Raw genomic sequence first — 102,678 nt, forward strand, 5'->3', positions numbered from 1 at the left:
GCCGAACTCAGAAGTGAAACGCCGTAGCGCCGATGGTAGTGTGGGGTCTCCCCATGTGAGAGTAGGGAACTGCCAGGCATCAAATAAAGCAGAAAGCTCAGTCGAAAGACTGAGCTTTTTGTTTTTGCGTTTAAAAAGAACCCCGTCCCGAAAGGTGCGGGTTTTTTGCTGTGTGCGGCATGCTTCCCCCGGTGGCGCTGCGCTTACCGGGGCTACGGATCCGACATGGGGCTACGCCCCTGTGGCGCGGACAAGCTATGCAGCACTGACTCAGGGTGAAGTTCTGTTACTGCTTCGCTAACCAGCCGACAATAAATGTCGCAATCTGCGGAATATTATTTAAATCCAACAGCGGAAGTGAGGTCGCGATCGATACATCGCTGGCCACGGCGATCGTATGATCATCCATCGTTAACTCTTCCACACGATGGCCGCTGTTTTGCCGAAAAAGGAGGATCTTAGGCACTGCTTCATGCTTGAAACCCTCGACCAAAACAAGGTCCAGTCTGCTGGCATCCATTCGACTGACCAGCCATGTGAGATCTAATTCCGGCTTCTCGGGTGTTTCGGTCATCAGCGCCCACCGCTGTTCGCTGGCGACAATGGTTTGCGCAGCGCCCGCCTTGCGCAATTCATAGCTATCTTTGCCCGGCTTATCCACGTCCATATCATGATGGGTATGCTTGATCAGACCAGGGCGTAATCCTTGAGCGCACAGCTCAGGAATGAGACGCTTTAATAATGTCGTTTTCCCTGTACCGCTCCAGGCGGCAATCGCTAATAGCGGGATCATGATGGCTCCTGCATACGTTGCAAATCCTCGAGCGTATTCACATTCATAAAAGCCGATTTTACCTCGCTGAAGCTAACCGGATGGCCGCCCATCTGGCGCATGAACACCATTACCCGGCGTTCGCCGCTGGCAAGATAGGCCTCCAGATGCGGAATAATTTGACGATGCGCCAGCGCAACGGCGGGATGATCCCGTTCGCCGTCATGGGCCCAAACCACCTGCGCAGCGCTTTTTTGCTGGATAAAGCGCTCAACTAAAAATGACGGAATGAAGGGCGTGTCGCAGGGGCAAAAAACAAACCATGGACTCGCGACCTGCTGCATCACGGCAAGCATACCGGCTAAAGGACCCGGGTACCCCGCCTGCGTATCACGAAACACCGGATATCCACTGGCTTGCCACTGCGTAAGGTGACGGTTGGCGCTAATCACTAACTCATCTACCTGCGGAGCTAATGCCTCCGCGACGTGTCGCCAGAGAGGACGTCCATTGAGCAACTGTAATCCTTTATCAATGCCGCCCATTCGCGTGGCCCTGCCGCCCGCCAGCACGACGCCGGTTATCGCCTCGCTTTGCATATGAATATCGCCTCTTTCATTGTGGGATTGACCCTGTTAACTTGTCCCTATCAAGAGTAAGGAGCATGACCATGAAATGTAAACGTCTGAATGAAGTAATTGAACTCCTCCAGCCCGCCTGGCAGAAAGAGCCTGAACTGAACCTGATGCAATTTTTGCAGAAGCTGGCGAAAGAGGCCGGCTATGATGGCGAACTGAGCGATCTTTCCGATGATATTCTGATCTATCACCTGAAGATGCGTGACTCTTCAAAAGATGCTGTCATCCCGGGTATTCAGAAGGATTATGAAGAGGACTTTAAAACCGCGCTGTTGCGCGCCCGCGGCGTAATAAAAGAGTAAAAGGTTGTAAGCGCTGCCGCGTAAAGCGCAATGAGATGATATCCTGAACTATTCGTACGATTATCGGATGTCAGGATGCACGATAAGGCTTTTACTTTTCAGACGCTTCGCCCGGATACCATTATCGATGGATTATTCGATCTGGGTATGCGGGTGGACTCCGGTCTTACCCCGCTGAACAGCTATGAGAACCGCGTTTATCAGTTCCAGGACGAAGAGCGTCATCGCTATGTGGTGAAGTTCTATCGTCCTGAGCGCTGGTCGGCAGCGCAGATCCTTGAAGAACACCAGTTTGCGCTTCAGCTTGTAGAAGATGAAGTGCCCGTTGCTGCGCCGCTGTTATTTAACGACAGTACGCTTCATCAGCATCAGGGATTTTATTTTGCCGTTTTCCCAAGCCTTGGCGGCCGACAGTTCGAGGCGGATAACCTTGATCAGATGGAGTGGGTTGGCCGTTATCTTGGGCGCCTGCACCAGACCGGGCGCAAACAGCGCTTTTCTGCGCGTCCGGAGATTGGCGTGCAGGAGTATCTGCTGGAACCGCGCCAGGTATTTGAACAGTCGACGCTTATCCCGTCAGGCCTGAAGGCCGATTTCCTGAAGGCGACCGATAAACTTATCGCTGCCGTCATGACCCAATGGCACGGTGGCGGGACTACTTTGCGCCTGCATGGTGACTGCCATGCAGGCAATATCCTCTGGCGCGATGGGCCGCTGTTTGTTGACTTAGACGATGCGCGAACCGGCCCGGCGATTCAGGATCTGTGGATGCTGCTCAACGGCGATAAGGCTGAACAGCGTATGCAGCTGGAGACCATCGTCGAGGCCTATGAGGAATTCAGCCCCTTTAACAGCGATGAAATCGCGCTTATTGAACCTTTACGCGCCATGCGACTGGTTTATTATCTGGCGTGGTTGCTCAGACGCTGGGACGATCCGGCTTTCCCGGTTAATTTCCCCTGGTTAACCGGGGAGGATTACTGGCGAGGGCAGACGTCTACTTTTCTCGAGCAGGTGAAGGTTCTACAGGAACCCCCGCTTCAGTTAACGCCAATGTATTAATGTGATATATCCAGGAGAGAGTAAATCATGAAAAAAGTTTGGCTGGCGCTGGCTGGTATGATTCTGGCTTTTAGTGCATCCGCTGCCCAGATCACCGACGGCAAGCAGTACATCACTCTTGATAAGCCGGTTGCTGGCGAGCCACAGGTGCTTGAGTTCTTTTCATTCTACTGCCCGCACTGCTATCAGTTTGAAGAAGTGCTGCATGTCTCTGACAGCGTGCGCCAGAAACTGCCAGAAGGCACCAAAATGACCAAATACCACGTCGAGTTCCTGGGGCCGCTGGGCAAGGAGCTGACGCAGGCATGGGCTGTTGCCATCGCGCTGGGCGTTGAAGATAAAATTACGGCGCCGATGTTCGAAGCGGTGCAGAAAAACCAGACCGTGCAGAGCCTGGCTGACATTCGTAAAGTGTTCGTCGACGCTGGCGTGAAAGGGGAAGACTACGATGCCGCATGGAACAGCTTCGTGGTGAAATCTCTGGTCGCTCAGCAGGAGAAAGCGGCAGCCGATCTGCAGCTGCAGGGGGTACCGGCTATGTACGTCAATGGTAAGTACCAGCTGAACCCGCAGGGGATGGACACCAGCAATATGGATGTCTTCGTCGCTCAGTATGCGGATACCGTGAAGCAGCTGGTTGAGAAGAAATAAAAAAAACGCCGGTCACTGACCGGCGTTACTCTATCTGCTTTACCGTGGCGTCCTTTCTTTGTCCCGCATGATGTCAGTTAACTGACGGTCTTTCTCTTCCCACAGCCCATTCAGCCAGCGCTGGAAGCCACGCTTAAAGTTCTTATCGTTGACGTAATCGCCGTGTAGCTCCTCGCCAATCGGTACCAGATTGACACGAACCACAATGCGCGTCAGTCGGCCGCTTAACATGTCGTAAAACGGCCTTGCATTATTTTCCGGGTAGCACAGCGTAACGTTCAGCAGTTTATCGAACTGCGAACCGAGAACATTGAGCGCCATGGCAATACCTGCCGCTTTCGGTGGTAAAAGATTGTGGTAAGGGGAGCGCGTCTCGCGCTTTTTTGCGTCGGTAAAACGCGATCCTTCCACGAAATTGACGATAGTCGTCGGATGTGAGCGGAATTTCTCACATGAACGGCGGGTGGTTTCGACATCTTTACCACGGCGTTCCGGGTGACGAATAAGATAGCTACGCGAATAGCGGCGCATAAAAGGCATATCCAGCGCCCAGCAGGCGAGACCGATGAACGGTACCCACGCCAGCTGCTGTTTAAGGAAGTACTTATTCATCGGAATATGCTTGCGGAACAGTACGCACAGCACCACGATATCTGCCCAGCTGTGGTGGTTGCTGATCAGCAGATACCAGTTCTTTTTGTTCAGGCCTTCCAGACCCTGGACGTCCCATTTTAGCCAGGGATTGAGATGCAACAGCAGCGCCAGCCCTTCGCACCAGCAGTACATCATAAAATTGCAAAAAACGGATATAGAGCGCCATACCGCTGGAATGGGGACCAGCAGTTTAATCAGCCCGGCGACGATGATCGGTACAGAGCAGATAACGGTGACTAAGATGGTTAAGGCGATACTCAGCGGAAGTGTTATCGCAGCGAGTAATCTCGACATAGTTAGTTTATTCAGAAAGTTAGGCTGACAAAGAGCGCCTTTAAGCTGCGCAAGGGCCTGATTTTACCAGAAAACGCGGCAAATGACGGGTCTTACCAGAACAGAAAAAAACAAGGATCTTCTATCCACATGGAAGATTAGGTCATCAAATTAATGCCAGGATCGTTGATCTGTTTTTAAGTGATTGATAAATATTAATTAATACTATTTATTCATTTATTTCCCGGGGCGGATAAGCTGACGTTGTAAAACTATGCACAAAGTTATCCACAAGCTAAGTTGTCGCGCGATCGCGACGATCGTTGAATCTTTTCCGCGAAATGCGGGAAAAATTCAGGATTTCATGCCCGTCTGTGGCATCCTTTATCCATAATCTGATAAACAGGCACGGAAATTATGGTTCAGATCCCAGAAAACCCTCTCATCCTCGTTGACGGCTCCTCCTATCTTTATCGGGCGTATCATGCGTTTCCGCCGCTGACTAACAGCGCAGGGGAGCCCACCGGGGCTATGTACGGCGTACTGAATATGCTGCGCAGTTTGATTCTGCAGTATCAACCGACTCATGCCGTCGTGGTCTTTGATGCGAAAGGGAAAACCTTCCGTGATGAATTGTTCGAACATTACAAATCTCACCGCCCGCCGATGCCGGACGATCTGCGCGCGCAGATTGAGCCGTTGCATAAGATGGTGAAAGCGATGGGGCTGCCGCTGATGGCGGTCCCGGGCGTCGAAGCTGACGATGTGATTGGCACCCTGGCGCGGGAAGCGGAAAGGGCCGGACGTCCGGTGCTGATCAGTACCGGCGATAAAGACATGGCCCAGCTGGTGACGCCGGGGATCACCCTGATCAATACCATGACCAACACTATCCTCGGGCCGGATGAGGTGGTTACCAAATACGGCGTCCCGCCGGAGCTGATTATTGATTTCCTGGCGCTGATGGGCGACTCCTCGGATAACATTCCTGGCGTGCCGGGCGTGGGCGAAAAGACCGCCCAGGCGCTGCTGCAAGGCCTTGGCGGCCTCGATACGCTGTATGCGGAACCGGAGAAAATCGCTGAACTGAGCTTCCGCGGCGCGAAAACGATGGCGGCGAAGCTGGAGCAGAACAAGGAGGTGGCTTATCTCTCTTATCAGCTGGCGACCATCAAAACCGACGTCGAGCTGGAGCTCACTTGTGAAGAGCTTGAGGTGCAGCCGCCGGCGGCAGACGATCTGCTGGCGCTGTTCAGACAGTATGAGTTTAAGCGCTGGACCACCGACGTTGAAGCCGGGAAATGGCTGCAGGCGAAGGGGGGCAAACCGGCTGCGAAACCTGCAGTGCCTGCAGCAGCGGCAGAAGCCGAAGAAGAGGTTGAAGCCGCTACTGCACTTTCAGCAGAGCACTATGTCACTATCCTTGATGAGGCCACGCTGCTCACCTGGATCGATAAGCTGAAGCAGGCGCCGCTCTTTGCCTTTGATACGGAAACCGACAGCCTGGATAACATCTCCGCCAACATGGTCGGCCTTTCATTCGCTGTTGAGCCGGGCGTGGCCGCCTATGTCCCGGTAGCGCATGATTACCTTGATGCGCCGGACCAGATCCCGCGCGAGCGCGTGCTGGCGCTGCTTAAACCGCTGCTGGAGGATGAGAAGCTGCTCAAGGTTGGGCAAAATCTCAAATACGATCGCGGCATTTTGGCTAATTACGACATTGAGCTGCGCGGGATTGCGTTCGATACCATGCTGGAATCTTACATTCTCGACAGCGTGGCGGGCCGCCACGATATGGACAGTCTTTCCGACCGCTGGCTGAAGCATAAAACGATTACCTTCGAAGAGATCGCTGGCAAGGGTAAGAATCAGCTCACCTTTAACCAGATTGCGCTGGAAGAGGCTGGTCGCTACGCGGCGGAAGATGCCGACGTCACGCTTCAGTTGCATCTGAAAATGTGGCCGAAGCTGCAGCAGCATGAAGGTCCGCTGAATATCTTCCAGCACATTGAAATGCCGCTGGTGCCGGTGCTGTCTCGCGTTGAGCGCAATGGCGTTAAAATCGACCCCGCCGTGCTGCATGCGCACTCGCAGGAAATTGCCCAGCGCCTGGTTGAGCTGGAGCAGCGGGCGCATGAGATCGCCGGGGAAGCGTTTAATCTCTCCTCCACCAAACAGCTGCAAACGATCCTATTTGAAAAACAGGGTATCAAACCGCTGAAGAAGACGCCGGGCGGCGCGCCGTCAACCTCTGAAGAGGTACTGGAAGAGCTGGCGCTCGATTACCCGTTGCCGAAAGTGATTCTGGAGTACCGTGGGCTGGCGAAGCTGAAGTCGACCTATACCGATAAGCTGCCGCTGATGATTAACCCCAAAACGGGCCGCGTGCATACCTCCTATCATCAGGCGGTTACCGCCACTGGCCGTTTGTCGTCTACCGATCCTAACCTGCAAAACATTCCGGTGCGTAACGAAGAAGGGCGCCGTATTCGCCAGGCGTTTATCGCGCCGGAAGATTACGTCATTGTCTCGGCGGACTACTCGCAAATCGAGCTGCGCATTATGGCGCACCTGTCGCGGGATAAAGGCCTGCTGACCGCCTTCGCGGAAGGGAAGGATATTCACCGGGCGACGGCGGCTGAAGTGTTTGGCTTACCGCTGGACAGCGTCAGCAGCGAACAGCGGCGCAGTGCGAAAGCTATCAACTTCGGTCTGATCTATGGCATGAGCGCCTTTGGCCTGGCCCGCCAGCTGAACATCCCGCGTAAAGAAGCGCAGAAGTACATGGATCTTTATTTCGAGCGTTATCCGGGCGTGCTGGAGTATATGGAGCGCACCCGCGCACAGGCGAAGGAGCAAGGTTATGTTGAAACGCTGGATGGCCGTCGACTCTATTTACCGGATATCAAGTCCAGCAATGGCGCTCGTCGCGCCGGTGCGGAACGTGCGGCGATTAACGCCCCGATGCAGGGGACGGCTGCGGATATCATCAAGCGGGCGATGATTGCCGTTGATGAATGGCTGCGCAGCGAGAAGCCTCGCGTGCGGATGATCATGCAGGTTCACGATGAACTGGTCTTTGAAGTGCATAAAGATGAGCTTGATGCCGTATCGAAAAAGATCCACGAACTGATGGAGAACAGCACTACGCTGGCGGTACCGTTGCTGGTGGAAGTGGGCAGCGGAGAAAACTGGGATCAAGCGCACTAAGTATACAAAGCGCAACGCGATTTTCTGTAAGTAAGCAACATAACTTATAGAGTTTTGTGAGGATCATTTGAATTTGCTATGTAAATAGTGAAAAAAAACTACAAAAAATGCTTTATCCGTGAGCGAAAGAAGAGTAGAGTTATTCGCGTAGGGTACAGAGGTAAGATGTTCTATCTTTCAGACCTTTTACTTCACGTAATCGGATTTGGCTGAATATTTTAGCCGCCCCGGTCATTTATGACCGGGGCGTTTTTTATTGCGCGAAAGAAAAGTGGCAAAGGGACAGGACACGCTTGGGCTTGATTCTGGAGAGGAACCCGGATAAGGCGCGGTACGCTCTTATCCGGCTGTTCGTGACGATTACTCGTCTGCGGCGCGCTCTTCTTCCTGCGGCGGGATTTCGTTAAACCAGCTATCCAGCTTCTGTCGCAGCTTATCCACGCCAGATTTTTTCAGTGAGGAGAAGGGTTCAACCTGGACATCGCCATTGAAGGCCAGTACCGCTTCACGCACCATATTCACTTGCGCTTTACGCGCGCCGCTGGCGAGCTTATCGGCTTTGGTCAGCAGCACCAGCACTTGAATATCGCTTTCTACCGCCCATTGGATCATCTGCTGATCGAGATCTTTAAGCGGGTGGCGAATGTCCATCAGAACCACCAGGCCCTTCAGGCACAGACGTTTTTCCAGGTATTCTCCCAGCGCGCGCTGCCACTTGATCTTCATCTCTTCCGGGACTTGCGCATAACCATAGCCGGGCAGGTCGACCAGGCGTTTGCCTTCGGCAACTTCGAACAGGTTAATCAGCTGTGTACGTCCGGGCGTTTTGGAGGTCCGCGCCAGGCTTTTCTGGTTGGTCAGCGTATTCAGTGCGCTGGATTTTCCCGCATTGGAGCGGCCGGCGAATGCCACTTCAATACCAGTATCGGCAGGAAGATGGCGGATATCTGGCGCGCTGGTGACAAAGTGCGTCAGTTGATAATTCCAGTTGGTCAAGACGGTCGTCTCCGTTAAAACAGGCTATGGCAGGGATTATACCTGAACAGCAGAAAAAGGCTGTTTTTACCGCACGCCGGTTCTGTAAGTAAAAACCCTGCACTTTGTGAGACATTGGCTATTCTTCGTATAGGACATGCCTGAGAAAAATAAGGCCAATAAATCATAACCATATGAAACTAAATAAATTATAAAAATAGAGAAATCTGAAAGTAGATTTTTAACGGCCAGACTGGTTGTCGATTTTTGTCAACACGGTAAAGTAATACACAACGGCGAGGATGCTGAAAAGGATGAGGACTCAGGACGAGGGGTCAGGAAGCGCCAGGAGGCGAAGACCACAGGATTGTCAGGATGACACGCGTTTTGGAAACGTTTCAAAGGGAAAAGGAAGAAACAGGGACCGTTGGACGCTAAGGGAAAGACAGGGTAAGTCGTTAGCGAACAGGGAAAGAAGAGCCCGTTAAGGGTGGTCAGTGAGGAAAAAGGCGACAGAGTAATCTGTCGCCTTTTTTCTTTGCTTGCTTTCTGCTAGATTCCGCCTCAATTCTATACTGAATAATACTGTCTGAAGATTACACACCATGAAAAAACCGACATCCGCCACCCGTGGCAAATCCGGCCGCAAGTCGCGTGAAGAGTTAAATCAGGAAGCTCGCGATCGCAAACGGCAGAAGAAACATCGTGGCCACGCGGCAGGAAGTCGCGCGAACGGCGGCGATGCGGCTTCAGCGGGTAAAAAACAGCGCCAGGCGCAAGATCCGCGCGTGGGCAGCAAAAAACCAATCCCGCTGGGCGTGAGCGAAAGCAGCGCTCCAGCTCCCAAGCAGCATAAACCAAAGAGCGAGAAACCTATGCTTTCACCGCAGGCTGAGCTGGAGTTGCTGGAGAATGATGAGCGCCTGGACGCGCTGCTGGAACGTCTGGAAGAGGGCGGTACCCTGAATGCTGAAGAGCAGAGCTGGGTGGATGCCAAACTGGATCGTATTGATGAGCTGATGCAGCAGCTCGGCCTCTCTTACGATGACGAAGATGAAGAAGAGGAAGAGCGTCAGGAAGATATGATGCGTCTGCTGAAGGGTGGAAACTAACATTTGCATCCCATCGGATCCCCGGTACTGCTTATAACCCTTCTGGTTATATGTTATCTGCTGTGGTTATTCGTTAAACTACGACGGTTGTCGCGGCGTCAGAAATGGCTGCGCAACCGGCTCATGACCCGCGGTGCGGTGGGGCCGGGACGGCGTACCCGTCGGCGGCACCATCGGAAGGAGTGAGCATGTCTGAGCAGATAATCGACTGGGATCTGGCCCTGATCCAGAAATATAACTATTCCGGGCCGCGCTATACCTCGTATCCCACCGCGCTGGAGTTTTCACCACAATTCGGCGCGGCGGAATTCGATGCCGCTGTGGCCCGTTACCCACAGCGCCCCCTGTCGCTGTATGTGCATATCCCGTTTTGCCATAAGCTGTGTTATTTCTGCGGCTGCAATAAGATCGTCACCCGCCAGCAGCATAAGGCCGATCAGTATCTCGATCTCCTTGAACAGGAGATCATCCACCGCTCGCCGCTGTTTGCCAACCGTCAGGTTAAGCAACTGCACTGGGGAGGCGGTACGCCGACCTATCTCAATAAGGCGCAAATCAGTCGCCTGATGGATCTGTTGCGTACCCATTTTCATTTCAGCGCCGAAGCCGAGATCTCTATCGAGGTCGATCCGCGTGAAATCGAGCTGGATGTCCTTGATCATTTACGCGCTGAGGGTTTCAACCGCCTGAGTATGGGCGTGCAGGACTTCAATAAAGAGGTTCAGCGTCTGGTTAACCGCGAGCAGGACGAAGCGTTCATCTTTGACTTGCTTCGCCATGCGCGGGAGATTGGATTTACTTCGACCAATATCGACCTCATCTACGGCCTGCCGAAGCAAACGCCGGAGAGCTTTGCCTTCACCCTGCAAAAGGTCGCCGAGCTCAACCCTGACCGCCTGAGCGTGTTTAACTACGCGCATCTGCCTACGCTCTTTGCCGCACAGCGCAAAATTAAAGATGCCGATCTGCCCTCCGCTGAACAGAAGCTGGAGATCCTCCAGGAGACCATCGGCTCGCTGACGGCGGCGGGCTATCAGTTTATCGGCATGGACCACTTCGCGCGTCCTGATGATGAATTAGCGGTCGCGCAACGTCACGGCGTACTGCATCGCAACTTCCAGGGCTACACCACTCAGGGCGATACCGATTTGCTGGGGATGGGCGTGTCTGCGATCAGCATGATTGGCGACAGCTACGCTCAGAACCAAAAAGAGCTGAAGCAGTACTACCAGCAGGTGGCGGAGCAAGGGAACGCCCTGTGGCGCGGGATAGCGTTAACCCGTGACGACTGTTTGCGTCGCGACGTGATTAAGGCGTTGATCTGTAACTTCCGTCTGGATATTGATGCCGTCGAAGCGCAGTGGGCCGTGGATTTTCAGACTTATTTTGCCGAGGACCTGAAACTGCTGGCGCCGCTGGCGCATGACGGGCTGGTGGTGGTGGAGAGTAAGGCTATCCAGGTAACGGCGAAAGGCCGCCTGCTGATCCGCAACATCTGCATGTGCTTTGATGCCTATCTCCGGCAAAAGGCTCGGATGCAGCAGTTCTCACGGGTGATTTAATGTTTTCCCCCTCTCCCGCAGGAGAGGGGGAACAATTAGCTGAACAGCCCGACCAGCGCAGCGCACAGCACGGCAGCGACTGCCGTTTGCGGCGTGTGACTCGCAGCGGCGCCGCTCGATATCATACTCACCAGTGATTCAAACATGATGCTCTCCCCTAATGCCGGGCACGATCATACTCAACTCATCGGAACAGTAAAGTACAAAATAGCAGCACTTTGCGCTGATCGGCTATTTTTCATCACGCCGTCAAACCCTACTCCATACCCAACTCTTTTAGCTTACGCGTCAGGGTATTACGACCCCATCCCAGCAGGCGCGCAGCCTCCTGTTTATGTCCTTGAGTATGACGCAGGGCGGTTGTCAGCAGCGTGCGTTCCATTTCGGGTTGCGCTTCTGAGAGCAGGTTTTGATGACCGGAGCGCAGCGCCCGATCGGCCCACTGACCCAGCAGCGTCGCCCAGCTGTCTGGCTGCATCTGCGTCGGGCTATCAGGAATGGTGGTCTCAAACAGTTCGCTCGGCAGATCCTGCGTCAGCACCTCCTGGCCGGCGGCCATGACGGTGAGCCAGCGACAGGTGTTTTCCAGCTGGCGAACGTTGCCCGGCCACGCCAGGCGGGTCAGCGCTGTCTCCGTTTCCGGATGCAGCTGTTTGGCTTCAACACCTAGCTCGCGGGCGGCAATCTGCAGAAAATGGCGGGCCAGACGAGGAATATCTTCCCGACGCTCGCGCAGCGGCGGCAAATGCACCCGGATCACGTTCAGGCGGTGGAATAAATCTTCACGGAATTTCCCCTCCTGCACCCGCTGCTCCAGATTCTGGTGGGTGGCGGCGATGATCCGCACATCGACCTTCACCGGCGCGTAACCGCCCACGCGATAAAACTGGCCATCCGCCAGAACGCGCAGCAGGCGAGTCTGGACATCCAGCGGCATATCGCCAATTTCATCCAGGAACAGCGTGCCGCCGTCAGCCTGTTCAAAGCGACCCTGACGGACGGTATTGGCGCCGGTAAAGGCCCCTTTTTCATGCCCAAACAGTTCCGATTCGATCAGGTCCTTGGGGATCGCCGCCATATTCAGCGCGATAAATGGCGCTTTTGAGCGCGGGCTATGACGATGCAGGGCATGAGCGACAAGCTCTTTACCGGTACCGGATTCGCCATTGATCAGCACGCTGATGGATGAGCGCGACAGACGGCCAATAATGCGAAAGACATCCTGCATGGCCGGCGCCTCGCCAATGATATCGGCGGTGGGGCTGCTTATCGGCGCATTTCGCGGCTGCTGCTGCTCCTGATAGTGGCTAATCGCCCGGTCGACGAGGGCGACGGCTTCATCGATATCAAAAGGTTTGGGCAGATAATCAAACGCGCCTTGTTGATAAGCGCTGACCGCGGCGTCCAGATCGGAATGCGCGGTCATTATGATGACCGGAAGCATTGGATGACGCTGCTTAATCTGTTTGAGCAGCGCCAGGCCATCCATTCCCGGCATACGGATATCTGACAGCAGTACATCCGGGGTTTTGGTGGTGAGGGCATCTAGCACCTCATTGCCGCTTTCGAACGTTGTGCAGCTCAAGCCGGCTCCGGTGAGCGCGCGTTCAAGCACCCAGCGGATGGAGCTATCGTCATCAACGATCCAGGCTATCCCTCGTTGCATAAACACCTCTACTTCCGAATAGGCAGGTATACCGAAAATTCGGTATGACCCGGCCAGCTGGTGAATTCAATTTTGCCGGAGTGCTGATCGATAAGGCTTCGGGCGATAGATAAGCCCAGGCCGGTACCGCCTTCGCGGCCGCTGACCATCGGATAAAACAACGTATCCTGGAGCTGGGGCGGAATACCCGGGCCATTATCTTCGACGTCAATACGGGCGGCGAGGCGATAACGCACCCCGTGCAGCGTCAGCTGGAAAGCGGTCCGGGTACGGAGAACAATTTCGCCCCCTTCCGGCCCCAGCGCCTGCAGCGCATTACGGACGATGTTCAGCAACACCTGTTCAATTTGATCCGGGTCGTGGGGGAGTTCCGGCAGGCTGGGGTCGTAATCACGGATCAACTTCACGTTGTCCGGCAACTCCATCGAGACCAGTTTCACTACCCGTTCGGCGACCTTGTGGATGCTTTCGGTAACGTGCATGCCCGGATGCTGTGGCCCGAGCAGGCGATCGACCAGATTTCTCAGCCGGTCGGCCTGCTCGATGATCACTTTGGTATATTCCGTTAGCGCCGGGTCGGGCAGGGCTTTGCTGAGCAGCTGTGCCGCGCCGCGCAGGCCGCCTAACGGGTTTTTAATCTCGTGCGCCAGGCCGCGGACCAGATCGCGGGCGGCGACCTGCTGCGCGTGCTGCAGCTGCTCCTGGCTCAGGCGGCGCTGGTTATCCATCGGCGCCATTTCCAGCAGAATAAAGCCTTCCGGCAGCCGCTGGGCGGTCAGCGACAGGATATGCGAGCGGCCATCGATAACCAGCGTCACTTCGTTATCGGTAAAACCCTGGCCCGCCTGCAGACTCTCCTGCATCAGCCCGATATTCAATGAGAAATAGCTCAACAGCTCAGGTAACGGGGTGCCAAACAGTTTGCGCGAACTCTGCGCCAGCAGCTGCTGGGCCGCAGGATTGGCAAAGTGCACCGCCAGGTCGTCATCGACCAGTAAGATACTGTTGATAAGAGAGTTAAGGATCTGCCCAGCATCGGGCAGTGTGCCTGTTGCCATTCGACAGTCTCCTGAAAAAGAGTGCACCAATTTAGTGCAGTATAGCTTTTTATCGGTAAAAAGCTCGCGAGATCAGCGTGTTGGTGGAGAAAAAAGCCCATCCTGAGATGGGCTGAAAGTTTCCACGGCAACAAAATATCCCGGGCATCCCGCGCCACAACACGACATACCCTGGATTTACAGCAAAATTAGACGCTGTAGTACAGTTCGAACTCAACCGGATGCGGAGTCATGCGTACGCGGTCGTTCTCTTCCAGACGCAGGGCGATGTAAGCATCGATAGCGTCATTAGTGAATACGCCGCCAGCTGTCAGGAACTCGCGGTCAGCATCCAGGGCCTGCAGGGCTTCTTCCAGAGAACCGGCAACCTGCGGGATCTCTTTCGCTTCTTCCGGCGGCAGGTCGTACAGGTTTTTGTCCATTGCTTCGCCCGGATGGATTTTGTTCTTGATACCATCGAGGCCAGCCATCAGCAGCGCCGCAAAGCACAGGTACGGGTTGGCAGCCGGGTCCGGGAAGCGCACTTCGATACGACGCGCTTTCGGAGAGGTCACCACCGGAATACGGATGGAGGCAGAGCGGTTACGGGCAGAGTAAGCCAGCATAACCGGCGCTTCGTAACCCGGGACCAGACGCTTGTAAGAGTTGGTGGTCGGGTTCGCCAGGGCGTTGATGGCTTTAGCGTGTTTGATTACGCCGCCGATGTAGAACAGCGCCTGCTCAGACAGACCTGCGTATTTGTCGCCGGAGAACAGGTTGGTGCCGTTCTTCGCCAGAGACATATGGCAGTGCATACCGGAGCCGTTGTCGCCGAACATCGGTTTCGGCATAAAGGTCGCGGTTTTACCGAAGCGGTGAGCGACGTTGTGAACAACGTATTTGTAAATCTGAATTTCGTCCGCTTTTTTGGTCATGGTGTTGAAGCGGGTTGCCACTTCGTTCTGACCTGCGGTAGCCACTTCGTGGTGGTGAGCTTCAACAACCAGGCCCATCTCTTCCATGATCATACACATGGTGGAACGGATATCCTGAGAAGAGTCTACTGGCGGAACCGGGAAGTAACCCCCTTTCACGCCCGGACGGTGACCTTTGTTACCGCCTTCGTATTTGGTGGAGGAGTTCCACGCACCTTCGATGTCATCGATCGCGACATGGGAGCCGGAGATAGAGGCGCCGAAACGGATGTCGTCGAACAGGAAGAATTCTGGTTCTGGCCCAAACAGGACGGTGTCAGCGATGCCGGTGGCGCGCAGGTACTCTTCAGCGCGTTTCGCGATGGAGCGCGGGTCACGGTCATAGCCCTGCAGGGTGCCTGGCTCGAGGATATCGCAGCGGATGATCAGGGTCGGTTCTTCGTAGAACGGGTCAATGACCGCGGTGGAAGCGTCCGGCATCAGGACCATGTCAGATTCGTTGATACCTTTCCAGCCACCAATCGAGGAGCCATCAAACATTTTGCCTTCTTCGAAGAATTCGGCATTTACCTGATGAGACGGAATCGTGACGTGCTGTTCTTTACCTTTGGTATCGGTGAAGCGCAGATCGACAAACTTCACTTCATGCTCGTTCAGCATCGTCAAAACGTGTTCAGCGGACATACTTAAACTCTCCCGGATTGGTCATTGTCGTCGTGGTAACGAAAACTTCATACTGCTTAAAAGTGGCGTTGTTGCCTTAAAAAATATAAAGCGAAATCTGTGCCAACTTTTAAATGCCCTATAAAACGCTGTATCATGCGCACCATAGTGCAAAAGGACTGCACCATGATGGAGATAATGCACCAAAATAGTGCCTCAGTGTGAACATTGAGCACCATTTTGGTGCAATTTTTGTTACGGTGCCCTTTTATCGCTCCGTGAAAGCGGTCACAAAGAAACTCTGCAATACTTGTTTGCGGAGGATGTTTGTGATCCTGTTCAGTCCTTCGCTTAATACGTGTACAATAACGCGCTATTTCTAATGCCTGAGGCAAAGTTGTGATCGAAAATCTGCGTAATATCGCCATCATCGCGCACGTTGACCATGGTAAAACTACCCTGGTTGACAAGCTGCTACAGCAATCCGGTACGTTCGACGCACGTACTGAAGCACAAGAACGTGTGATGGACTCCAACGATTTGGAGAAAGAGCGTGGGATTACCATCCTCGCGAAAAACACCGCAATCAAATGGAATGATTACCGTATCAACATCGTTGATACCCCAGGGCACGCCGACTTCGGAGGTGAAGTTGAGCGTGTTATGTCCATGGTTGACTCTGTGCTGCTGGTGGTAGATGCCTTTGATGGCCCGATGCCGCAAACGCGCTTCGTGACCAAAAAAGCTTTTGCCCACGGTCTGAAGCCGATCGTGGTCATCAACAAAGTTGACCGCCCGGGCGCGCGTCCGGACTGGGTTGTCGATCAGGTGTTCGACCTGTTCGTTAACCTCGACGCGACCGACGAACAGCTGGACTTCCCGATCGTTTACGCGTCCGCGCTGAACGGTATCGCGGGTCTGGACCACGAAGACATGGCTGAAGACATGACCCCGCTGTACCAGGCGATTGTCGATCGCGTGCCGGCGCCGGACGTTGACCTTGACGGTCCGCTGCAGATGCAGATCTCCCAGCTGGACTACAACAACTACGTTGGCGTCATCGGCATCGGCCGCATCAAACGCGGTAAAGTGAAGCCGAACCAGCAGGTCACCATCATCGATAGCGAAGGCAAAACCCGTAACGGTAAAGTCGGTAAAGTACTGACCCACCTGGGTCTTGAGCGTATCGAGAGCGACGTAGCTGAAGCTGGCGACATCATCGCGATCACCGGTCTGGGCGAGCTGAACATCTCCGACACCATCTGCGACCCGCAGAATGTCGAAGCGCTGCCGGCCCTGTCCGTCGATGAACCGACCGTTTCCATGTTCTTCAACGTCAACACCTCTCCGTTCTGCGGTAAAGAAGGTAAGTTCGTTACCTCTCGCCAGATTCTGGACCGCCTGAACAAAGAGCTGGTGCACAACGTGGCGCTGCGCGTTGAAGAAACCGAAGACGCTGATGCGTTCCGCGTTTCCGGCCGTGGTGAACTGCACCTGTCCGTTCTGATTGAAAACATGCGTCGTGAAGGTTTCGAGATGGCGGTTTCCCGTCCGAAAGTTATCTTCCGTGAAATCGACGGCCGTAAACAAGAGCCGTTCGAGAACGTGACGCTGGACGTCGAAGAGCAGCACCAGGGTTCTGTTATGCAGGCGCTGGGCGAGCGTAAAGGCGACCTGAAAAACATGAATCCGGACGGAAAAGGCCGCGTACGTCTCGACTACGTGATCCCAAGCCGCGGTCTGATCGGCTTCCGTTCAGAGTTCATGACCATGACCTCCGGTACCGGTCTGCTGTACTCCACCTTCAGCCACTACGACGACGTTCGTCCGGGCGAAGTGGGCCAGCGTAACAACGGCGTGCTGATCTCCAACGGTCAGGGTAAAGCGGTAGCGTTCGCCCTGTTCGGTCTGCAGGATCGCGGTAAGCTGTTCCTCGGTCACGGTGCGGAAGTTTACGAAGGCCAGATCATCGGTATTCACAGCCGTTCTAACGACCTGACGGTAAACTGCCTGACCGGTAAGAAACTGACCAACATGCGTGCGTCTGGTACTGACGAAGCCACGGTTCTGGTTCCGCCGGTTAAGATGACCCTGGAGCAGGCTCTGGAGTTCATCGATGACGACGAACTGGTAGAAGTCACTCCGACCTCTATCCGTATCCGTAAACGTCACCTGACCGAGAACGACCGTAAACGCGCGATGCGCGGTGCAAAAGAAGAGTAATTTATTCTTCTTGTTGTTCGTAAAACCCCGCCTCTCCGGCGGGGTTTCTTTTTTTGATTCCTGCATCACACGCCAATAGTCAAATCCTGCCTTTCCCGCTAAAGTTAATTTTCCACGGCGCGGAAGGAGACGAAAATGCTCTATATCTTTGATTTAGGTAATGTGATTGTCGACATTGACTTCAACCGGGTATTGGGGGCCTGGAGCGATTTAACCCGCATCCCGCTGGCGACGCTGAAGCAGCATTTCACCATGGGAGAGGCATTCCATCAGCATGAGCGCGGCGAGCTCAGCGATGAAGATTTTGCCGCCGCCATGTGCCATGAAATGAATATGTCCCTCAGCTATGAGCAGTTTGCTCACGGCTGGCAGGCGGTGTTTGTCGCGCTGCGTCCGGAAGTGATTGCGATCATGCAAAAACTGCGTGCCCAGGGCCATCGCGTGGTGGTGCTCTCCAATACCAATCGTCTTCACACCACGTTCTGGCCGGATGAATACCCGGAAGTGCGCGCTGCCGCCGATCGCATCTATCTGTCTCAGGAGATGGGAATGCGTAAGCCTGAAGCGCAAATTTATCAGCGAGTACTGGAAGAAGAGGGTTTTTCCGCCGCAGATACGGTCTTTTTTGATGATAACGTCGATAATATAGCAGGGGCTAACCGGTTGGGGATCACCAGTATTCTGGTGACCGGGAAGAAGACCATCCCTGACTATTTCGCGAAACAGCTATGTTAAGAACCGTTCATCAAAAATTACTCCACCATACCCGGCCGCTGCTGGCGTGGCTTAAGCTGCTGTGGCGGCGTATTGATGAAGACCATATGACCACCCTGGCGGGGAACCTCGCCTATGTGTCATTACTGTCCCTGGTGCCGCTGATTGCCGTCGTGTTCGCGCTGTTTGCGGCCTTCCCCATGTTCTCCGAAGTCAGCGTGCAGATCCGCCATTTTATCTTCGCCAATTTTATTCCGGCGACCGGGGATGTGATCCAGGGATATATCGAGCAGTTCGTCGCCAATTCCAGCCGCATGACCGCCGTAGGCGCCTTTGGCCTGATCGTGACCTCGCTGCTGCTGATGTACTCGATCGACAGCGCGCTAAACACCATCTGGCGCAGCACGCGCAGCCGGCCCAAAGTTTACTCCTTTGCGGTCTACTGGATGATCCTGACCCTTGGTCCGCTGCTGGCGGGCGCCAGCCTGGCGATCAGTTCCTATCTGCTGTCGCTGCGCTGGGCAAGCGACCTGGACGGCGTAATTGATAATCTGCTCCGCCTTTTCCCGCTGATCCTCTCCTGGGCAGCATTCTGGCTGCTCTACAGTATTGTACCCACCACCCAGGTGCGTAACCGCGACGCGGTGATCGGGGCGCTGGTGGCGGCGCTGCTGTTCGAGGCAGGTAAAAAAGCGTTTGCCCTCTATATCACCACCTTTCCGTCCTATCAGCTCATTTATGGCGTGATTTCGGTGGTGCCGATTTTGTTCGTCTGGGTGTACTGGACCTGGTGTATCGTCTTGCTTGGCGCTGAAATTACTGTCACTCTCGGTGAATACCGCAAACTTAAAACAGAAGAAACAGAACAACCATGATTGCATTAATTCAACGCGTATCCCGTGCAAGCGTTACCGTGGCGGACGAAGTGACGGGCGAAATTGGCCCGGGGCTTCTGGTCCTGCTGGGGGTCGAAAAAGACGATGATGAACAACAAGCGAATCGCCTCTGCGAGCGCGTGCTGGGCTACCGCATCTTCAGCGATGCGGAGGGGAAAATGAACCTGAATGTTCAGCAGGCGGGCGGCAGCGTGCTGGTGGTTTCGCAATTTACGCTGGCGGCCGATACCGAGCGGGGGATGCGGCCGAGCTTCTCGAAAGGCGCTGCTCCGGACCGCGCTGAGGCGCTATATGAGTATTTTGTCGCCCGCTGTCGCCAGCAGGAAATGAACACCCAGACCGGAAGATTCGCTGCGGATATGCAGGTTTCTTTGGTCAATGATGGTCCCGTGACCTTTTGGTTGCAGGTATGACCCAGCTTCCGGGCAGGCTGCGGGTAACAAAAGAGAGTACGACTATGTATCACCTTCGTGTACCGCAAACAGCAGAAGAGTTAGAGAGCTACTATCAGTTCCGTTGGGAAATGCTGCGTAAGCCGCTGCATCAGCCTAAGGGTTCGGAACGTGACGCCTGGGATGCGATGGCGCATCATCAGATGGTGGTGGATGAAGAGGGCAACCTGGTGGCCGTCGGCCGGCTATATATCAATGCGGAGAATGAAGCTTCCATTCGCTTTATGGCCGTTCATCCCTCGGTGCAGGATAAAGGGCTGGGTACGCTGATGGCGATGACCCTCGAGTCCGTCGCGCGTCAGGAAGGGGTTAAGCGGGTCACCTGTAGCGCTCGCGAAGATGCGGTAGAGTTTTTCGCCAAGCTCGGCTTTGTCAATCAGGGGGAGATTACTACCCCGACCACCACGCCGATCCGTCATTTCCTGATGATTAAACCGGTCGCGTCGCTGGACGATATTCTCCACCGCGGCGACTGGTGCGCGCAGCTACAGCAGGCGTGGTATCAGCATATCCCGCTGAGTGAAAAGATGGGCGTGCGCATTCAGCAGTACACCGGGCAGAAATTTATTACTACCATGCCGGAAGCGGGGAATCAGAATCCGCACCACACGCTATTTGCCGGCAGCTTGTTCTCGCTCGCCACCTTAACCGGATGGGGGCTTATCTGGCTGATGCTGCGCGAGCGGCACCTGGGGGGCACCATCATTCTGGCGGATGCGCACATCCGCTACAGTCAGCCCATTAGCGGCCGCCCCAGCGCCATTGCCGACCTCGGTTCTCTGAGCGGCGATCTTGACCGTCTGGCGCGTGGGCGTAAAGCCCGCGTGCAAATGCAGGTGGAGCTTTTTGGCGACGATAAACAGGGCGTCGTATTCGAGGGGATCTACATCGTGCTGCCGGCGAAGCCCTTTGGCTCTTACGAAGAGGGCGGCAACGAGGAAGAGTAGCCCCGGGCGGTTATCGTCCTGGCGATGCTACGCGCCAGGCGATATCCCGCATGGCCTCTCGCGCGGCGCGGCTGATCCCCCCCAGCTGAAAGAAGCCGTGGTTCACTCCCAGATAGCGCTGACAGGAACTCTCCACCCCTTGCGCCATCAGCCTTCGATGCAGCGCTTCGCCCTCGTCGAGTAAAGGATCGAACTCCGCCGTCAGAATATGCACCGGCGGCAGACCGTGAAAATCGTCGCGCCAGAGCGGACTGGCATCCGGATGGTTCGCCGGCGTCGAGGCGAGGTACATTTCATAGCCGCTCAGCAGCGTGTCCCGGGTAATCACATAGTCAGCGCCGTTGCTGACGTAGCTCGCCATGCTGGCGGTGGGGTCAAGCATGGGATAAATCAGAATCAGTTGCGCGGGTTGCCACGCCGTATTCGCTTTCAGGCGCAGGGCCGTTACCAGAGCGAGGTGCCCGCCGGCGCTGTCGCCAGCCAGGGTGATGCGTGATGCGTCAACGCCAAGCTGCTCCGCGTGTCGGTGGATAATCATGACACCTTGTTCTGCGTCATCGTGCGCCGCCGGAAAGGTATGCTCCGGCGCCAGGCGGTACTGCACGGCGATCACCCGGCAGCCGCTGAACCAGGCTAGCTGACGGAGCTGATTGTCGTGGGTGGCAAAGCCGCCGCTGACAAAACAGCCGCCGTGGTAGTAGATAAGTGTCGGCAACAAGCCGCTGGCGGTGGGTGGTGAAACGATGCGGAAGTTCATCCCCTCCAGCGTGATATCCTCCACCCGCACTCTGGTTTCCATCTCCCCGGCGAGTACCGCGCTGGCGATATAGCCGGCTCTCCGATCATCAATATGTTGATCGCGTGATGACGGACGCTCTGCCGCAATAAACGCCTCAACCAGCGAAGCAATCCCTTTTTCCAGCGCCATGTGAAGTTCCTTATACTGTTTTAATATCCAGTGTTATAGCCTGGATTATGGCGAAAAGACAGACTTGATGAGATCGCCTTTACGTTCTGGAAAGCGGCTCGCAAAAATGCGTGAACGCCGGCCGAGGTGCTGGATACTGCGGTTTGGGACTTGTAATGTGTGACTGGTAGCTGTACGAGCCTGATTCGATTACTGTAAGCCAATGGCGTAGCAAGATGATCTTTATAGAAACGCATTGAAAGACCGGGTCGCAAGTGCTTCCCGGTTTGATGAGAACTTACTCCCCTTCGCCAGGGAACATGAACGGGTTTATTGAGCTTCTGGCGAAGCCTTCCTGCTCCATGCGGGCGTCGAGCACCAGGGATGCCAAATCGTCGGCGACGGCTTCGACTTTTGGATCCTTCTCCTGATACATAATCTTCAGGTAGGTTCCGCAGTCGCCACAGCTTTCAGCTTTCACCGCAGCCTGCTCGTTGTCCAGTGACCAGTAGTGCAGATCGCGGCTCTGTTCGCAATTGCTACATTTGACGCGTACCACGTGCCACTCGGTTTCGCACAGATTGCAGTGCAGATAGCGCAGCCCCTGGGTGGTACCGATCTGCACGATGCTGGAGACCGGCATCGAGCCGCACACCGGGCAGAACTGGCGCTGTTCGCCGTATTCGGCGCGCGCTTTTCCGGGGATCAGGCTGGCCATCTGCGCCCAGTAGAGCGACAGCGCGGCCCAGATGAACGGCGCTTTATCGCTGCTGACCGAGGCGAAGTCGGAAGCAAACAGCGCGCTGGCCATCTGCTCCAGCTCCTGCTCAGAGGCTTTTTCCAGATTCTCAATCACCGCCAGCGCCGGGCCGCTCATCTCCGGCTTCAGCTCGGCAATCAGCGAGTGCAGCAGCTTGTGCCAGTGTTTGTCGCGCGGCAGGACGTGGATATCCAGCGGCGGCTTGCCCTGTTCGCTGGCCGCTTTAATGCGGGCGGTGAGATCCATCTGCAGCGGATGGTCGTACAGCACCACTTCCTGGGCATGGGCGATCAGCGCGGCAAAGCGCAGATAATCGCCCAGCGGGTTGTTGGCGGCCAGCTCGCGCAGGCGTTCAGCGCGGCGGTTATACAAATTTTTCAGTCTGGGGAACAGTAGCGGCGGAATGGCTTCCGCCGTGCGTTTCTCGCTCGAACCCAGCTCGTCTTGCGGGATTATGCGAATACTCATTCAGATGACTTTTCCTGTTTCTGGCGGACCTCTCGGTACCAGCGCGGGTGATGTTTCTTCGCCCACGTACTGGTGACCCAGCCTTCCACCATCGCGGTAATGGTGCCTTTCACCCAGAGGGCGGCGTAGATATGCACCATGATAACCACAATTAACGCCACTGCGGCAAATGAATGCAGCATCAGCGCAAATCGGATCACCGGGATTGAGAAAGCCGGCGCAAAATACGGACGCCAGATGATCACACCGCTCACCAGCAGCAGTACCAGGAAGATAATCGCCGCCCAGAATACGCATTTCTGGCCGAAGTTATAGCGCCCGGTATCGCCCACCTCCTCGTTGACGACGATCTTACGAATATTCTTCGCCCAAAAGATATCATCCCGATTGATTAGGTTGTGGTGCCAGTAACGGAAAAACATGATGATGAACGACGCGAACATCACCACCCCGACGAATGGGTGGAGAATTCGCGCCAGCTGTGGCGTGCCGAGGATATGCATCAGCCAGTTAAAGGACGGGAAGAAAAAGCCTAACCCGCTTACCGCCGCCAGGATGAAGCAGAAGGCGGTGACCCAGTGGTTGATGCGTTCCGGCGCCGTGTAGCGCACGATGGTGTCACGTCGTTTCATTTGCGCACCTCGTCTTTCTCTTCATGCAGGTTGTCCTCTTCCTCTTCCGCGCGGTTCGGACCGACGCCGACGTAGTGGAAGATACTGGCTGCGAAGGTCGCGGCGAAGCCGACGGCCGCCAGCGGTTTCCAGATGCCTTTCCAGAACTTGACGGTCTGGCTGATCTCCGGGTTTTCCGGCAGGCCGTGGTACAGATTCGGCTTGTCGGCATGGTGCAGCACGTACATGACGTGGGTGCCGCCGACGCCGGCCGGATCGTACAGGCCCGCATTGTCGTAACCGCGGGTTTTCAGCTCAGCCACGCGCTCGCCGGCCAGCGTTTTCATATCCTCTTTGGAGCCAAAGTGGATGGCGCCGGTTGGGCAGGTTTTCACGCAGGCCGGTTCCTGGCCGACGGTGACGCGGTCTACGCACAGGGTACATTTGTAGACGCGGTTGTCTTCCGGGTTCAGACGCGGCACATCGAAAGGACAGCCGGCGATACAGTAACCGCAGCCGATGCACTGCTCGGACTGGAAATCGACGATGCCGTTGGCGTACTGAATGATCGCGCCTTCTGACGGGCAGGCCTTCAGGCAGCCCGGATCGGCGCAGTGCATGCAGCCATCTTTGCGGATGAGCCATTCCAGCTTGTCGTTTTGCTCCACTTCCGAGAAGCGCATTACCGTCCATGACTTGGCGGTCAGGTCCGCCGGGTTGTCATACACCCCGACGTTGTGACCGACTTCATCACGAATATCGTTCCATTCGGAGCAGGCCACCTGACAGGCTTTGCAGCCGATACAGGTGGTGACGTCGATAAGCTTCGCCACCTCCTGCTGGTGGTCCCGCGCCTGAGGCGCGGGAGTGAAACCGTTAGTCGCGGAACGACGAATAATATCTTGCGATTGATAAGCCATAAGTCGTCTCCGTTACACCTTTTCCACGTTCACGAGGAAAGCTTTGAACTCCGGCGTCTGCGTGTTCGCATCACCGACGAACGGCGTCAGGGTATTGGCAATAAAGCCTTTTTTCGCCACGCCCTCATAGCCCCAGTGAATAGGAATGCCGATGGTATCGATATCCTTACCGTCCACTTTCAGCGTGCGAATACGTTTGGTCACCACCGCCTTGGCCTTGATGTAGCCGCGGTTGGAGGAGACCTTGACGGTATCGCCATGGCTGATGCCAAGCTTATTCGCCAGTTTTTCACCGATCTCCACAAACTGCTCCGGCTGCGCGATGGCGTTAAGCAGCGCGTGCTTGGTCCAGTAGTGGAAGTGTTCGGTCAGGCGGTAAGTGGTGCCGACGTACGGGAATTTCTCCGCTTTGCCCATCTGCTCGAGATCGCCTTTGAAGACGCGAGCGGCCGGGTTAGAGACCACGTTCGGGTGCAGCGGGTTAGTCCCGAGCGGCGTTTCAAACGGCTCGTAGTGTTCCGGGAACGGTCCTTCCGCCATCTTATCGATAGCGAACAGACGGCCCATCCCTTCCGGCTGCATGATAAACGGACCGACGTCGCTGCCAGGCGCGGCGGCGCTGTAGTCCGGAATATCCACGCCGCCCCATTTCGCGCCGTCCCACTTCAGCAACTGACGTTTAGGATCCCACGGTTTACCCTGTGGGTCCGCGGAGGCGCGGTTATACAGGATGCGGCGGTTGAGCGGCCATGCCCAGGCCCAGCCCAGCGTATTGCCCAGACCGGACGGATCGGCGTTATCGCGGCGCGCCATCTGGTTGCCTTCCGGCGTCCAGCTTCCGGCGAAGATCCAGCAGCCGCTGGAGGTCGTGCCGTCGTCGCGTAGCTGTGCGAAGGAGCTCAGCTGCTGCCCTTTCTTGACGATCACCGCGCCGGTCGCCGGGTCGGTAATATCCGCCAGCGCTTTACCGTTGCTTTCCATCGCCACTTCTTCCGACGCCGGCTCATGCGGTGTGGAGTAATTCCACGTCATGTTGAGCACCGGATCCGGCGCCGGGCCACCCTCTTCGGCATACATCTTACGCAGGCGAGTGAAGATACCGGCGAGGATTTCGCCATCGGTGACAGCGATCCCCGGGGCGTCCGCGCCTTTCCAGTGCCACTGCAGCCAGCGGCCGGAGTTGACGATAGACCCGTTCTCTTCGGCGAAGCAGGTGGACGGCAGACGGAATACTTCGGTCTGGATTGTCGACGGGTCAACATCGTTCGACTCACCGTGGTTTTGCCAGAAGGTGGACGTTTCGGTATTGAGCGGGTCGATGGTCACGAGGAACTTCAGCTTCGACAGGGAAGCGACGACCTTGTTTTTGTTCGGGAACGAGGCGACCGGGTTAAAGCCCTGGCAAATATAGCCATTCACTTTGCCCTGATTCATCATCTCGAAGTACTGCAGAACGTCGTAGCTCTTATCCCACTTCGGCAGCCAGTCAAAGCCCCAGCTGTTTTCTGCTGTCGCTTTATCGCCGAAGAAGGCTTTCATCATGGAGACGAAAAACTTCGGATAGTTGCCCCAGTAGTTGACCTGGTCTTTCAGCAGCGGCTTCGGCGTGTTAGCCGTCAGGTAGGTCTGCAGGTCGGCCTGTTTTTCGTTAGGCAGCGACATGTAGCCCGGCAGGCTGGTAGAGAGCAGGCCGAGGTCGGTCAGACCCTGGATATTGGAGTGGCCGCGCAGGGCGTTGACGCCGCCGCCTGCCATCCCCATGTTGCCGAGCAGCAGCTGGATCATCGCCATGGTGCGGATGTTCTGCGCGCCGATGGAGTGCTGGGTCCAGCCGAGAGCGTACAGGAACGACGCGGTTTTATCCGGCGCGCTGGTTTCGGCAATGTATTCACAGACTTTGAGGAAGTCGGCCTTCGGCGTACCGCAGATGTTTTCGACCACATCCGGGGTATAACGGGAAACGTGCTGCTTCAGCAGGTTCCAGACGCAGCGCGGATGTTGCAGCGTGGTATCGCGTTTGGCGAAGCCGTTTTCGTCCAGCTCATAGTTCCAGCTGGTTTTGTCGTACTGGCGTTTTTCTGCGTTATAGCCGCTGAACAGCCCGTCGTCGAAGCTGTAGTCCTCACGCACGATCAGGCTGGCGTTGGTGTAGGCTTCGGTGTATTCGCGGTTGAATTTTTCGTTATTCAGCAGGTACAGGATCACGCCCGACAGGAAGGTAATGTCGGTACCGGAACGAATCGGGGTATAGAAATCAGCCACCGACGCCGTACGCGTGAAGCGCGGATCGATAACGATGAGTTTGGCACCGTTATGGATTTTGGCTTCCATCGCCCAGCGGAATCCCACCGGATGCGCTTCAGCGGCGTTACCGCCCATCACCACGACCAGGTTGGCGTTCTTAATATCCACCCAGTGGTTGGTCATCGCACCGCGACCAAATGTTGGAGCAAGACTTGCTACCGTTGGTCCGTGTCAGACACGCGCCTGGTTATCCACCGCCAGCATCCCGAGGGCGCGGGTGAATTTTTGCGTTAAATAGCCGGTTTCGTTACTGGAAGCGGAGGCGCACAGCATCCCGGTGGTCAACCAGCGGTTGACGGTGGTGCCGGCGTCGTTTTGCGCGATAAAGTTGGCGTCGCGGTCCTCTTTCATCAGCTTCGCGATGCGATCGAAGGCTTCGTCCCAGCTGATTTGCTGCCATTTATCGGAGCCTGGCGCGCGATATTCCGGGAATTTCAGGCGGCTTTCAGAATGGATAAAGTCCACCAGACCGGCCCCTTTCGGACAGAGCGCACCACGGTTAACCGGATGATCCGGATCGCCTTCGATATGGAATATGGATGCTTTGGCGTTTTTTGCGCCGTCGCCGAGGCTATACATCAACAGCCCACAGCCGACAGAACAGTATGTGCAGGTGTTACGGGTTTCGCGTGTGCGCAGCAATTTGTACTGCCGTGTCTCCGCGAGCGCAGTTGCCGGGGCAAAGCCCAGCGCTGCTGCCGTGGTTCCCGCCATACCGCCAGCGCAGATCTTAAAGAACTGCCTTCTGCTGACCTGCATGGTTCGCTCCTTGTTTCGACATTGTCACATGTAGTTATTTGCTTTGCGGTGAAAGCCGCAAAGGTTCAGAATTAGGGCATATTTCCCTCATTCCTGAAGGGATAAAAACAGAATACCACATTGTGTGTATGCCTGTTCCAATACGGTTAAAGCAAAGTGAACAAGAAGCCTCTCGAACAAATCGAAAATGTGACGAATATCACAGGATATCGCCAGGTCTCCCTCTGGAAGCGCGAGGATCTGCAACACCCTCAGCCAGATGAGTTAGCGGAAGAGGTCCCCGTCGCGCTGGTCTACAACGGTATCTCCCACGTAGTGATGATGGCCACGCCGAAAGACCTCGAGCAATTCGCCGTCGGCTTCTCCTTATCCGAAGGGATTATTGAGCATCGGCGGGAGATTTTCGGCATGGACGTGGTGTCGATGTGCAACGGCCTTGAGGTGCAGATTGAACTCTCCAGCCGGCGTTTTATGGGGCTCAAAGCCCGGCGACGCGCGCTGGCCGGGCGCACCGGCTGCGGGGTATGCGGCGTCGAGCAGCTGAATGATATTGGTAAGCCGGTCCAGCCGCTGCCGTTCACCCAGACGTTCGATCTCGCCAACCTCGACCAGGCTCTGGCGCATCTTAACGACTATCAACCGATCGGCCGACTCACCGGCTGCACCCACGCGGCCGCCTGGGTCCGGTCGACGGGCGAACTGGCGGGCGGTTTTGAAGACGTCGGCCGGCATGTGGCGCTGGATAAACTGCTCGGCCGGCGGGCGGAAATCGGCGAGGGCTGGCTGCCTGGCGCCGCGCTGGTATCCAGCCGCGCCAGCTATGAAATGGTGCAGAAAGCCGCGATGTGCGGCGTCGAGATCCTGTTCGCGGTATCAGCAGCTACCACCTTAGCGGTGGAAGTCGCCGAGCGCTGCAACCTGACGCTGGTGGGCTTTTGCAAGCCGGGCAGGGCGACGATCTACACCCACCCGCAGCGTTTGAATGCGGGTTAAAAGTTGATCAGTAAATTTGAACAATGACAGCAAATCCTTCCGCTTTTTGTTTAGCGATGTGCGGGCTACTATTTAACACATCAAGGCACAACGCCTTATCTAAACAACTAAATGAAAGGGTTTATCTCATGAAAAGCATCAAAACTTTTGTCGCAGTAATCGCTATGGCCGCCTCTTTTGCTTCCTTCGCTGCTGAAACCGTCACCGCTACCGCGACAACGATGGACGGCGCGGAAGCGAAAATCGCCGCACAGGCCCAGGCAGCAGGCGCTTCGTCTTACAAAATTACCGAAGCGTTTACCGGCAACCGCGTGCATATGACTGCGGAACTGAACAAATAAGCGTAACGCTACTGTCGAAAGAGCGCCTCAGGGCGCTTTTTTTGTTTCCGCTTTGGCAAAAAACAGCCACTATTTCCCACCGCCGCGAAAAAAATGTGGCAGTACTCACGTTTCCGTTCTTTTCTTAAATCCCCATTATTACCGCAAATAAAACATCTTCAATGCTGAATATCTCGATGTTTTAACGCTATGAAATATAAAGATATTAAAACCAGAAAGCGATGAAGATCACTCTCTTTTAATGAGATGTTTATCACAAAAATAAGCGTGATATCACTCCTGTCAACCATTCACGGACCTAATTTAATACGCATTATGTGATCTCCATTGCAAATAGAAGTCTTGCAGTCAGGGAAAAATGTCGTCAGGCAAATGAGCGAGGAAGCGTCATGAAAATTGGCATCGTTATTAGCGGCGGGGATGTTTCGGGAATGAATAATTTTATATTCCAGATTGCCAGGCAGGCTGATGCCGAGATCACCCTGTTTAATGGCGGTATTCCTGGTCTGCTGGAGAAAAATCATCAGGATATCGCGTGGCGCGATCTGGTTGATTTCTCTATTACCGCTGTGCCGATCATTACCTCCGGACGCACCAGTCGCAAACTGCAGCGCAGCGAATATGAAATGATTGCTAAAAAACTTAAATCGTTGCGTATTGATGTGCTTATTATGGCCGGGGGGGATGGCAGCTTGCAGTTTCTCAATACCCTAAGTGAATTTGATATTAATTGCTTTGGCGTGGGAATGACTATCGATAATGATGTGTATGGCAGTGATTATACGATTGGTTTTTCCACGGCCTGCGAGCAGATTATTAAAGAAGTCTCCCGTTTAAGAAATACCGGGAGAGCGCTGCCGGGGCGGGTTTTTATGGTTGAGATATTAGGAGGTTATTGTGGAGAACTAACGTTACAGTCCGCCATTAAATGCAATGCGGATATTGCCCTGATCCCGGAGGCGCAGATGCCGCTGGCCATGCTTGCGGAACGGATTACCCGGAAGCTGAGCATGCAGAACAGCGTCGTTATCCTCTGCTCAGAAGGCTACACCAAAGAGTACTCTCCCGGCTTTCAGGGAGCGATTGATACCATGATCAAACAGCTGGAACCGCAAATTGGCGTTCGTATCCGTAAAACGATTGTCGGCTATGGCTTACGCAGCGGTGACCCGACCTGTGAAGAGATTTATCAGGGCACCATTATGGCCAGTGAGGTGGTTCGCTGTATTCAGTCAGGTATGAAAAATAAAGCCATAATAATTAATTCCAGTAATAAACCTATTCCGATTGATTTAGTCAGTATGAAAAAACGTCTGGTCGATACTGAAGGACATCATTATAAACTTGCCAAGCAACTCAATATTATTTGAGGAGACCCTCCATGCTGAAAATTTTATGCGTATGTGGCTGCGGCCTCGGTTCAAGCTTTGCCATTGAAATGACGGCGAAGGCAGTTTTAAAAAAGCTGGAAATTCCCGCTCATATTGAACACACCACCGTATCCGAAGCCGGAGCCTTTAAATCGGATATGATTTTGACGCAAAAAACCTTTGCCGACATCTTAACCGCCGATGCCACTGAAGAGGAAATTAAACGCGTCGTGGTGCTCAATAAACTTACGGATAAAGAGGAAATTGAAACCAAAATCGTCGCATTCTTAAAAGAACGTCATCTGAAGGTGGCTGATTATGAATAGCTTCGTTGCGTTTATCGTTAAGGATTTACTTGGTCAGGCATCTATTCTTATTGCTTTTATTGCCATGCTTGGCCTGATCCTGCAAAAGAAATCTCCGGGCAAAACCGCGGAAGGGACGTTTAAAACGCTGCTCGGCTTCTTAATTATGATGGCCGGGATCAACATCATTGTCGCCACGCTAACCTTCCTCAACGATATCTTCACCCAGGGGTTTGGCATGAAGGGCTACATTACCGATGTGGCCGCCATCGCCGGGTTAGCGAATCGGGAATTAGGTTCGGAAGTGGCGCTGACGCTGCTGGTGATCTTTGCCGTCAATATAATTATCGCCCGTCTGACGCCGCTAAAATATATTTTCCTGACCGGTCAGGCGCTGCTGTGGATGGCGACGATCGGCGCCGTGATTGGCTATAAATCCGGGCTCACCGGCGTACCGCTGATTTTAACCGGGGGCATCTTCGGCGGCGTGATGGCGGTGTTAATGCCGGCCCTGGCGCAGCCGGTGGTCAGGCGCATAACCGGGTCTGACGACGTAGCCCTGGGGCACTTCTGTACCATCGGTTATCTGGTGCAGGCCGCCGTCGCGAAGGTCGTCGGCAAAGGTTCCCGCTCCACGGAAGATCTCGAGCTGCCTGATAACTTTAAGTTTCTGCAGGATACCTATCTGGCCATGGCGGTGGTGATGGTGCCGATGTATCTCATCCCGGCTATCGCGGCAGGCCCGCAGTACATCGCGCAGTTCTCCGGCGGGATTAACTACCTGATGTATGCCTTTATGCAGTCCATTCAGTTTGTCGCCGGGGTTTTTGTCCTCTATAGCGGCGTGCGTTTATTGCTCAATGAGCTGGTGCCGGCCTTTCGCGGTATCGCGATGCGTATTGTCCCGGATGCGAAGCCGGCTCTCGATTGCCCGGTACTGTTTCCTTATGCGCCGAATGCGGTGATTGTCGGATTTCTGGCGACGACCGTCGGCTCGATTATCGGCATGCTGATCTTCCCAATGTTCGGTCTGGCGATGATCCTCCCCGGGCTGTTAACCAACTTTTTCGCCGGCGGCACGGCAGGGGTATTTGGCAACGCGCTGGGCGGACGCCGCGGGGCAATGATCGGCGGGGTTATTCACGGTCTGTTTATCACGTTTCTGCCGGCCATTCTGGTGCCCATGCTGGAGAGTTACGGCTTTACGGGCGTCACCTTCAGCGACTCTGACGTCATCAGCTCGGGTCTGGTATTAGGCCACGCCTTCCAGAATAACTGGCTCTTTGTCGCCTTATTTATTGTGTTTGTCGCCGCACTGGCATGGTTTGTCAACGGGAAATCCGCTAAGCCGAAAGGGGAAAATGTTCATGAGTCTGTATAATTTCAATGAGATTTTAAAAATCGCCCAAGAGAGAAATTTTAAAGCGATTGGCTCGTTTAACTTGCACTGTATTGAGATGCTACCGGCATTTTTCAAAGCCGCGCAAAACAGCCACAGCCCGTTAATGATCCAAATTTCAACCGGGACCGCGGAGTACCTCGGCTATCGTTTGCTGGTCGACGCCGTGCGTTCATTAGCGGACAGTGAAAATATTCCAACCTGTCTGCATCTTGACCACTGCTCAGATATTAAGGCCATCGAGACGGCAATGAACGCGGGCTTTTCGTCGGTGATGTACGATGGCTCACATTTAAGCCTTGAGGAAAATATCGGTAATACGCGAATAGTGGTGGAGATGGCCCGCCCGCGCAATATTACGGTAGAAGGCGAACTGGGGGCGATCGGTGGGTCAGAGGATGGAAAAGCGGTGGCGGCGGAAGATATCTGTTTTACCACCGTCGAAGACGCGAAACGCTTTGTGGAGGAGACCCAGGTCGATATGCTGGCCGTCTCGGTGGGCACTGTGCATGGCCTCTACACCGGTAAAGCGCAGATACAGCACCAGCGGCTGAAACAGATTAGCGCGGCGACCGGCGTGCCGCTGGTGCTGCATGGCGGTACCGGTGTCAGCGATGAGGATATGCGGCTGGCCGTCACCGAAGGGATTAATAAAGTGAACGTCGGGACGGAAATGAACGTGCAGTGGGTTGACCGCTGTAAAACGACGTTTGAGAAAGGGAAAGTGAATGACAGCGTACGGAAATTCTTAATTCCCGCCAACCAGGCTGTCACTGATGTCTTAATGGAAAAAATGGCGTTATTTAAATAACGTTTTCTCCGTCACTCTCTATTTCGTTGCCCTGTCTTCCGCCAGGGAGGGAACTTGCTATGTTTGAATTATTGAAAACGTTGTGGAAAAAAGAGCAAACCCCGCTGCAGGATTATGATCAACAGTCCCGTCAGTTGGCGGAGGAGATTGCCAGGCTGGAAGGCGAACTACAGCGCCAGCCTGGCAATAGCGAGGTGCAAAAAACATTGATGCTGACTTACAACCGGGCGCTATCCATATATGCCAAAAGCACCACCCACCGGCAGGATATTGATACGCTGTTTCTGCAGATTGATAATTTACGCAATATTATTCGCCGCAATATTTAGGAATACAGCATGACCATAAAAGAACTGCTTATTGAGGCCGATGCCATTCAGGTTGGCGTTGTGGAGTCCGACTGGCAGCGGGTAATAAAGCTGGCTGCCCGCCCGCTGGAGGCAAAAGGCTTTATTTCGACCGAATATAGCCAGGCGGTGATCGACAATACCCTGAACCATGGCGCCTATTACGTTTTCGATGAAGGTATTGCTATCCCCCATGCCCGACCCGAGTGCGGCGTCAGACGCAACTGCTTTAGCCTGGTGCTGTTGGAAAAGCCGATTCCCTTTGCAGACAGTGAAAAGGCCGACATCGTCATTATGTTTGGCGCCCGGGATAGCAATGCGCATATCGAGGAGGGGATCCGCTCCATCGTCGCGCTGCTGGATAACAATGACACGATGGCCAAACTGCGGATGGCCCGCAGCCGGGAGGAGGTTGTCGCATTACTATGAACAGACATCTGACCCCAGTCTGCAAAACGGCTATTTTAATCAACGGCATTCCGGCTTCGGGGAAGAGTACCATCACCCGTTTGCTGGCGGAGACCTTCAGCCTGCCGGTATTGACGATCGACGGCATCAAAGAGCCGTTTATGGCGCGTCTGGCCCCGGTCGACCGGCCAATGAATCGCCAACTGGGCTGTGCGGCGTATGAGGTGATCTGGTCGATTGTCGGCGCATCGCCTGCCAGCATGGTCTGGTTGATCGACGCCTGGTTCGGCTTCCAGCCCCGGGAGACATTGCAAAAATTGTTGCAGCAGGCGGGCGTGGAGCAGGTGATTGAGATCTGGAACCATATCTCCCCCGAGCTGGCGGTCGCGCGCTATGCCTCGCGGCTGGCGACGCGGTCGCCGGGCCACCCCGGCGAAGAGTATCTGCCGGAGCTGGCCCAACTGGCCGGGCGTGCGCAGCCCATGTCTTTAGGGCCCATTCTGACGATAGACCAGCGGCGCCCGCTGGAGATAACGCCGGTTATTCACTGGCTTGAAGGCACAATTAGCGGACAACGCACCGGCCTGGCGAATTTCGCATACCCGTCCTAGGGCATACCCGCCAGCCGCAGCAGCGCCGTCACCACCGCCGCGGCGATAATTACGCCGATCAGCGGCACCTTGCGCCAGGCGAGGAACACCGCGACGGCAACGCCCAGAACGCGCGCCATGCCGGCGAAATGCGCGCCTTCATAGAAAGTGGTGGCCAGGGCGACGGAAAAAAGCAGCACCGTCGCCGCATCGGAAAGCAGCGCCTGCGAGCGCTCGGAAAAGGCCAGCCGATTACCAAGCTTCGCGCCGCCAAGACGCATCAGATAGGTTCCCAGCGACAGGATGGCGATACCGGCGATAAACAGCGTCATATTGCCCATTATTTTTTCCTCGACAGTAAACCAAACAGCGAGAGCAGCACCGGCAGCCCGGTAGGCGCAAACGGCACGGCGGCAAGCGCCAGCGCGGCGCCGCTGGCGGCGCGGATCAGCGTGGTACGGTTTTTAAAGGCCGGGATCACCAGCGCCAGCAGGATTGCCGGGAAGACCGCATCAAGCCCGATGGTCTCCGGCGCCGGCAGCAGTTTGCCGACGGCGGCGCCGGTGAGCGTACCCAAAGGCCAGATCAGCGCCACGCCGGCGCCGCACAGCCAGTAGGCCGCTTTGCGCTGCGCGGGGGTGGGCTGCGACAAGCCAAAGACCACGCTCTCGTCGTTCATAATGTGGCACCCGATAAAGCTTAAGGCGCGCTGACCCACCAGTTCACGCACGGTCACCCCGAAAGGGATATGACGCGCGTTGACTAACAGGCCAGCGGCGGCGGCGGCCAGTGGGCTACCGCCGCTGGCGACAATGCCGATAAACATAAATTCAGAGGCGCCCGCCAGCACGGACACCGAAAGCACGAGCGGCACCCATAGGGGGAAGCCGTAAGCCACCGCCAGCGACCCATAGGACATGCCCACCACCCCGACGGCGAGGCAAACTAAAGCAATCGCTTTTATCGTGTCTCCGGTGAGACTGGAGAGAGTTTGTTTCATATCACTTAGCCATATCGAACGAATTTCCATTATAATGAACACATAATGATCGTTTTTCAAGGCGAACGAATCGTTCGATATAAAAAACAAAGGGGCGGGTATGACACAGCCAATCAGCGTTATCGCCAAAAGTCTGGTGCGGGAGCGGGCGCGGACCGGGCTTTCGCTGGCGGAAGTCGCGCGTCGGGCGGGTATCGCCAAATCCACGCTATCGCAACTGGAGTCCGGCAACGGTAATCCTAGTCTGGAAACGCTGTGGTCGCTCTGCGTGGCGCTGGATATTCCATTTGCCCGGCTGCTTGAGCCGCAGGTGAACAAAACGCAGGTGATCCGCCGCGGCGAGGGGACAAAAGTGGTGGCGGAGCAGGCGAACTATCAGGCTATTTTGCTGGCCGCCTGTCCGCCCGGCGCGCGTCGGGACATCTATTTGCTGCTCACCCAGCCCGGTGCCGACCGCATTTCGCATCCGCATCCGCCAGGGTCAGTGGAACATATTATCGTCACTCAGGGGCGCGCGCGGGTAGGATTGACGTCGGCGCCGGAAGAGCTCGGCGAGGGCGACTATATCTGCTACCCGGCTGATCAGGAGCATATGTTTCAGGCCCTGGAGCCGGATACGCAGGCGCTGCTGATCGCTGAGCAAAACTGACATCGCTCCGGCGGGCGTCGCGCTCTCGCTGGACGCCATAGCCGTATTGCGGGACACTAGCCGCATTCTTCCGCGAAGACAGGCATACCTATGTCGCTGAAAGCCATTGCTAAAGAACTTGGGATCTCGGTTACGACCGTCAGCCGCGCGTTAAACGGCTATGATGATGTGTCGCAGGAGACCCGTGCTCGCGTCGAGGCTGAAGCGCAGCGTCGCGGATATCGGCCAAACACGTTCGCGCGTCGCCTGAAAATGGGCAAAATCGACGCCGTTGGCCTCGTGTTCCCCGTGCGCCCCGCGCCGCTGAATAACAACGTCTTTCTCGAAATGGTGGGAGAAATCAGCCACGAACTGGCGCGCTATGAGATTGATTTACTGCTGATCGCCGATGATGAACAGGCCGATAAGCACGGGTATATGCGCATGGTGCAGAGCCGTCGCGTCGATGCGCTGATCGTCGCGCATACCCTGGACGACGACCCGCGCCTGATTCAGCTGCTCTCTTCCGGCTTTCCTTTCCTCGCGCTGGGCCGTAGCCGCCTGCCGCAGCCCTACGCCTGGTTTGATTTCGATAACCAGGCGGGCACCTACCGCGCCACCCGCCATCTGATTAGCCAGGGGCATCGGCGCATCGCGCTGCTGAGTGAAAATAATAATCAGGCGTTTATTACCCAACGGCGCAACGGTTACCTGGAAGCCCTGCGCGAAGCGGGCCTGGCGGAAACCTGGCTGCGCAGCGTGCCGCCCACCCGCCGCGGCGGGTTTCAGGCAACGATGGAGCTGCTGCGCTTGCCTGAACCGCCAACGGCGATTGTCACCGACTGCAACACCCATGGCGACGGCGCGGCGATGGCCCTGGCTCAGCTCGGGCGTCTTACCGGCGCCGATCGCGTCTCACTGGTGGTCTACGACGGTTTGCCGCAGGACAGCATCATCGACACCCCGGTAGGCGCAGTGGTTCAGTCCACCCGACAGGGGGTGGGACGCCAGATAGCCACGATGGTCCGCCGCTTAATCGCCGGCGAGGATCTGGCCTCGCTCCAGGTGCTCTGGCAGCCCGAATTCATCCCCGGCGAAACCGCCTGATACCGCTCTCCACAGATTAATTTCCTGAACTCGATCACGGATCCGAAACGTTTTGGTTGGTGTCCGAAACGTTTCGGATCAACAGTAAGGCATTCCTTGAAGTGGAGATGTCTAATGTCTGATTCGATTATACGCCTGCAAAGCGCAACGGCTGACGTGGTGATCAAAACCCACCCTTTCGCCGAAATTATCTACTGGGGGCCGCATTTAAGCCACTTTTCGCCGCAGGATGCCGACAGCCTGACGCGGCCGGTCGCCAATGGCCGCCTCGACGTCGATTCCCCGGTCACCTTAATGGCGGAGCTGGGCCATGGTCTGTTTGGCGCTCCGGGCATTGAAGGTCATCGCCAGGGGCTGGATGCCTCGCCGATTTTCGCCACCAGCGAAGTGCGGCAGGAGGGCCAGACGCTGACCCTGGTCAGCGAAGACCCGCAGGCCGGCCTGCGGTTGTGCAGTGAAATCCAGCTTGATAGCAGCGGCGTGCTGAGCGTGCGCCATGGCGTGACCAATCTGCGCGCCAGCCCATGGCAGGTGGATCGCCTGGCGGTCACGCTGCCGGTCGCCGAACGCGCTCGCGAGGTAATGGCTTTTCACGGCCGCTGGATCCGCGAATTCCAGCCCCATCGTCTGCTCCTTGAACACGACAGCTTTGTGCTGGAGAACCGCCGCGGGCGTACCTCTCACGAACATTTCCCGGCCTTGATCACCGGCAGCCACGCCTTTAGCGAGATGCAAGGTGAAGTCTGGGGCGTGCATCTGGGCTGGAGCGGCAACCATCGCCTGCGGGCGGAGGTGAAAACCGATGGCCGCCGCTATCTGCAGGCCGAGGCGCTCTATCTGCCTGGCGAAATGGCGCTGGCGGAAGGGGAAACCTTATGGACGCCGTACCTGTATGCCAGCTATTCGGCGAACGGGCTGAACGGTATGAGCCAGCAGTTCCATCGTTATCTGCGCGAACGGATTATTTGCTTCCCGGGCAACAAGCCGCGTCCGGTGCATCTCAACACCTGGGAGGGGATCTATTTCGACCACGATCCGGACTACATCATGCGCATGGCGGATGAAGCAGCGGCGCTGGGCGTGGAGCGTTTTATCATTGACGACGGCTGGTTTAAAGGTCGCAACGACGACTGGGCGGCGCTCGGCGACTGGTATCTCGATGAGGACAAATATCCCCACGGCCTGACGCCGGTTATCGACCACGTGAAGTCGCTGGGGATGGAGTTCGGCATCTGGGTGGAGCCTGAGATGATTAACCCGAACTCCGATCTCTACCGCGCCCATCCCGACTGGGTGCTGGCGCTGCCGGGCTATACGCCGCTTCCCGGGCGTCATCAGTTTGTCCTGAACCTGAATATTCCGGAAGCCTTTGATTATCTGCTGGAGCGGATGAGCTGGCTGCTGGGCGAGCACGCGGTGGATTATGTGAAGTGGGATATGAACCGCGAGCTGGTACAGCCCGGGCATAACGGTAAAGCTGCCGCCGATGCGCAAACCCGCCAGTTCTATCGCCTGCTCGATACGCTGGTGGCCCGCTTCCCGCATATTGAATTTGAATCCTGCTCCTCCGGCGGCGGTCGTATCGATTATGAAGTCCTCAAGCGCAGCCATCGCTTCTGGGCTTCTGACAACAATGACGCCCTTGAACGCAATACCATCCAGCGCGGCATGAGCTACTTCTTCCCGCCGGAGGTGATGGGCGCGCACATCGGTAATCGCCACTGTCATGCCACCTTCCGCCAGCACAGTATCGCCTTCCGCGGCCTGACGGCGCTGTTCGGTCATATGGGGCTTGAGCTGGATCCGGTGAGCGCCGATGAAGAAGAACGCGCCGGGTACCGGAAATACGCGGCCCTGCATAAGCAATGGCGCGACGTGATCCATCACGGCGTGCAGTGGCGGATGGATATGCCGGACGCCACCACCCTTGCCCATGGCGTCGTCAGCCCGGATAAAGCGCAGGCGATTTTCCTCGTCAGCCAGCTGGCGATGCCGGACTACACCCTGATGGCGCCGCTGCGCCTGGCGGGGCTGGAGGCGAGCGCCCGCTATCAGGTGACGCTCCTCGATCATCCGAACATACAGATTACCGGCGAGGGCGGCCACACCATGCGGAAGCTGCCGGCATGGATGACGACGCCGCAGACCGTAAGCGGTGAGTGGCTACAGCAGGCGGGGTTGGCGCTGCCCATCCTCGACCCGGAAAGCGCCATTCTGATTGGCCTGCAACGCGTGTGATGGTACCGGGCCGCGCCGCGGCCCTTCTTGAGGAAAATATAATGAACCCGACCGTCTGTACCCACAAAAACAACCCCAACTTCTGGATTTTCGGGCTGTTCTTCTTTCTCTACTTCTTCATCATGGCCACCTGCTTTCCGTTTCTGCCGATCTGGCTGTCGGACGTCATCGGCCTGAATAAAACCGAAACCGGCCTCGTTTTCTCCAGCCTGTCGCTGTTCGCCATCTGTTTCCAGCCGATCCTCGGGGTGATCTCTGACAAGCTGGGGCTGAAAAAACACCTGATGTGGATCGTGACCGTTTTGCTGGTGCTGATTGCTCCCTTCTTCCTTTATGTTTTCGCTCCGCTGCTGAAAACCAATATCTGGCTCGGGGCGTTGAGCGGCGGCGCTTACATTGGCTTTGTGTTCTCCGCCGGCGCCGGCGCGATGGAGGCCTATATCGAACGGGTAAGCCGCAACAGCGGGTTTGAATACGGCAAGGCGCGCACCTTTGGTTGCCTGGGCTGGGCGCTGTGCGCCACCACGGCGGGGATGCTGTTCAGCGTTAACCCGGAGTGGGTGTTCTGGATGGGCTCGGCCGCCGCGCTGCTGCTGGTGGTGCTGGTGGCTATCGCCAAACCGCAGGCTAGTCAGTCCGCGCAGGTAATGGACTCGCTCGGCGCCAATCGCCCGGCGATCGATTTAAAAACGGCGGTGCGCATGTTCCGCCAGCGGAAGATGTGGATGTTTATTCTGTACGTCATCGGCGTGGCCTGCGTGTATGACGTTTTCGATCAGCAGTTCGCCACCTTCTTCAAATCGTTCTTCGCGACCCCGGAAGCAGGCACCCGTGCCTTTGGTTTCGCCACCACCGCGGGAGAAATTTGTAACGCCATCATTATGTTCAGCTCGCCGTGGATTATTAACCGCATCGGGGCGAAGAATACCTTGCTGATTGCCGGGATGGTGATGGCGGCAAGAATGATTGGCTCTTCCTTCGCCACCACCGCCGCGGAAGTGGTGGCGCTGAAAATGCTCCATGCGCTGGAGGTGCCGTTCCTGCTGGTGGGCGCCTTTAAATATATTACCGGCGTGTTTGACGTCCGGCTGTCGGCGACCATTTACCTGGTGGGCTTCCAGTTCGCCAAGCAGGTGGCGGCGATCTTCCTCTCCGCCTTCGCCGGCAATATGTATGATCGGATCGGTTTCCAGGAGACCTATATGATCCTCGGCGGTATTGCCCTCACCGTCACTTTAATATCGGCGTTTACGTTAGCGGGTAAGACGAAAACTGAGCCGCTGCGCGATAATGCGATGACGGTTTAATCATTGGAAGGTAAGATCACATGGATGTGACTGAAAGATAAGAATATTTTTATGGTGAAAATGAAAGAGCGCATAAGCAGCGGTAGGCATTAAAATATAAGGAATGAACAATAACCGCCAGAATTGTACCCGGCTTTACCCTATATAAGGGCTATAACTTATTCTTCTTTTTGTAAAAAAGAGATAATCCTTTCGGTCAATAAAAGTTAACTCCCTCATACTCGTGATGAGCTGTAATGATATCATCACACCTCTTTATTTCCTGTCTGGAAAGCTTGATATCTTTTTATTATTTTATTTTTCTCAATTAACGTATCTTAATAAAGATGACCAGTAAAATAAAAATGCGAGGCCAGAGTATGGATCTATGTAACGCAGCAACATGTGAACTGGATTACATTCCTGGCAGAGTTCACAATTTATAGTGAACACCATTGTTAGAGGGTATGATCAATCACCATGGCATCGATTAAAGACGTAGCGAAAAGAGCTGGGGTCTCGACGGCGACCGTATCACGAGTCCTGAATAATCACCCCAGCGTAGTCGCGGAAACGCGTAAGGCGGTGCGGGAGGCGATGGATTATCTTTGCTATGTTCCCAGCAAAAGTTCGTTTCAGCTTAGCGGGAAATGTTCAGGGCTGATTGGTGTGGTTTTGCCTAATCTGGTGAATCCTCACTTCTGTGAACTGCTGGCGACGGTGGAAGAAGAGGCCCGGTATATCGGCAAATCGGTGATCGTTAAAACGCATCAGAATCAGCCGCAGCAGGATAAACATATTATTCAGGCCTTAGTGGGGATGGGCATTGACAGTTTGCTATGGGTGCCGACAGAAGCAGAAGCCGAACTTTCAGAATGGTTAAGTATTACCCGGATCCCGGTCGCCGTCGTCACCCAGGTATCCCGGTTCTTTAATTCCGTATCGATTAATCAGGACCGGGGCGCAGAAAGTATTGCGGAACATTTTATTCATACAGGCCATCTTTCATTTGGCTTTGTGGCCCAGGAAGGGGTGGATAGCCGTAAGGTTTCGTCGTACAGCAAAAAAATAGCGAGTCACGGTTTAAAGCTTGCTAAAGATAATTCGTTCTGGATAGCCAAAGGCGAGGGTGAAAAGATATCAGGCCATATTAGTATTCTTGATGATGTTATCGAGAAACTCAGCGAGCCGACGCGAACCTGTACATGCCTCTTAGTGTATAATGATATTGCGGCAAACTATATTATCGATGGACTAAAAGAAAAAGGCATCTCCGCTCCTGAAGATATTGCGATTGCCAGCTTTGATAATACCCTATTGGCGCAAACAAAAAAAATCACCAGCGTTGCACAGCCGGTAAATGAAATTGCTCACCTCGCGTTTCAGATGGTGAAACATCAACAGCAGCCGGACAGTATTGAAATGCACGAAATTGTCTCTCGGTTAATTATTCGTGAGAGCAGCGTAAAAATTAATATTACTTCCCTGTAAGGGATTTATGTTTAGAAATGGCGCGAAATTTGGCGCCATGGGCTCCTTTTAACAAAAAATAGGTGTATTTATGTCTGCTACCGCAATGGAAAAGCCAAGCGCTTATGAAAAGCTGGGGCTGAGGGAGAAGATCGGCTACGGCATGGGTGACGCCGGTTCAGGAATGATATGGAGCGTACTGGCGCTCTATCTGACGTGGTTCTATACCGATGTCTATGGCCTCAATGCCGGAGTGGTGGGCACATTATTCCTGGTGATTCGCATCTTCGACGCGTTTAGCGATCCGCTGATGGGGGCAATCTGCGACCGCACCGTGTCGCGCTGGGGAAAATTCCGTCCATGGCTATTATGGATGGCATTTCCGTTTGGTCTGGGGGCGGTACTGATGTTCACGACCCCAGAGCTCAGCATGAACGGCAAGATTATTTATGCCTGGGTTACCTATCTGGTTATGTCGCTGATTTATACCGCGATTAATATTCCCTATTGCTCGGTCGGCGGCGTCATTACCCTCAATCAGAAAGAGCGTATGGGCTGTTTGTCATGGCGCTTTTTCCTGAATGGCCTGGCAACATTAATTATCTCCTCCTCTATTCTGCCGTTAACGGACTGGCTGGGTAATGGCGACCGCGCCTCCGGTTTCCAGCTGACCATGGTCATTATGGGTGGTGCGGCAACGCTGATGTTCCTGTTCTGCTTTTCCAGCATTAAAGAGCGGGTGGTATCGGTTAAGCAAAACGAGTCGTTGAAAAAAGACCTGCGGGACATTATCAAAAACGATCAGTGGCTCTTAATGATCTCTATTACTTTCCTGAACGTTTTTCCGGCATTTATCCGCGGTGGCGTCACTATTTATTATGCGACTTATGTCATGAAGGCGTCTGTCGGATTTATTACCTTCTTTATGGCGCTGGGCGTGGCCTGTAATATGCTGGGCAGCGTGCTTGCCAAACCGCTTACCGATCGCTTTGATAAGCTGGCGCTATTCCGCATTATTAACATTATTCTCGGTATTCTGTCATTAGCGCTGTGGTTTATCGATCCGCAATCACTGACCCCGCTGATGGCGCTATTTATCGTCATTAACATTCTGCATTTAATTCAGTCTGGCCCCATCCTGTGGGCGATGATGTCCGACGTCGATGACTACGGTGACTGGAAATTTGGTAAACGCCTGACCGGCATCTCCTTTGCGGGAAACCTGTTTATGCTCAAAATGGGGCTGGCGGTCGCTGGCGCAATCGTCGCCTGGATTCTGGCATTTACCGGCTATGTCGCGAATGAGCCGCAGCAGAATTCTCAGACTATTCAAGGGATTATTATGATGTTCTCACTGTTGCCGATGGTGAGTTATTTCATCAGCGCGTATCTGGTGCGCTACTTCAAGCTGAATAACGCGTTCCTTGAGAAAATCAAAACGGATCTTGCAAAACGTGAGCTGGAAAAAGGTCGCGGTCAACCACAGGAGGTTCAGGATGTCCCTGTCATTTAATATAAAACAAGGTCAGCGCATTGATTTGTGGCTGAAAGCGTCCAAACCGGCGGCGCAACCCCTGTTTTCTATTCGCGTGAACGGTCAGGTTATATTTAAGATTCAGGAGGCGTCGGGCTATTTCCAGTATTTTACCTGGACCTCGTTTCAGGACGGCGTTGCCACCCTGGAGTGGCAGTCGGAATATAGCGAGATATCGCTTTGTTACACCTGGCATCCGGATTCACTGCGCGCGAGCGGCGTCACCTTTATCGCGACAGCCGGGCAGGATTTGCGCCTGATGAGCGGTCAGGATATTGCTGACGAGTATCTGCAGGAGCCGCTGCGTCCGGCATTGCATTTCTCGCCGCGTACCGGCTGGATGAACGACCCTAACGGGCTGCACTACAAGAACGGCGAGTGGCATCTGTTTTATCAGTATCATCCGCACTCCAGCCAATGGGGCCCAATGCACTGGAATCATGCGGTGAGCCGCGATCTGTATCACTGGCGGCATTATCCGGTTTTCCTGCAGCCAGAGCAGAATCTTTCCGCGTTAGGCGCGACGGGCGGTGCGTTTTCCGGCAGCGCGTATATTGATAAACAAGGAAAAACCCGCTTCTGGTATACCGAACGACTCCCGGCTTACGATCTGTATCGCGGATACCGGGAAGTGCAGAAAATGGCCGTTGCGCACGACGACTACGATAAGCCGGAATGGGTAAAAACCGTCTTAACCGACCTGCCTGCGGGCGTGGACTGCGATTTCCGCGATCCAAAAGTCTGGTACGAAGAGGCCGATGCCACCTTTTATATGATCCTCGGCGCGTCGGTAAATGGCGATCCGGCGATGCTGCTATTTCACTCGGCGGATAGTGAACGCTGGACGTTCCATCATGTGCTGTATGTCGCTCCCGGCTATTTTCGCGAAAACGGCGGTCGCTGCGTCGAATGCCCGGATTTCTTCTGCCTGGATGGCGTATGGGTATTAATTATCGGCGTCGTTGGCTACACGGAGCCGACAACCGGGCGACATAATTTGCTTTTTGCCCAGACCGGTACTTTCCGGAACGGCTATTTCACGCCGTCCGAGCAGCCGCTGCAGACTTTAGATTTCGGTACGGATTTCTACGCCCTGCAAACCTGGGGTGAGGACGACCGAAGAATCGGCTTTGCCTGGTTATATAACTGGGCGACGCAGAAACCGGTGGACTCCGCTTACTCGGGGGAAATGTCGCTCCCGCGTCGCTTTCATCTCAATGCGCAGCAGCGGCTATGCATGATGCCGGAGCTGCCGCCGGAATCATTGGTCGTCAGCCGCCATGCGCTGGATGACGGTGATATCTGGGTTAATGAGAAAGGCTGTAAAGCCGGCATTGTAACCTTTATGCCTGCCGATGGTTTCCGTTTGACGTTAACGGGCGATAGCGGCCAGCAAATCATCCTCGAACAGGACGGTAAAAATCTGACGCTATATGAAAAAGGCCGGGACGATGGGCGTTACCGCGCGCCGGTGGCCGGCGTCAGCGACGTCACGCTGTGTTTTGATGCCGGGATTGTTGAGGTCTTCGCAAATCAGGGCAGCGTATGCGGTACGCGACGCTATTACTCATGCAGTCAGCTCACCCGGATCCAGCTCTCCGGCGCGCCGGCACAGCTTACGCAATATCGCTCGACGTATTCGCAGGAATAAGCAAAGTCAAATTTAAGCGTTGATGTTCGATTTCTTATTATCATTAGAGGCGGTTTTTCATGGTACGTAAAAATTATTATGATGTTACGCAGTGGCACGTCGGCAACCCGTATGAGGATATTGGCGAAGTCATTAACAGTATTCTCGCCGATATTAAATCGCGACAAACTGAAACCGATATTAACGACGGGGGTAAACCGGGCGCCGCGATTTATATTCCGCCCGGTGATTATCATCTGAAGACGCAGGTCTTAATTGATATCAGTTATTTAAAAATTATGGGCTCCGGGCATGGTTTTGTCTCCTCGAGCATTCGCTTTAATACGCCGGCGGACGAGTGGGCGAATTTGCACGATATATGGCCGGGCGGGAGCCGTATCCTGGTCGATCTCTGCCCGCAGCCCGGCGATGAAGAACATGCTGGCGCTGCATTTTACGTGAAACGCAGCGGGGCGCCGCGTATCAGTTCGGTGGCGTTCGAAAACTTCTGTATTGATGGTTTGCACTTTGTTGATGATGGGCTGGGAAACAACGACCCGGAAAATACCTATACGAACGGCAAAACCGGCATTTATATCGCCAGCGCGCAGGACGCTTTCCGCATTACCGGGATGGGATTTATCTATCTGGAGCATGGCCTCACCACGTACAATAGCGATGCAATGGCGATCCATAATAACTTTATCGCCGAATGCGGTAACTGTATCGAGCTGCGTGGCGCCGGGCAGGCTTCAAAAATAACCGATAACCTGATTGGCGCGGGCTATAAAGGCTATTCTATTTACGCGCAAAACTTCGGGGGGTTATTGATTTCTACCAACAATATTTTTCCCCGTGGTGCGAGCAGCGTGCACTTATCGGGCGTGGTCCGCTCTAGCATCACCAGCAATCGATTCCATTCATTTTATCCGGGAATGCTCGTTCTCGAGAACAACTGCGCGGAGAATCTGATCTCGGCAAACCATTTCTTGCGCGATCGTGAACCCTGGCCGCCGATGCAGGCCTATGACAACGGCCTGGATGACGCCTATGGCTTGCTGCATATAAACGGCAGTAATAATTCGGTTATTGCCAATCATATTTCCGAAACGATTGATGTCCAGTATCTCAAGCCGCTGGGAATAAAACCGGTCATCATCCGCCTTGTTTCCGGCAAAGGGAATTATATTGTGAATAACCATATCGTGGCGACCACGGAGACGTCAGCGGCGCAGGCGCAGCCCTCTGAAGAGGATGCCTGCTTTGCGGCGCAGGTCAGCGCTTTGCTGACGACGGCCAGGTTAAAAGAACTCGATGCGGTCGCCGTACAGGTAGAAAAAGAATCCGCGCAAAACACGATACTTGATAGCGGCAGTGACGCACAGGTGGTCATAGACAGAGCGCGTAATGCCTTCAGGGCGACACCGGTTGCTGGAAATTAATATTCACTCTGTTTGTTAATCCGTATAGCGAATGACGTTATTTAAGGAGGCAGATTACACGTTATTTCATTCATTCTTCTGCTAAATAAAAATCAAAATATAAAAGGTGAATATTTTTATTCACCTTATCCCACCTTTTACCTCTGGGAAAATAAAAATGAATAAAACAACATTATCAATAGCGCTAGGCTTGTGTTTAATGACGGGATCGGCGGTCGGAAAAAATAATCAACTGACGCTGGAACAACGAATGGAACAGCTTGAAGCGCGGCTAGCCGCCGCGGAAAGCCGGGCGACGGTAGCGGAAGGCCAGGTGCGGGATTTGCAGGCGAAGCAGAATGCCGCGATTCAGGCGGCGCAAACTCGTGTGCCGGTAAACAGCGCGGCAGCAACCGCGGAGAGTAAAAAGAATCTTAGCGTCCCGGAGCTGAAATTATCCGGCTATGGCGATCTGAAAATCTACGGCGACGTGGAGTTCAACATGGACGCGGAAAGCAAACACGGTCTGCTGGCGATGACCAACGCCGATGTCGGCAGCGATCCCACCTACGATAAGTGGGATTTAAACGGCCGTATCCTGCTCGGCTTCGACGGTATCCGCAAAACGGATAACGGCTATTTTGCCGGTTTCTCTGTCCAGCCGCTGGCGGATATGACCGGCTCGATGAACCTCGACGACGCGGTTTTCTTCTTTGGTCAGGAGAACGACTGGAAGGTGAAAGTGGGGCGCTTTGAAGCGTACGATATGTTCCCGCTGAACCAGGACACCTTCGTCGAGCACTCCGGTAATACCGCCAACGACCTCTACAGCGACGGCCATGGCTATATCTATATGATGAAAGAGGGGCGCGGCCGCTCTGACGCAGGCGGCAACTTTCTGCTGAGCAAGCAGCTTGATAACTGGTATTTTGAGCTCAACACCCTGCTGGAAGACGGTACGTCGCTGTACGACAACGATGGCTACCATGGTCGAGATATGGAGCAGAAAAAGAACGTCGCCTATTTGCGTCCGGTGGTGTCATGGGCGAAAGACGAATTTTCCGTTGCCGCGGCCATGGAAGCGAACGTGGTGCAGAACGCCTACGGCTATAAAGATGCCCAGGGCAACTTTATCGATCAGTCGGGGCGCACCGGCTATGGCCTGACCATGACCTGGAACGGCCTGAAGCGCGACCCGGAGGACGGGGTGGTGGTGAATCTGAACACCGCTTATATGGACGCCAGCAACGAACAGGATTTGACCGCCGGGGTGAACGCGCTGTGGCGGCGCTTCGAGCTGGGATATATCTACGCGCATAACAAAATCAGCGATTATGCCGGGGTGATTTGCGATAACGATTGCTGGATTAAGGATGAAGGCACCTACAATATTCATACCTTCCACGCGTCGTATCAAATTCCGAACGTGATGAATATGCAGAACTTTAATATCTATCTCGGCGCCTATTACTCCATTCTGGATAGCGACAATAAGCTGAGCCAGAGCGATGACGACGATCGCTACGGCGCGCGCGTGCGTTTTAAGTACTTCTTCTAAGAGCTTGAAACGGCTGCCCCGCTCAGCACTACGGGGCAGCCGTAGTTTTACTCCAGATAAAACACCTCTTTAAGCTCCGCGCTCACCGGACTGTTGTCCGGATTGGCAGGCATCACATCACGCATATGCTGCCACCAGCGCTGGCATACCTCGGTCCCGGCGACGGCGTTCCAGCGCGCTTCGGATTCAATCTCCACCGTGGCGAACAGCAGGTGGCGTTCTTTATCGAGATAGATGGCGTAGTGGTGCGCGCCGTGGGCTTTCAGCGTAGCCTCCAGCTCCGGCCAGATGGGGTTATGACGGCGCTGGTACTCCTCGTGCGCGTCGGGGTTCACCTGCATGACAAAGGCTTTACGGATCATAATGCCTCCAGATAGAGCTCGCGGACCTCATCGCGGCTGGCGGGGCGCGGGTTACATGGCGCGCACGGGTCGGCCAGCGCTTTGTCCAGCCAGCCTTCGATATCGGCTTTGCTGACGCCAAGCTGGCTGAAGCCCTGGGGGATCCCCACGCGTTTGCTCAGCGCGCGAATGGCGTTGATGGCCTCCATGCTGGCGGCTTCATCGCTCATGCCGCGGGTATCGACACCCATCGCCTGCGCCACGCGGGCGAAGCGCGCCACGGCGTTCGGGCGGTTAAAGTTTTCGATGATCGGCAGCAGGATGGCGTTGCACACCCCGTGCGGCAGGTTGTGGGTGGCGCCAGGCTGATGGGCCAGGGCGTGTACCAGCCCGAGGCCGGCGCTGTTGAACGCCATGCCCGCCAGATACTGGCCAAACGCCATCTGCTCGCGGGCCTGCAGATCGTGTCCATCGTCTACCGCTTTCGGCAGCCACAGGTTGATCAGGCGGATGGCCTCGAGGGCGTTGGCGTCGGTCAGGGGATGGGCGCCAACGGAGACAAAGGCCTCGATGGCGTGGGTCAGGGCGTCCATGCCGGTGGCGGCGGTAACGGCTGGCGGGATGTCGAGCATCACGCTGGCGTCGTCGACGGCGATATCCGGGATCAGGTTCGGGTCGATAATCACCTCTTTTACCTGACGCTCGCTATCGATAATCACTGCGTTGCTGGTCATCTCCGCCGCCGTGCCGGCAGTGGTGTTGATGGCCACCAGCGGCACGCCAGCGTTTTTCACTTTGCCGACGCCGGAATAGGCTGTGGAGGGGCCAGGGTTGGCGGTGAGGATTTTTATCGCCTTGGCGGTATCAATCGGGCTGCCGCCGCCGAAGGCGATCAGGTAATCGCAGCGGGCCGCCTGGTACGCCGCATAGCCTTGCTGCACCAGCGCTTCGGTAGGGTTGGGGAACACGTCGTCAAACAGCTGATATGCCATCTGCTGTTCATCCAGCGCGGAAAACAGACTGTCCAGCAGGCCCAGCTTCACCAGCTGCCCGTCGGTGACGATCAGCGCCTTGCCCCACTGTTTGCCCGCTACCAGCTTGACCATATCGCCGATAGCGCCTGCGCCGTGGAGGCTAATTTTAGGTAGTGCCAACATAAAACTCATGATAATTCTCCTTAATGTTGATTTGGGTAATCCGTTTCCCTTCACCCGCTCCCGGGTCGCGGCTGGCGCCTTACCCGGGCTACAGGTTCACTGGCGTCTGCAGGCCGGTAGCCAGGACAGGTGCGTAGCACCGCCTCCGGGATTTAGGGCGAGGGGGAAATTAACATCGTCTTCGCTGCAGCATCCGCCGGGTCATAATCGGCAGGGAGATAACCACGATCAGCATCGCGCCGATAATCACCGACATCACGATGCCGGGGACGTTGAGCAGGCTCAGGCCGAAGGTCACCAGCCCCATCAGAAAGGCGGCGATGATCACTCCGGGCATGCTGCCGGAGCCGCCGAGAATATTGACACCGCCGAGCACCGCCATGGTGACAACCGCCAGCTCCCAGCCCATCGCCAGGGTAGGGCGGGTACTGCCGAGCCGTGAGGTCAGCAGGACCGCCGCCAGTCCGGCCATCAGCCCGACCAGCGCGAACAGCGCCAGGTTATGGCGCTTCACGTTGATCCCGGAGTACCAGGCGCCGGTCGGGTTATTGCCGATGGCGTAGGTCCGGCGACCAAAGTTGGTTTTATGCAGCAGGAAGGTGAAGGCGGCCGCGAGGAGAATAAACAACGCAAACTCAAAAGAGAGCGCGCCCCACACGTACCCCTGGCCGAACCAGGCAAAGCTCTCCGGGTAGTGGTTGAGCGCCTGATCGCCCAGCAGGATATAGGTGATGCCGCGATACAGGCTCATGGTGCCGATGGTGATCACGATCGACGACAGGTTAAAACGCGTCACCAGGATACCGTTGAACAGGCCGCACAGCAGACCCACGCCCAACCCGACCAATACCAGCAGCGGCGTATCCATCCCCGCCGCCGCGCAGAAGCCCATCACCGTTGAGCTGAGCGCCATCGTCGAGGCTACCGACAGATCGATTTCCCGGGCGATAATCAGCATCGCCATCGGCAGGACGACGATCGCCTTCTCGGTAAAGGTGAAGGTGGCGTCCGACAGGTTCCAGATATTAAGGAAATAAGGGGAAGCCAGGGCGTTGCCGATAAATACCGCCAGGGTGACCGCCAGTAAAAACCCTTCCCAGCACAGCAGGCGGCGCAGCGGCGACGGCGCGGCCGGGGCGTTTTTCATCTCTTCAGATACCATCATCTTGCTCATGATTTCACCCCCTGTTTCTGCCGGGCTAGCGCCGCGTTACGCAGGATTAACCGCCCGTGACCGCGATTGCCGCGCTCGTTAAGCAGCACCGCCATGACGATCACCGCCCCGGAAATCGCCATTTGCCAGAACGGCGAGATGCCGATCACCGGCAGGGCATTATTGATGACGCCGAGGAACAGCGCGCCGCACAGGCAGCCCAGCACCCGTCCGCATCCGCCCATGGTGCTGATACCGCCGATCACGCAGGCGGCGACCACCTGCAGTTCAAAGCCGTTCGCTACGTCGACATAGGCAACGGCGAAGCGCGAGATCCACAGATAGCCGCAGAAGCCGGCCAGCGCGCCGGAGAGACAGAAGCTGACGAACTGCATTTTCCCGGCGTTAATACCGGTGTAGTACGCCGCCGTCGCGTTGCCGCCTGCGGTGTATAAGGCCCGGCCGGTGCGGCTGTAGCGCAGGAAATAACCCACCAGCAGCAGCGCGGCGATGGCGCACCAGCTCAGCAGCGGCAATCCCAGGAGGGCGCTGCGCGGCAGACTGAGGAAATCAGCGCTCATCTGATGTGAGTTAACCCAGCCGCCGTCGGTCAGCAGAAAGATAATGCCGCGATAAATGCTCATGGTGCCCAGGGTCACCACGATGGCGGGAATGCCGAGGCGCCAGACCAGCAGGCCGTTAATCACCCCCATCAGCAGGCCCAGCAGGGTTGCCAGCGCCAGCAGCGCCACCACCGGAATACCCGGATAGTGGGCGTTAAGCAGGGCGACGATCATCCCGGTCAGCGCCAGGTTGGCGGCCATCGACAGATCGATGCCTTTGGTGAGCAGCACCATCATCTGCCCGAGGGCGAGGATGATAAGGATGGCGGTATCGTTAAACATCTCCACCAGATTGCCCGGTGAAACGAACGATGGCGCCCGGCTGCCAATGGCGCCGATCATCAAAATGATGACCACCGCCAGCAGCGCTTCGCGATGCTTCAGCCATGCGTGTCCCATCATGCTGCCTCCTGGCCAATGCCGCTGGCGGCGCTGACGATGGTTTCCGCCGTCGCTTCTCCGGCCCGGTACTCGGCGACCATCAGCCCTTCGTGCATCACGATAATCCGGTCGGCCATGCCCATCACTTCCGGCAACTCTGACGAGACCATAATCACCGCCAGCCCCTGGCTGACCAGCTCGGACATAAACTGATGCACGGCGGCTTTTGAGCCGATATCGATGCCTTTGGTCGGCTCGTCGAGGATAATCACCTCGGGATGGGTCGCCAGCCATTTGCCGATCACCACTTTCTGCTGGTTGCCGCCGGAGAGGGTCTCCACCGGCTGCCGCCAACTGAAGGCTTTAACCTGCAGGCGCGAGGCGTACTCGTCCGCCAGCCGCCATTCCCGGGCGTCGTTCAGGACGCCGTTAGGGTTGAGCTTACTGAGCTGCGGCAGACTGATGTTTTGGGCGATGGGCAGGGCGATGATCGCCCCCTGTTTCTGCCGCTCTTCCGGTACGCAGACGATGCCCGCGCGGATGGCGTCGGCGGGCTGGCGAAAGCGCATGGGGCTGCCGTTCAGCCGGATCTCGCCGGAGGAGGGATGCGTTACGCCGGAGAGCGCCTGCATCAGCTCGGTGCGTCCGGCGCCCACCAGGCCGTAAAAGCCGAGAATTTCTCCCTTGCGCAGGCTGAAGCTGATATGGGCAAACTCGGTAGGATGACAAAGATCGTTTACCTCCAGCACCGTTTCCCCTGGGGTACAGTCAACTTTCGGGTAGGTTTGGGTAATCGCGCGGCCCACCATCATCGCCACCATCCGCTCTTCGGTGATGTCGTTTATCGCTCCGGAGCTGACGTAAACGCCGTCGCGCAGAATGGTGTAGTAGTCCGCCAGCTCGAAAATTTCATCGAACTTATGCGAGATAAACAGGATCGCTTTGCCGTCCTGCTTCAGACGCTCAACGATCTGATAAAACTCCAGAATTTCATGTTGCGAGAGCGCGGCGGTCGGCTCATCCAGGATCACCACCTGGGCGTCGAAAGCCAGCGCCCGGGCAATCGCCACCATGTGCCGTTGGGCGATGCTGAGCGTTTTCAGCGTGGCGCGCGGGTCGATCAGAACTTCAAGCCGGGCGAGGATCTCGCCAGCCCGGCGATGCATCGCGGGCCAGTCGAGCGTTTTGAACAGCCCCTTATACAGATACTGGCCGACGAAAATGTTTTCGCTGACCGAGAGTTCGTCAAACAGCACGGTTTCCTGGTGAATGGCGGTGATCCCCACCTTGTGCGCCGATTCCGGCGTCGGCAGATGAATGGGGATCGCTTTATAGAGGATCTCCCCCTCTTCGGGCTGATAAATACCGGTCATGACTTTGACCAGCGTGGATTTCCCCGCGCCGTTTTCGCCGATGAGGGCGGTCACTTTGCCGGGCCAGAGATCAAGCTGTACGTTCTCAAGGGCACGCACACCGGGAAAAATCTTGGTGATGCCCTTCAGCGACAGCAGTGGCGTTGATGCTGACATGATAGTTCTCCGTAAAATCGCCCCTCACCCTAACTCTCTCCCCAAAGGGGAGAGGGAACGGTCCGGCGCCCGCTGGCCGCATCGCGCAGAGGGCCGGGGTGAGGGAACAAGGGTTAGAAAATCTTCGAGAACTTATCGATGTTGCTCGCATCGTAGACAAACGGCTCGGCCATCGCGCCGTTCCCCTCTGCATCCAGCTTCACTTTGCCCAGCTTGCCCATACTGGCTTCGGTTTTGGTCGCGGTGCCTTTGACTAAATCGTCGGCCAGATAGGTGGCGGCGTAGCCCAGGTCAATCGGGTTCCAGATGGCGAAACTTTTGCTGGCGCCAGACTTGATCGCGCCGGCCATTTCCGACGGCAGCCCCAGCCCGGTGACATACACTTTGCCGATTTTGCCCTGGTCCTTCACCGCCTGCGCGGCGGCAACGATCCCCACCGACGAAGGCGAAACAATGACTTTCAGGTCCGGATATGATTTCAGCAGGCCCACCGCTTCGCGGTAGCTTTTATCCGACAGATCGTCACCGTAGGCGACCGTGACAAGGTTTACGGACGGATACTGCGGCAGCACCTTTTTCATCTCCTCAATCCAGATATTCTGGTTAGTGGAGGTCGGAGTGGCGCTTAACACTGCCACATCCCCCTTCTCCACGTTCAGCGCCTTCAGCGCATCGGCGGCGAGCTTGACGTTGGTCTCGCCAATTAAGGCGTTATTGGAGGGATTAAGATGGATTTGGCGGCCTGCCGGCGCCACGCCGGAGTCCCACGAGACCACCTTGATGCCGCGCTGCATCGCTTTTTTCAGCACCGGCACCACCGCGTCCGGATCGTTAGCGGAAATGGCGATCGCATCCACCCCCTGGGCGATCAACCCGTTCAGCACGTCGATCTGCGCTTCGGCGGTAGTGGTGGTCGGGCCGGTGTAGATCACTTTGACATCACCTAACTCTTTGGCTGCCTGTTGGGCGCCAACGTTGGCGGCTTCGAAGAAGCCATTTCCCAGCGATTTCGCCACGAGGGCGATTTTGACTTCTGCTAAGGCGGAACCGGACAACGCCAGGGCGGCAACGGTGAGGATCAAGCTTGTCTTTGTTTTCATTGCTTTTACTCCACATGAGTCAGTTTTGTAGGGTTTGCAGGTGAGGCTTCGCCCCGTCTCGGTGAGCGGGGCGCGATGTTGTTATGGATAAAGATCTAACGCGGACTGCAGCGGCTGCACGTTGAAGCGTTTGCCAAGGGCGATAAGCTCTTCGCGAGTGATGGTCTGCTTCATACCGCCCATGGACAAGACTTTCACCAGCACTTCGGCGGACTTCTCGGCGGTGTCGATCAGGCCGAAGGTCTCATCCAGGGTTGGGCCGCTGCCGAAGACGCCGTGGAACGGCCACAGCACCAGCGAGTGTTTTTGCATGGTTTCCGCAGTCGCCTGGCCGATTTCATCGGTGCCTGGCACCATCCACGGCAGAATGCCGACGCCGTCCGGGAAGACCACCAGACATTCGGTGCTGCCTTCCCACAGCTTGCGAGTGAACAGATCGCTGTGGTTCTCCAGGACGTAGGTCAGGGCGATCAGGTTGGTGGCATGACAGTGCATGATCACCCGGTCCTTGCCGTCGGTCAGTTTGATGCGCTCGCTGTGCGACAGGAAGTGTGCCGGCAGCTCGGAGGTCGGCACTGCATCCTCCGTCAGACCCCACAGGATATGGTATCCCGCGCCGTCGCTGTCGACTTTCACCACGCCAAGGTTAGCGGCCGGGTCGAGCTGGACATTACGGAAGAATTTGCCGGAGCCGGTGACGATAAACGGCTGGTTAGCCAGGGTTGGCATCGGCTGGCTGAGGGCGATATAGCGCGGTTTAGCGTGGAAATCCGCCACGTAAGGTTCGATATCCGCCTCATCCAGACGCAGCGTCAGGTTGCCGCCGTTGCGCTCGTCCCAGCCTTTCAGCCAGGCGTCGGAGGTGGCTTTGATCATGCCCTGGACGAACCAGGCGTCGATAATGTTCTGCATAGTCTTGTCTTTCCTGTTGATTCGGTGAGGGGTTGACCCCCTCACCCTAAATATGTGCGTGCCCCCGGATTGCGCCGTAAACGGCTTATCCGGGCTACCGGTTCGTAGCCCGGGTAAGGCGTCAGCCGCGACCCGGGGAAGCCCGTGCATTACCCGCGCTGGCTCAGAACCGCATTCTCATAAGCCCGCACGTTGTCCAGCCACTGGCTGCCCGCCGGCGTGTCGTGACGCTGGCAGTACATCTCCCAGATGGCCTGCCACGGCAGGGATTTTTGCTCTTCGAGCAGCGCCAGGCGGGCGGTGTAATCGCCGTCGTTCTCCAGCTGGCGCAGCTGGTCGGTCGGTTCCAGCAGGGCGCGCAGCAGCGCTTTTTTCATATTGCGGGTACCAATCACCCAGGCCGCGATGCGGTTGATGGAGGCATCGAAGAAGTCGAGGCCGATGTGCACGCGGTCAAACAGGTTATGGCGAATGATTTCGCTGGCGATGGCCTGGGTCTCATCATCCAGCAGCACCACGTGGTCGCTGTCCCAGCGCACCGGGCGGCTGACGTGCAGCAGCAGACGCGGGATGTAGAGCATGGCGGCGGAGATCTTGTCGGAGATGACCTCCGTCGGGTGGAAGTGGCCGGCATCCAGGCACAGCGCCGTCTGGCGGCTGGTGGCGTAGCCCATATAGAACTCGTTGGAGCCGACGGTGTAGCTTTCGGCGCCGATACCGAACAGCTTGCTCTCCACAGCGTCAATGTGATGCGCCGGGTCGAATTTTTCGCTGATGACTTCATCCAGCGCGTTCAGCAGCCGCTGGCGCGGCGCGAAGCGGTCAACGGTAATATCCTTCATGCCGTCCGGCACCCAGATATTCATCACCGACGGGGTGCCCAGCTGTTCGCCAAAATAAGCGGATACGCGGCGGCTGGCTTTGCAATGGTCGATCCAGAACTGGCGGATCTCAGCGTTGGCATGCGACAGGGTAAAGCCGTCGGCGCTCAGCGGATGCGAGAAGCAGGAGGGGTTGAAATCCAGCCCCAGTTTGTTGGTTTTCGCCCACTCAACCCAGTTTTTAAAGTGCTCCGGCTTAATCTCATTGCGCGCCACCGGCGCGTCGGATTCCAGATAAATAGCGTGCAGGTTGAGACGCTTTGGCCCCGGGATCAGGCTCAGCGCCTGCTCAAGGTCGGCGCGTAGCTCCTGAGCATTGCGCGCTTTGCCCGGGTAGTTGCCGGTGGCCTGGATGCCGCCGGTCAGGCTTCCCGCCGGATTTTCGAACCCGGCGACGTCGTCACCCTGCCAGCAGTGCATGGATACGGGCAGACGGTCCAGCTGGCGCAGGGCCTCCTCGACATCCACGCCGACGGCGGCGTAGCGCTGCTTAGCAATTTCCCAGGCTTGTTCAAGTTGAGTGGTCATGCGCAAAGCTCCTTGGTCTGTTGTGGCTGAAACTGCGCCACGAAACGGGCAATTTCACTATCAGGATTGGGGGTAAAGGTGGTGAGGGACGCGTTGCCGCGCACCACCTGACGAAACTCATCGACGCTGGCCAGCTCGTCGAGGGTCATTAGCTGGATGCCGATATTGCCGAGGGTGGAGGCCTCTGTCGGGCCGGCCACGACGGTGATCCCGCAGGCGTCGGCGCACAGCTGGTTGAGCAGTTCGTTCTGGCAGCCGCCGCCGACGATATGCAGCTGGCTGAAGGGCTGGCCGCGCAGCGCCGCCAGCTCGTTAAGCACCCGGGCGTAGAGCAGCGCCAGGCTGTCGAAAATGCAGCGCGCCAGTTCGGCGTCGCTGTCAGGCACCGGCTGACCGGATCCGCGGCAGGCGGCCTGGATCTCGGCGCTCATACTGGCCGGGTTGATAAAGCGGTCGTCATTGCAGTCAATGATGAAGCGGCACGCCGGCAGCGCGGCGGTGCGGGCGATTAGCCCCTGCAGGTCGCTGACGTTTTGCTCTTTCAGCACCCGCTGCAGCAGCCACAGGCCCATAATATTTTTCAGCACCCGATAGCGGCCTTCGGCCCCGCCTTCGTTGGTGATATTGGCCTGCAGCGCCGCGTCGCAGGTGTACGGGGTCAGGCTTTCAAACCCCATCAGCGACCAGGTCCCGGAGGAGAGATAGGCGGCATGGCGGTCGGCCAGCGGGGAGGCGATCACCGCGCTGGCGGTGTCGTGGCTGGCGACGGCGACCACCGGGATGTTATTACCCTGCGGACAAATCCAGTGGCCGATAACGTTGCCGGGATGCGTCGGCGCACCGAACCATTCGCGCGGCGCGCCGGTCCAGTTCAGCAGCGTCTCATCCCAGCTATCGCTGTGGATGTTGACCAGCTGGGTGGTGGTGGCGTTGGTATATTCCCAGTTCAGATTGCCGGTCAGGCGGAAGCTGAAATAGTCGGGGATCAGCACGGCATGGGCGGCCTGACTGACCAGCTCCGGCTGCTGCTCCACCAGGGCGCGCAGCTGATAAAGGGTGTTAAACGGCAGAAACTGAATGCCGCTGCGGCGATAGATCTCCGCCCGGCCCAGCTGTTCTTCAGCGTGACGTAGCAGGCCCTGGGTGCGGTCGTCACGATAGGAGACCGGCAGCCCGACGCGCTGACCCTGCTTATCCAGCAGGACATAATCCACGCCCCAGGTATCGATGCCGATGCTGTCGATCAGGATGCCCTGCTCACACACTTTCTCCAGCCCGCGGCGGATCTCGCCTTCGAGGCTATCGAGATCCCAGCAGTCGAAGCCATCCACCTTCTGCAGGCTGTTGGTGAAGCGATGAATTTCACGCAGCGTCAGGGCGCGCGGCCCGGACTGATAGCTGGCGAGCATGACCCGCCCGCTGGAGGCGCCTAAATCGACGGCGACACAATGACGAATACTCATGGAACGACCCTTCTTAAAATCATTGTCCGCAGTCTAAAAAAGGGCGCTGACTAACACCTTCTCGCTACGGACAGCCGAAACTGGCCGCTGGCAAGAAAGCAAAGGTGACCGTGAGGAAAATCACAAATTGCGGTTTTGGGCGGTGGTGAGGAGGATGTGATGGGGTCCGCAGTTCCGCATCTTTCCGGCTGATTCTTGAAAAAGCGGCAGGATTTACGAATTTCGCGGTCAAAAATTGAAGGCCGGATAGCCAACCCTTCATTACTATCAGCCGGTGACTGATAATTTTTCTCATTACGAGGGTGGCATCATGACCATATTGCACAGTACGGATTTCTTTAAGGCCGGGATCTCGACGGTGGCTATTGAACCCCGCCTCCCTCAGTCGGCCTTTCCGGAGCATCACCATGATTTCCATGAAATTGTCATCGTGGAGCAGGGCACGGGCATTCACGTCTTCAATGGCCAGCCTTATACCATCGGCGGCGGCTCGGTCTGCTTTATTCGCGATCACGACCGGCATCTTTACGAGCACACGGACAATCTGTGTCTGACCAACGTGCTCTATCGCGCGCCGGATGCGTTTCGTTTTCTCGCCGGGGTCAGCCAGCTGCTGCCCCAGGAGCAGGAGGGCAACTACCCATCGCACTGGCGGGTGAACCAGACGGTCCTGCAGCAGGTGCGGCATATCGTGGCGCAGATGGAGGCCATGGGGAGCGAAACGGATACCCATGCCGTCGCCAGCCGTGAGATCCTGTTTATGCAGCTGCTGGTGCTGCTGCGGAAAAGCAGCCTTGCGGAAGAGGCCACCAACAACGATGCGCGGCTGAATCAGCTGCTGGCCTGGCTGGAAGACCATTTTGCGCAGGAGATCTGCTGGGAGGAGGTGGCGGCGCAGTTTTCGCTGTCGCTGCGTACTCTACACCGCCAGCTGAAGCAGCAGACCGGCCTGACGCCGCAGCGCTATCTCAACCGGGTGCGCCTGATGAAAGCCCGCCACCTGCTGCGCCACAGCGATGAAAGCGTGACTGATATCGCCTATCGCTGCGGATTCGGCGACAGTAACCACTTTTCGACGCTTTTTCGCCGCGAGTTTTCCTGGTCGCCGCGCGATATCCGCCAGGGGCGCGACGCTATTCTTCAGTAACGCGAGAGGAGTCAACGTATTGCGGACCAAAAACGCGAATAATGCGCCGTTATCCGCGTTGGGAGTGTGAGCCGTGGCCGGTCTGATTCTACGTAAAGAGGAGTTTTTCCCTTCCGCCACGCAGGCGGTGGCGGTGGCCGACCGCTACCCGCAAAACGTCTTCGCTGAACACACTCATGAGTTCTGCGAGCTGGTGCTGGTGTGGCGGGGCAACGGGCTGCACGTTCTCAACGACCGTCCCTGGCGCATTACCCGCGGCGATCTGTTCTATATTCGCGCCGAAGATAAACACTCCTATGCTTCCGTTAACGATCTGGTTCTGCAGAACATCATCTATTGCCCGGAGCGGCTGCAGCTCAATTTCGACTGGGCGGGGGCGATCCCTGGCCTTTTTGGCACCCCGTGGAAGCCCCACTGGCGCATGGGCAGCACCGGTATGGCGCAGGCGCGCCAGGTAATTAGCCAGCTTGAGCATGAGTGTTCCCGGCACGATGCGCAGGGGAATGCGATGGCCGAGCTGCTGTTTGCTCAGCTGGCGCTGACCCTCCAGCGCCATCGCTACGCGACGGATAATCTGGCGGCGACGCAGCGCGAAGCGCTGTTGGACAAACTGCTGGCCGCGCTGGCGGCCAGCCTGAGCCGACCCTTTGTCCTGGAGCGTTTCTGCGAGCAGGAGGGCGGCAGCGAGCGGGCGCTACGGCAGCAATTTCGCCAGCAAACCGGCATGACCATCAATCACTATTTACGCCAGCTACGGATCTGCCATGCGCAGTATCTGTTGCAGCATACTGAGCGCTTAATCGGTGATATCGCCATGCAGTGCGGCTTTGAGGACAGTAACTACTTTTCGGTGGTGTTCAGCCGGGAAATCGGCATGTCGCCGGGGCAGTGGCGGCAGCGCAGTCGCGCCGCCGCCTGAAGAGCGTCTTTGTCAGGCAGATGATCCGGTGCTTAACTGGCCATTCCCAGACCGACGATGTTGGCGGCGATGATGATCACCACGCAGCCGAGGCTCAGGACGCTCACCGGACGACGACCGGCGTTGTTCCACTCTTTCAGCACCAGACCCACCAGACCGCCGCACAGTACGTAGAAACTCATGTGCAGCATCCAGCTCATATAGTCATACTGCGCCGGAATGCTGGCGTGGCCCCAGGCATAGAAGAAGAACTGGAGATACCACATCAGGCCGCCGAGGGCGGAAAGCAGCAGGTTGCTGATGATGAGCGGTTTGGCCAGTGAGAAATCGGCTTTGACTGACAGGGTCTTCACTTTCGCCAGACGAATAAAGCAGAAGCCAAGGTTGACCAGCGCCCCGCCGCCCATAATCACCACGTAGCTTGGCAGCGCCGCATATAACGGGTCGACGCCGAGCGCCGCGGCGGCATCATGCATCGGTTTGGCGGCGTTCATCGCGAACGACATCCCTGCCGAGAAGATACCGCACATCACCGCCAGCAGAAGCCCTTTCTTCAGATTGAACTCTTCGGCTTTGATGCCCATTTTGCGCTCTTTCAGCTGGCCCGCGCGGGTGACGATGCCAACGCCAACCACCGCCACCAGCACGCCGAGCAGCGTCATTTGACCGCCCTGGGTGTGCATCAGCACCGAAAACTGACCGTTAATAATCGGCGTCATCAGCGTACCGACAATCAGCGTGATGCCAATGGCGATGCCAATCCCCATCGACATGCCGAGATAGCGCATGGTCAGGCCATAGTTGATATTACCGATGCCCCACATGGCGCCGAACAGAAAGACCGGCAGCAGCGTGGAGGCGTTAAAGGAGCGGTAGTAGGCCCAGAAATCGGGTAACAGGGTGGCGCTGATGGCCCAGGGCAGGATCAGCCAGGAGACGATCCCCCCGACCGACCACATGGTTTCCCACGACCAGTGTTTTACTTTCTTGAACGGGGCATAGAAACAGGCGGCACTGGCGGCCCCTATCAAATGCCAAAAAATACCCATCGTAATCGCGTGGTTCATTGATTTTATCCTCATCTTTTTTATCGGAGACGGCGGCTTCCGATGCGATGAGTGTAAAAATTAGCCGCTTTGGCCGCCTTCAGGACGTTGCCACAGGATGGCGAACTCTGGCAACCATGGGCTTAATTAGTTGTTCTACATCACAAAACGACGGGTATTTCTTCTGGTTATATCCATATGAAAAATACGGCATTGATAAGCATTTTCAATACCATTTAATTAACTATAATGGACAAACTGCTTACGCGGCGTTAACACTTGAGCCGCTCGACAATAATGGAGATGATTATGAGCTATACCCTGCCATCCCTGCCGTACGCTTACGATGCTCTGGAACCGCACTTCGACAAGCAGACGATGGAGATCCATCACACCAAACACCACCAGACCTACGTGAACAATGCCAACGCCGCGCTGCAAAGCCTGCCGGAGTTCGCTAACCTGTCCGCTGAAGAGCTGATCACCAAGCTGGATCAGCTGCCGGCTGACAAAAAAACCGTACTGCGTAACAACGCCGGCGGCCACGCGAACCACAGCCTGTTCTGGAAAGGCCTGAAAACCGGTACCACCCTGCAGGGCGACCTGAAAGCGGCTATCGAGCGCGATTTCGGCTCTGTGGACAACTTCAAAGCGGAATTCGAAAAAGCCGCTGCGACCCGTTTCGGTTCCGGCTGGGCGTGGCTGGTCCTGAAAGGTGACAAACTGGCCGTTGTCTCCACCGCAAACCAGGATTCCCCGCTGATGGGCGAAGCCATTTCCGGCGCTTCCGGCTTCCCGATCCTGGGTCTGGACGTGTGGGAACACGCTTACTACCTGAAATTCCAGAACCGTCGCCCGGACTACATCAAAGCCTTCTGGGACGTGGTGAACTGGGACGAAGCTGCAGCGCGTTTTGCCGCCAAAAAATAAGGTTGCAATGTGCTAAGAGAGAAGCGAGTCTGATGGCTCGCTTTTTTTATATCGGTAGCAAGGAGAGCAGACATGCATTATCCGGTGAATGTCTTTGTCGGCAAAATCAGGGACTACACGGGCAGTCGTCCCAGCGCGATCGGCAAAATCCAGGTTGACGGCGAGTTGCAGCTCGGCGATCTCGGTCTCGAAGGGGATGAGCAGGCGGAGAAGAAAATACACGGCGGGCCGGACCGCGCGCTGTGTCACTATCCGCGCGAACACTATGCCGACTGGATCCGTGAATTCCCCCAGCAGGCCGATCGGTTCTGCGCCCCGGCGTTCGGTGAAAACCTCTCCACTACCGGCCTCACCGAACAAAACGTCTACATTGGCGATATCTTTCGCTGGGGCGAGGCGCTGATCCAGGTCACCCAGCCGCGCTCTCCGTGCTTCAAGCTCAACTTTCATTTTGCGATCGGTGATATGGCGCAGCTGATGCAAAACAGCGGGAAGACCGGCTGGTTGTACCGGGTGATCGCCGGGGGGCAAGTCTCCAGCGATGCGCCGCTCGAACTGGTCTCTCGCCTGAGCGATGTCAGCGTCCATGAGGCCGGGGCGATTGCCTGGCATATGCCGTTTGATGACGATCAGTACCACCGCTTATTGTCGGCAGCGGGCCTGTCGGTGAGCTGGAGCCGAACCATGCAGAAGCGGCGTTTAAGCGGCAAGATCGAGGATAATTCACGGCGATTGTGGGGGAAATAATTCCCCCATATTGGCGCTTTCCGCAGCGTCTCCCGGGTAGCGGCGCAAGCGCCTTACCCGGGCGACCTGACCGTTCCTGGCGGTAACCCGGCGCAGCGCAGGCCGGGTCAGCGTCAGGTCCGCTTATACAGCGGTAGCCAGAGGGTTAAGCGCAGACCGCCCAGCGGGCTGTCGTCGGCCTTCACCCAGCCACGGTGCTGCTGAATAGCGGTTTCGACAATCGCCAGCCCCAGGCCGGTGCCGCCGGACTCGCGGTCGCGCGCCTCGTCGGTCCGGTAGAATGGCCGGAAAATCTGCTCGCGATCCTCCGGGCTGACTCCCGGGCCGTCGTCATCGACGTTAACCGTAATCCCGTCTTTATCCACTGAGAAGCTGACGGAAATCTTCGTGTGCGAGTAGCGCAGGGCGTTGCGGACGATATTCTCCAGCGCGCTTTCCAGCGCATTGGGGTTACCGTACAGCGGCCACGGACCCGGCGGATACTCAACGGTGAACGATTTACCCATCTGCTCGGCTTCAAACGCCGCGTTGTCCAGCACTTCGCCCCACAGCTGATTGGCTTTGACCGTCTCGCTCACCAGGGCGTTTTTCGCCTGATTGCGCGACATCACCAGCAGGTCGTTGATCATGCTGTCCAGTCGGTGCGCTTCAGTTTCGATACGCTCCAGCTCTTTGCTCTCACCGCTGCGGCGGCGCAGCAGGGCGGTGCCCAGCTGCAGGCGCGTGAGCGGCGTGCGCAGCTCGTGCGAGATATCGGACAGCAGCCGTTGCTGGCTGGTCATCATCCGCTCCAGGGCCGTCACCATCTGGTTAAAGCTGGCGCCGGCGGCTAAAAACTCCTGCGGTCCGGCTTCCAGCTCCGGATGCTGCCGCAGGTTGCCCTGGGCGACCTCGTCAGCGGCATTTTTCAGCTTACGCGCCGGTTTCGCCAGGCTCCACGCCAGCCACAGCAGCAGCGGGGCGCTAACCAGCATTGTGACGATCAGCAGCAGCAGCGGCCGGTCAAACAGCAGGTTGATAAAGTCGGATTGTGAGGTGCTGGCGGGACGGATCAGATACAGCTGATAGTTATCCTCCCCATCCCTGACGGAGAACGGGCCCACCATTTCCAGGCGGCCATAGCGTTTTTTCTGCGGATGATCGGCGTTATCGGCCTGGCCGATAAAGTTGCGAATGATCTGCATCTCGTTGCGTTCTGCGCCGATCACGCGGCCTTCGCTGGTCACCAGCAGCAGGCGCTGACCCGGAGGCGCCCATTTATCGATGGCGCGAAACAGACGACGCCACCACATCAGGTCGTTTGGCGGATCGTTGGCCAGCTCGGCCTCGACGTGCTGCTCGATCATGATGCCTTGACGCTGCTCGCTTTCCAGCAGCTCGGTCATCTGCCGGGAGTCCAGTTTGGGCAGCATCAGCACCAGCATCAACACCAGCGCCAGCGTGAGCCAGAAGATGGCGAAGATGCGTGCAGTCAAACTTCCAATCATGAAGCGGAAACCATCAGATACCCGCGGCCACGCAGCGTTTTAAACCACGGATGGCCATCTTTGCGCTCCGGCAGCTTACGCCGCAGGTTGGAAATATGCATATCGATGGCGCGGTCGAACGGCGTCAGGCGCTTGCCTAACACTTCCTGGCTTAAATGTTCGCGTGACACCACCTGGCCGAGATGCTGCGCTAACAGATAGAGCAGGGTGAACTCGGTGCCGGTGAGCTCCAGCGTCTGGCCATCGAAATTGGCTTCCTGACGGCCCGGATTGAGGCTTAAGGCATCCACTTCCAGGGTCGGCGAGCCGGCTTCGGTCGTCTGCTGCTGTTCGCTCCAGTGGGAACGGCGCAGAATCGCGCGTATACGCGCCACCAGTTCGCGATCGTTGAACGGCTTAGGCAAATAGTCATCTGCGCCCAGCTCGAGGCCGAGAACGCGATCCAGCTCGCTCCCGCGCGCTGTTAGCATGATAACCGGAGTCTGGTGTGTCTGACGCAGCTCTTTAAGCGTATCGATACCGTTTTTCTTCGGCATCATTACGTCGAGCAGCAATAAATCAATGCTGTCGTCCAGAAGGGCCAGCGCCTGTTCCCCATCATGGGCCACCAGCACGTTAAAACCTTCCATATCGAGCAGCTCTTTTAACAGGGAGGTGAGCTCCCGGTCATCATCAACTAACAGGATTTTATTCATTGTTTAAATACCTCCGAGGCAGAAATTACGTCATCAAGGCCCGCTAATCCATGACTTTACGTTGTTTTACACCCCCTGACGCATGTTTGCAGCCTGAATCGTAGACTGTCTCTCGTTGAATCGCGACACAAACGTTTTGGGAGTATGTGATGCGCAATGTTATCGCTGCCGTCATGGCCTCAACGCTGGCGCTAAGTGCATATAGCCAGGCCGCTGAAGTCGTTACCAGCGTTAACTGGCTCCCCGGAGACGAAGGGGGACAGCGCGGTAGCCAGAGCCATATGTTTGACGGCATAAGTTTAACCGAGCAGCAACGTCAGCAGTTACGGGATCTTATGCAACGGGCACGCCACGACAGGCTCCCCGTTAATGTTAGCGAAATGGAGACAATGCATCGCCTTGTCACCGCAGAAAATTTTGATGAAAACGCTGTGCGCGCTCAGGCAGAAAAGATGGCGCAGGAACAGGTTGCTCGCCAGGTCGAGATGGCTAAGGTCCGCAACCAGATGTACCACCTGCTTACGCCAGAGCAGCAAGCGGTTTTAAATGCTAAGCACCAGCAACGTATGGATCAGTTGCGTGAGGTTGCAAGGACGCAGAAAGGCTCAGCGATGATGCTTTCGAGTAGTAGCAACACCCTGCAACCCCAGTAACAAACCCTGTTTTCCTTGCCATAGACACCATCCCTGTCTTCCCCCACATGATGTGGGGGTTTTTTTTGTCCTTTTTTCGGCAAATCAACTTCTTCGCCTGTCCCGTGAGCGTCACCAGTTCAGGTTATACTAAGCGCAGTGCAGGAGAAGGAGCCTATATGAATCAATCTTATGGCCGGTTGGTCAGTCGCGCCGCTATCGCTGCGACGGCGATGGCCTCCGCGTTACTTTTGATCAAAATTTTTGCGTGGTGGTATACCGGTTCAGTCAGTATTCTGGCCGCGCTGGTGGATTCGCTGGTGGATATTGCCGCCTCGCTGACCAACCTGCTGGTGGTGCGCTATTCGCTGCAGCCTGCTGATGAAGAACATACCTTTGGCCACGGCAAAGCGGAGTCGCTGGCGGCGCTGGCGCAAAGCATGTTTATCTCCGGTTCGGCGCTGTTTCTGTTTCTTACCGGTATTCAGCACCTGGTGCGTCCGGAGCCGCTACAGGCCGCCGGCGTCGGGGTTGTCGTCACGTTGATTGCCCTGTTCAGCACGCTGGCGCTGGTGACCTTCCAGCGCTGGGTGGTGCGAAAAACCCAAAGCCAGGCGGTGCGGGCGGATATGCTTCATTATCAGTCTGATGTTATGATGAACGGCGCCATTCTGGTGGCGCTGGGCCTCTCCTGGTACGGCTGGCATCGCGCCGATGCGTTGTTTGCCTTAGGAATTGGCATCTATATTTTATATAGCGCGCTGCGGATGGGCTATGAGGCGGTTCAGTCGTTACTCGACCGCGCTTTGCCTGACGAGGAGCGTCAGGACATTATCACCATCGTGACCGCATGGCCCGGCATCCGCGGGGCGCACGATCTACGAACGCGGCAGTCAGGGCCGACCCGCTTTATTCAGATTCATTTGGAAATGGAAGATAACCTCCCGCTGGTGCAAGCCCACGTGATTGCAGACCAGGTGGAGCAGGCGATTCTGCGCCGTTTCCCGGGTTCCGATGTCATTATCCATCAGGATCCCAGTTCTGTGGTGCCGGCGGCGCAGCAGGGCTTTTTTGAGCGTTAGGTTATAGTCTGTAAACTCGATGTAAAAATGTGGGTCAACTCGGCATTTTTTGTATAAATTACCGCCGTTTGGTCTGACCTGAATCAATTCAGCTTGAGGCGTTTGATATACTATTGTCATTAGCGTCGTGCACTCCTGGTGAGGGAGCGCTTCAGGCAACAGAATTATTTTTTGCTTCCTAAGTTCAGAGGTAGTCATGATTAAGAAAATCGGTGTGTTGACAAGTGGCGGTGATGCGCCGGGCATGAACGCAGCAATTCGTGGCGTTGTGCGCGCGGCATTAACGGAAGGTCTGGAAGTTTTTGGAATCTATGACGGTTACCTCGGCTTGTACGAAGACCGTATGGTTCAGCTCGACCGTTACAGCGTTTCCGACATGATCAACCGCGGCGGCACCTTCCTGGGCTCCGCTCGCTTCCCGGAATTCCGCGAAGAACACATCCGCGCAGTGGCTATCGAAAACATGAAGAAGCGTGGCCTGGACGCGCTGGTGGTTATCGGTGGTGACGGGTCCTATATGGGGGCGATGCGCCTGACCGAGATGGGCTTCCCGTGCATCGGCCTGCCGGGCACCATCGACAACGATATCAAAGGCACTGACTACACCATCGGCTTCTTCACCGCTCTGAGCACCGTGGTGGAAGCGATTGACCGTCTGCGCGACACCTCCTCTTCGCACCAACGTATCTCCGTGGTGGAAGTGATGGGCCGTTACTGTGGCGACCTGACTCTGGCGGCGGCGATTGCCGGCGGCTGTGAGTTCATCATGGTGCCGGAAGTGGAATATACCCGTGACGATCTGGTAGCGGAAATCAAAGCCGGCATCGCGAAAGGGAAGAAACACGCTATCGTGGCGATCACCGAGCACATGTGCGACGTTGACGAGCTGGCAAGCTACATCGAGAAAGAGACCGGCCGTGAAACCCGCGCTACCGTCCTCGGCCACATTCAGCGCGGCGGTTCCCCGGTTCCTTACGACCGTATCCTGGCTTCCCGCATGGGCGCCTATGCGATTGAGCTGCTGCTGCAGGGCCATGGCGGCCGTTGCGTCGGCATCCAGAACGAGAAGCTGGTGCACCACGACATCATCGATGCCATCGAGAACATGAAGCGTCCGTTCAAGAACGACTGGCTGGATTGCGCGAAGAAACTGTACTAAGTTACGCGCCGGATAAACAAAAGGCCTTCTCATGGAGAAGGCCTTTTTTATGGCGCAAGGTTTATTCGATATCCAGCGGGTCTTCCGACAGAATCATCCCGGTGTTATCGGCATACAGATGGTCGCCGCTGAAGAAGGTCACGCCGCCGAAATTGACGCGCACGTCGCTTTCGCCGATGCCTTCGCCAGCCGCGCCGACCGGAATGGCCGCCAGCGCCTGGATGCCGATATCCAGTTCCTCAAGGTCGTCAACCTGGCGCACCGCGCCATAGACCACCAACCCTTCCCATTCATTCTGTACGGCCAGACGCGCCAGGTCAGCGTCAATTAACGCGCGTCGTACTGAGCCGCCGCCGTCGATCAGGAGAATATGACCACGGCCATTCTGCTCGAGCAGATCGTAGAGCAACCCGTTATCCTCGAAACATTTTACCGTAATGATCTGTCCACCAAACGACGACCGTCCTCCAAAGTTAGAGAACAGCGGTTCCACGACGTTGACATCTTCCTGGTAGATGTCACAAAGCTCGGAAGTATCGTATTTCATAGGCTTAACGTTCAGTTGCTGCGAGAGTTTTTAGTATATCCCGCGAATCGCATTGTTGGCAAAATCATCAATTGTTAATTGATATTTGTCAGTTAAGCCGCCAGCTTACTGGCAATAATCCCGATAACAAACAGCAGGTTGGTCAGCAAAGCCCCTTTGACCGTCTTTTCGAGCATCGGCCGCATCGCCAGCGGATCGGATTCGCGCAGGACGTAACGCGCCTGTTTGACCAGCATCGGCGTGGCGAGAATAAACAGCCAGCCCCAGGCAGAATGCAGCGCCAGCAGGTTAAACAGCGCCAGACACAGCAGGGCGCCGAGCAGCAGGCAGGCATGATAGCGGCGGGCATTGACCGGCCCCAGGCGCACGGCGAGGGTGTTCTTCCCGTTCTGCCGGTCGCTGTCGATATCACGCAGGTTATTGATGTTCAGTACGGCGGTCGCCAGCAGACCGCAGGCCGTTGCCGGCAGAAAAATGGCCGCTTCCACATTGTGGGCTTGCAGATACCAGCTGCCGAGGACGCTCAGCCAGCCGAAGAAAACGAGTACCGAAATATCACCGAGGCCAATATAACCATACGGGCGGGTGCCCACTGTGTAGGTGATGGCGGCCACGATCGACAGGCCACCCAGCGCGAGGAAACCGATGAAATCGCCGACGCTCTGCCAGGCGACGCACAGTAGCGCCAGACCAAACAGACAGATCAGCGCGACGGTGACAATCAAGGCGCGCTTCATCTGCTGGGGGGTAATCACCCCTTTCTGCATCCCGCGCAGCGGCCCGATGCGGTCCGGTTTATCGCTCCCCTTGACCGCGTCGCCGTAGTCATTGGCGAGGTTGGAAAGAATTTGCAGCAAGCCGGCGGTGATCAGCGCCAGCAGAGCGACCCAGGGATCAAAATGCCCCTGCTCCCAGGCAAGGACGGTGCCAACAATAATCGCGGCAAACGCCAGCGGTAACGTTTTAGGACGCAGGCTTTCCAGCCACGCCTGAGAACGGCTGATATCAGTCATAGTTATTTTAGCCAATAAAAATGGGGGCGATAGCCCCCATCAACAGTGATGAAAATGCATTGCACCGGATTATAGGATAAAACGGCTCAGATCTTCATCTGCCACCAGAACATCCAGGTGCTTACTCACATATTCGGCATCGATAGTGACGGTCTGGCCGTTCATCTCGCTGGCATCATAGGAGATATCTTCCACCAGGCGCTCCAGCACGGTGTGCAGACGGCGCGCGCCGATGTTCTCGGTGGTTTCGTTTACCTGCCATGCGGCCTGAGCGATACGCTTGATACCGTCTTCGGTGAATTCGATATTCACCCCTTCGGTCGCCATCAGCGCCTTGTACTGCACGGTGATGGAGGCGTTCGGTTCGGTCAGGATGCGCTCGAAGTCATGGGTGGTCAGCGCCTTCAGCTCAACGCGGATCGGCAGACGCCCCTGCAGTTCCGGGATCAGATCGGACGGGCTGGCCACCTGGAACGCGCCGGAGGCGATAAACAGGATGTGGTCGGTCTTGACCATCCCGTGCTTGGTGGAGACGGTGCAGCCTTCCACCAGCGGCAGCAGGTCGCGCTGTACGCCTTCACGGGAGACGTCCGGGCCGGAGGTGTTGCCGCCGCGCTTACAGATTTTGTCGATTTCGTCGATAAAGACGATACCGTGCTGCTCAACAGCGTCGATGGCTTCCTGCTTCAGCTCTTCCGGATTGACCAGTTTGGCCGCTTCTTCTTCAATCAGCAGCTTCATCGCGTCTTTGATTTTCAGCTTACGCGGTTTCTGCTTCTGGCCGCCGAGGTTCTGGAACATGGACTGCAGCTGGCTGGTCATCTCTTCCATGCCCGGAGGGGACATGATTTCAACGCCCATCGGCGCCGCAGCGAGATCGATTTCAATCTCTTTATCGTCCAGCTGGCCTTCGCGCAGTTTCTTACGGAACGCCTGGCGCGCCGCAGACGGTTCCTGCGACGGCTCAGTCTGGCCCCAGTTGTTCTTCGCCGGTGGGATCAGCACGTCAAGCACGCGCTCTTCCGCCAGCTCTTCCGCGCGGTAACGGTTCTTATCGATGGACTGCATACGAACCATTTTGATCGCCGCATCGGTCAGATCGCGGATGATAGAGTCCACTTCTTTACCGACATAGCCCACTTCGGTGAACTTCGTCGCTTCAACTTTAATAAACGGCGCGTTGGCCAGTTTCGCCAGACGACGAGCGATTTCGGTTTTACCGACGCCGGTTGGGCCGATCATCAGAATGTTTTTCGGCGTGACTTCATGACGCAGCTCTTCGTTAAGCTGCATCCGGCGCCAGCGGTTACGCAGGGCGATAGCAACAGAACGCTTGGCGGCGTCCTGGCCGATAATGTGTTTGTCCAGTTCGCTGACAATTTCGCGTGGGGTCATTTCAGACATGGGAGATCCTTACGCTTTAGAAGGTAATTCTTCGATGGTGTGGAAATGGTTGGTATAGATGCAGATATCACCTGCAATATCCAACGCTTTCTCGGCGATATCGCGCGCGCCCATATCGGTGTTTTCCAGCAGCGCGCGGGCCGCGGCCTGGGCGTAAGGACCGCCGGAGCCGATAGCAATCAAATCGTTTTCCGGCTGTACCACGTCACCGTTACCGGTGATGATAAGCGACGCGTTTTCGTCCGCGACGGCCAGCAGCGCTTCCAGCTTGCGCAACATCCGATCGGTTCGCCAGTCTTTAGCCAGCTCAACGGCGGCCTTCACCAGATGGCCCTGGTGCATTTCCAGTTTGCGTTCAAACAGTTCGAACAGCGTGAAGGCGTCGGCGGTGCCGCCAGCGAAACCGGCAATCACTTTGTCGTTGTACAGACGACGCACTTTTTTCACGTTGCCCTTCATTACGGTGTTGCCCAGCGTGGCCTGGCCATCACCGGCAATAACAACATGGCCGTTACGGCGAACACTTACAATTGTAGTCACGAGCAGACCCCTTGGTTGCAAAAGCGGAACAGGGGCCCCGCGCTGTCCGCGGGGCCGAATGCAATTATAGATGGGGGGGATTTTGAGGGTTTCAACCCCTGGCGGCGAGACGAATGCAGTTCGCGTGTCCAGCCATCTTCAGGCGGGTGATCATCTCGTTGGCGCTTTCTTTGCCTTTCAGCGGGCCAATGACCACGCGGTTCCAGCCGTTGTTGGTGGTGATGTGCGAAGCAAACCCTTCGAAAGCCAGCTGAGCGCGGACGGTTTCGGCCTGCTCGGCGCCTTTAAAGGAGCCGCACTGGATCATCCAGCTACGATCGTCTTTTTTCTCGGCGGTCGTTTTCGGCGCTTCCTCCACTCGAGTCACTGGCGCGGCGGCCTGCGCGCGCGGCTGCGTAGTCGTAGTGTGCGCCGGCGTCTGCAGCAGATCCTGGTACGGCTGCTGGTTTGACGCGGTCTGCTTCGGCTGTTGCTGCTGGACCGGCTTCGGCTGCTGAACGCGCGGCGGCTGCTGCACGGTCTGCTGCTGAGTTTGCGCCCACTGTTGCTGTTGCGCCTGCTGCTGTTGCTGCGCTAAACGCTGACGCTGCAGCGTCTGCTGGCGCTGGGCCGGCGTTTGTTCGTTCCACGGCACTTCGGTCAGCTGAGTCGGCTGTTGACGCATATCGGCCTGCATCTGGGCCAGCAGCTGACGCTGTTCGTCGGTCAGTTGCTCCGGTTTCATTACTTCGCCGCCGGCGGTCGGTTCGGTCGGCGCGCGAACGCCCGGCTGGCGGCTTTCCAGCTCTTTAATATAGCGCCAGCGCTCTTCCGGTTTTGGCGGCAAGCCGTTGCCGGCGGCCTGGCGATTTTGCATCGCTTCCGCTTCTTCTTTCTTATGGTGCGTAATGAAATAGAGTCCACCGATAAAGGCCACCAGCACAGCCGCCGCGATCGCCACCATAGCCGGTGAAATTGCCGGGAGGCTGCTTTGCTTATTCCTTGAGCTTCGGGTAGTGCTCTTTTTGCGCCGCGAAGAAGCCGGTTGGCTGCGGCGTACATAATCTCGTTGTGCCACTATCGTTTCGCTGTCTTATATTCGTTCGTCAGCCCGCCATGTTACTTAAGCGGCGGGCCTTTGACCAGAAGAGCAGGCCCGAAAGCCTGATGGTTATCGTCTGATTTTTTGCGTACTGCCGCGAACAATCAGTTCGCAATCGAGCAGGCGCGAGCCGCTGTTCACGTTATGACCCTGCATTTGCTCAAGTAATAGCAGCATTCCTTCACGGCCGATATCAAAACGCGGCTGTGACACGGTGGTCAATGGCGGATCGCAAAATTCAGACAACGCGATGTTATCGAAGCCGACAATCGACAGGTCGTCCGGCACTTTCAGACCGCGGCGTTTCGCCAGCGATAAGGCGCCCAGCGCCATCACATCGCTATGGCAAAAGACCGCGGTGGGCGGTACCGGCTGCGACAGCAGCTGCTCCAGCGCATTGGCGCCAGCTTCGAAGGTAAAGTTGCCGCGAGCGATATAGTGCGGATCAACGGTGATACCGCTGCGGCGCAGCGCCTGCACGTAACCCTGCAGGCGATAATGGCACAGCGGCATATCTTCCGGGCCGGCGATGCAGCCGATACGCTGGTGTCCCAGCTCGTGAAGATAGTTTACCGCGTTAAAAGCCGCCGTCAGGTTATCGATGTGGACGGTGGGCAGCTCCAGCTCCGGCGCGAACTCGTTCGACATGACCATCGGCGGCAAATTGCGCTGCTCTTCCACGCTGGCGTCAAACGGCAGGCGCGAGCTGAGCAGCACCATGCCGTCAATCTGCTTGGTGATGATAAGGTCGATAAAGGTTTTTTCTTTCTGATTCTGGTGGGCGCAATCGCCGATTAACACCAGATATCCGTGCTCGGCGGCAGTGACTTCAATACCGCGGATCACTTCGCTAAAAAAGGGATCGCAGATATCCGGGACGATCACGAGAATCGTCCGCGATTCGTTGCGCTTCATATTGCGTCCGAGCGACTGCGGTAAATAGCCGACTTCCAGCGCCGCCTGCTCGACCCGGTTACGGGTGGCTTGCGACACCTTATCAGGGTTCATCAACGCTCGGGACACGGTTGCCGTGGAAACGTTTGCCTTTAAGGCGACGTCTTTCATGGTGGCGGCAACCACTTGTTTTTTGGGCTTCACCTGGTTTCTCCTCGCTGAATGGCGCTGGCATTTCCCTTGCGCGCTAACTGCTGCATCATTTTTATCAGATAGTCGCGGCAGTGAGTTACAGAATTTTCATGAAAAACGTGATGCTTGTTAAATTTTTCGATCCGGCTCGCAAGAGAAGGCTTACCCTTCAATAGGATCGACATCCAGCACCCACTTTACTTTTTTCGCCTCCGGCAGCGTATTGATCAGCGCCAGCGTACCGCTGACGATATGCTGCAGGCGTACCCGCGAAGGATGCTGCAGCAATATCTGCCACCGCCAGCGGCCGCCGCGCTTCGGCGCCAGCGCCGGAACCGGACCGAGCACCCATAGCTTGTCGTCGGCCAGCGGACTGGCCTGCAGCAGATTGCGCAGCTGTTGTAAAAACAGCGGCGCCTGCTGGTTGTTATGGTCTTCCGCACGAATCAGCACATGGCTGGTCCACGGCGGTAGCTGCATTGTCTGCCGCTCTGCCAGCGCCTGTTCGGCGAAGGCGTCGTAGCCTTTATACAGCAGGGTCTGCAGCAGAGGGTGTTCAGGATGGTGGGTTTGCAGGATCACTTCGCCCTGTTTTCCTGCCCGTCCCGCTCGCCCGGAGACCTGGGTATAGAGCTGAGCGAAACGCTCGGCGGAGCGGAAATCCGCGGAAAACAGCGCCCCGTCGACGTCCAGCAGGGAGACGAGGGTGACGTCCGGGAAGTGGTGGCCTTTGGCCAGCATCTGGGTGCCAATTAAAATACGCGCTCCGCCGCGATGGACGGCGGCGAGATGCTCCTCCAGCGCCCCTTTGCGGCTGGTGGTATCGCGGTCGATACGCGAGATAGGCACGTCAGGGAACAGCGGTGCCAGGGCCTGCTCCAGCTGTTCGGTGCCGATACCCACCGGCACCAGGTGCGTGGAGCCGCAGGAGGGACATTGGCGCGGGATAGGGCGCTGACTGTCGCAATGGTGGCAGCGCAGATGGTGCTGCGCCTGGTGCAACGTGTAGTAGCTGTCGCAGCGCGGACATTCCGCTATCCAACCGCAGTCGTGGCACAGCAGCGCTGGCGCAAAGCCGCGGCGGTTAAGAAACAGGATCACCTGGTTATCCGCCTGCAGATGCTGGCGCATACGGTTAATCAGCGCGGGAGACAGACCCGCCTGCAGCGGTTGCCCTTTGAGATCGAGCACGTGCTGCTGGGCAGGGCGCGCATTGCCCGCGCGTTTGCTTAAGGTTAACTGGCGGTATTTGCCCTGGCGGACGTTATGCAGGGTCTCCAGCGCCGGCGTCGCCGAGCCGAGAATAATCGGGATCTGTTCGCTGTGGGCGCGCCATACCGCCAGGTCGCGGGCATGGTAGCGCCAGCCCTCCTGCTGCTTGTAGGAGCTGTCATGCTCTTCGTCGATAACGATGACGCCGAGGTCTTTAAACGGGGTAAACAGCGAGGAGCGGGTGCCGATCACAATGGCCGCTTCGCCGTTTTTCGCCTTCAGCCAGGCCGAAAGACGTTCGCTGTCATTGAGTCCGGAGTGCAGCACTTCCACCGGCGCGTTAAAGCGCTGGCGGAAGCGGGCGATGGTCTGCGGCGTCAGACCGATCTCCGGCACCATCACCAGCGCCTGGCGCCCCTGCGCCAGCACATTCTCCAGCACGCTCAAATAGACTTCCGTTTTCCCTGAGCCGGTAATACCCGCCAGCAGCCAGGCGGAGAAGCGATCGGCGGCGCTGTGGATCGCCCCGACGGCGGTGGCTTGCTCGGTATTAAGACGCAGGCGTTCGCCGGCAACCGAATACGCGCTGCGCCAGTCGATGAGGGCGGGCGCTTCGCAGGCCAGCTCCGCCAGCCCTTTGCCGCGCAGCGCCTGCAGCGCCGCTTCATTAAATTCCAGTTCGCCAACCTGATGACGCCAGATTTTTCCCTGGCGCAGCGCCGCCAGCGCCTGCTGCTGCTTCGGCGAGCGTTTCAGACCGTTAAGGTCGACGGCCTGCCCCTGCTCGGTGGCGAACCAGTACCACAGCGGCGTCGCGCTGGCGGGTTTGCCCTGGCGCAGCAGAATGGGCAGCGCATGGAACAGCACATCGCCAATCGGATGATGGTAATACTCAGCCGCCCACATCAGCAGCCGCCAGACGGTACCGGAGAAGACCGGTTCGTCGTCCAGCGCTTCCGCGACCGGTTTTAGCTCGTCCAGCGGCAGCTCGCTGCGTTCGCTGACCGCCGCGACAATACCGATCCGCTCCTGTTTGCCGAACGGCACCCGCACCCGACAGCCCGCTTTGACCGCCATGCCTTCAGGCAGCAGATAGTCAAAAGTGCGCGGTAGCGGAACGGGTAGGGCAACGTGGGCGACGGGCATGTCATCTTCCTGACTTGAAATCTGGCGGGATAGTATACACATTACGATAAGGCGGCGCGGATCAGTTTGCATATGCTGGTCAAATTCTGTATGATTCGCCGCCTTTGATGCGCTTTATATCGCATTGAAGATTGACCATTACCGCGTGCTTCACGCTGTCAACAGCGTAGAGGGCGACGGGAAATTACTAATATCGCGTGGTGTCTGGCGTTAGGGCTGGAAGAGCGACGCGGCCTTAACTGAGGTTCTCCCATGAAAAAAGGTATTCACCCAAATTACGACGAAATTACTGCTACCTGTTCTTGCGGTAATGTCATGAAAATCCGCTCCACCGTAGGTCACGACCTGAACCTCGACGTGTGCGGCAAATGCCACCCGTTCTTCACCGGCAAACAGCGTGATGTTGCTACCGGTGGCCGTGTTGACCGCTTCAACAAGCGCTTCAGCATCCCGGGCAGCAAGTAAGTTGCCAGAAGAAGCCGCCTCAGGGCGGCTTTTTTGTGTCTCTCGCCTGCCTGGGCGGGAAAGAAAAAGGGCGGAAGCGTGCTTCCGCCCTTTTTATCGTCTCAGTATTCCCACGTATCCGGGTCGATACCCAGTTCACGCATAATCGCTTTCGCCGCTTCCGGGATCTCATCGCTGCGCTCTTTACGCAGGTCTTCATCGTTAGGCAACGGTTGTCCGGTAAAGGCATGCAGAAACGCTTCGCACAGCAGTTCGCTGTTGGTCGCGTGACGCAGGTTATTCACCTGACGACGCGTGCGTTCATCGGTGAGGATTTTTAACACCTTCAGAGGAATGGAAACCGTAATTTTCTTTACTTGCTCACTCTTCTTACCGTGCTCAGCGTATGGGCTGATATATTCGCCGCTCCATTCAGCCATGAGATACCTTAATCCTCTGTTTATTAGTGAAGGGCCAGAATATTCCGCCCGGGCTATAATCGCGCGTAGTTTACCGTATGCGCGGGCTTTCTGACATGAGATAAGCCGCCGCCGACGTGCGCTAATGCATATAATTTTAACGGCTATTTGCACTTTGCTCAATCTATACGCAAAGAAGTTTAGATGTCCAGATGTATTGACGTCTATTGTGACAATGTTTACTCTGAAGCCTGACTTTTCACCGATTCAGCCCAGGAACTTCCCAACATGACGCGTAAACAGGCCACCATCGCAGTGCGTAGCGGTTTAAATGACGACGAGCAGTACGGTTGCGTTGTCCCGCCGATCCACCTCTCCAGTACCTATAACTTCACCGACTTTAATGAACCTCGCGCTCACGACTATTCCCGCCGCGGCAACCCGACGCGTGATGTGGTGCAGCGCGCTTTAGCGGAGCTGGAGGGCGGCGCTGGCGCGGTGCTGACCAATACCGGTATGTCGGCGATCCTGCTGGTGACGACGGTGTTCCTTAAGCCTGGCGATCTGCTGGTGGCGCCGCACGACTGCTACGGCGGCAGCTACCGTCTGTTCGATAGCCTGGCGAAGCGCGGCTGCTATCGCGTTCAGTTCGTCGATCAAAACGATGAGCAGGCGCTGCGGGCGGCGCTGGCGGAAAAACCGAAGCTGGTGCTGGTCGAAAGCCCAAGTAATCCATTGCTGCGGGTGGTGGATATTGCGAAAATCTGTGGTCTGGCGCGCGAAGCCGGGGCGATCAGCGTGGTCGATAACACCTTCCTGAGTCCGGCGCTGCAAAACCCGCTGGCGCTGGGCGCCGATCTGGTGTTGCACTCCTGTACTAAATACCTTAATGGTCACTCTGATGTGGTGGCCGGGGTGGTGATTGCCAACGATCCGGCGACTGTCACCGAACTGGCATGGTGGGCGAATAACATTGGCGTCACCGGCAGCGCCTTCGACAGCTATCTGCTGTTGCGCGGGCTGCGGACGCTTTCTCCCCGCATGGAAGTGGCGCAACGTAATGCCCTGGCGATCGTCGAGTATCTGAAAACCCAGCCGCTGGTGAAAAAGCTGTATCATCCGTCGCTGCCGGAAAACCAGGGGCATGAAATTGCGGCGCGTCAGCAAAAAGGTTTTGGCGCAATGTTAAGCTTCGAGCTGGATGGTGACGAGCAGACGCTGCGCCGCTTCCTGAGCGGGCTGTCGCTGTTTACACTGGCGGAATCGCTGGGGGGCGTTGAAAGCCTGATTTCCCATGCGGCAACGATGACGCATGCCGGCATGGCGCCTGAAGCGCGTGCCGCCGCCGGAATTTCAGAAACGCTCCTGCGTATTTCGACCGGTATCGAAGATGGTGAAGATTTAATTGCCGACCTGGAAAATGGCTTCCGGGCAGCAAACGAGGAATAAAGATGAGTGTGATTGCGCAGGCAGGGGCGAAGGGTCGTCAGCTGCACAAATTTGGTGGGAGTAGTTTAGCGGATGCGAAATGTTACCTGCGCGTCGCGGGGATCATGAAGGAGTATTCGCAGGCGGGGGACATGATGGTCGTCTCCGCCGCTGGCAGCACCACCAACCAGCTGATCAGCTGGCTTAAGCTTAGCCAGAGCGATCGCCTTGCTGCGCATCAGGTTCAGCAGTCGCTTCGCCGCTATCACACCGAGCTGATTGGCGGTCTGGTGGAGCCTGCGGCGGCGGATACGTTGATCGCCGCCTTTATCCACGACCTTGAGCGTCTGGCTGGTCTGCTGGACGGCGGGGTTTCCGAAGCGGTCTATGCGGAAGTGGTCGGCCATGGGGAAGTGTGGTCCGCGCGCCTGATGGCGGCGGTTCTCAACCAGCTGGGAATGGAAGCCGCCTGGCTGGACGCGCGCGCGTTCCTGCGCGCGGAACGCGCCGCGCAGCCGCAGGTGGATGAAGGATTATCCTATCCACTGCTGCAGCAGCTGATGGCGCAGCATCCTAACAAGCGTCTGGTGGTGACCGGCTTTATCTCCCGCAACCAGGCCGGTGAAACCGTCCTGCTGGGCCGTAACGGGTCTGACTACTCTGCCACCCAGATCGGCGCGCTGGCGGGCGCTTCCCGCGTCACTATCTGGAGCGACGTCGCCGGGGTGTACAGCGCGGATCCGCGCAAGGTGAAAGACGCCTGTCTGCTGCCGCTGCTGCGTCTGGACGAAGCCAGCGAGCTGGCGCGTCTGGCCGCGCCGGTGCTCCATGCCCGCACGCTACAGCCGGTTTCCGCCAGCGATATCGATCTGCAGTTACGCTGCAGCTATACGCCGGAACAGGGTTCCACGCGCATTGAGCGCGTGCTGGCCTCCGGTACTGGCGCCCGGATTGTCACCAGCCATGACGATGTCTGCCTGGTGGAGTTTCAGGTGCCGGCCGGTCACGATTTCAAACTGGCGCATAAAGAGCTGGACGCCCTGCTCAAACGCGCCCAGCTGCGCCCGTTAGCCGTTGGCGTCCATGCAGACCGCAAACTGCTGCAGTTCTGCTATACCTCCGAGGTGGCCGACAGCGCGCTGAAGCTGCTCGATGAGGCAGGTCTGCCGGGCGAGCTGCGTCTGCGTCAGAAGCTGGCGCTGGTGGCGATGGTGGGCGCGGGCGTCACCCGCAACCCACTGCACTGCCACCGTTTCTGGCAGCAGCTGAAAGGGCAGCCGGTGGAGTTCACCTGGCAGTCGGAAGAGGGGATCAGCCTGGTGGCCGTCCTGCGCGCCGGGCCGACGGAAAGCCTGATCCAGGGGCTGCACCAGTCCTTGTTTCGTGCCGAAAAGCGTATCGGCCTGATGCTGTTCGGCAAAGGGAACATCGGTTCCCGCTGGCTGGAGCTGTTCGCCCGTGAACAAACCACGCTCTCGGCGCGCACCGGCTTTGAGTTTGTGCTCGCTGGCGTGGTCGACAGTAAACGCAGTCTGCTGAACTACGACGGGCTGGACGCCAGCCGGGCGCTGGCTTTCTTCAACGATGAAGCGGTGGAGCAAGATGAAGAGTCGCTGTTCCTGTGGATGCGCGCGCACCCGTATGATGATTTAGTGGTGCTGGACGTCACCGCCAGCGAGCGGCTGGCAGACCAGTATCTTGATTTCGCCAGCCATGGCTTCCACGTGATCAGCGCCAACAAGCTGGCGGGGGCCAGCAGCAGCGATAAGTATCGCCAGATCCACGACGCGTTTGAGAAGACAGGGCGCCACTGGCTGTATAACGCCACCGTGGGCGCCGGCTTGCCGGTGAACCATACGGTGCGCGACCTGATCGACAGCGGCGATACCATCCTCGGCCTGAGCGGTATCTTCTCGGGAACGCTCTCCTGGCTGTTCCTGCAGTTTGATGGCACCGTGCCGTTCACCGACCTGGTGGATCAGGCGTGGCAGCAGGGTCTGACCGAGCCGGATCCGCGCGTCGATCTGTCCGGTAAAGATGTGATGCGCAAGCTGGTGATCCTCGCGCGGGAAGCGGGTTACGACATCGAGCCGGATCAGGTGCGCGTGGAATCACTGGTCCCGGCGCACTGTGAAGAGGGTTCGGTCGATCACTTCTTTGAGAATGGCGAAGAGCTGAACGAGCAGATGCTGCAGCGCCTGGAGGCGGCCCGCGAGATGGGGCTGGTGCTCCGCTACGTGGCGCGTTTTGATGCCAACGGCAAAGCACGCGTCGGCGTGGAAGCGGTACGCGAAGAGCACCCGCTGGCGGCGCTGCTGCCGTGCGATAACGTGTTCGCTATCGAAAGCCGCTGGTATCGCGATAATCCGCTGGTGATCCGCGGGCCCGGCGCCGGGCGCGATGTGACCGCCGGGGCGATCCAGTCGGATATTAACCGTCTGGCGCAGCTGCTGTAGTCCCGGGAAAAAGACCAGGCGCGGCCTGGTCTTTTTTGTTAGTGCGCCGCAAAAACTGCTTTAGCGGCAAACAGGCCGTTTAGCGCCGCCGGGAATCCGGCGTAGACCGCCATCTGCATGATCACTTCCGTAATTTCCTCTTGCGTCAGACCGACATTTAATCCCGCAGCAATATGCACTTTCAGCTGCGGCTCGGCGTTACCCAGCGCGGTGAGCGCGGCGATGGTGGCGATTTCCCGGCTACGCAAATCAAGCCCTGGCCGGGCGTAAATATCGCCGAAGGGGAACTCAATCAGATAGCGGGCGAAGTCGGGGGCGATATCCCGCAGGCTGTTGACGACGGCCTCCCCGCCGCTACCGTCCACGCGCTGAAGCATTTCCTGACCGGTGGTATAACGTTCGCTGGACATCGTTTTTTCCTCTCTGTGATGATGCGTTGAGAGGAAGGGTAGGGAAGTTTACCGGACTTGAGTAATACCCTTTTCGTGATACCTTTTCAGTATGACAACTTCGCGATTACATTCTCTTGATATCCGCCTGCTGCGTGCCTTTGCCGTGGTGGCGGAGGAAAATAACATCAGCCGGGCGGCGCAGCGGTTATTTATCTCGCAGCCGCCGCTGAGTCGCCATATGCGCTATCTGGAAGCGCAGCTGGGGGTGACGCTGTTTCAGCGCCATAGCAAAGGCCTGATCCTTACCGACGCGGGCAGAGAGGTGCTGGCGATCATTCGGCCCATGCTGGCGCTCCAGGAACGCACGCTGGCGGCATTGAGTGAGCTCTCCGTTCACTCGCCGCCGTCTCTGCGTCTGGGCGTGACCACCGCCTTCGAACAAGGCATTTTCGCTGCTGTTGAATCTGCGCTGAGCGAACATACCCGCGGGTTGCATATCACCCGCCACGCCTCACCGGCGCTGGCGCAGCAGGTGCGCAAAGGCAAACTCGATGCGGCGCTGGTCGCGCTGCCGCTCAATACTGAAGGGCTGCACCTGCATCCATTGCCGTACCAGGAGCCGCTCATCGCGGCAGTGCCAGCCTCCTGGCCGGAAGCCGTCATACCAGCGTTAACGCTAAGCGCGCTCAATCATCGGCCGCTGTTCTGGTTTAAACGCGAGCGTAACCCCGATTTCTTTGACTACACGCGGCGCATTTTCGACCGGGCTGGCTATACCCCCGCTTATGTGGAAGAGCCTGCCGAACATGATGTGCTGCTGGCGCGAATCGCGCGTGGGGAAGGCATGATCCTCCTGCCGGCGTCCTTTTCCGCGATCCAGCGTCAGGGGGTAGTGTTCTGTCCTGTCGCTGAAGGCGACAGCATGCCGTTAAGCCTTGGGGTGATCTATGCGCCTCACCAGGCAGGAGCCGTGCAGCAATGGCTCTCACTGCTGGATGATCGCCTGACGGCTCGCTCGTCTCATGCTGAATATCGTTCTACCCCATGTTGACCGCAGAGCGGGCTCTTTCGGCTGGCAAAGCGCCGGTAGATGAAGTTTTTTCATGTTGGCAGCCTTTTCCTCACTCTTTACGCAGATTTTTCTATTGACGCCCGGGCGCTTTTCCGTCATTTTTACATCTGGACGTCTAAACGTATAGAAGTTCGCAACACAACAGCCATTACATGCGATTGATGAGGTAAGGTATGAGCTTTTTTCACGCCAATCAGCGGGAAGCCCTGAATCAGAGCCTGGCGGAAGTCCAGGGCCAGATTAATGTGTCCTTTGAATTCTTTCCGCCGCGCACCAGTGAAATGGAGCAAACCCTGTGGAAATCCATCGATCGCCTGAGCAGTCTGAAACCGAAGTTTGTCTCGGTGACCTATGGCGCGAACTCCGGCGAGCGCGATCGCACCCACAGCATCATCAAAGGTATTAAAGAGCGAACCGGTCTGGAAGCGGCGCCGCACCTGACCTGTATCGATGCTACTCGCGATGAGCTGCGCACTATCGCCCAGGATTACTGGAACAACGGCATCCGCCATATCGTCGCTCTGCGCGGCGACCTGCCGCCGGGCAGCGGTAAACCGGAGATGTACGCCGCCGATCTGGTCACTCTGCTGAAAGAGGTGGGGGATTTTGATATCTCCGTCGCCGCGTATCCGGAAGTGCATCCGGAAGCGAAAAGCGCGCAGGCGGATTTGCTCAACCTGAAACGCAAAGTCGAGGCAGGCGCCAACCGCGCGATCACCCAGTTCTTCTTCGATGTGGAAAGCTATCTGCGTTTTCGCGATCGCTGCGTCTCGGCGGGCATCGACGTGGAAATTATTCCGGGTATCCTGCCGGTTTCCAACTTTAAACAGGCGAAAAAGTTTGCGGATATGACCAACGTTCGTATCCCGGTGTGGATGTCGAAAATGTTCGAAGGGCTGGATAATGACGCCGAAACCCGTCAGCTGGTGGGGGCGAATATCGCCATGGACATGGTGAAGATCTTAAGTCGGGAAGGGGTAAAAGATTTCCACTTCTACACCCTTAACCGCGCCGAAATGAGCTACGCCATCTGTCATACGCTGGGCGTGCGTCCGGCCTGAGTGCTTGCCGTTTCCGCCGTCAGTAGGCGACGCGTCCGGCTGATAAACATAAAAAACACCCGGCTGACGCCGGGTGTTTTGTTTTGCTCTGGATTATTCCCATTCCTGCAGGAAGCGCTGGCCATATTGGTCGGCGACCAGCAGCGCGGCGTAGACCTGGTCGGCGTCGACGCCGCCCGGCATATTGTGGATGGTTTCGCCTTCAGCGCAGGCGGCTTCCGCCACCAGGCGCATTTTGGTCGGGATGTCGCCTTTGATATCCAGCTGCGCCAGCGTGATCGGCAGCCCAACGCTGTGACACAGCGCGGCGACAGTCTCGATCTCTTCCACCGGCGCGTTTTCCAGCACCAACTGCGTCAGGGTGCCGAACGCCACTTTTTCACCGTGATAATAGTGGTGGGCGTCAGGGATGGCCGTCATGCCGTTATGAATCGCGTGGGCTGCCGCCAGGCCACCGCTTTCAAAACCGACGCCGCTCAGATAGGTGTTGGCTTCCACCACCCGCTCCAGCGCCGGAGTGACCACGTGCTGTTCGGCGGCCAGCATCGCTTTTTCACCCTCTTCGAGTAAGGTGTTGTAGCACAACTCGGCCAGCGCCAGCGCCGCCTGGGTGCATTTCCCGCCCGCCATGGTGGTGGCGCCGCTGCGTGAGCAGGCGCGGGCTTCGAACCAGGTGGCCAGCGCATCGCCAATCCCGGCGGCCAGCAGGCGAGCCGGCGCGCCAGCAACGATCTGCGTATCGACAATGACCATGTTAGGGTTGTGCGGCAGCATCAGATAGCTGTCGAACTCGCCTTCGTCGGTGTAAATCACCGACAGCGCGCTGCACGGCGCATCGGTGGAGGCGATGGTGGGGGCGATCGCCACCGGCACCTTCATAAAATGGGCCAGCGCTTTCGCGGTATCCAGGGTTTTACCACCGCCGATCCCCAGCACGGCGGTGCATTTCGCACTGCCGGCGATATCGCGCAGGCGATTGATTTCATTATGCGAACATTCACCGCCGAACGGCGCGATTTCCGCCGCCAGGCCGGCGTCAGCCAGGCTTTTGCGTAGCATCTCTTCCGCGAATCCCAGCACGAATTTATCGCCAACGACCAGCCAGCGTTCGGCCAGCGGTTTCAGGTAGTCGCCAAGGCGCTTGATGGCGCCTGCGCCCTGGATGTATTTGCCTGGTGATTGAATAATGCGATCCATTTCGATTCCTCCTCGATGACCGTGATGCCGCCCGCAGGCGGCGCGCGGGTCCGGTTACAGGTTCAGCGTGCCAAAGGCGTTATTCCAGTCCTGTTCAAACTTCTCTATGGCTGACTCTACCGCAGGGGTGCCGAGCATTTGTTGCGCTACATCTAGTGGAAGGGTGATTGCTTCGCAGCCAGCCAGCAGGCAATCCAGCGCCTGACGGGGCGTTTTGAAGCTTGCCGCCAGCACTTTGCTTTCGGGCGCATGCATTTCCAGCAGGGATTGCAGTTCCTGCACCATGCGGATGCCGTCCCCGCCCTGAGCGTCGACGCGGTTAACGTAAGGCGCGACGTACTTTGCGCCAGCCAGCGCGGCCAGCAGACCCTGTGAAGCGCTGTAGACGGCGGTGCCAAGGGTCGGGATGCCTTCTTTCTTCAGCATCTTGATAGCGGCGAGGCCTTCGGCGGTGACCGGGATTTTGACCACGATGCCCGGCACGGCGTTGCTCAGGCGTTTGGCTTCTGCCACCATGCCCTGCGCATCGCGGCTCATGGTCTGCGCGAACAGAATCCCTTCCGGACCAACGGCTTTTTGCAGGCGCGGCAGTACATCCCACACCGGGGTTTTACCGGCGGCGATAATGCTCGGGTTGGTGGTCACCCCGGCCAGCGGGTAGATGCGGGCCAGGCGTTCCACTTCGGCGACGTTGGCGGTATCCAGATAGAGTTCCATAGCGTTTTCCTCAATGCTTAATTCGGTGCTGTCGTTGAGGTAAGCATACGGCTTTCGTTCGAAGGATCGCCAGATGACAAATTTGCCAAAAACTGGATAAATGTACGCATCGCGATTAAGGATGATTTAGATCACATTTATCGACGCTGGCTGGGATGGCAGGAAACTATAGCGCGCACAAAAGTCAGGTTTAACACACAAAAATCTAGTTCTTTGCCGCGGACGATTTTTCCGTCAGCTGGCTATGGTACTGGCGGCGGTATTCAGACGGCGAGCGTTCCGTGGTTTTGCGGAACAGGCGGCAGAAGTAGTTGCTGTCGGCGAAGCCGCAGGCGTGGGCGATGTCTTTCACTTTCATATCGTGGCCCTTCAGCAGCATACGGGCCTGTTCGAGACGAATGTGGTTTAGATATTCATTGAAGCCCATTGGCCCACATTTCTGGAACAGATGGGAAAGATAGTTGGGAGAGAGATAGAACGCCTGGGCGACCGATTCCCGGCTCAGCGGCTCCGCGTAATGGACCTCGATGTACTGACGGATTGCCTCGAACAGCGCCTGGCTGCGCGAGGAGGTTTGCGCCTGGCTGCCGAGAAGATCATGGCAGTGGCTGAGCAGGCTGATGACGATGCTGCGGGCGGTTTGCTGCTCCTGCGGCTGCATCCGGATCTCGTTGAGCGCCTGCAGCAGGAAGGAACCGACGCGCGGCCCGCGACGCAGCGCCTGTAGCTTTTCAACAACGGCGATCGTCTTGCCATTCCAGCGCTGCAGCGAGCACTCCAGCTGCTGCTTAGCGAACAGGATGCTTAACAGCAGGCAGGGCGCCTGCCACTGTGGGCAGTTCCAGCTATCGCCAGGAATATAGAGCACGTCATGGGCCTCCAGGAGCGGGGCGTTATCGCCGAGCGCCTGGTCGCGCAGCTGACCATCGAGGAGGATATTCAGACGGGGAAAATCAACCTGCACCACCGGTTCAGCAGGCGAGCGCGTCTCGCCGGCGAAATAAACCCGTCCGAGGCTGGTCTGCTTTTTTAGCAATGCATCAATAAGTTGATTGATATCGTTGTCCATCATTGTTCCGCCCCGCGCATCACCCTTTTCATCATACCGGACATTATTCCAGCGGTAAAAGCGCCAGCCTGTCGCTATTGCTTCTCAGTTACGATATGTTATATCGTAACAATTTGTCGCCATTGATAGCAAACTCAGGAGAGAGTAATGACCAGAAAGATCCCCCTGCTGGCCTTGGGACTCGGCATGGCGCTAGCCAGCGCCCAGGCGTTCGCCCACGGCAACCATAGCCATGGGCCGGCGCTAACCGAAGTGGAGCGTCAGGCCAGCGAAGGCATTTTTGCGGATAAAGATGTGCAGGACCGCGCGCTGAGCGACTGGGAGGGCGTCTGGCAGTCGGTGAACCCGTATCTGCTCAACGGCGATCTCGATCCGGTGCTGGAGCAGAAGGCGAAAAAGCCCGGCGGCAAGAGCGTGGAGGAGTATCGCGCCTATTATAAGAAGGGCTATGCCACCGATGTGGAACAGATTGGCATTGAAGATGACGTGATTGAGTTCCACATTGGCGAGACCGTCAACAGCTGCAAATACCGCTATTCAGGCTACAAAATCCTGCATTACGCCTCCGGTAAGAAGGGCGTACGTTATCTGTTCGAGTGCCAGCAGGGCGATGCCAGCGCGCCAAAATATGTCCAGTTCAGCGACCACATCATTGGCCCGCGTAAATCGCAGCATTTCCATATTTTCATGGGCAATGAATCACAGGAAGCGTTGCTGAAAGAGATGGATAACTGGCCGACCTATTATCCGTATGCGCTGCATAAAGAGCAGATCGTTGATGAGATGCTGCACCACTAGAACGGGTGAAAAATCCCCCGGCCGGGCGGCCGGGGGAAAGATAGCGATTAGCCGGTGTTACGCATACCGGCGGCGACGCCGGCGATGGTGACCATCAGCGCTTGTTCAACGCGCGGATCCGGGTCTTTGCCCTCTTCTTCAGCCTGGCGCGAACGGTGCAGCAGTTCCGCCTGCAGGACGTTCAGCGGGTCGGTATAGATATTACGCAGCTGGATAGACTCGGCGATCCACGGCAGGTCAGCCATCAGATGAGAGTCGTTGGCGATGGCCAGCACGACGTTGATATCGGCAGCCAGCAGCTTGCGCAGCTCGGTACCCAGCGCCCACAGCTCTGGTTTCACCAGGCGCTGATCGTAGTACTCCGCCAGCCACAGGTCGGCCTTCGAGTAAACCATCTCCAGCATGCCGAGGCGGGTGGAGAAGAACGGCCAATCGCGACACATCGCTTCCAGTTCACTCTGTTTTCCGCCTTCAACCACCTTCTGCAGCGCAGCGCCAGCGCCCAGCCAGGCTGGAAGCATCAGGCGGTTCTGGGTCCAGGCGAAGATCCACGGAATGGCGCGTAGCGACTCGACGCCGCCGGTCGGACGACGTTTTGCCGGACGCGAACCCAGCGGCAGTTTGCCCAGCTCCTGCTCCGGAGTGGCGGAGCGGAAATAAGGCACGAAATCTTTGTTTTCACGCACGTAGCCGCGATACATCTTGCACGACACGTCGGACAGCTCGGCCATGATGTCGCGCCACTGCGGTTTTGGTTCCGGCGGCGGCAGCAGGTTGGCTTCGAGGATCGCGCTGGTATAGAGCGACAGGCTGCTGATGGTGACTTCCGGCAGGCCGTACTTAAAGCGGATCATCTCACCCTGCTCGGTAACGCGCAGGCCGCCCTTCAGGCTTCCCGGCGGCTGTGAGAGGAGCGCGGCGTGGGCCGGCGCGCCGCCGCGGCCAATGGAGCCGCCGCGACCGTGGAACAGCGTCAGTTCGATCCCGGCTTTCTCACAGGTTTTGATCAACGCGTCCTGCGCCTGGTACTGCGCCCAGGAGGCGGCCATCACGCCTGCGTCTTTCGCGGAATCAGAGTAGCCGATCATGACCATCTGTTTGCCTTGGATAAAGCCGCGGTACCAGTCGATATTCAGCAGCTGGGTCATGACGTCGTTGGCGTTGTTCAGGTCATCCAGCGTTTCGAACAGCGGGGCCACCGGCAGGGCAAAGCCAATCCCGGCCTCCTTCAGCAGCAGATGAACCGCCAGCACGTCGGACGGCGTTTTGGCCATCGAGATCACGTAGGCGGCGATCGATCCGCGCGGCGCCTCGGCGATCACTCTACAGGTGTCGAGAACTTCGCGGGTCTCTTCGCTTGGCTCCCACTGGCGCGGCAGCAGCGGACGTTTGGAATTTAGTTCGCGGATCAGGAAAGCCTGTTTGTCGGCTTCTGACCAGCTTTCGTAATCGCCGATCCCGAGGTAACGGGTCATTTCGCCCAGCGCTTCGGTGTGGCGGGTGCTTTCCTGACGGATATCAATACGCACCAGCGGTACGCCGAAAGACTTCACGCGGCGCAGGGTGTCGAGCAGCTCGCCGTTGGCGATAATGCCCATGCCGCAGGCCTGCAGCGATTTATAACAGGCGTATAGCGGCTCCCACAGCTGCTCGTTCTGAGTGATCAGTCCCGCCGGTTTCGGCAGCTTCTGACCTTTCAGACGCGCTTCCAGCCAGGCCTGGGTTTCCATCAGCTGAGTGCGCAGTTTTTTCATCAGGTAACGGTACGGTTCCTGAGCGCCCTCGGCGCCGGCCAGGGCGCGCAATTCGTCAGTACACTCCACCATCGACAGCTCGGAGATCAGCACCTGCACATCTTTGAGGAACAGATCGGTCGCTTTCCAGCGGCTGAGCAGCAGCACGTGGCGGGTGATATCGGCGGTCACGTTCGGGTTGCCGTCGCGGTCGCCGCCCATCCACGAAGTGAAACGCACCGGGACAAAGTCCACCGGCAGCTGATAGCCGAGGTTGGCTTCCAGCTGTTCGTTCAGCTCGCGCAGGTAGTTAGGCACCCCTTCCCACAGGCTGTTTTCCACCACCGCGAAGCCCCATTTGGCTTCATCGACCGGGGAAGGGCGGTGCTTACGAATTTCATCGGTATGCCAGGACTGGGCGATCAGCTGGCGCAGGCGGCGCATCAGCTGGTGGTGCTCGTAGTCCGCGATATCTTTGTTATCCAGCTGCTTGAGGCAGTTGTTCACTTCCACCATTTTATGGATCAGCGTCCGGCGGGTGATCTCGGTCGGGTGGGCGGTTAACACCAGCTCCAGGGACAGAGATTCCACCGCTTTTTTGATGGTGTCTTCGTTGAGATTGGGTTGGTCTTTGAGCTTTCTCAGGGTGCGCGCAATGACTTCCGGATTGCTGGCCGCTTCGCCATTCGGCGAAATGCTGTGGTACTGCTCAGCGGTGTTGGCCAGATTCAGGAACTGGCTGAAGGCACGGGCCACCGGCAGCAGTTCGTCGTTAGACAAATTCTGCAGCGTGGTCAGCAGCTCCTGGCGGTTAGCTTCGTTGCCGGCGCGTGAAGATTTGGACAACTTACGGATAGTTTCGACACGATCAAGAATATTTTCTCCCAATGCATCCTTGATGGTATCGCCCAGCACCTTGCCGAGCATACTGACATTACTACGCAATGCGGAATATTGTTCGTTCATGTTACCCCAGACACCCCATCTCATTTTATTTTGTTATATCCGCTGCGCTGGAACGTGAGCAACGGATAAGCAACCCGTCTTTTATAAAGCCACGTAAATACCCCCACGTCAATTACTGCGAAATCGCTTCAGCAAACGAGTAAATACCCGTAATTTGCGAAATTTAACTCAGGGGGCGCTGGATAAGCATCGCTTATGGAAATGTGACGATCGTCACCGTTCCGCCCCGGGAGAGCGGGGTGGAAAAAGAGGGCGATTTTAGTGCCAGCAGAAGTGGTGAACCACCTGGCTAATCAGCTCCCGCGTTGGCTTGATAAAGCGCGTCTCCAGAAACTCGTCAGGCTGATGGGCCTGATTGATCGAGCCCGGGCCGAGAACCAGCGTTGGGCACAGCGTCTGGATAAACGGCGCTTCGGTACAGTAGTTCACCACGTCGGTCTGGGCGCCAAGCAGTTTCTCAACCACCTGCACCAGCTTATGGTCCGGCGGGCACTCGTAGCCGGGGATCGGCGGATGCAGCTCCGAGACCGTCAGGCGGCCCGGCCAGCGTTCGCTGACCGGGGCCAGCGCCTCGTCCAGCAGACCATTGAGGTCGTTGAGGGTCATCCCCGGCAACGGGCGGATGTCCATATGCAGTTCACAGCAGGCGCAGATACGGTTTGAGGCATCGCCGCCATGGATGGCGCCGAGGTTGAGGGTCGGGTAAGGGACCGTGAACGCCTCGAAGTGGTAGCGCTCTTTTAGCAAATCGCGCAGCTGCATAATCCGACCGATGGCGTCGTGCATCAGCTCGATCGCGTTGACCCCGCGCGCCGGATCGCTGGAGTGGCCGGACTGGCCCTGAATACGGATCGCGTTGGACATATGTCCTTTATGGGCGCGGATCGGCTGCAGGGAGGTGGGCTCGCCGATGATGGCGCAGTCGGGGCGCAGCCGGGTGGTTTCGGCAAAATAGCGCGCGCCGGCCATGCTGGTCTCTTCGTCGGCGGTGGCCAGAATATACAGCGGTTTTTTCAGCGTGGTGACGTCGACATCGCGCAGGGCGTCGAGAATAAAGGCGAAGAAGCCTTTCATATCGGCCGTGCCGAGGCCGTAGAGCTTGTTATCGTATTCGGTAAGGGTGAACGGATCGCGCGTCCAGCGGCCATCATCGAACGGCACGGTATCGGTATGCCCGGCGAGCAGCAGGCCGCCGGCGCCGTGTCCGGTGCTGGCCAGCAGGTTGAATTTATGGCGCGTATCCGGCACCGGCTGTACCTCGACATTAAAGCCGAGATCGCGGAACCAGCCGGCCAGCAAATTGATTAAAGACTCATTGCTCTGATCGAGAGCCTCTTCGGTCGCGCTGATGGACGGTGTGGCGATCAACGCGCGGTAAATCTCGATAAAGGGCGGTAAATTGTTTTTCATTGTTGACACACCTTGGGTCGTGATAGTATCAATATTCATGCATTTATTGTGAATAAAAATACAATATCGTTGAGCGTAAGAAAACCCATCGAATGTAAGGAGATGCGCTTCCAATGTTAAATACGCTGATTGTGGGTGCCAGTGGTTATGCCGGCGCAGAGCTGGTGACCTATATCAATCGTCATCCGCATATGAACATAACCGCTTTGACGGTCTCCGCGCAAAGCAATGATGCGGGAAAATTAATTTCCGACCTGCATCCGCAGCTCAAAGGCATTGTCGATATGCCGCTGCAGCCGATGTCCGATATCAGCGAATTCAGCGCTGGCGTGGACGTGGTGTTTCTCGCCACCGCGCACGAAGTGAGTCACGATCTGGCGCCGCAGTTCCTTGCCGCCGGCTGCGTGGTGTTCGATCTCTCCGGTGCCTTCCGCGTTAACGATGGGGCGTTCTACGAAAAATATTATGGTTTCACTCATCAGCATCCCGACCTGCTCAAACAGGCGGTGTATGGTCTGGCGGAGTGGAGCGCGGATGCGCTTAAAGAAGCGCAGTTAATCGCGGTGCCTGGCTGCTACCCGACGGCGGCGCAGCTGTCGCTGAAGCCGCTGATTGATGCCAGTCTGCTGGATCTCAACCAGTGGCCAGTGATCAACGCCACCAGCGGGGTGAGCGGCGCGGGACGCAAAGCCGCGATCGGCAACAGCTTCTGTGAAGTCAGCCTGCAGCCATACGGCATCTTTAACCATCGTCATCAGCCGGAGATTGCCAGCCACCTCGGAGCGAAGGTGATTTTTACCCCGCATCTGGGTAATTTTAAGCGCGGCATTCTGGAAACCATTACCTGCCGCCTGAAGCCGGGCGTTGGCCATGCGCAGATCGCGGCGGTTTACCAGCAGGCTTACGCCGATAAACCGCTGGTACGTTTATATGATAAAGGCGTGCCCGCATTGAAAAGCGTCGAAGGTCTGCCATTCTGTGATATCGGTTTTGCCGTGCAGGACGACCATCTCATCGTCGTCGCGGCAGAAGATAACCTGCTGAAAGGCGCCGCAGCGCAGGCGGTGCAGTGCGCGAATATTCGTTTCGGCTTCGCTGAGACGCAGTCTCTTATTTAAGGTGTGATGATGAACCCATTAATTATCAAACTCGGCGGCGTATTACTCGATAGCGAAGAAGCGCTGGAGCGTCTGTTTACCGCGCTGGTCAATTACCGTGAAGCGCACCAGCGTCCGCTGATTATCGTCCATGGCGGCGGCTGCGTGGTGGATGAGCTGATGAAGCAGCTCAACCTGCCGGTGCAGAAGAAAAATGGTCTGCGGGTGACGCCGGCTGAGCAAATCGACATCATCACCGGCGCGCTGGCGGGTACCGCCAACAAGACGCTGCTGGCGTGGGCGAAAAAGCACGGTCTGGCCTCTGTCGGCCTGTTCCTCGGCGATGGCGATAGCGTGAAGGTGACACAGCTGGATGCTGAGCTGGGCCATGTCGGGCTGGCGCAGCCGGGCTCTCCGACGCTGATCAACACCCTGCTGGCGGGCGGTTACCTGCCGGTGGTGAGCTCTATCGGCGTGACCGACGAGGGCCAGCTGATGAACGTCAATGCTGACCAGGCGGCGACGGCGCTGGCGGCTACCCTGGGGGCGGATCTGATCCTGCTGTCTGACGTCAGCGGTATCCTCGACGGTAAAGGGCAGCGTATTGCCGAGATGACCGCCGAGAAAGCGGAGCAGCTGATCGAGCAGGGGATTATCACTGACGGCATGATTGTCAAAGTGAATGCGGCCCTCGACGCGGCGCGTGCTCTGGGCCGTCCGGTGGATATCGCCTCCTGGCGTCACGCCGAGCAGCTGCCGGCGTTGTTTAACGGCACGCCTATCGGCACACGTATTCTGGCTTAAGATTTCATGCCCGGCGGCGCGTTGTCTGCCGGGCTTACAAGACCGTAGGCCGGGGAGGCACAACGCCACCGGCGGAACTAACGAATAAAGGAAGCATGTTATGGCACTTTGGGGCGGGCGTTTTACACAGGCAGCAGATCAACGGTTCAAACAGTTCAACGACTCGTTGCGCTTCGACTATCGTCTGGCGGAGCAGGATATCGTTGGCTCTGTCGCCTGGTCGAAAGCGCTGGTAACGGTCGGCGTTCTGAGTGCCGATGAACAACAGCAGCTGGAAGAAGCGCTGAACGTGCTACTGGAAGAGGTGCGCGCCAATCCGCAGCAAATCCTCGCCAGCGATGCTGAAGATATTCACAGCTGGGTGGAAGGCAAACTGATCGACAAAGTGGGTCAGTTGGGCAAGAAACTGCATACCGGCCGCAGCCGTAACGACCAGGTCGCTACCGATCTTAAACTGTGGTGCAAAGATACCGTTGTCGAACTGCTGTCGGCGAACCGCCAGCTGCAGAGCGCGCTGGTGGAGACGGCCCAGCATAACCAGGATGCGGTGATGCCGGGGTACACCCACCTGCAGCGCGCCCAACCGGTGACGTTCGCGCACTGGTGTCTGGCCTATGTCGAAATGCTGGCGCGCGATGAAAGCCGCCTGCAGGACGCGCTGAAGCGCCTCGACGTTAGCCCGCTGGGCTGCGGCGCGCTGGCGGGGACGGCGTATGAAATCGACCGCGAGCAGCTGGCCGGCTGGCTGGGCTTTGCCTCCGCCACCCGCAACAGCCTCGACAGCGTGTCCGACCGCGACCATGTTCTGGAGCTGCTTTCCGATGCCTCTATCGGCATGGTCCATCTGTCGCGCTTTGCGGAAGATCTGATTTTCTTTAACTCCGGCGAAGCGAATTTCGTCGAGCTTTCCGACCGCGTAACCTCAGGCTCCTCGCTGATGCCGCAGAAGAAAAACCCGGACGCCCTGGAGCTTATCCGTGGCAAATGCGGCCGCGTGCAGGGCGCGCTGACCGGCATGATGATGACCCTGAAAGGGCTGCCGCTGGCCTACAACAAAGATATGCAGGAAGATAAAGAGGGACTTTTCGACGCTCTGGATACCTGGCTCGACTGCCTGCATATGGCGACCCTGGTGCTGGATGGCATCCAGGTGAAACGTCCGCGCTGTGCGGAAGCGGCGCAGCAGGGCTATGCCAACGCCACTGAGCTGGCGGATTATCTGGTGGCGAAAGGCGTACCGTTCCGCGAGGCGCACCATATTGTCGGTGAAGCGGTGGTGGAAGCCATTGCGCAAGGGAAACCGCTGGAAGCGCTGGCCCTGGCCGACCTGCAGAAATTCAGCCCGGTGATTGCGGACGATGTTTATCCGATCCTGTCGCTGCAGTCCTGCCTTGATAAACGCGCGGCAAAAGGCGGCGTCTCGCCGCAGCAGGTGGCGCAGGCTATCGACGAGGCGAAGGCCCGTCTGAGCTAATCCACAGATATCTGCCTTCCCTGACCCGGCCGAGCCCAGCGACGCCGGGTTTTTTATGCAAAAAAAAGCGGACGCAAGGTCCGCAAAAGTTCACGTTGGCTTTAGTTGTTCGGGTAGAGAAACAGTGTGACGGGTCAGTGGTTTTCACAGGTTCACCGTCTTTATGGGCGTATTATTGAACAGAAAACTTGATAGGGATAATCGTTCGTTGCTATGCTATCTATCGCCATGGACTATCGTGGCGATGGAGGATGAATAATGAATATTCGCGATCTTGAATACCTGGTAGCGCTCGCCGAACACCGCCACTTCCGGCGGGCGGCTGACTCATGCCATGTGAGCCAACCGACGCTCAGCGGACAGATCCGCAAGCTGGAGGATGAGCTTGGCGTCATGCTGCTGGAGCGCACCAGCCGTAAGGTTCTGTTTACCCAGGCGGGGCTGTTGCTGGTGGATCAGGCGCGTACCGTGTTACGCGAAGTAAAAGTGCTCAAGGAGATGGCAAGCCAACAAGGGGAAACCATGTCCGGGCCGCTGCATATCGGCTTGATCCCGACAATTGGCCCGTACCTGCTACCGCACATCATTCCGATGCTGCATCAGACCTTCCCGAAGCTGGAAATGTATCTGCACGAAGCGCAGACCCATCAGCTGCTGGCTCAGCTCGACAGCGGTAAGCTCGACTGCGCCATCCTGGCGCTGGTCAAAGAGAGCGAGGCCTTTATCGAGGTGCCGCTGTTCGATGAGCCGATGATGCTGGCTATCTATGAAGATCATCCGTGGGCAAACCGCGACCGGGTGCCGATGTCGGATCTGGCCGGTGAAAAGCTGCTGATGCTGGAAGATGGCCACTGCCTGCGCGATCAGGCGATGGGCTTCTGCTTTGAAGCGGGGGCGGATGAGGATACCCACTTCCGCGCGACCAGCCTGGAAACGCTGCGCAATATGGTGGCGGCAGGCAGCGGTATTACCCTGCTGCCTGCGCTGGCAGTGCCGCAGGAAAGAAAACGCGATGGCGTGGTCTACCTGCCGTGCATTAAGCCAGAGCCAAGACGCACCATCGGTCTGGTTTACCGTCCGGGCTCACCGCTGCGCAGCCGCTATGAACATCTGGCGGAGGCCATCCGCGGCACGATGGATGGCCATTTCGACAAGGCGTTAAAACAGGCGGTTTAAGCCGTTCAGCGCGGCAACCCGGTACGCTTCCGCCATGGTCGGGTAGTTAAAGGTGGTGTTGACGAAGTACTCAATGGTGTTACCACCACCTTTCTGCTCCATGATCGCCTGGCCGATGTGAATGATTTCGGCTGCGCGTTCGCCAAAGCAGTGAATGCCGAGGATCTCCTTGGTTTCCCGGTGGAACAGGATCTTCAGGGTTCCCACGCTCATGCCAACGATTTGCGCCCGCGCCAGGTGTTTAAACTGAGCGCGACCCACCTCATACGGCACTTTCATCGCCGTCAGCTGCTGCTCGGTTTTCCCGACGGAGCTGATTTCCGGAATGGTGTAGATCCCGGTCGGGATATCTTCAATCAGATGCGCTGAGGCTTCGCCTTTCACCAGCGCCTGGGCGGCAATGCGTCCTTGATCGTACGCCGCGGAGGCGAGGCTCGGATAGCCGATGACATCCCCAACCGCATAGATGTGCGGAAGGGCGGTCTGGTACATGCTGTTGACCTTCAGCTGGCCGCGACTGTCGGTCTGCAGACCGATGTTTTCCAGCGCCAGAGTGTCGGTATTGCCGGTGCGGCCGTTGGCGTACAGCAGGCAGTCCGCTTTGAGCTTTTTGCCGGATTTCAGATGCATGATGACGCCGTCATCAACGCCTTCAATCTTTTCGTACTCCTCGTTGTGGCGAATGACCACGCCGCTGTTCCAGAAGTGATAGGAGAGTGAATCTGACATCTCCTGATCGAGGAAGGCCAGCAGACGATCGCGGGTGTTGATCAGATCGACCTTCACCTCCATGCCGCGGAAGATCGACGCATATTCACAACCGATTACCCCGGCGCCGTAAATGATCACATGGCGCGGCTCATGCTGCAGGCTGAGAATCGAATCGCTGTCATAGATGCGCGGGTGGTGGAAATCGACATCCGCCGGATGATAGGGGCGAGATCCGCAGGCGATAACGAATTTCTCCGCGGTCACCGTCTCGACCGTGCCGTCATGGCACTCCAGCGCCAGAGTATGCTCATCAACGAAGTGGGCATTGCCCTGCAGAATTTCACAGTGGTTGCGCTCATAGAATCCCTGGCGCATATGAGTCTGCTGGTTGATGACGCTGTCGGCATGGTTAAGGATGTCGGCGAAAGAAGAGCGAAGAAGGCGGGAGTGGTCGCTGTAGAGGGGGTTTTGGTTAAACTCGATAATACGGCTGACGGCATGGCGGAGGGCTTTCGACGGGATGGTGCCCCAGTGGGTGCAACCGCCGCCGACATTATGGTAGCGCTCGATGACGGCAACGCGTGCTCCCTGTTTCACCAGTCCCATGGCGGCGCCTTCGCCGCCAGGACCGGAACCAATCACTATTGCATCATAATCCCAAGAGTGTGACATGGCATTACTCACCTGTTTTATACATAAAATAAACACGATGATAACATTCGCTGCGCTTTAACCCAATTATCGTTGTGCTTTTTTGCGGCATAAAAGCAGAAACGGCTCGTAAACAATCATTCACAATCCAGGGCAAACCGATTAGTTTTAATCTCTGGTATAGTGCCAGCAGGGCTATTGGAAGGATTCATACATCGTGATGGGCGTAAGAGCACAACAAAAAGAAAAAACCCGCCGTTCGCTGGTGGAAGCGGCATTCAGCCAACTTAGCGCTGAGCGGAGTTTCGCCAGCCTGAGCTTGCGTGAAGTGGCGCGGGAAGCAGGGATCGCGCCGACGTCCTTCTATCGTCATTTTCGCGATGTCGATGAGTTAGGCCTGACGATGGTCGATGAGAGCGGACTGATGCTGCGCCAGCTGATGCGCCAGGCGCGCCAGCGGATTGCCAAAGGCGGCAGCGTGATCCGCACCTCGGTCTCGACCTTTATGGAGTTTATCGGTAACAACCCGAACGCTTTCCGCCTGCTGCTGCGCGAGCGCTCGGGAACGTCTGCGGCGTTTCGCGCCGCCGTCGCACGCGAAATCCAGCATTTTATTGCGGAACTCGCCGACTATTTAGAACTCGAAAACCATATGCCGCGCGCCTTTACCGAAGCGCAGGCTGAAGCTATGGTCACCATCGTTTTTAGCGCTGGCGCGGAAGCGCTGGATGTCGGCCCTGAACAGCGCCGACAGCTGGAAGAACGGTTGGTACTGCAGCTCAGAATGATCTCTAAAGGCGCGTATTACTGGTATCGCCGTGAACAAGAAAAAATGTCACATCATTCCGAATAACGTGAAGGACGAGCAATGAAACACTCAGTTCAAGATAAAGGTACGCTGCTGCTGGCGCTGATTGCCGGGTTATCTATTAATGGCGCCTTTGCGGCGCTGTTCAGTTCGATAGTTCCGTTTTCCGTCTTCCCCATCTTATCCCTGCTGCTGACGGTCTACTGTCTGCATCAGCGCTATCAGAATCGCAGTATGCCCGTCGGGCTACCGGGCCTGGCCGCCGCCTTTTTTATTCTCGGGGTGCTGTTGTACAGCACCGTCGTGCGTGCGGAGTACCCGGATATCGGCTCTAACTTCTTCCCGGCCGTTCTGTCCGTCGCGATGGTCTTCTGGATCGGCTACAAGATGCGTAACCGCAAAAATACCGCCGCCGAATAAGCGCCAGTGATAAAAAACCGGCAATATGACGTTGCCGGTTTTTTTTGGCCTATTTCCGGGTCAGCAGAACGCCGCACTCCATGTGATGGGTATACGGGAACTGGTCGAACAGCGCCAGCCGGGTAACGTTGTGCGTCTGGCTTAGCGTTTCCAGATTACGGCACAGCGTTTCCGGGTTGCACGAAATGTACAGAATGCGCGGATAGGCCTGCACCATTTTCTCCGTTTCACTGTCCAGCCCGCTACGCGGCGGATCGACGAAAATAGTCTCGCACTGATAGCTTTGCAGATCGATACCCTGCAGCCGGTTGAACTCACGCACGCCGTTCATCGCCTGAGTAAACTCTTCAGCCGCCATGCGGATAATCTGCACGTTGTCGATATGGTTGGCGGCGATGTTGTACTGCGCCGCCGCCACCGACGGTTTGGCGATTTCGGTGGCCAGTACGCGATCGAAATTACGCGCCAGCGCCAGCGAGAAGTTACCGTTGCCGCAGTACAATTCCAGCAGGTCGCCGGTCGCCCCTTTGGTGACATCCAGCGCCCACTCCAGCATCTGAATGTTCATGGCCGCGTTCGGTTGGGTAAAGCTGTTTTCCACCTGACGGTAGATCATCTCCCGACCGCCAACCGGCAGGCGTTCATCTATATAATCCTGATCGAGCTCGATTTTAGTTTTAGTCGCCCGACCAATCAGATGCACATTGAGCCCCTGGGCTCGCAGGGCGTCACGCAGCGCCTCCGCTTGCTCACGCCAGGCATCATCGAGCTTTTTATGATACAGCAGCGAGACGACCGCCTGGTTGCTGAGGGTGGTCAGATAGTCAATCTGAAACAGCTTATGGCGCAGCACGGGATTGTTGCGCACGCCCTCCAGCATGGCGGTCATCAGCTGATTGATGAGCGCGCTGGCGGCCGGGAAGCTGTCAACGCGAATCCGCGACCGGGTCTGCTGATCGAAAATAATATGGTACAGGTCGTCGCCATCGTGCCACAGACGGAACTCGGCGCGCATACGGTAGTGGCTGACCGGCGAACGAAACACTTCCGGAACCGGCGCGGCGAAAGGCGCCATCATGGTTTGCAAACGGACGACTTTTTCTGCCAGCTGCGCTTCGTATTGTTCGGTAGGAAGGTGTTCGGGGGTCATGATGTATCCTGAATAAAATAAGTACGCGGGGATTGTAGGGAAAGCGCCGGGGATGTCCAGCCTCGAATGCCGCGGGAAATATAATTAGCAGTCTGGACATCTATATGTTTCTGATTGTAGCATTCGCCTACCGGTCCTGTGAGTTAAAAGGGAACCCAGTGGAAATCTGGGGCTGACGCGCAGCGGTAAGGAAGGTGAGAAATGAGCGCACTCGGTGCAGACACTGCGGTTAGCCGTGGGAAGTCATTATTTCTTGAAACAGCCTCCAAGCCCGAAGACCTGCCGGAATACGTCGCACTGGGTTTTATCGTCGCGAGCAACTGATAAAACCTGCGGCATCCTTTTTCTGTTTCGGATGCTTTTACAATGATTAAAAAAGCTTCGCTGATGACGGCCTTATCCGTCACGGCATTTTCCGGCTGGGCGCAGGACAGCAATTCAGACACGTTGGTGGTGACAGCAAACCGTTTTCAACAGCCGGTCAATACCGTGCTGGCGCCGACCGATATAGTGACGCGCGATGACATCGACCGCTGGCAGTCCAAAGATTTAAACGATGTCATGCGTCGTCTTCCCGGCGTCGATATTGCCCGCAACGGCGGCATGGGGCAGAGCGCTTCGCTGTATGTTCGGGGGACGGAGGCTCGCCACGTGCTGGTGCTGATCGACGGTGTGCCGATGGCGCGTCCGGGGATCTCCAACGGCGTGGATATCAGTCAGATCCCTATCTCTCTGGTCCAGCGGGTGGAATACATCCGCGGCCCGCGCTCCGCGGTGTACGGCTCCGGGGCGATCGGCGGGGTGGTGAACATCATCACCATGACCGATGCTGAGCGTTCGCAGATCAACGCCGGCGCGGGAACGAACGGCTATCAGTCCTACGATGGCGCCTTTAACAAGCGGTTTGGCGATACGCTGGTTACCGCTGCCGGCGCCTATCAGACCACCAAAGGGTTTAACGTCCAGCCGAACTCCTCTTATAGCGGCGACAGCGATCGCGACGGCTACCGCAATAAAATGCTATGGGGCGGGGTACAGCATCAGTTCGATGACAACTTCTCGGGGTTCTTCCGCGGCTATGGTTATTCCGCCAATGCTGACTATGACCAGGGTAACTGGGGCTACGCAGGTGGAAACGATGAAGATCAGTCCTATACCCAATCCTGGGACACCGGTCTGCACTACCATTCCGGAATTTACTCCTCCCAGCTGATTGCGAACTATCAGCGTATTAAAGATTACAACTACAGCAGCGACGCTGGCCGCTATGCCGCGGGCACCACCCTGGATGATATGGAACAACGCTATATCCAATGGGGAAATAATGTTGTGGTGGGCCATGGCGCAGTGAGCGGTGGCGTAGACTGGAAACAGGAGAAGCTGAAATCCAGCGGAACGACCAGTACCGACGTGTATAAGCGCGATACCACCGGTCTTTATCTGACGGGCCAGCAGCAGATTGACAGCGTGACGCTGGAAGCTTCCGGCCGTGAGGATCATGACGAGCAGTTTGGCTGGCACGGTACCTGGCAGACGGCGGCAGGCTGGGAATTTATCGAGGGTTATCGGACAACGCTCTCGTACGGTACAGGATTCCTCGCCCCCTCCCTCGGACAGCAGTACGGCGCAGAACGTTTTGGCATCGCCTCTAACCCGAACCTGAAGCCAGAGGAGTCGAAGCAGTGGGAAGCGGGCCTCGAAGGGTTGACGGGGGCGGTCGACTGGCGTCTCTCCGCGTATCGCTATGAGATTCAAAACCTCATCGATTACGACAACAACGCCTATTACAACGTCAAGTCTGCGACGATCAAGGGGCTGGAGTGGACGGGGAATGTCACCACAGGGCCGGTGGAGCACCATCTGACGCTGCAGTATGTTGACCCTCGCGATGATGAAACTAACAAGATCCTCTATCGCCGGGCGAAGCAGCAGGTGAAATACGAGCTGAACGGCCAGGTCTACGATCTGGGGTGGGATGTGACGTATCACTACATCGGCAAGCGCTACGATTATGATTACGACAACTCGCGTACCGTCAATATGGGTGGGTTGAGCCTCTGGGATGTCGGTTTATCGTATCCCGTCACCTCACACCTGACAGTTCGTGGTAAAATAGCCAACCTGTTCGATAAAGATTACGAGACAGTTTATGGCTACCAATCTGCAGGACGGGAATACACCTTGTCTGGCAGCTACACCTTCTGATCCACGTCCCACCGTGCTGGTGTTTGATTCCGGCGTCGGTGGGTTGTCGGTTTATAATGAGATTCGGCAGCTGCTGCCGAATCTGCATTACATCTATGCTTTCGATAACGTTGCCTTCCCCTATGGCGAGAAGAGCGAGGCGTTTATCGTTGAGCGCGTTGTGGAAATCGTCACCGCTGTCCAGCAGCGTTATCCCCTGGCGCTGGCGGTGATCGCCTGCAATACCGCCAGTACCGTCTCCCTGCCTGCTCTGCGTGAAAAGTTCGCCTTCCCCGTTGTCGGCGTGGTGCCGGCGATCAAACCCGCCGCCCGCTTAACGGCGAACGGCATTGTCGGCCTGCTGGCGACGCGCGGCACCGTAAAGCGTCCTTATACCCGTGAGCTGATCGACCGCTTTGCCAATGAATGTCGGATTGAAATGCTGGGGTCGGCGGAGCTGGTGGAGCTGGCGGAAGCGAAGCTGCACGGCGAGCCTGTGCCGTTAGAAGAACTGCGCCGTATCCTGCGCCCGTGGCTGCGGATGCAGGAGCCGCCGGATACGGTGGTGCTGGGCTGCACCCACTTTCCTCTTTTACAGGAGGAGCTGCAGCGCGTTCTGCCCGAGGGCACGCGGCTGATCGATTCCGGCGCGGCGATTGCCCGTCGCACCGCCTGGCTGTTAGAGCATGAAGCGCCGGATGCGAAGTCCAGCGACGAGAATAAAGCATTCTGCATGGCGTTGACGGCAGAAACGGAACAACTTTTACCCGTTTTGCATCGCTATGGCTTCTCGACGCTGGAAAAATTACCGCTTTAACGGCGTTTTGCACAAAAAAGAGACGGTTGAATAATTTTTTGAAAACAGGGCTTGTCAACGTCTCAGAACTCCCTATAATGCGCCTCCACTGACACGGAACAACGGCAAGCAAGCCGCCGGGTCAGCAGGGTTTCGGCGATGAAGTTCAGCGCTGAAAACCGACAGAGAAAAGCAAAATAAGGGCTTGACTCTGAATGAGGAAAACGTATTATACGGGACCTCGCAACGGTGAGCTGAAAGCCGCGTTGCAACTGCTCTTTAACAATTTATCAGACAATCTGTGTGGGCACTCAAAGTGACATGGATTCTTAACGTCCTCGGACGAAAAATGAATACCAAGTCTCAAGAGTGAACACGTAATTCATTACGAAGTT

Annotated in this window: 93 protein-coding genes and 1 riboswitch; of the genes, 50 read left to right on the plus strand and 43 right to left on the minus strand. The window is 56.9% G+C overall.

Going from position 1 to position 102,678, the window contains the following annotated elements:
* Window positions 1–286: 286 nt before the first annotated feature.
* Together mobB and mobA are read right to left on the minus strand one after the other, a co-directional pair.
* Window positions 287–793 carry a molybdopterin-guanine dinucleotide biosynthesis protein MobB gene (gene mobB / locus MKR05_RS24245; protein ID WP_023291488.1) on the minus strand — a complete coding sequence of 169 codons (507 nt, stop codon included), beginning with the start codon at window positions 791–793 and terminating at the stop codon, window positions 287–289.
* Entirely contained in the window at window positions 790–1,371 is a 582-nt protein-coding gene (mobA, locus tag MKR05_RS24250) for a molybdenum cofactor guanylyltransferase MobA (protein ID WP_226327254.1), read from the minus strand. Before mobA ends, mobB begins: the two co-directional genes overlap by 4 nt.
* 71 nt (window positions 1,372–1,442) lie before the next feature.
* Here mobA and MKR05_RS24255 point away from each other — a divergent pair, with 71 nt between their 5' ends.
* The 3 genes from MKR05_RS24255 to dsbA all read left to right on the plus strand — a co-directional run bounded on the left by MKR05_RS24255 (window position 1,443) and on the right by dsbA (window position 3,425).
* Entirely contained in the window at window positions 1,443–1,712 is a 270-nt protein-coding gene (locus MKR05_RS24255; RefSeq protein WP_002882612.1) for a YihD family protein, read from the plus strand.
* Between the two features lie 75 nt (window positions 1,713–1,787).
* Window positions 1,788–2,774 carry a serine/threonine protein kinase gene (locus tag MKR05_RS24260; RefSeq protein ID WP_004203612.1) on the plus strand — a complete coding sequence of 329 codons (987 nt, stop codon included), beginning with the start codon at window positions 1,788–1,790 and terminating at the stop codon, window positions 2,772–2,774.
* Between the two features lie 27 nt (window positions 2,775–2,801).
* Window positions 2,802–3,425, plus strand: a complete 624-nt coding sequence (dsbA, locus tag MKR05_RS24265; protein ID WP_004203613.1) for a thiol:disulfide interchange protein DsbA — start codon at window positions 2,802–2,804, stop codon at window positions 3,423–3,425.
* A 39-nt stretch (window positions 3,426–3,464) separates the two neighbouring features.
* On the opposite strand, the gene MKR05_RS24270 is transcribed toward dsbA, so the two are convergent.
* Window positions 3,465–4,373 carry an acyltransferase gene (locus tag MKR05_RS24270; protein ID WP_048336593.1) on the minus strand — a complete coding sequence of 303 codons (909 nt, stop codon included), beginning with the start codon at window positions 4,371–4,373 and terminating at the stop codon, window positions 3,465–3,467.
* Window positions 4,374–4,769: 396 nt separating this feature from the next.
* Here MKR05_RS24270 and polA point away from each other — a divergent pair, with 396 nt between their 5' ends.
* Window positions 4,770–7,562: a DNA polymerase I gene (gene polA / locus MKR05_RS24275; RefSeq protein ID WP_048296380.1), complete on the plus strand. Its 2,793-nt coding sequence runs from the start codon at window positions 4,770–4,772 to the stop codon at window positions 7,560–7,562.
* Window positions 7,563–7,922: 360 nt separating this feature from the next.
* On the opposite strand, the gene yihA is transcribed toward polA, so the two are convergent.
* Window positions 7,923–8,558 (minus strand): ribosome biogenesis GTP-binding protein YihA/YsxC, encoded by a 636-nt coding sequence (yihA, locus tag MKR05_RS24280; protein WP_023291493.1) that lies wholly within the window; start codon window positions 8,556–8,558, stop codon window positions 7,923–7,925.
* Between the two features lie 584 nt (window positions 8,559–9,142).
* On the opposite strand from yihA, the gene yihI reads away from it, so the two are divergent.
* Window positions 9,143–9,649 carry a Der GTPase-activating protein YihI gene (yihI, locus tag MKR05_RS24285; RefSeq protein ID WP_002882743.1) on the plus strand — a complete coding sequence of 169 codons (507 nt, stop codon included), beginning with the start codon at window positions 9,143–9,145 and terminating at the stop codon, window positions 9,647–9,649.
* A 188-nt stretch (window positions 9,650–9,837) separates the two neighbouring features.
* The gene (hemN, locus tag MKR05_RS24290; RefSeq protein ID WP_044520856.1) at window positions 9,838–11,211 is read left to right on the plus strand and encodes an oxygen-independent coproporphyrinogen III oxidase; all 1,374 of its coding nucleotides are present in this window, start codon (window positions 9,838–9,840) and stop codon (window positions 11,209–11,211) included.
* Window positions 11,212–11,246: 35 nt separating this feature from the next.
* Here the strand turns inward: hemN and MKR05_RS24295 are convergent, their stop codons facing one another.
* From MKR05_RS24295 to glnA, 4 genes are all read right to left on the minus strand, one after another.
* Window positions 11,247–11,357 (minus strand): YshB family small membrane protein, encoded by a 111-nt coding sequence (locus tag MKR05_RS24295; protein ID WP_004152951.1) that lies wholly within the window; start codon window positions 11,355–11,357, stop codon window positions 11,247–11,249.
* Between the two features lie 110 nt (window positions 11,358–11,467).
* The gene (glnG, locus tag MKR05_RS24300; protein WP_002882749.1) at window positions 11,468–12,877 is read right to left on the minus strand and encodes a nitrogen regulation protein NR(I); all 1,410 of its coding nucleotides are present in this window, start codon (window positions 12,875–12,877) and stop codon (window positions 11,468–11,470) included.
* Between the two features lie 8 nt (window positions 12,878–12,885).
* Complete coding sequence (glnL, locus tag MKR05_RS24305) at window positions 12,886–13,935, minus strand: nitrogen regulation protein NR(II) (RefSeq protein ID WP_004203621.1); 1,050 nt, start codon at window positions 13,933–13,935, stop codon at window positions 12,886–12,888.
* Between the two features lie 188 nt (window positions 13,936–14,123).
* Window positions 14,124–15,533 carry a glutamate--ammonia ligase gene (glnA, locus tag MKR05_RS24310; protein WP_004203622.1) on the minus strand — a complete coding sequence of 470 codons (1,410 nt, stop codon included), beginning with the start codon at window positions 15,531–15,533 and terminating at the stop codon, window positions 14,124–14,126.
* Window positions 15,534–15,911: 378 nt separating this feature from the next.
* Here glnA and typA point away from each other — a divergent pair, with 378 nt between their 5' ends.
* From typA to fabY, 5 genes are all read left to right on the plus strand, one after another.
* The gene (gene typA / locus MKR05_RS24315; RefSeq protein WP_023291496.1) at window positions 15,912–17,735 is read left to right on the plus strand and encodes a ribosome-dependent GTPase TypA; all 1,824 of its coding nucleotides are present in this window, start codon (window positions 15,912–15,914) and stop codon (window positions 17,733–17,735) included.
* A 135-nt stretch (window positions 17,736–17,870) separates the two neighbouring features.
* Window positions 17,871–18,470, plus strand: coding sequence for a glucose-1-phosphatase (gene yihX / locus MKR05_RS24320; RefSeq protein WP_017899838.1), 600 nt, complete (start codon window positions 17,871–17,873; stop codon window positions 18,468–18,470).
* Window positions 18,464–19,324, plus strand: coding sequence for a virulence factor BrkB family protein (locus tag MKR05_RS24325; RefSeq protein ID WP_004203625.1), 861 nt, complete (start codon window positions 18,464–18,466; stop codon window positions 19,322–19,324). The genes yihX and MKR05_RS24325 overlap by 7 nt, the downstream gene beginning before the upstream one ends.
* The gene (dtd, locus tag MKR05_RS24330) at window positions 19,321–19,758 is read left to right on the plus strand and encodes a D-aminoacyl-tRNA deacylase (RefSeq protein ID WP_072422460.1); all 438 of its coding nucleotides are present in this window, start codon (window positions 19,321–19,323) and stop codon (window positions 19,756–19,758) included. The genes MKR05_RS24325 and dtd overlap by 4 nt, the downstream gene beginning before the upstream one ends.
* A gap of 44 nt (window positions 19,759–19,802) precedes the next feature.
* Window positions 19,803–20,744, plus strand: coding sequence for a fatty acid biosynthesis protein FabY (fabY, locus tag MKR05_RS24335; RefSeq protein ID WP_268018983.1), 942 nt, complete (start codon window positions 19,803–19,805; stop codon window positions 20,742–20,744).
* A gap of 10 nt (window positions 20,745–20,754) precedes the next feature.
* Here fabY and MKR05_RS24340 read toward each other — a convergent pair whose 3' ends face one another.
* The 5 genes from MKR05_RS24340 to fdnG all read right to left on the minus strand — a co-directional run bounded on the left by MKR05_RS24340 (window position 20,755) and on the right by fdnG (window position 27,473).
* On the minus strand, window positions 20,755–21,672 hold the full coding sequence (locus MKR05_RS24340; RefSeq protein ID WP_072422461.1) for an alpha/beta hydrolase: 918 nt from the start codon (window positions 21,670–21,672) through the stop codon (window positions 20,755–20,757).
* Window positions 21,673–21,949: 277 nt separating this feature from the next.
* Entirely contained in the window at window positions 21,950–22,879 is a 930-nt protein-coding gene (gene fdhE, locus MKR05_RS24345) for a formate dehydrogenase accessory protein FdhE (protein WP_004203631.1), read from the minus strand.
* The gene (gene fdoI, locus MKR05_RS24350) at window positions 22,876–23,511 is read right to left on the minus strand and encodes a formate dehydrogenase cytochrome b556 subunit (protein ID WP_004203632.1); all 636 of its coding nucleotides are present in this window, start codon (window positions 23,509–23,511) and stop codon (window positions 22,876–22,878) included. Before fdoI ends, fdhE begins: the two co-directional genes overlap by 4 nt.
* On the minus strand, window positions 23,508–24,410 hold the full coding sequence (gene fdxH, locus MKR05_RS24355) for a formate dehydrogenase subunit beta (RefSeq protein WP_002882822.1): 903 nt from the start codon (window positions 24,408–24,410) through the stop codon (window positions 23,508–23,510). The genes fdoI and fdxH overlap by 4 nt, the downstream gene beginning before the upstream one ends.
* Window positions 24,411–24,422: 12 nt before the next feature.
* Window positions 24,423–27,473: a formate dehydrogenase-N subunit alpha gene (gene fdnG / locus MKR05_RS24360; protein ID WP_090101691.1), complete on the minus strand. Its 3,051-nt coding sequence runs from the start codon at window positions 27,471–27,473 to the stop codon at window positions 24,423–24,425.
* Window positions 27,474–27,629: 156 nt separating this feature from the next.
* On the opposite strand from fdnG, the gene fdhD reads away from it, so the two are divergent.
* The 9 genes from fdhD to MKR05_RS24405 all read left to right on the plus strand — a co-directional run bounded on the left by fdhD (window position 27,630) and on the right by MKR05_RS24405 (window position 34,058).
* The gene (gene fdhD, locus MKR05_RS24365) at window positions 27,630–28,466 is read left to right on the plus strand and encodes a formate dehydrogenase accessory sulfurtransferase FdhD (protein WP_238874825.1); all 837 of its coding nucleotides are present in this window, start codon (window positions 27,630–27,632) and stop codon (window positions 28,464–28,466) included.
* A 128-nt stretch (window positions 28,467–28,594) separates the two neighbouring features.
* Complete coding sequence (locus MKR05_RS24370; protein ID WP_023291501.1) at window positions 28,595–28,807, plus strand: YdgH/BhsA/McbA-like domain containing protein; 213 nt, start codon at window positions 28,595–28,597, stop codon at window positions 28,805–28,807.
* Between the two features lie 389 nt (window positions 28,808–29,196).
* Entirely contained in the window at window positions 29,197–30,177 is a 981-nt protein-coding gene (locus MKR05_RS24375) for a 6-phosphofructokinase (protein WP_023291502.1), read from the plus strand.
* An 11-nt stretch (window positions 30,178–30,188) separates the two neighbouring features.
* A complete protein-coding gene (locus tag MKR05_RS24380) occupies window positions 30,189–30,503 on the plus strand; it encodes a PTS sugar transporter subunit IIB (RefSeq protein ID WP_004203640.1) in 315 nt (104 codons plus the stop codon).
* Complete coding sequence (locus MKR05_RS24385) at window positions 30,496–31,863, plus strand: PTS sugar transporter subunit IIC (protein ID WP_023291503.1); 1,368 nt, start codon at window positions 30,496–30,498, stop codon at window positions 31,861–31,863. Before MKR05_RS24380 ends, MKR05_RS24385 begins: the two co-directional genes overlap by 8 nt.
* A complete protein-coding gene (locus MKR05_RS24390) occupies window positions 31,850–32,692 on the plus strand; it encodes a class II fructose-bisphosphate aldolase (protein WP_032429032.1) in 843 nt (280 codons plus the stop codon). The genes MKR05_RS24385 and MKR05_RS24390 overlap by 14 nt, the downstream gene beginning before the upstream one ends.
* A 59-nt stretch (window positions 32,693–32,751) precedes the next feature.
* The gene (locus tag MKR05_RS24395; protein WP_284118919.1) at window positions 32,752–33,021 is read left to right on the plus strand and encodes a hypothetical protein; all 270 of its coding nucleotides are present in this window, start codon (window positions 32,752–32,754) and stop codon (window positions 33,019–33,021) included.
* Between the two features lie 9 nt (window positions 33,022–33,030).
* Entirely contained in the window at window positions 33,031–33,468 is a 438-nt protein-coding gene (locus MKR05_RS24400) for a PTS sugar transporter subunit IIA (protein ID WP_004203645.1), read from the plus strand.
* Window positions 33,465–34,058, plus strand: coding sequence for an AAA family ATPase (locus tag MKR05_RS24405; RefSeq protein WP_238874829.1), 594 nt, complete (start codon window positions 33,465–33,467; stop codon window positions 34,056–34,058). Before MKR05_RS24400 ends, MKR05_RS24405 begins: the two co-directional genes overlap by 4 nt.
* On the opposite strand, the gene MKR05_RS24410 is transcribed toward MKR05_RS24405, so the two are convergent.
* Window positions 34,055–34,378, minus strand: a complete 324-nt coding sequence (locus tag MKR05_RS24410; protein ID WP_008807893.1) for an AzlD domain-containing protein — start codon at window positions 34,376–34,378, stop codon at window positions 34,055–34,057. The genes MKR05_RS24405 and MKR05_RS24410 overlap by 4 nt on opposite strands.
* On the minus strand, window positions 34,378–35,037 hold the full coding sequence (locus MKR05_RS24415; protein ID WP_072422467.1) for an AzlC family ABC transporter permease: 660 nt from the start codon (window positions 35,035–35,037) through the stop codon (window positions 34,378–34,380). The genes MKR05_RS24410 and MKR05_RS24415 overlap by 1 nt, the downstream gene beginning before the upstream one ends.
* A 100-nt stretch (window positions 35,038–35,137) precedes the next feature.
* Here MKR05_RS24415 and MKR05_RS24420 point away from each other — a divergent pair, with 100 nt between their 5' ends.
* The 9 genes from MKR05_RS24420 to MKR05_RS24460 all read left to right on the plus strand — a co-directional run bounded on the left by MKR05_RS24420 (window position 35,138) and on the right by MKR05_RS24460 (window position 47,909).
* Window positions 35,138–35,686 (plus strand): helix-turn-helix domain-containing protein, encoded by a 549-nt coding sequence (locus tag MKR05_RS24420; RefSeq protein ID WP_072422468.1) that lies wholly within the window; start codon window positions 35,138–35,140, stop codon window positions 35,684–35,686.
* Between the two features lie 90 nt (window positions 35,687–35,776).
* Window positions 35,777–36,772, plus strand: a complete 996-nt coding sequence (locus MKR05_RS24425; RefSeq protein WP_032454463.1) for a substrate-binding domain-containing protein — start codon at window positions 35,777–35,779, stop codon at window positions 36,770–36,772.
* 114 nt (window positions 36,773–36,886) lie between these two features.
* A complete protein-coding gene (locus MKR05_RS24430; protein ID WP_284118916.1) occupies window positions 36,887–39,010 on the plus strand; it encodes an alpha-galactosidase in 2,124 nt (707 codons plus the stop codon).
* Between the two features lie 41 nt (window positions 39,011–39,051).
* On the plus strand, window positions 39,052–40,317 hold the full coding sequence (locus MKR05_RS24435) for an MFS transporter (RefSeq protein WP_023291509.1): 1,266 nt from the start codon (window positions 39,052–39,054) through the stop codon (window positions 40,315–40,317).
* A 459-nt stretch (window positions 40,318–40,776) separates the two neighbouring features.
* Window positions 40,777–41,787, plus strand: coding sequence for a LacI family DNA-binding transcriptional regulator (locus MKR05_RS24440; RefSeq protein WP_117136904.1), 1,011 nt, complete (start codon window positions 40,777–40,779; stop codon window positions 41,785–41,787).
* Between the two features lie 70 nt (window positions 41,788–41,857).
* Entirely contained in the window at window positions 41,858–43,279 is a 1,422-nt protein-coding gene (locus tag MKR05_RS24445; protein WP_048336603.1) for a glycoside-pentoside-hexuronide (GPH):cation symporter, read from the plus strand.
* Window positions 43,263–44,951: a glycoside hydrolase family 32 protein gene (locus MKR05_RS24450; RefSeq protein ID WP_048296389.1), complete on the plus strand. Its 1,689-nt coding sequence runs from the start codon at window positions 43,263–43,265 to the stop codon at window positions 44,949–44,951. The genes MKR05_RS24445 and MKR05_RS24450 overlap by 17 nt, the downstream gene beginning before the upstream one ends.
* 59 nt (window positions 44,952–45,010) lie before the next feature.
* On the plus strand, window positions 45,011–46,372 hold the full coding sequence (locus MKR05_RS24455) for a NosD domain-containing protein (protein WP_023291513.1): 1,362 nt from the start codon (window positions 45,011–45,013) through the stop codon (window positions 46,370–46,372).
* Between the two features lie 157 nt (window positions 46,373–46,529).
* Window positions 46,530–47,909, plus strand: a complete 1,380-nt coding sequence (locus tag MKR05_RS24460; protein ID WP_032429039.1) for a carbohydrate porin — start codon at window positions 46,530–46,532, stop codon at window positions 47,907–47,909.
* 47 nt (window positions 47,910–47,956) lie between these two features.
* Here MKR05_RS24460 and rhaM read toward each other — a convergent pair whose 3' ends face one another.
* The 9 genes from rhaM to rhaB all read right to left on the minus strand — a co-directional run bounded on the left by rhaM (window position 47,957) and on the right by rhaB (window position 57,977).
* Complete coding sequence (gene rhaM / locus MKR05_RS24465; protein WP_023291515.1) at window positions 47,957–48,271, minus strand: L-rhamnose mutarotase; 315 nt, start codon at window positions 48,269–48,271, stop codon at window positions 47,957–47,959.
* The gene (gene fucO / locus MKR05_RS24470; protein ID WP_050534182.1) at window positions 48,268–49,416 is read right to left on the minus strand and encodes a lactaldehyde reductase; all 1,149 of its coding nucleotides are present in this window, start codon (window positions 49,414–49,416) and stop codon (window positions 48,268–48,270) included. The genes rhaM and fucO overlap by 4 nt, the downstream gene beginning before the upstream one ends.
* Window positions 49,417–49,576: 160 nt before the next feature.
* Window positions 49,577–50,581 carry an ABC transporter permease gene (locus MKR05_RS24475; RefSeq protein ID WP_032454468.1) on the minus strand — a complete coding sequence of 335 codons (1,005 nt, stop codon included), beginning with the start codon at window positions 50,579–50,581 and terminating at the stop codon, window positions 49,577–49,579.
* Window positions 50,578–51,585 carry an ABC transporter permease gene (locus tag MKR05_RS24480; protein ID WP_162543103.1) on the minus strand — a complete coding sequence of 336 codons (1,008 nt, stop codon included), beginning with the start codon at window positions 51,583–51,585 and terminating at the stop codon, window positions 50,578–50,580. Before MKR05_RS24480 ends, MKR05_RS24475 begins: the two co-directional genes overlap by 4 nt.
* The gene (locus MKR05_RS24485; protein WP_104466772.1) at window positions 51,582–53,093 is read right to left on the minus strand and encodes a sugar ABC transporter ATP-binding protein; all 1,512 of its coding nucleotides are present in this window, start codon (window positions 53,091–53,093) and stop codon (window positions 51,582–51,584) included. Before MKR05_RS24485 ends, MKR05_RS24480 begins: the two co-directional genes overlap by 4 nt.
* 113 nt (window positions 53,094–53,206) lie before the next feature.
* The gene (gene rhaS / locus MKR05_RS24490) at window positions 53,207–54,193 is read right to left on the minus strand and encodes a rhamnose ABC transporter substrate-binding protein (protein WP_004203661.1); all 987 of its coding nucleotides are present in this window, start codon (window positions 54,191–54,193) and stop codon (window positions 53,207–53,209) included.
* Window positions 54,194–54,274: 81 nt separating this feature from the next.
* Window positions 54,275–55,105: a rhamnulose-1-phosphate aldolase gene (rhaD, locus tag MKR05_RS24495; RefSeq protein ID WP_023291521.1), complete on the minus strand. Its 831-nt coding sequence runs from the start codon at window positions 55,103–55,105 to the stop codon at window positions 54,275–54,277.
* Window positions 55,106–55,254: 149 nt separating this feature from the next.
* A complete protein-coding gene (locus tag MKR05_RS24500; protein ID WP_124074429.1) occupies window positions 55,255–56,514 on the minus strand; it encodes an L-rhamnose isomerase in 1,260 nt (419 codons plus the stop codon).
* The gene (gene rhaB, locus MKR05_RS24505; RefSeq protein ID WP_101978042.1) at window positions 56,511–57,977 is read right to left on the minus strand and encodes a rhamnulokinase; all 1,467 of its coding nucleotides are present in this window, start codon (window positions 57,975–57,977) and stop codon (window positions 56,511–56,513) included. Before rhaB ends, MKR05_RS24500 begins: the two co-directional genes overlap by 4 nt.
* A gap of 310 nt (window positions 57,978–58,287) precedes the next feature.
* On the opposite strand from rhaB, the gene rhaS (MKR05_RS24510) reads away from it, so the two are divergent.
* Window positions 58,288–59,124, plus strand: a complete 837-nt coding sequence (gene rhaS / locus MKR05_RS24510) for an HTH-type transcriptional activator RhaS (protein WP_004203665.1) — start codon at window positions 58,288–58,290, stop codon at window positions 59,122–59,124.
* 73 nt (window positions 59,125–59,197) lie between these two features.
* The gene (gene rhaR / locus MKR05_RS24515; protein ID WP_004203666.1) at window positions 59,198–60,043 is read left to right on the plus strand and encodes an HTH-type transcriptional activator RhaR; all 846 of its coding nucleotides are present in this window, start codon (window positions 59,198–59,200) and stop codon (window positions 60,041–60,043) included.
* Between the two features lie 32 nt (window positions 60,044–60,075).
* Here rhaR and rhaT read toward each other — a convergent pair whose 3' ends face one another.
* Window positions 60,076–61,110, minus strand: a complete 1,035-nt coding sequence (gene rhaT, locus MKR05_RS24520) for an L-rhamnose/proton symporter RhaT (RefSeq protein WP_023291524.1) — start codon at window positions 61,108–61,110, stop codon at window positions 60,076–60,078.
* A gap of 288 nt (window positions 61,111–61,398) precedes the next feature.
* On the opposite strand from rhaT, the gene sodA reads away from it, so the two are divergent.
* Entirely contained in the window at window positions 61,399–62,019 is a 621-nt protein-coding gene (gene sodA, locus MKR05_RS24525) for a superoxide dismutase [Mn] (RefSeq protein ID WP_238874831.1), read from the plus strand.
* Between the two features lie 72 nt (window positions 62,020–62,091).
* The gene (gene yiiM, locus MKR05_RS24530; protein WP_064158482.1) at window positions 62,092–62,766 is read left to right on the plus strand and encodes a 6-hydroxyaminopurine reductase; all 675 of its coding nucleotides are present in this window, start codon (window positions 62,092–62,094) and stop codon (window positions 62,764–62,766) included.
* A 113-nt stretch (window positions 62,767–62,879) separates the two neighbouring features.
* On the opposite strand, the gene cpxA is transcribed toward yiiM, so the two are convergent.
* Together cpxA and cpxR are read right to left on the minus strand one after the other, a co-directional pair.
* Window positions 62,880–64,253, minus strand: a complete 1,374-nt coding sequence (gene cpxA / locus MKR05_RS24535) for an envelope stress sensor histidine kinase CpxA (RefSeq protein WP_008807874.1) — start codon at window positions 64,251–64,253, stop codon at window positions 62,880–62,882.
* The gene (cpxR, locus tag MKR05_RS24540) at window positions 64,250–64,948 is read right to left on the minus strand and encodes an envelope stress response regulator transcription factor CpxR (protein ID WP_004203671.1); all 699 of its coding nucleotides are present in this window, start codon (window positions 64,946–64,948) and stop codon (window positions 64,250–64,252) included. The genes cpxA and cpxR overlap by 4 nt, the downstream gene beginning before the upstream one ends.
* Window positions 64,949–65,097: 149 nt before the next feature.
* On the opposite strand from cpxR, the gene cpxP reads away from it, so the two are divergent.
* From cpxP to pfkA, 3 genes are all read left to right on the plus strand, one after another.
* Complete coding sequence (gene cpxP / locus MKR05_RS24545; RefSeq protein ID WP_023291526.1) at window positions 65,098–65,601, plus strand: cell-envelope stress modulator CpxP; 504 nt, start codon at window positions 65,098–65,100, stop codon at window positions 65,599–65,601.
* A gap of 158 nt (window positions 65,602–65,759) precedes the next feature.
* Window positions 65,760–66,662 (plus strand): CDF family cation-efflux transporter FieF, encoded by a 903-nt coding sequence (fieF, locus tag MKR05_RS24550; RefSeq protein ID WP_008807873.1) that lies wholly within the window; start codon window positions 65,760–65,762, stop codon window positions 66,660–66,662.
* Window positions 66,663–66,858: 196 nt separating this feature from the next.
* On the plus strand, window positions 66,859–67,821 hold the full coding sequence (gene pfkA / locus MKR05_RS24555) for a 6-phosphofructokinase (RefSeq protein WP_002882911.1): 963 nt from the start codon (window positions 66,859–66,861) through the stop codon (window positions 67,819–67,821).
* Window positions 67,822–67,882: 61 nt separating this feature from the next.
* Here the strand turns inward: pfkA and rraA are convergent, their stop codons facing one another.
* From rraA to priA, 7 genes are all read right to left on the minus strand, one after another.
* Window positions 67,883–68,368, minus strand: a complete 486-nt coding sequence (gene rraA / locus MKR05_RS24560; protein ID WP_002882913.1) for a ribonuclease E activity regulator RraA — start codon at window positions 68,366–68,368, stop codon at window positions 67,883–67,885.
* A 92-nt stretch (window positions 68,369–68,460) separates the two neighbouring features.
* Window positions 68,461–69,381 (minus strand): 1,4-dihydroxy-2-naphthoate polyprenyltransferase, encoded by a 921-nt coding sequence (menA, locus tag MKR05_RS24565; RefSeq protein ID WP_044520919.1) that lies wholly within the window; start codon window positions 69,379–69,381, stop codon window positions 68,461–68,463.
* Between the two features lie 69 nt (window positions 69,382–69,450).
* Window positions 69,451–70,785, minus strand: coding sequence for an HslU--HslV peptidase ATPase subunit (gene hslU, locus MKR05_RS24570; RefSeq protein WP_002882917.1), 1,335 nt, complete (start codon window positions 70,783–70,785; stop codon window positions 69,451–69,453).
* A 9-nt stretch (window positions 70,786–70,794) separates the two neighbouring features.
* Window positions 70,795–71,325: an ATP-dependent protease subunit HslV gene (gene hslV, locus MKR05_RS24575; protein WP_002882918.1), complete on the minus strand. Its 531-nt coding sequence runs from the start codon at window positions 71,323–71,325 to the stop codon at window positions 70,795–70,797.
* A gap of 91 nt (window positions 71,326–71,416) precedes the next feature.
* Entirely contained in the window at window positions 71,417–72,382 is a 966-nt protein-coding gene (ftsN, locus tag MKR05_RS24580; RefSeq protein WP_071997579.1) for a cell division protein FtsN, read from the minus strand.
* 93 nt (window positions 72,383–72,475) lie between these two features.
* Window positions 72,476–73,504: a DNA-binding transcriptional regulator CytR gene (gene cytR / locus MKR05_RS24585; RefSeq protein WP_004203676.1), complete on the minus strand. Its 1,029-nt coding sequence runs from the start codon at window positions 73,502–73,504 to the stop codon at window positions 72,476–72,478.
* Between the two features lie 150 nt (window positions 73,505–73,654).
* A complete protein-coding gene (priA, locus tag MKR05_RS24590; RefSeq protein WP_044520924.1) occupies window positions 73,655–75,850 on the minus strand; it encodes a primosomal protein N' in 2,196 nt (731 codons plus the stop codon).
* A gap of 252 nt (window positions 75,851–76,102) precedes the next feature.
* On the opposite strand from priA, the gene rpmE reads away from it, so the two are divergent.
* Window positions 76,103–76,315 (plus strand): 50S ribosomal protein L31, encoded by a 213-nt coding sequence (gene rpmE / locus MKR05_RS24595; RefSeq protein WP_002882922.1) that lies wholly within the window; start codon window positions 76,103–76,105, stop codon window positions 76,313–76,315.
* A 101-nt stretch (window positions 76,316–76,416) separates the two neighbouring features.
* Here the strand turns inward: rpmE and metJ are convergent, their stop codons facing one another.
* The gene (gene metJ, locus MKR05_RS24600) at window positions 76,417–76,734 is read right to left on the minus strand and encodes a met regulon transcriptional regulator MetJ (protein ID WP_002882924.1); all 318 of its coding nucleotides are present in this window, start codon (window positions 76,732–76,734) and stop codon (window positions 76,417–76,419) included.
* Between the two features lie 267 nt (window positions 76,735–77,001).
* On the opposite strand from metJ, the gene metB reads away from it, so the two are divergent.
* Entirely contained in the window at window positions 77,002–78,162 is a 1,161-nt protein-coding gene (metB, locus tag MKR05_RS24605; protein ID WP_004203678.1) for a cystathionine gamma-synthase, read from the plus strand.
* 2 nt (window positions 78,163–78,164) lie between these two features.
* Complete coding sequence (locus tag MKR05_RS24610) at window positions 78,165–80,597, plus strand: bifunctional aspartate kinase/homoserine dehydrogenase II (protein WP_044520927.1); 2,433 nt, start codon at window positions 78,165–78,167, stop codon at window positions 80,595–80,597.
* Between the two features lie 38 nt (window positions 80,598–80,635).
* On the opposite strand, the gene MKR05_RS24615 is transcribed toward MKR05_RS24610, so the two are convergent.
* Window positions 80,636–81,007, minus strand: a complete 372-nt coding sequence (locus MKR05_RS24615; protein ID WP_023291530.1) for a carboxymuconolactone decarboxylase family protein — start codon at window positions 81,005–81,007, stop codon at window positions 80,636–80,638.
* Window positions 81,008–81,098: 91 nt separating this feature from the next.
* On the opposite strand from MKR05_RS24615, the gene MKR05_RS24620 reads away from it, so the two are divergent.
* Together MKR05_RS24620 and metF are read left to right on the plus strand one after the other, a co-directional pair.
* The gene (locus MKR05_RS24620; RefSeq protein ID WP_050534174.1) at window positions 81,099–82,040 is read left to right on the plus strand and encodes a LysR family transcriptional regulator; all 942 of its coding nucleotides are present in this window, start codon (window positions 81,099–81,101) and stop codon (window positions 82,038–82,040) included.
* A gap of 194 nt (window positions 82,041–82,234) precedes the next feature.
* Window positions 82,235–83,122 (plus strand): methylenetetrahydrofolate reductase, encoded by an 888-nt coding sequence (gene metF, locus MKR05_RS24625; RefSeq protein ID WP_023291532.1) that lies wholly within the window; start codon window positions 82,235–82,237, stop codon window positions 83,120–83,122.
* A 93-nt stretch (window positions 83,123–83,215) separates the two neighbouring features.
* Here metF and MKR05_RS24630 read toward each other — a convergent pair whose 3' ends face one another.
* The 3 genes from MKR05_RS24630 to MKR05_RS24640 form a co-directional block, all read right to left on the minus strand.
* Window positions 83,216–84,319: a glycerol dehydrogenase gene (locus MKR05_RS24630; RefSeq protein ID WP_032454483.1), complete on the minus strand. Its 1,104-nt coding sequence runs from the start codon at window positions 84,317–84,319 to the stop codon at window positions 83,216–83,218.
* Window positions 84,320–84,373: 54 nt separating this feature from the next.
* Entirely contained in the window at window positions 84,374–85,036 is a 663-nt protein-coding gene (gene fsa / locus MKR05_RS24635; RefSeq protein ID WP_044520931.1) for a fructose-6-phosphate aldolase, read from the minus strand.
* A gap of 205 nt (window positions 85,037–85,241) precedes the next feature.
* The gene (locus MKR05_RS24640) at window positions 85,242–86,183 is read right to left on the minus strand and encodes an AraC family transcriptional regulator (RefSeq protein ID WP_224256479.1); all 942 of its coding nucleotides are present in this window, start codon (window positions 86,181–86,183) and stop codon (window positions 85,242–85,244) included.
* A gap of 69 nt (window positions 86,184–86,252) precedes the next feature.
* On the opposite strand from MKR05_RS24640, the gene zinT reads away from it, so the two are divergent.
* Window positions 86,253–86,903: a metal-binding protein ZinT gene (gene zinT / locus MKR05_RS24645; protein WP_023291535.1), complete on the plus strand. Its 651-nt coding sequence runs from the start codon at window positions 86,253–86,255 to the stop codon at window positions 86,901–86,903.
* 47 nt (window positions 86,904–86,950) lie between these two features.
* On the opposite strand, the gene ppc is transcribed toward zinT, so the two are convergent.
* Both ppc and argE read right to left on the minus strand, forming a co-directional pair.
* Window positions 86,951–89,602, minus strand: coding sequence for a phosphoenolpyruvate carboxylase (gene ppc / locus MKR05_RS24650; RefSeq protein ID WP_023291536.1), 2,652 nt, complete (start codon window positions 89,600–89,602; stop codon window positions 86,951–86,953).
* Between the two features lie 258 nt (window positions 89,603–89,860).
* The gene (gene argE, locus MKR05_RS24655) at window positions 89,861–91,012 is read right to left on the minus strand and encodes an acetylornithine deacetylase (protein WP_226327252.1); all 1,152 of its coding nucleotides are present in this window, start codon (window positions 91,010–91,012) and stop codon (window positions 89,861–89,863) included.
* Between the two features lie 113 nt (window positions 91,013–91,125).
* Between argE and argC the strand changes: the two genes are divergently transcribed.
* The 4 genes from argC (at window position 91,126) to oxyR (ending at window position 95,563) form a co-directional block, all read left to right on the plus strand.
* The gene (gene argC / locus MKR05_RS24660; protein ID WP_025710967.1) at window positions 91,126–92,130 is read left to right on the plus strand and encodes an N-acetyl-gamma-glutamyl-phosphate reductase; all 1,005 of its coding nucleotides are present in this window, start codon (window positions 91,126–91,128) and stop codon (window positions 92,128–92,130) included.
* Window positions 92,131–92,136: 6 nt separating this feature from the next.
* A complete protein-coding gene (gene argB / locus MKR05_RS24665; RefSeq protein ID WP_085955164.1) occupies window positions 92,137–92,913 on the plus strand; it encodes an acetylglutamate kinase in 777 nt (258 codons plus the stop codon).
* A gap of 100 nt (window positions 92,914–93,013) precedes the next feature.
* Entirely contained in the window at window positions 93,014–94,387 is a 1,374-nt protein-coding gene (gene argH / locus MKR05_RS24670) for an argininosuccinate lyase (protein ID WP_087824557.1), read from the plus strand.
* Window positions 94,388–94,645: 258 nt separating this feature from the next.
* Window positions 94,646–95,563, plus strand: coding sequence for a DNA-binding transcriptional regulator OxyR (gene oxyR, locus MKR05_RS24675; protein WP_002883015.1), 918 nt, complete (start codon window positions 94,646–94,648; stop codon window positions 95,561–95,563).
* Here oxyR and sthA read toward each other — a convergent pair.
* Window positions 95,546–96,946 (minus strand): Si-specific NAD(P)(+) transhydrogenase, encoded by a 1,401-nt coding sequence (gene sthA / locus MKR05_RS24680; RefSeq protein ID WP_002883016.1) that lies wholly within the window; start codon window positions 96,944–96,946, stop codon window positions 95,546–95,548. The two genes, oxyR and sthA, sit on opposite strands and share 18 nt — an antisense overlap.
* 196 nt (window positions 96,947–97,142) lie before the next feature.
* On the opposite strand from sthA, the gene fabR reads away from it, so the two are divergent.
* Together fabR and MKR05_RS24690 are read left to right on the plus strand one after the other, a co-directional pair.
* Window positions 97,143–97,778, plus strand: a complete 636-nt coding sequence (gene fabR / locus MKR05_RS24685; protein WP_004151856.1) for an HTH-type transcriptional repressor FabR — start codon at window positions 97,143–97,145, stop codon at window positions 97,776–97,778.
* A 15-nt stretch (window positions 97,779–97,793) separates the two neighbouring features.
* The gene (locus MKR05_RS24690) at window positions 97,794–98,153 is read left to right on the plus strand and encodes a YijD family membrane protein (protein WP_004203691.1); all 360 of its coding nucleotides are present in this window, start codon (window positions 97,794–97,796) and stop codon (window positions 98,151–98,153) included.
* A 49-nt stretch (window positions 98,154–98,202) separates the two neighbouring features.
* Here MKR05_RS24690 and trmA read toward each other — a convergent pair whose 3' ends face one another.
* Window positions 98,203–99,303, minus strand: a complete 1,101-nt coding sequence (gene trmA / locus MKR05_RS24695) for a tRNA (uridine(54)-C5)-methyltransferase TrmA (RefSeq protein ID WP_004203692.1) — start codon at window positions 99,301–99,303, stop codon at window positions 98,203–98,205.
* Between the two features lie 114 nt (window positions 99,304–99,417).
* Window positions 99,418–99,605, plus strand: a riboswitch (cobalamin riboswitch).
* A 64-nt stretch (window positions 99,606–99,669) separates the two neighbouring features.
* On the opposite strand from trmA, the gene btuB reads away from it, so the two are divergent.
* Both btuB and murI read left to right on the plus strand, forming a co-directional pair.
* Entirely contained in the window at window positions 99,670–101,508 is a 1,839-nt protein-coding gene (btuB, locus tag MKR05_RS24700) for a TonB-dependent vitamin B12 receptor BtuB (RefSeq protein ID WP_064158479.1), read from the plus strand.
* Window positions 101,453–102,304 carry a glutamate racemase gene (murI, locus tag MKR05_RS24705; RefSeq protein ID WP_044520945.1) on the plus strand — a complete coding sequence of 284 codons (852 nt, stop codon included), beginning with the start codon at window positions 101,453–101,455 and terminating at the stop codon, window positions 102,302–102,304. The genes btuB and murI overlap by 56 nt, the downstream gene beginning before the upstream one ends.
* Window positions 102,305–102,678 lie beyond the last annotated feature (374 nt).

The organism is Klebsiella sp. K5-204 (genome assembly GCF_030128585.1).
Taxonomy (GTDB): domain Bacteria; phylum Pseudomonadota; class Gammaproteobacteria; order Enterobacterales; family Enterobacteriaceae; genus Klebsiella; species Klebsiella quasipneumoniae.

Excerpts from the sequence above, each read along its gene's own strand:
- mobB (WP_023291488.1), bottom strand. The coding sequence starts at position 793 with ATGATCCCGCTATTAGCGATTGCCGCCTGGAGCGGTACAGGGAAAACG.
- mobA (WP_226327254.1), bottom strand. The coding sequence starts at position 1,371 with ATGCAAAGCGAGGCGATAACCGGCGTCGTGCTGGCGGGCGGCAGGGCC.
- MKR05_RS24255 (WP_002882612.1), top strand. The coding sequence starts at position 1,443 with ATGAAATGTAAACGTCTGAATGAAGTAATTGAACTCCTCCAGCCCGCC.
- MKR05_RS24260 (WP_004203612.1), top strand. The coding sequence starts at position 1,788 with ATGCACGATAAGGCTTTTACTTTTCAGACGCTTCGCCCGGATACCATT.
- dsbA (WP_004203613.1), top strand. The coding sequence starts at position 2,802 with ATGAAAAAAGTTTGGCTGGCGCTGGCTGGTATGATTCTGGCTTTTAGT.
- MKR05_RS24270 (WP_048336593.1), bottom strand. The coding sequence starts at position 4,373 with ATGTCGAGATTACTCGCTGCGATAACACTTCCGCTGAGTATCGCCTTA.
- polA (WP_048296380.1), top strand. The coding sequence starts at position 4,770 with ATGGTTCAGATCCCAGAAAACCCTCTCATCCTCGTTGACGGCTCCTCC.
- yihI (WP_002882743.1), top strand. The coding sequence starts at position 9,143 with ATGAAAAAACCGACATCCGCCACCCGTGGCAAATCCGGCCGCAAGTCG.
- hemN (WP_044520856.1), top strand. The coding sequence starts at position 9,838 with ATGTCTGAGCAGATAATCGACTGGGATCTGGCCCTGATCCAGAAATAT.
- MKR05_RS24295 (WP_004152951.1), bottom strand. The coding sequence starts at position 11,357 with ATGTTTGAATCACTGGTGAGTATGATATCGAGCGGCGCCGCTGCGAGT.
- glnG (WP_002882749.1), bottom strand. The coding sequence starts at position 12,877 with ATGCAACGAGGGATAGCCTGGATCGTTGATGACGATAGCTCCATCCGC.
- glnL (WP_004203621.1), bottom strand. The coding sequence starts at position 13,935 with ATGGCAACAGGCACACTGCCCGATGCTGGGCAGATCCTTAACTCTCTT.
- glnA (WP_004203622.1), bottom strand. The coding sequence starts at position 15,533 with ATGTCCGCTGAACACGTTTTGACGATGCTGAACGAGCATGAAGTGAAG.
- yihX (WP_017899838.1), top strand. The coding sequence starts at position 17,871 with ATGCTCTATATCTTTGATTTAGGTAATGTGATTGTCGACATTGACTTC.
- MKR05_RS24325 (WP_004203625.1), top strand. The coding sequence starts at position 18,464 with ATGTTAAGAACCGTTCATCAAAAATTACTCCACCATACCCGGCCGCTG.
- dtd (WP_072422460.1), top strand. The coding sequence starts at position 19,321 with ATGATTGCATTAATTCAACGCGTATCCCGTGCAAGCGTTACCGTGGCG.
- fabY (WP_268018983.1), top strand. The coding sequence starts at position 19,803 with ATGTATCACCTTCGTGTACCGCAAACAGCAGAAGAGTTAGAGAGCTAC.
- MKR05_RS24340 (WP_072422461.1), bottom strand. The coding sequence starts at position 21,672 with ATGGCGCTGGAAAAAGGGATTGCTTCGCTGGTTGAGGCGTTTATTGCG.
- fdhE (WP_004203631.1), bottom strand. The coding sequence starts at position 22,879 with ATGAGTATTCGCATAATCCCGCAAGACGAGCTGGGTTCGAGCGAGAAA.
- fdoI (WP_004203632.1), bottom strand. The coding sequence starts at position 23,511 with ATGAAACGACGTGACACCATCGTGCGCTACACGGCGCCGGAACGCATC.
- fdxH (WP_002882822.1), bottom strand. The coding sequence starts at position 24,410 with ATGGCTTATCAATCGCAAGATATTATTCGTCGTTCCGCGACTAACGGT.
- MKR05_RS24370 (WP_023291501.1), top strand. The coding sequence starts at position 28,595 with ATGAAAAGCATCAAAACTTTTGTCGCAGTAATCGCTATGGCCGCCTCT.
- MKR05_RS24375 (WP_023291502.1), top strand. The coding sequence starts at position 29,197 with ATGAAAATTGGCATCGTTATTAGCGGCGGGGATGTTTCGGGAATGAAT.
- MKR05_RS24380 (WP_004203640.1), top strand. The coding sequence starts at position 30,189 with ATGCTGAAAATTTTATGCGTATGTGGCTGCGGCCTCGGTTCAAGCTTT.
- MKR05_RS24385 (WP_023291503.1), top strand. The coding sequence starts at position 30,496 with ATGAATAGCTTCGTTGCGTTTATCGTTAAGGATTTACTTGGTCAGGCA.
- MKR05_RS24390 (WP_032429032.1), top strand. The coding sequence starts at position 31,850 with ATGAGTCTGTATAATTTCAATGAGATTTTAAAAATCGCCCAAGAGAGA.
- MKR05_RS24395 (WP_284118919.1), top strand. The coding sequence starts at position 32,752 with ATGTTTGAATTATTGAAAACGTTGTGGAAAAAAGAGCAAACCCCGCTG.
- MKR05_RS24400 (WP_004203645.1), top strand. The coding sequence starts at position 33,031 with ATGACCATAAAAGAACTGCTTATTGAGGCCGATGCCATTCAGGTTGGC.
- MKR05_RS24405 (WP_238874829.1), top strand. The coding sequence starts at position 33,465 with ATGAACAGACATCTGACCCCAGTCTGCAAAACGGCTATTTTAATCAAC.
- MKR05_RS24410 (WP_008807893.1), bottom strand. The coding sequence starts at position 34,378 with ATGGGCAATATGACGCTGTTTATCGCCGGTATCGCCATCCTGTCGCTG.
- MKR05_RS24415 (WP_072422467.1), bottom strand. The coding sequence starts at position 35,037 with ATGAAACAAACTCTCTCCAGTCTCACCGGAGACACGATAAAAGCGATT.
- MKR05_RS24420 (WP_072422468.1), top strand. The coding sequence starts at position 35,138 with ATGACACAGCCAATCAGCGTTATCGCCAAAAGTCTGGTGCGGGAGCGG.
- MKR05_RS24425 (WP_032454463.1), top strand. The coding sequence starts at position 35,777 with ATGTCGCTGAAAGCCATTGCTAAAGAACTTGGGATCTCGGTTACGACC.
- MKR05_RS24430 (WP_284118916.1), top strand. The coding sequence starts at position 36,887 with ATGTCTGATTCGATTATACGCCTGCAAAGCGCAACGGCTGACGTGGTG.
- MKR05_RS24435 (WP_023291509.1), top strand. The coding sequence starts at position 39,052 with ATGAACCCGACCGTCTGTACCCACAAAAACAACCCCAACTTCTGGATT.
- MKR05_RS24440 (WP_117136904.1), top strand. The coding sequence starts at position 40,777 with ATGGCATCGATTAAAGACGTAGCGAAAAGAGCTGGGGTCTCGACGGCG.
- MKR05_RS24445 (WP_048336603.1), top strand. The coding sequence starts at position 41,858 with ATGTCTGCTACCGCAATGGAAAAGCCAAGCGCTTATGAAAAGCTGGGG.
- MKR05_RS24450 (WP_048296389.1), top strand. The coding sequence starts at position 43,263 with ATGTCCCTGTCATTTAATATAAAACAAGGTCAGCGCATTGATTTGTGG.
- MKR05_RS24455 (WP_023291513.1), top strand. The coding sequence starts at position 45,011 with ATGGTACGTAAAAATTATTATGATGTTACGCAGTGGCACGTCGGCAAC.
- MKR05_RS24460 (WP_032429039.1), top strand. The coding sequence starts at position 46,530 with ATGAATAAAACAACATTATCAATAGCGCTAGGCTTGTGTTTAATGACG.
- rhaM (WP_023291515.1), bottom strand. The coding sequence starts at position 48,271 with ATGATCCGTAAAGCCTTTGTCATGCAGGTGAACCCCGACGCGCACGAG.
- fucO (WP_050534182.1), bottom strand. The coding sequence starts at position 49,416 with ATGAGTTTTATGTTGGCACTACCTAAAATTAGCCTCCACGGCGCAGGC.
- MKR05_RS24475 (WP_032454468.1), bottom strand. The coding sequence starts at position 50,581 with ATGAGCAAGATGATGGTATCTGAAGAGATGAAAAACGCCCCGGCCGCG.
- MKR05_RS24480 (WP_162543103.1), bottom strand. The coding sequence starts at position 51,585 with ATGATGGGACACGCATGGCTGAAGCATCGCGAAGCGCTGCTGGCGGTG.
- MKR05_RS24485 (WP_104466772.1), bottom strand. The coding sequence starts at position 53,093 with ATGTCAGCATCAACGCCACTGCTGTCGCTGAAGGGCATCACCAAGATT.
- rhaS (WP_004203661.1), bottom strand. The coding sequence starts at position 54,193 with ATGAAAACAAAGACAAGCTTGATCCTCACCGTTGCCGCCCTGGCGTTG.
- rhaD (WP_023291521.1), bottom strand. The coding sequence starts at position 55,105 with ATGCAGAACATTATCGACGCCTGGTTCGTCCAGGGCATGATCAAAGCC.
- MKR05_RS24500 (WP_124074429.1), bottom strand. The coding sequence starts at position 56,514 with ATGACCACTCAACTTGAACAAGCCTGGGAAATTGCTAAGCAGCGCTAC.
- rhaB (WP_101978042.1), bottom strand. The coding sequence starts at position 57,977 with ATGAGTATTCGTCATTGTGTCGCCGTCGATTTAGGCGCCTCCAGCGGG.
- rhaS (WP_004203665.1), top strand. The coding sequence starts at position 58,288 with ATGACCATATTGCACAGTACGGATTTCTTTAAGGCCGGGATCTCGACG.
- rhaT (WP_023291524.1), bottom strand. The coding sequence starts at position 61,110 with ATGAACCACGCGATTACGATGGGTATTTTTTGGCATTTGATAGGGGCC.
- sodA (WP_238874831.1), top strand. The coding sequence starts at position 61,399 with ATGAGCTATACCCTGCCATCCCTGCCGTACGCTTACGATGCTCTGGAA.
- yiiM (WP_064158482.1), top strand. The coding sequence starts at position 62,092 with ATGCATTATCCGGTGAATGTCTTTGTCGGCAAAATCAGGGACTACACG.
- cpxA (WP_008807874.1), bottom strand. The coding sequence starts at position 64,253 with ATGATTGGAAGTTTGACTGCACGCATCTTCGCCATCTTCTGGCTCACG.
- cpxR (WP_004203671.1), bottom strand. The coding sequence starts at position 64,948 with ATGAATAAAATCCTGTTAGTTGATGATGACCGGGAGCTCACCTCCCTG.
- cpxP (WP_023291526.1), top strand. The coding sequence starts at position 65,098 with ATGCGCAATGTTATCGCTGCCGTCATGGCCTCAACGCTGGCGCTAAGT.
- fieF (WP_008807873.1), top strand. The coding sequence starts at position 65,760 with ATGAATCAATCTTATGGCCGGTTGGTCAGTCGCGCCGCTATCGCTGCG.
- pfkA (WP_002882911.1), top strand. The coding sequence starts at position 66,859 with ATGATTAAGAAAATCGGTGTGTTGACAAGTGGCGGTGATGCGCCGGGC.
- rraA (WP_002882913.1), bottom strand. The coding sequence starts at position 68,368 with ATGAAATACGATACTTCCGAGCTTTGTGACATCTACCAGGAAGATGTC.
- menA (WP_044520919.1), bottom strand. The coding sequence starts at position 69,381 with ATGACTGATATCAGCCGTTCTCAGGCGTGGCTGGAAAGCCTGCGTCCT.
- hslU (WP_002882917.1), bottom strand. The coding sequence starts at position 70,785 with ATGTCTGAAATGACCCCACGCGAAATTGTCAGCGAACTGGACAAACAC.
- priA (WP_044520924.1), bottom strand. The coding sequence starts at position 75,850 with ATGCCCGTCGCCCACGTTGCCCTACCCGTTCCGCTACCGCGCACTTTT.
- rpmE (WP_002882922.1), top strand. The coding sequence starts at position 76,103 with ATGAAAAAAGGTATTCACCCAAATTACGACGAAATTACTGCTACCTGT.
- metJ (WP_002882924.1), bottom strand. The coding sequence starts at position 76,734 with ATGGCTGAATGGAGCGGCGAATATATCAGCCCATACGCTGAGCACGGT.
- metB (WP_004203678.1), top strand. The coding sequence starts at position 77,002 with ATGACGCGTAAACAGGCCACCATCGCAGTGCGTAGCGGTTTAAATGAC.
- MKR05_RS24610 (WP_044520927.1), top strand. The coding sequence starts at position 78,165 with ATGAGTGTGATTGCGCAGGCAGGGGCGAAGGGTCGTCAGCTGCACAAA.
- MKR05_RS24615 (WP_023291530.1), bottom strand. The coding sequence starts at position 81,007 with ATGTCCAGCGAACGTTATACCACCGGTCAGGAAATGCTTCAGCGCGTG.
- MKR05_RS24620 (WP_050534174.1), top strand. The coding sequence starts at position 81,099 with ATGACAACTTCGCGATTACATTCTCTTGATATCCGCCTGCTGCGTGCC.
- metF (WP_023291532.1), top strand. The coding sequence starts at position 82,235 with ATGAGCTTTTTTCACGCCAATCAGCGGGAAGCCCTGAATCAGAGCCTG.
- MKR05_RS24630 (WP_032454483.1), bottom strand. The coding sequence starts at position 84,319 with ATGGATCGCATTATTCAATCACCAGGCAAATACATCCAGGGCGCAGGC.
- fsa (WP_044520931.1), bottom strand. The coding sequence starts at position 85,036 with ATGGAACTCTATCTGGATACCGCCAACGTCGCCGAAGTGGAACGCCTG.
- zinT (WP_023291535.1), top strand. The coding sequence starts at position 86,253 with ATGACCAGAAAGATCCCCCTGCTGGCCTTGGGACTCGGCATGGCGCTA.
- ppc (WP_023291536.1), bottom strand. The coding sequence starts at position 89,602 with ATGAACGAACAATATTCCGCATTGCGTAGTAATGTCAGTATGCTCGGC.
- argE (WP_226327252.1), bottom strand. The coding sequence starts at position 91,012 with ATGAAAAACAATTTACCGCCCTTTATCGAGATTTACCGCGCGTTGATC.
- argC (WP_025710967.1), top strand. The coding sequence starts at position 91,126 with ATGTTAAATACGCTGATTGTGGGTGCCAGTGGTTATGCCGGCGCAGAG.
- argB (WP_085955164.1), top strand. The coding sequence starts at position 92,137 with ATGATGAACCCATTAATTATCAAACTCGGCGGCGTATTACTCGATAGC.
- argH (WP_087824557.1), top strand. The coding sequence starts at position 93,014 with ATGGCACTTTGGGGCGGGCGTTTTACACAGGCAGCAGATCAACGGTTC.
- oxyR (WP_002883015.1), top strand. The coding sequence starts at position 94,646 with ATGAATATTCGCGATCTTGAATACCTGGTAGCGCTCGCCGAACACCGC.
- sthA (WP_002883016.1), bottom strand. The coding sequence starts at position 96,946 with ATGTCACACTCTTGGGATTATGATGCAATAGTGATTGGTTCCGGTCCT.
- MKR05_RS24690 (WP_004203691.1), top strand. The coding sequence starts at position 97,794 with ATGAAACACTCAGTTCAAGATAAAGGTACGCTGCTGCTGGCGCTGATT.
- trmA (WP_004203692.1), bottom strand. The coding sequence starts at position 99,303 with ATGACCCCCGAACACCTTCCTACCGAACAATACGAAGCGCAGCTGGCA.
- btuB (WP_064158479.1), top strand. The coding sequence starts at position 99,670 with ATGATTAAAAAAGCTTCGCTGATGACGGCCTTATCCGTCACGGCATTT.
- murI (WP_044520945.1), top strand. The coding sequence starts at position 101,453 with ATGGCTACCAATCTGCAGGACGGGAATACACCTTGTCTGGCAGCTACA.